This is a genomic window from Paenibacillus wynnii (assembly GCF_000757885.1).
In the GTDB taxonomy this organism is placed as follows: domain Bacteria; phylum Bacillota; class Bacilli; order Paenibacillales; family Paenibacillaceae; genus Paenibacillus_AQ; species Paenibacillus_AQ wynnii.
In genome coordinates this window covers 921,419-1,036,761 of the sequence record NZ_JQCR01000003.1, presented here as the reverse complement: position 1 = coordinate 1,036,761, position 115,343 = coordinate 921,419, and the positions used below count along the sequence as shown (strand labels likewise).

Genomic DNA, 115,343 nt, shown 5'->3' with positions numbered 1-115,343 from the left:
ATCGTACAATCACTGATTATTGCATTTTCACGAATCACACTCTCTACTTCTCCAAGTTCGATCCGAAATCCCCGAATTTTCACCTGCTCATCGATTCGTCCCAAATACTCTAAGTTTCCATCTGGCAACCATCTCGCCAAATCTCCAGTACGATACATCCTTCCCTGTCCATAAGGATTTGGTATGAATTTTTGCGCCGTCAGTTCAGGTCTGTTCAGATATCCTTTGGCAACACCGGCTCCAGTCACACACAATTCTCCTGGTACACCCATTCCACAAAGCTTCATATCGTTCATGATATAGATCCTGGTGTTATGAATCGGTTTTCCAATCAGCACAGTGGAGGAAATCACATCCTTTGGATCATATATATAATCACAACAACCTACAGTGGTTTCTGTTGGTCCATATTCGTTATGTATGGATATTTGATCACCAAATTTATGCAAGATTGCATTTGAGGTGATCACATCCAATTCTTCTCCACCAATCACCAGCGAATTCAGCTGACTGTATTTATTTTCAGCTTCTAATGCAGCTATACGAAGGTGTGATGGTGTCATTTTGGCAAAAGTATACTGCGTTCCTTCAAATATTTTACGAATATTCTTTTCGTCATCTAATCCACAAATATCTAAGGCTGAACCACTAAGCCAAGCGCCAAATATCGATGTTACGGTGAGATCAAATCCATAGTTGGTGAATAATGGTATCACCTTGGAATTTTTCAGATAAGAATGAATTGCATAATTTATATAATTAACTAGATTGTTATGGGTAAGCATAACGCCTTTTGGTTTCCCTGTTGTTCCGGACGTATATATACAATATGCAAGATCTTCTGTATTGCTAGTTCTTACAGGATTGCTGTAATCTCCTCCCAAATCCATTTGCTCCAGTGAAAGGACCGCCACAGAAGTAGGGATCTTCGCTCCATAGGTCAAGATCAGTTTTGTCTGACAATCTTCTATAATGTACTTGATTCTATCTTCCGGATATGTTGGATCAATCGGAATATAAGCTCCACCCGCTTTCAAAACTGCGTAGATTCCAATCATCATTTCTATGCTGCGCTCTGCCAGGATTGCCACAAATTCTCCTGGTCCTACACCCCGTTCCAACAATCTGTGCGCCAGCGCATTGATTCTTTCATTTACTTGCGCGTAAGATAATTGACACTCTCCAAAGATTGCCGCGGTCTGATCCGGAGTGCGCTCTACCTGCTCTTCGAACAAATCAATTACAGACTTTCCGGCCGGATATTCCCGTTCAGTATTATTAAATGAAAAAAGAATCTGATTTTTTTCTTCCTCACTCATGTAGTCAACTTCATTTTTCCCTTCTAATCCATCCCCAATGATGTGGCATATATGCTGATGTAACAGCATGATCTCTTCTTCCCGATACTGACAAACCAAATGATCATAGGCAATTTTGATCGAACCGTCCATTTCATCCATGATATTGATGATTAAACCTTCACTCTGCGCTTGCTGGAAAATCCAGTTTGTCTTCTTATAATAATCTCCTCCTACCTTTGTTGCGATCTGATAGTTCAGCTTAACATCAAATAAATTTACAGCTCTAAAATCATTTGCCATACAGGTATAATTATATTTCTGATGTTTGAATGCATCATAGATTGCCTTCTTTGTCATTTTGATGCTATAGTCAAAATCTTTGCGGTCCACATGTAGCAACAACGGTACGGAGTTCACAAACATTCCCACCGTATCTTTGTTATTAGGACGATCAATAAAAGTTGTCCCAATCATAAAACTTTTTTCTTCAGTAAAACTCTCCATATAACAACCCAATGCTGTGGCAAACAATTCATATACGGAGCAATTTTGCTTTTTGCAATACCTCTGGATTCCACTGACACTTTCCGAATCCATATAGTATTCTATCCGTCTCGCCAGATTAGAAATTGCCGGACGACTGGATAACGACACTAGGGAAGTTCTATTGTGATAAACCGTCTCCCAGAAATTTTTATCCCGCTCAAATTTACGACTGCTGTCATAAGACGCTTCCCGGGCAATGTATTCCAGATAAGAACTGGGCTCAGAAGTTACTGTTTTTCCATAGATGCATGCTTTATAAATTTCACTTAATTCTTTGCATACAATGTACATTCCCCATCCATCACATATGATATGATGCAACTTCAGATACACCCCAAACTTATCCCCCACACGGTATCCAATGATCTGATACAATTCCCCGTGTATATCCAGTCCATGGGCCGAAATCTCTTTTAGCCACTCATCAAATGTATCTTGGGAATCGAAAAGTTCTATTATTATTTCGTACTTTTGCAAAGTAGCCATATGTTGTTTTATATTCCCGTTATCATTTACAATCCGAATCTGTAGCGCATCATTTCTTCGAATCAGTTCATTCACTGCATCCTCAAGCGCTTCTGAATTGAACACTTCCTCTATTTCAAATGCAACAGAAATACTGGTTGTATCATCCCCCGCATAACTAGCCATAACATAAATCTGTCTTTGTGCATTTGTTAAATTATAAAGTTCATTCATTTCCTTATTCTCCTTACTTAATGTATTTATAGACTCATTTCAAAACTTGTATTAGAATTCACTTTGGCCTCTTTTATTATTTTTCTTATAATTCTGCTTTCCACCAAAGTAATGAGAGCTACCCCCACATACAAGTAAATATAATTATTGCCAATCACTTCATACAGCCAGCCCAAAAGCACCTGGCCAAATGGCAAAAACATGGTGCTGAAGGCATTGATTAAAGACATTATTTTGCCAATCTGTGTTTTCGGTGATGCCTTTTGAATAAAGGTAATGGCTACGATGCTGGAGATCGTGCTGAAAGCGGTGAAAAAGAATCCTGTGATTGTCAGCATAAAATATGCCAGATAACTGACTCCATCCTTCTGGATCACAAACGTTAGCGTAGAACAGCCCATTCCGAAAATCACGACCGCAAGGATTACAAACAAATAATGAAATTTCTCAATTGAAAGCGCTTTCCCCCAAATGCCGACAATGAGTGCACCAATAATCACTCCTGCTCCGATACACGCCTCAGAAATCCCATACATCGCATTGGTCACATGAAATACTTCTTTTTCCAAAAAAGGGATTCCGATTAGATAAAGCGGCATAATAAGGAAATTTAACCCGGCAGAAATATATGCAATATAGAGTAGGATCTTTTGTTCCCGGTTTACATAGCGGAAGGTTTCAACCAATTCCTTAGAGAACACCACAAGGGGGTTCCCTGTCCACTCTCTTTTTTGATAGGGGATCACCAGGAACATCTCAATCAGTGCAGCGGCCAGAAAACTGACGCCATCTAATAAGAGCACAAACCGGATTCCATACAATCCGTAGACAAATCCTGCCGCTAGCGGACCGAGAAGAAGGGACACTGTAGAAATCACCTGAGTGATACTGTTTGCTCTAGCTAAATTTTCTGGTTCCACGATTATAGGTACAGTTGCCCTTACGGTCGGATCATAAATATTCTGAATAATTGCCATCACACAGATGAAAATTCCAACTCCGATTACAGATACGTCATAGTGCATCATAAAAAATCCATATGCCAATAACATGCAGCCGGCAATTACATCCAATGCTATCATGATTAGCTTTTTGCTTGCCCGGTCCGCTAATGCTCCACCATAAGGGGCTATAAAAATCTGAGGCACAACCGTAAGTGCCATCAATATTGAATAAATGGTTGCCGACCCTGTAATATCTAAAATATATAGTGATAGCGAATAACGCAGCAGGCTATTTCCAAACAGGGAAATAAACTGTCCCACTACCATGATCCAAAATGTCTTTACATTTACATTCTGCTTCTCCATTTTCTCTTCTCCCACAGTTACAAAATGAATACGCGTGCTATTCTTTTCTAAAACCGTACCTATACAAAGCAAATGCTGAAGATAACGTTCCCGAAATCAAATTTCATCTATTCCTACAGAATTATCAGAAATAACTAGAACGACCCATGACCCCGAATGCGAAACATTAAAATGAATAGGTCTTTGGGTTTTAAATTTAATTCTTTTGCTAATATCAGACGTGATAACAATTCTGCAAATAACATTTAATGAACATTTTCTTTTCGAATAAGCCTATGTATTTTATTTAATTCGTTATCACTAATGTTAGTAATAAATTTCTGTGTAAAAGAATATTAAATTGTTTTGGGTACTAAAGTAGCATCTATTTCGAGTGAAATCCCACCTCCGAACTTAAAAATAGCTAAGATAATAAAAACATTATTAAAATTAGGATAACAAATACATATCATGCAGTTACAATAATAACATATTATCCCTGTATATTAAACATAATTTTACTAATTAATCCCTAATATTATATAAAAAAACTAACTTTTTTCACATGGAAATCAAGCTTTCTCGCATATAACAGTAATTCAAGTATTGGCGATTTGAACTTCTTCAGTTAACACGAGAAAATTTGATATGATTAAACAATCACCAGAAAGTGGTGTGTTGACCAATTGGAACAGCTAAGTAAAAGTGCAGTGAGTTAACGAGATTTTCGGTGTTTACTCTACTCTTCTAAACCAGATAAAAAGCGCCTCAGCGTAAGTTCCATCGGTAAAAATATCATAAGAAAACTAAAAAAAATGCAAGAACATTAAGATTTTGTACACGACCGCTCTCCTGTAAGTACAATCCCTCAAAATATCGCAAAACATGATGCGGAAAAACAGTTTCGCTATTATTTTATAATGAATGCGTAGCCCAACAAATAAAAGTAAGCGGTTTCAATTTTGGGGGGATTATTTATTAGAGAGGAGGATAACGAAATCGCGTTTTCCAATCAGACAAAACGTCCGGAACAATGGATTAGAAAAGGAGAATATATATATGAGGAAAAAAAGTTTATGGCTGTTCCCTTTTGTGTTAGTGCTTTCATTATTACTGACCGGCATCTCAAGTGCCGATGTTACAACTAATTATGTAAACCCGCTTATGGGAGGGGCTGATCCTACAATTGCTAGGGCTGCAGATGGTTATTATTATTCAGCTTCTTCCGGCGATAATAATATCACCTTAAAAAGACATGAAACCATTCTCGGTGTATCCACCGCTAAGAGCAAAGTAGTCTGGGAAAAGCCAGATAACTTTGGATACGTGTGGGGTCCATACGTATATAGGCTGGATGGCAAATGGTATCTTTATTTCTCTTCAGGCCCGGAGGAAAGCTTCGGATATGGACATCCAAGCTCTTACGTTCTGGAGAACGCTTCACCCGATCCTTTTGAAGGAACCTGGGAGCTTAAAGGAGAATCCGCCAATGCAGACAGCAATGGTCAGGTTACAACCAAGAAAGGGCTGCTGAACACCCAGGGCTATGGTTTGGCCTGCGGCGTTGTGACCATTAAAGGGGAACGATACTTCACCTATACCAAATATTATTATTTCCCGGACCCTCAGAATCCGGCGAATATGAAATTCGATGAGAGTCCAACGATTGTCAAAATGACGAATCCGTGGACCTTACAAGGTGTCGAAGGTACAGTGGCAATGCCGCAATACAACTGGGAAAAACATGGCGACAATATCAATGAGGGTGCTGCGGTCGTTGAACGAAATGGCAAGATCTACTTCGCCTACTCGGCAAGCAGCTTTATGAATGATAACTATTCTGTAGGCGTATCCGTGGCGGATGCATCATCTGATGTGATGAATGCCCAGTCATGGGTCAAATATCCGGAGCCTGCCATGAAAAGATCGGATGAGAACAGCTCATATGGGCCGGGATCACCCTTGTTCCTAAAGTCTGAAGACGACACCGAGGATTGGATTATGTATCATGGCATACCGACCCATGGACAAGGCGGCGGAAACAGAGGAATAAGAGCGCAGCGTATCTACTGGGATGATATTGATTTTATAAATCTCGGCATCCCTTCCAACCCAGGTACTGTCCTGAACAGACCTTCAGGAGAGGAAAAAAGCGAAATTTATGAAGCAGAAGATGCAAAACTGTCAGGCGTTTCTAAAGTCATTGGAAACAGTAGTTATGCTTCTGGCGCGGTATATGAAAAATACAGTGATAACAGCACCGATGACTATATAGAGTTTACAGTTAACACTAAGGATCAAGGTACCTACTCCCTGGATTTCAGATATAATAATACGGCGGCGAATGCCGTTAACATGAAATTAGGCGTCAATCAGGAGGCCGCCAGAGATCTTTCCTTTACCTCGAATACAGGATTTAATGCAAACTTCGATATTAAAACAGCTTATAACATTAAGCTAAACGCCGGAAGCAACACGATCCGTCTCTCCGGTAAGAGCACTTTAGCTCTGGATGCCATGATCCTAAAAAAAACCACTTTGTATGAGGCAGAAAATGCCGGACTGTCCGGAAATGCAAATGTAGGTTCAGACCATCCGGGGTTCAGCGGGACCGGGTTTGCCGGAGGGTTGTGGATTTCCAATTCCGCAGTCAGCTTCAAGGTAAATGCCGCTGCTGCAGGCAGCTATTCGGTTAAGCTTGGCTACAGCTTAGGGTTTAATGATGACAGAACCTTGAGTATGTATGTAAACGGGCAAAAAGTTAAGCGGGTAGATTTTTTTAGTTTAAAGAGCTGGGACAGCTGGGCCGACCGCTACGACAATGTTTTCCTTAAAGAAGGGGAAAATACGATCATGTATAGATATGACTCCGGCGATACCGGCAATGTCAATCTTGACTATATAACAGTTACCGAAGCAACTACCTGGCATTATGGAGCCGAAGATGCAACAACTACGGGCTCAAATGATGCGGCAATCGTTTACGCCAAAGACGGCAATATGGGGACCGGTTATGTATCCGGACTGTCCAAAGCGAACTCATCCGTGGAGTTTTCTATAAATGTTGAGAATGCGGCGTCTTATGATGTAAAGCTGAGATATGCAAAAGAAGCTGCAGGCACAACCTTAGGCTTGTACTTGAATGGCACACGTGTTAAAAGTATAACCCTCCCTCCTACTGGCGGACTTAGGGTCTGGAAGGAGCAGCTTGAGACTTTAAACCTCAATGAGGGGAAAAATACGATCACTTACAAAAATGAAACGGACAATTCAGGCATTATTAATATTGACAGTATACATCTTAACAAACGCACTCCCTGGAGGTATCAGGCAGAAGAAGCAACCAGAGCAGGCAAATTGCAGATTGCCAGAGATCATTTGTGGTATGAAGGCAATGGATTTGTAGGCGGATTTGAGCAAACAGGCGATGCGCTTAAGTTCGAAGTTAACATCCCCAATACGGCTGCCTATACATCAACATTGCGGTATTCCGGTACACAGAGTTCAAATATAACTATGAGTATGTATGTCAACGGGCAGAGAATAAAACAAGTGTCCTTACCTCCGACAGCGAACTGGGATACCTGGAGTAACAGAACGGAGTCAGTAAACTTGAATGCCGGAAAAAATGTAATTGAATTCATCCGTGAACAGGGAGACACTGGAAGATTCAATATCGACAGCCTCACCATTGATAAGTCCAGCGGCGGATTTATGAGTTCGATTGCCAAGAAAATCATTCCCGAAAAGATGGTTAAAATCCAGCCAAAGCACAGCGGAAAAGCCTTGGATGTGGATAGAGTTTCAAGTGATCCGCTGGCGGTAATTAACCAATGGTCCAATGGTGACGGAAATAATCAACTGTGGAGATTCTTGGATCTCGGTACGGGATATTACCAGATCCAGTCAGTTCAAAGCGGACATGTCCTCGACATTCTACCCGGTTCAGTCATACAGCAGCTCTGTCAGAATACCAAAGCTTCCGGATCCATACCGGATACTCAGCAATGGAAACTGGAAAAAGACGGTGACTATTATAAAATAGTTAACAAAAGTAATAACAAAGTAATCACTGTAGAAGGAGCATCCAAGAGTGATGGTGCAACGGTGAGGTTAGCGGATGACCAGGCGAAAGATAATCAACGCATGAAAATCGAAATCCGCAACCTCAGCAATAGTGAAATCAGCGCATTGTCCGAGCTAAATGAGCGCTATAATATAACTTTTAACGCCAATGGCGGAAGTCCGGCACAGACGGTTGTTCAGGCGGTATACGGCGAACAGTTGACTGCTCCGGACGTAACGAAGGAAGGTTATGTGCTGGAGGGCTGGTATAGCGATGCAGCGAAATGGGACTTTACAGCCCAGACCGTGCCCGGTGTTCTGATGCTGACTGCGAAATGGAACCATAAGGCTGCGGAGGTTCAGATTGTCAGTGAAGGCTCACTGCGGGCGGGAGCAGACGGAGTGCTCCGAGCCGCCAGTATAGGGGCCGGGGTACTGTCCTATGCCTGGTTTGCGGATGAGGGTAATGGTTACGGCGAACCGGTCGGAGCAGACGAAGTATTAAGACTTACGGAATTGACGGAGGAGATGAGCGGCTACAAGTACAAAGTCGTCGTGACAAATGAAGGCGGCTTGACTGGAGAGCAGGAGTATATTCTGCAGGTGCTTCCGGCTGAGGCGGAATGGATCACACCGGCATTCACGGTGGATTTGCCTCCGCAGCTTGAGACCGTTGAGGGTGCCCCCTTAACACTTCTGGTTGATACAACAGGAGACATTGAGTCTATTGATTGGGAAGTAAAGCTAAAGGGCGACAGTGATTGGCTGCCGATCTCGAGTGTTACCGGTGCCCTATACCGCTTCACTCCGGGAATGGATGATGACGGGACGCATTATCGTGTTGTGCTGACCGGTAAAGGAGACAATACTCCGGAGCGGATCACCGGAACGGAGTTACTGCTTAAGGTATATCCGGTGCATGAAGCCCCGGTGATTAAATCGTTCACGGTTGCCGGCAATCCGGTAACGGAAGGCGATGCTGCAACTTTTACCGTTGTAGCTCATTCGGTATACGGAGAGTTGAGTTACCGCTGGCTGAAGAATGATCTGCTATTGGACGGTGCCGGCAGCAGCAGCCTGACTCTCGGACGGACCCAACTGGCTGATGCAGGGTTATACAAGGTGCAGGTCACCAATACCCGGACCATCGGCGGCCGGTTTTATACGGATACGTTCAGTTCGGCAGCGATCGAACTGAACGTTCACCGTGAGTCGCCAGCGCCGACCAGTCCGCCGGTAAACGTGCCGGATCCTACTCTAACGCCTAAGCCAACAATAACACCACAGCCTTCGACCGCAGTTATCTCGGCTGGACAGCTCAGCGGCGCGTCTGAGAACGGAGCCGTTACTGTGCTGGTGGGCAAGGCTGCTGTCGTTGAGCTTCCGGTGAATGCCGGGGAGCTACTGGGAACCCAGACGCTCCGGCTGCAAGGAGACGGAATGGCTCTTGAACTGAAGCCGGAGCTGCTGAAGAAGCTGTCCACAATTCTTCCTGCTGCTGAACTGAGCGGGGCCAAGATTGTGCTGAAGGCGGAGCTGAAGACGTTAGAAGGTGCTTCTCTGAAGACACAAACAGGCGTAACACTTAAGGGCAAGTTGCTGAATTATGATCTGAGTTTGACCGCAAGAGACGGGACAGTACACCACCTCCAGAAGGCTGTTGCACCGGTAGGCCTAAGCTGGCTGGCTGATGCAGGACTTCAACCGCAACTGCTAGGGCTTTATCTTGTAGGCAGCGACGGCACGCTCACTTACCTGGGCGGAGCAGCAGAAGCCGGGCGATTGAATGCGGTTCTTGACGGCAGCGGCACCTACGCGCTGCTGGAGTACTCCAAGCATTTCAACGATGTTCCTGCTACGCACTGGGCTTTTGAAGCTTTGCGTGAGTTGTCCGCGAAGCACCTGATCAATGGGATATCGGAGACGGCCTATCAGCCGGGTCGGAATATCACACGGGCTGAATTCGTACAGCTGGTTGCAGGCGCACTGCAATTCAGCGGCAGCGGCACGACCGCGTTCGCCGATGTTCCGGATGGTGCCTGGTACGGAAGCGCCCTCTCCGGCATGGTGGAAGCTGGTCTGATTACCGGCCGGACTGCGGAATCCTTCCAGCCTGGGGCAGAGATCAGCCGCGAGGAGATGACGGTCATTCTGATGCGGGCCTATCGGCTGCAGCATGGTGCATCTCCGAAAGCTCCGGATAAACTGTCTATGACGGATACTGCGGATATTTCGGGCTGGGCTGCGGAACACGTTGCCGCAGCAGCTTCGATCGGGCTTGTGAACGGGCGAGCCGATGGCAGCTTCGCACCCCAAGCTTCCGCTACCCGCGCTGAAGCTGCGCAGATGCTGCTGAATTATATGAGATAAGCCAGGTATTGCCGGTTCTATCCGGTATAATTAAGGCGCTCCCCCCTCACAACATTAGGGGGAGCGCCTCTTGTTTTATTATAGTAGTAACCAACCATGATAAGTCTGTTTTAAATCCAGTTTACTACTAGACAGCTGTGATAAATAAAGTTTAGAGGGAAAAACCCCCTATATATTTAAGAAAATTATCTATATTGAGCCAAAACCTGAAATTTATAGGGAAAAATCTCCTCTATATCACTCCATAGGGGAAGAATCCTTAATTTAGCAGGAACATTTCCTTCTAAACATGCTAAAAAAAATTATAAAAGTCCAGAAGGAACGAAAGGTAATATGAAAACCATAGGAGCGATAGCAAGCGCCTTGTATACGAATAAACATTACTACGGTTTTGAGGAGCATCCATGCGAACCCGTTGGAAGTCAATGATCGGCTTTGAATACACCTGTTAATCAATAGTACAGTCTATAACAGACGGGTTCCCCGTTCATAAACCTTACGGGCAGATTGTTTAATCTAACCTCCTCCGTTAAACTAAAATTGTAATCGGTCACGAACATAAAGGAGGCTACTTATGGGACGTGTAATTATGATGATGAACGTGACACTGGACGGGTGCTGTGACCACACGCATATGATTGCGGATGAGGAGGTCCACCGGTATACTGTAGAACTTATCGACCAGTCCGATGGTCTGCTTTTTGGACGTGAAATCTATCAGCTGATGGAGCGATTTTGGCCGGACATCGCCAGCAGCGGTGAAGGACCCCAATTCATGGTCGACTTCGCACACAAGCTCAATCAGAAACCTAAGTACGTTGTCTCGCGGACACTGGATCACGTGTCGTGGCAGAACTCTTTCTTGCTGAAGGGGCCTGTTTCCGAGGAGGTGCCGAAGCTTATAGGAGAAGGGAAGAACCTGCTCGTTAACGGCGGGCCCGGTCTTGGTTCCACCTTGGTACAACTAGATTTGGTGGATGAGTTTCACTTCCTGGTAAACCCTATCGTTGCCGGACGTGGCCCCCAATTATTGGGTGGAGTTCATGAGCGACTGAAGCTAAAGCTGACCGAGGCCAAACCCTTTGGCTCCGACGTCGTGCTGCTCCGCTACACGCCCGTTCGTTAACTACTTGGCTGTTCACCGAGGCTTTTGCGCAGCATGTATGGCTAGCGGGGAACATTGGTACAACAAGACAGCGGCAGCCTATGACATTATTTTCTCGTTCAGGGCTGCCGCCTTTTGAAATATTGGAGTCATTGCGTCAGATCAACAACTAATCCAGTGACTGTATAAGTAACCTTTGAGGAGAACGTTACCGCAACTAATAATAAAATAACCAGTCGCCGGAAATCCGCAGGCGACTGGTTATTTAGTTTCTTTTAAACCTGAATGGAGTCTGTGCTCCTGGAATGAATCACTTCGCTGCACTTCGGATCATCTGCGTAAGGCTTCTAATTTCCTGAATATCACGTGTCGCTCCCAGGATAATCCAACCGGTACTCTGGCCACGGGGTCCAATATAGACAACTTCACCGTCTATCGTTTTTTGCTTCATGGAATTGGGTCTTGTTTTACATGGCTCCAGAGCATACATGAAGTCCGTGACCGCCCGTTTGGCTACCAGGGAACGGGGATAACATTGCAGGGAACGAACCACATAAGCTGCGGCATCTTGCCCAGTGTTCACCAGCATCTCGGCTGTCAACTCCTCTCCCTCCTCTCCCCTCTCTGCGGCAGAGCAATAATCACGGATCTGCGGCAGAGTTGCCAGCCCTTCCACCAGCTCAGGAACGTATTGATAACAACGGATCGGGTCCAGATTCGTCCCGGAATCGTAGACGGCTAACGGGTTATCTTCCGGCGGGGCAGAATCACGGAGCAGCATTTTTGCGGGGGAGACCGGCAGGACATAACTTCCTCCGCCTGACATAAAAGCCCCCGCCAGTTGGATATGGTATCCATCATCTATCGGTTGAGCTGTATCCGTTAAGTTGCGCACTGTATCCTCCCTGAACAGCGCAGCCGCCCCGTAATTGGTTACGATCCGGATTGATTTTTCATATACAGGCTGCATCCCGTATCCTCTTATTGGAACGTTGCCTTCCAAGCAGATCTGCCGTTCATCCCAGATCAGCCGTACCGATTCCGGCAACGTCGGGGAATAGGAACCCGTCCCGTGGACAGTTCTTACCTCATCCGGGGTGCCGAAGATTTCAGGCCCAATGGCCGCAACAGCCGCATAAAAGCCTGAATCCCAGCCCGAATGCTCGTTGTCGGACAAATCAACGTGATCCGGATGAAGCAGATACCGCTCATCTCGCTCCCAGCTAATCTTCTCAGAATCTAGCCAGATTTCCCCAATGTCCATCCCCCGTTCTAAGATCACGGTATAGATAAGTCTGCCGCTGCTTACAGTCAATAAGTGCATTTGCGAGCCTATGCGATCTGTAATAAACGTCAGGGTGGCAAAGCCGCCTCTAGGGAGTGCTTGCGGAATGCCCGGCTGCATTTGCGGCAGCGTCAACACGGTTGTCTGCTTATTGTTCATTCAGGCAGACTCCCCATCCGCTGTCGCCTGTTACGGTGATTTGACTCAGCAGAATGACAGGTTCAAGCTGTTGGAAGCTGTTAATGATAAGATGAGCGCGGGCAAGCTGCTGCCCGTCTCCGATGCCGACAACACGCATGCCCGCCCGGATCGCACCTTCTACTCCTGCTGCCGCACCCTCAAAGACAAAACAGGCGCCCGGTGCTACACCGAGCTGCCTGGCTGCCTGCAGGAATACCTCCGGGTCCGGCTTCGCCTTTACAATGCTATTCCCATCTGCGATCGCGTCAAACAGCGGTCTGATGTTCACTTGATCCATAATGAACGGGGCGTTTTTGCTGGCCGATGCAATCGCTGTTCTAATTCCGCATGAGCGCAAATGAGCAAGAAAGCTGCGTACACCGGGCAAGACATCAGCAGGCGTAAGCGTTGCAAGGTACTCCTTATACCACTCGTTTTTCCGGTTAGCTAGCGCCTCCCTGCGTGTTAGGGGCATCTCTGTAATTCCCCCGACTCGAAGTAGAAGATCAAGTGACTCCATACGGCTGACGCCCTTTAACTGCTCATTCTCCCTTTCGCTGAAATCGAATCCTAACTCTCCGGCAAGCGACTTCCAGGCTTGGTAGTGAAATTTCGCGGTATCGACAATAACGCCGTCCAAATCAAAGATAGCTGCCTCAAATGGTTGTGTTCGCAACATCATTCCCTCCGTTCAGCTTAACAACCTCATAAGTATCTGGATGAACCGTTACCCGGTAACGTTCATGTCTCCAAGCAAGATGGAAGCTTAACTCCTCCCAGCCCTCAGGCAACCGGGGCTGCAGCTGAATGGTCTCGCTCCACATCGCACTTGTCAAACCGGCAAAGCCATAAACGATCAGCTGCCACAGGCCGCCGCAATTGGCGATGTGAATCCCCTCTGCGGCACCTTTTTTCTCCAGGGAGAGATCGATAGCCATCACCCGCTGCAGGAATTTTGCCGCAGTCTCCTTCTGATTCAACCAGGAGGCCACAATGCCGTGAACCGCCACGGACAAGGAGGAATCATGAGTCGTGATCGGCTCATAATAATCATAGGCCGCCTTCAGTTGCTCTTGGGAGAACTCCTTCGGAAACAGCAGCATTAATTCCAGAACATCCGCCTGCTTTAACGCCTTGGAGCGATAATTGCGCTCCTGGGAAATGAAATGGCCGAAGGATCTGGATCTATCGGTCCACAGAGCAGCAAAATCCACATCTGCATAGGAAGCGAAATCGTCAGATTGCGGAATGAGTTCTGTCCGGCTGTCATAAGGCAGCCTCAGCTTCTCCGCCGTATGCCTGAACAACTCACGTTCACCGGGACGAAGCTCCAGTCGCTCGGCCGCCACCGCGTAGCTATCCGGCTTACTGACTTGGAGGCTGTCCAGACAGGTAACCGTCTGCTCCAGACTGAATTTGACCATGCGGTTGGTGAAGGCATTGTTACGGGTAAAGGGTAAATATTCGTCCGGTCCCATAACGCCGAGTAATTCGCAATACCCCTCCCGGTTCCAATCCACCCGGTCACACCAATAGCGGGCGGTCTCCACCAGAATATCAATGCCGTAGATCTCCAGAAATTCATCATCTCCGGTAGCTCTCACGTAATGATATAGCGCATACACTATATCCGCTGTTATATGAATTTCGTGATCAGCGTACTGCCAGTTGGCACATTGCTCTTCCCCGCTTAACGAGGACTCCCAGGCATACCGTGCTCCACGGTATCCATAATTCTGCGCGTTGCGCCTGGCTCCCTCAAGCGTATTGTAGCGGAACAGAAGCAGATTGCGGGCTGCCTGCGGGTTGGTGTGCAGGAAGAAGGGCAGCAAGTTGATCTCCGTATCCCAGAAATACCTACCGAAATACGCCTCGCCGGCGTAACCCTTGGCACAAATCGCCACACGGTCATCCTTCTCCGCATTGGAGCGGATCAGATGGTAGAGCGAAGCGCGGATGCTTAATTGCGCCTGATCATCACCCTTGATGACGATATCGGCATACTGCCACTTGCTCTTCCAGCTGGCAGCATGCCGGTTATACAACGGGTCCCAGCCTAAATCACGTGCGTGGCTGAGATGAGCACTTGCCCTGTCACAGACAGTTCCCTCCTCCCTATCCCGGTTCGTTGTCACCGCAGTCAGCTTGTTGATAGTCAGCCGATCCCCGGTCTGCAAGTTGCATTCCCCGCGGAGTGCCGCCATCATCCGGGTATGTTCTGCCTGCCAAGTCACCGGTTCAGATACTTCCAGCGCAGACAGCATGAAGATTTGATTGCCCTCCTCCGTCACGGTCCGGAGTGACAGGCGGCCCTCTGATTCCGCCGAGGGAGTGATCCGGGCAAAATGATTCATTCCATTGGTCCGCACATCAGCGCGCAGGGTGGCTTTTACCTCCAGTCTGCCTCCGCCCGACAGCACCTCAATCTGCACCCGCTGGATGCAAAGATGAGTATCCGCCATACTGATGTAGCGGTTGAAGGTGCATTGAAGTCGCATGCCCTCTGCTGTCTCCCATATCAATGAACGATGGAGGCTTCCGTCCCGCAGATCCAGCCAGCGCCTATAGCAGCTGATCCGGCTGCGGTCCATGTCCAGCTTTTCTCCGGCTGACCGGAATTCAAGTCCTAAATAATAAGGGAGGTTTACAATCTCTTCCTTCAGCAGCGGATGCGAGCCGACAATGCCAGGGATGAAGGTTCCCTGCTTAGACTTGGGATGCCTCGGCTTCTCAAGTGTTACATTATCGGGAAAGCGCAAATACTCCTCATCCTGGGGCGCATCGCTGCACCCCTCCTCAAAGCTTCCACGAACATGCATATAGCCATTTCCTTGGGTAAAGAGTCCTTCATAATGCTTATGTAGCCCAGCCTGATAGCCGTTTTCTTTCAGGCACCACAGGTTTTCCTCATTCATTTGCAACCCCTCAGTTTCTCCGTCCTCTTTCCCCTTGTTCATCACTCGGTTCATCATCCCTTGACCGCTCCCGCAGCAAGTCCGGATACAACTTGTTTCTGCAGCAGGATATAAACAACGATACTCGGGATGATGACGACCATCGTAGCGGCAAACATGACGCCGTAATCACTGGCAAACTGACTTTTGAAATAATAGAGCGCGAGCGGCAGTGTCCGGCTTTGATTACCCGTTGTCAAAATAATTGCGAATTGAAATTCATTCCAACAGAGCAGAAACTGCATCACACCCGCTGTGCCGAAGCCCGGCTTTGAGATGGGCAATATAATTTTGAAAAACGTCTTGATGAAACTGGCACCATCCAGGTAAGCCGATTCCTCCATTTCTTTCGGAATCGTCAGGAAATAGCTTGACAGAATATAGAGCGAGACCGGCAAACCGAACCCGGCATAAACAATAATAAGTCCGATCAGCTTGTCATACAGCCCCAATGCGTTAACCGTCAAATATAGCGGTTGCAGCATGGCAGCACCTGGAATCAATAGAGACAGAGAGAACGCTCCCACCAGCAGCTTTTTGAAACGGAATTGAAAACGCGCAAGTACGTAAGCTGCCATTCCGAGAAGAAACAAATTCAACACGGTTCCGAAAATCCCCACGATTACACTGTTGATATAGAATCGGGAAATCGGAGCTATTTTGAAAGCCATTACATAATTGGAAAAGCGGAAGCTGTGTGGCCAGCCGAGTGAATTGTTCAGAATTTCGGCATTGGTCTTAAACGAAGCCATTAACACCCATAGAAACGGACCAAGCGATAACAGGACAATCAGCAAGACAAATAAATACTTGAGTACAGACAAACCTTTTTTCAACATTCTCACCCCATTCGCACCATTCAGTTTTGGGAGCTGCCTATTCGAAACAGATTTCGGCAAAGCAGGACAAAGATCAAGCCAAAGCCGATTAGAAAGACGCCCACTGAATTGGAATAACCGAAGTTGTTGTCCATGAGTGCGGTCTTGTAAATATAAATAGGCAAGTTCATCGTTTCATTTCCGGGTCCGCCGCCGGTCGTCATCAAAATAATATCCATCTTCTGCAGCATGCTTGTTCCGGATAGAATCACACAAGTGCCTATAATATTACGCAGCATGGGAATGACGATGTAAAGATTGATTTTCAGGTTACTGGCTCCGTCAATTCGCGCGGATTCATACAGACTTTCTGGAATTGCTGCGATTTCAGCCAGAATGAGAATTGTGACGACAGCCGCGTAAGGCAACCAGGTCATTGTGACAGAGAAGAAAGCCGTAGCATAATCCATGAACCAGTTCTGAGCATAATCCGCATTCCCGAGCAAACGGACTATGCTGTTCACCGCACCGAAATCAGGATTGAGCATGACCAGAAACAGCATACCTACGGCTGCACCAGAGATGATGTTTGGAAACATGTACACTGTCCGCGCAAACTTCCAGTAGAATTCCTTCATACTGAGAATAATTGCAAATAGGGTGCCGATAGCAACGTGAATGGTGGACTGGAGCAAAACCCAGACAAATGTGTTAATTGCACTCTGACGAAAATCGGAATCGTCAGTAAACAACTGGATATAGTTCGCGAGTCCAATGAAAACCGGTTTTCGTCCGGCTGACCATTCCGTAAAGGACGTGCCGAACAGAATGACAAGCGATACCGCATAGACAATAATAAACAGTACTACAGCAGGCAACAGAAAAAGCGTGATGTACCCTCTATTTTTCCTAACCATCCATATGGTCCTCCCCAATCCTAGGCTAACTCTTTATTTATTTTTGGCTGCAATATCAGTCAATTCCTGAGCAATCTCCTCTGCCGTCGAGCGGCCAGATACAAGTTTCGGATACAGAGTCTTCCAGGCATCCGTCACGTTGGGATAGACGATGGAGTCGAGCGTTCGATAATGAATTTGCGTCTTTTGCGCTACCAATATAGATTCAACAAGAATCGGATATTTCTGCTTCAGCGCGTCCGAAGGCTGAACTTCATTCGATACCGGCATTACATTGCCATATTCAAGCGCAATGGTCTGACCTTCAAGCCCCGTCTTGAAACGGATGAATTTCTCAGCGGCGTCGCGGGTTTCCGGCGTTTGGGCTCCGATCATATAACCAACCTCATAGGTGGAGATCAGACTGTTGTTCGGAAAAGCTGCAACTCCCACTTTCTTATCGAAATCTTTACTGCTTTTGGTCGGATCGCTGAAGTCACCGATCATCCAGGGGCCATTGGCAATCATAGCCGCTTTGTTCTGGCTAAAGGCGTTTGCTGCATTGGCATATCCGGCGCCTAACGCATCCTTGGTCGAATACTTCTCCATTAAATCCTTCATCAAGTTAAGTGCCTGAATCATTTCGGGCGTATTAAAGTTGGTGGGGTGTAGTGTGTTCATGAACGATTTGCCGTTATCCCCGTTAGTGCCGATCATGGCAGCAAGAATCAAGTTGCTCGTCCAGGCATTCTCCCCGGTCATCAAGGCGAGCGGAACAAAGCCCGCTGCTTTAAGCTTCTCGTTGTTACTTATAAATTCATCCCATGTCTCCGCCGGCTTGATCCCAGCTTGCTCAAACATCTCCTTATTGTAGAAATATCCGATATTCTGCTTCTGATCGCTGATCGACCAGATCTTTCCGTCCCGGGTATTGGATGTAAGCGCATCTTCTCCGATCGCGGCCTTCCACTCCGGGTTCTTGTCTAAATAATCATTGAAAGGGGTTGCAAGATTTCCTTTGATCAGAACGTCATTAATTCCGTCCTTGCCCATGACGACATCCGGAACATCCCCGGAGGCTGCCAAAATTTTGATTTTGTCAACATATGCGGCATCACTTGGAATTTCTTCAACCACTACTTCCACTTCATCACCATACTTGGCATTAAACTGCTTGATCTGTTCTTCCTCCATCTTGGCTGACGCGTGAGTGCCGACCCGGAAGGTAAGATAAGAAATTTTCACTTTCGCCTTAGCTGCTGGCGCGGAATTTCCCGAGTCGGCTGTTGCGGCCGCCCCGCTATTCTCTGCTGAATTCTCTGATCCGCATGCCGAAATGGACATGGCCAAAATCAGAGTGCTGGCCAGAGCAAAGCCCGGTTTGTACATTGGTTTTTTCAAACTAAATCCCCCTTTAATAGTGATGACCTGATACAAGAGCGTAACCCTGCGGCCAATTGCAGTTTGTTACAGCTCTCATTGTAGAACAAAGAATAATGTGAATGAATTCGTTTTTCGGTATTATCTTTTATAAAATCTTGAGCAAATAGGATAAGTCAGCAGGAAAGCTGAAAGGGCTTTCAGATTTCTTTAACTCTTCATCATTTTCTTTACCATATCGCCCGAAACGGCTGTATTTCCTTCTGTTCGGCTATTCGCCATAATAAAAAAATTATATAATACCTTTACTATAAGACTCATCAACCAAGGAGCAACCTGCATGACGAAAGAGCGTATCCTGCGACGGCTCAGCCTTCGCCCACTTTTCGGATTTTTCTCCCGCATTCCGGTAAGGAATAAAATTGTATACATAATCTTTCTTCTGATTCTTCTGCCGATGACCTTCGCTGGCTGCTACTTCTATTGGAATATCTCCCAGATTCTAACTAGAAATGCCAATGATAATCTGTCCCTTCTGATCCGCCAGACCAACGATAATATTGAGAAATCCTTTCAAATTATTGATAATACCTCCCTGCATTTCCTCTCCAATAAAATGTTAAGAAGCTGGTTAATCGACGATGTGTCTCTGAGCGATGACTTCTACAAGAAATTCGTCAATAAAAGTGAAATGGAAGAGGACCTGAAGTACAGCCTTATGTTCAACAATGCTTGGAATATCAGCCTGCTGTCAACGGCTTATGTATATTTTGATACGGACAACTATGTATCCGTTCTCAAGTCACCGCCCAACATTGAACAAATTAACAAGAACAATCTCGCTGTCTATCAATCGGTTAATGGCAGAATGGTCCGGGGCAAGGAGATCCTCAGGCCAAGCCTCCAGGACCCCACCATCTATTTCACACGGGTGATGTCCAATATCAATCTTCCCCAGCAGCGTCTTGTGCTGATCTTTGGCACGAATGAGGCAGATTTGGCAGAAGAGTATTCCGGCCTGCTCGCCTTCACGGGCGCTATGGCCTACATTATTGATAACCGGGGGATCATCTATTCCAGTGCTGATAAGCAGGAGTTAGGTTCTAATGTTTCTCCTGATATATTAGCGCTGAAAGACCATACCGAAGTTAGTGAAGTCAAGCTAAATCAGGAAACCTACCTGGCCGCTTCCCGCAGCATCGGCACAACCGGGCTTACCTTCATTGCAGGTATCCCCAAGAAGCAAGTACTCTCCAAATTATCTGGGAGTATGCATAATTACATATGGATCATTGCTCTAATTGCTTTCGTATCCCTCGCGGCAGGAGTCCTGTTATCTCTTCGCTTTACCCGGATCGTCCGTGATCTGCTGCGGAGTATCCGAAAAGTAAAGAAAGGAGATTACAACACAAGAATGCCGACCTTCAAAGATGTGGAGCTGAACCAGCTGAGCACCACCTTCAACAATATGACCGACGAAATCAATTATCTCATCAAAGATGTATACGAGAAGCACCTGCTAATCAAGGAGTCGGAGATCAAATTTCTGCAAGCTCAGATGAATCCCCATTTTCTGTTCAATACGTTGATTACCATTGGCTACAAAGCGAAATTGTCTAAAGATGAGACCGTTTACAATATGGTGACATCCCTTACTGAGCTGCTGCAGGCAAGTATTTATTCCAACAGCCTGGCCAAAATCCCGATCCGGCAGGAACTGGATTTCATCAAATTTTATCTTTATCTGCAGAAACAAAGGTTCGAAGATAAGATGGAGTATACGATCCAGATCGAGGATGAAGCCATACTGGATTTGCTGCTGCCCAAGCTGAGTGTCGAAACCTTGGTGGAAAATGCTGTGGTGCACGGTGTGGAAAAAAAGCTGGGCAAGGGGATCATCTCTATCCGCATTTACCGCAGAAACGATTCGATTTATTTTGAGATCACGGACAATGGCATCGGATTTGAGCATGTTCCAAGGAATTGGAATACGTTCGAAAACACCACCATACGCAAACAAGGCCACAATAATATTGGTCTGATCAACACGCATAAACGGGTCAAGCTGATCTACGGCGAGCCTTATGGAATTGATGTCGAGAGCGAACTTGGGGCAGGATCCAAAGTAACCCTTCACATACCAACAGATTTGGGGGAAATATCGCATGTATAACGTCATGATTGTTGATGATGAACCTGTTATCAAAAAAGGGCTGCAGTGTTTTATTGATTGGAGTGTTCTTCATTGCGAGGTTATTTGTGAGGCATCCAATGGGATTGAAGCGATAGAACTGCTGGGCTATTATGAGGTAGATATTATTGTAACCGATATCCGCATGCCGGGGATGGATGGTCTTGCCTTATCGGATTATGTGCACCAACACTTTCCGCAAATCAAAGTCATTATTCTTACTGCCTTTGCGGACTTCTCCTATGCCCAAACAGCGATTCAACATGAAGTGGTCGATTTTGTGGTTAAGACGAATCCCACAGAACAGATCCCCAGGGCCATTGAAAAAGCAATACTCCTGCTGGAAAAGGAACGGGAGCAACAGCAGAAGGTAAAACAGTTGGAGAGCAAAATCAACGATAATCTGTCCGAAATCAGCGAAAAATTTCTAAAGGAAGCCGTCTATGGCTTGATCAGCGATGAAGCGGATTTATTGGGCCGCTCGAGAGAGCTGGGCCTGCAATTAGAAAACTACTTCGGAGTCTATATGGAAGTCAAATACATGCCCGGGCCTCATGGAAATGCAGGAGTCGGAGCGAATGATTATCACCGGTCTTTGGCTTCCATCCGCCAATTCCTTGTATTGGCCTTCGGGGAACGCCCCTCTTATATTATGGCCATGGAGAAAAACACCCTACTAGCGCTTGTCTCCATAGACGACGGCAATGCAGCAGCCTCCACACAAGCTTTGCTCACCATTAGCAATGAAATTCTGGCCATGTCAGACAACTTCAGGCAATATTATATCAATATCGGCATAAGCCTGATGCACCGGGATGTGCTGACGCTGTCCAATGCTTACCTTGAGGCCAGAGAAGCACTGCAAGGCAGCTTTTATAACGATAATTATGTCGCTGTTTATATGCCCCATACGAACCGGCCACTTGCTCCCGGAGCTACTCCCCATCACGCCGCAGAGCAAATTACCGAACAGTTGAAGCACGGACAGAGCGAGCAGGCAATCTACCGGCTGGAGCAGCTGCTTGAGGACTATAGGAGTATCAAAGAACCGATTGAGAATGTAAAAGTAGCTTGCCTTCTTATCAGTTCTAACTGTTTTCGCTTGGTGACCGCCAGCCAGATCTTAGCAACGGAGATGGATGAAAGCCAATCCGTGGTGTATAAGCAAATCCAGGAGAGTAGGAGCATTCAGTTGTTGGCAGACATCCTCAAGCGTTTGATTCAAAGTTGCTCAAAGGCAGTGGCACTTCATGACAAACAACCCAATTATATCGTTATTGAATGCCAGAAATATATAAGAGAGAATTACAACCAGAACCTGAGTTTGCAGATTATTGCCGACCATATCCATATCAACAGTAGCTACCTCAGCCGCCTTTACAAAAAAGTGACGGGTGAGTCCATCATCGACGTAATCAACAAGTATCGGATTGAAATGGCCAAAAAATTACTCAGAAACCCAACAAGTAAAGTATTTGAAGTCGCGGAAGCCGTTGGCATTGAGACGCCTGCTTATTTCACCCATGTGTTCTCCAAATATACAGGAATGAGCCCCAAAGAATACAAGCTGAATTATTCACAGAACGAATTGGGATAAAATTCAACGGATAAGGCTATCTACCGACACATTGGATTATAAGAAATCACTTCATTGTCATGAACTGAAGTCATTTAGTTCTTCTTCTAGAATTGCATATTGATATGCATCGTGCCAAAGCGGCTCACCTTCTTCAGTTTTGTGGAAAAAGGCTTTCTTTTTGTGATAAGCTTCTCTTCGCATATTTAAACGCTCCATTAATCTCCAAGACGCTATATTTTCTGGATTACACAAGGCAATCACTCGATGGATTTTTAGTTCATTAAATCCATATTGCAGAATTCCTCGGCAAGCTTCAGTCGCATAACCGTTCCCATAAAATTTTGGATTAAAGATATATCCAATTTCCCAAGTCATGAATTCATAGGGCTCTATTTGATTAAAATATACATGTCCTATCATTTTTTCTTCATCTCGTAGTATGACTGCCCAAAAATTATTTCCCTTTGAACGCTCTAAAGCGAATCTTCTACACTCTTCAACATCACATGCTCCTACCGGTTCGTATTTAAGTACATCATCAAGTGATAAATATTCATATAAGTCTTTCCAATCAGAGGGAATAAAGTTTCTAATTATTAATCGATCAGTTTCTTTTTTTATCATTAGCATCACCTTTTAATAAATTTATGATTTTGTCATTTGCCTAAATTATAGATACATTTGAAAAAAGCCACTGCGTTTGTGCAGTGGCTCTAAAATTTTTCGATTGCGTCGCGGTCTTAATGATCTACACCATGATTTAGAAGTACGATCCTGGTATCTGCACCTGGTGTTTTGCTATAAGCGCTAACTACTGAAGAATTAATTCCAACTAAAGTGATTACAACTACCATGAGCATAAACATCTTTTTCATTTTGAATTCCTCCTCTAGTCTAGTATTTTTAACATAATAGCTTGGTACTCTGCAAGTTGATCTGAGTTCGTATGTTCTCGGAGCGATTCAAAAAGAACGACGGACTTCCGAAACCCCGTGTCATCTTCTAGTCTAATACATGATGTCAAAGACTGGAGTATTATATTTATAGAATCATAGTATTTCCCATTTATGGAATAATATTTTGCGAGCAAATATATGTAATCTATAAAATATCGGACGTTTCTTTCTGTTTCATAATATTTGCCCATTGCAGTTAATTGATTTTCAAAATCAGTTTGAATAGAATCGATAGAGTATTTATGACTAATCGCAGACTCCAGGATGGTAAGCATCCCAGGCAGCAATTCCTCCTCATTACTCTGCAGGAACTTGAGGTAATCCGTGAGGACGTCCATTTTCCCTTCCAACAAATCGACAACACCTTTTATCATATTCAATCAAAATTGATTAGGCCGGCTACCATAGTTTTTTTGTTATATTAAAGACAATCTCTTAAGTGCATTGTAAATTCCATGTTCATTGCAACTATCTGTGATAAAATCGGCTTTTTCTTTAACTTCAGCTTCAGCATTTCCCATTGCGATCCCAATTCCTGAAACTTCCATTAGTTCAATATCGTTCATTCCATCTCCAAAAAAGACAATATCTTCGCGCTTAAATCCATTTTCTTCAGCGATCTTCAAAATTGTTTTTGCTTTCGATCCTTCTCTCGGGATGACATCTAAACCAAATTTGTGCCAACTCACATATCTGAATTCTTTAATATCGTATTTTTGAAGATCTTCTGACTTACAGAAAAGCATAGCTTGAATAATTGGATTTTCTTCCCAATACATTTCATCAAAGTCAGGGATGGTCCATCCTAGACTTTCGTAAGCCTTAGTTAAAGACTCTCCAGGATTTTCGAAGTGTCTTTTTAATCCATTTGCTGTTTGGAAAACAATCTGATCATTGTTTTCCGTTCCAATTTCAATTAATTTCATGAGAGATTCTTTTGGTAATATTAACTCATGGGCTAATTCATGACGGACATACCCGACTGATCCATTACATAAAACATAGGTATCAATTTCAAGTTCTTCAATGATGGATACCGCTGAGGTGTAGTCTCTTCCTGTCGCAATGCCGATTTCATGTCCACTTTCTCTAATGGAAACCAAAGCCTGTTTTGTACTATCGAGAAACTTCATTTCTGTCGTTAATAATGTTCCATCAATGTCAAAGACAATAAATTTTTTGTACATTTTCTTTCACCACATTCTGCTATATTTTTATTTAATATCATTAATTAGTTCCTGCCCATTGGTTAAGACAAACCCGGCAGTAGAGTTAAGCTCCTATATGTAGGCTAAAGTATGAAATCCTTTTCAGGTCAAGAGCTAAATCGACTAGCGTACAATGAAGTGATACGGAGATCTCTATCTTATCCTTTAATTTCTAGGTGGTAAGATCAAAGGCTTGTTAAAGGCTGATTCTCTTACTTACGACCAGTTGTATCGTTTCAACTACTACTTTTGCCTCGGCAATAATCTGGTGCAAAATACTGTATGAACCTTTCTCCATAAACTTATTTTGCTTCTTTCATAAATGCTCTAACGTTCTCAGCGATTTCTTTGAATTTAGTATGGTGTAAATAATGTGATCCATCCATGGTTATTACTTTTCCATGTACTGAGTCTTTAATCTGTCCTTCATGCAAAGGTATCCATCCTTTTACCACTTCATTATTCGCTTGTACAAAGAGAAGAAGTGGAAGGTCCTTAGGGAATGTTAAGTCGTGAGCCTCAATAAAATTAGAAGAAATATGGTCCATCTCATTCAAGGTAGTGTCATTATTCATGTTTTTATTCGAAATCATTTTCATCTGCTCTACGGTTTTATCAACAAATGATAATGAAGAATAGGGGTCAGCACCTAGTTTTGTCATCATTCTTAAGAGACCTGATTTTTTGAGGAATTCTAACTTTTTTAATGGGAATTTGACATCCATACCCGGTTGTGTTGGAACACTGCTGTCAATTCCGACAAATGCAGTTACCTCGTTTGGATATTTATTTACATAATTAATTCCGTAAATGCCTGCAATGGAGTGGCCCATGAGCATGTATCGGTTAATATTAAGCTGCTGTAGAGCTTCGTGAACTTCACCTACGATATTCTCTGTGGATCGCTCCTTTTCAGTTCCATCACTTAATCCATAACCGAAAGGCTCAACCGCGACAACTTTGTAAAAAAGAGATAATTCATCGATAAGCAGCTTAAAATCAAGCGCTGGAGCAGCTGTTCCAAAACCAGGCAGCAGCACGATTGTTTCCTGGCCTTCGCCTTGAATTAACACATTCATATTTTTCACGTCTACAGATACATGCTGACCATAGGACTCTATTCTTCTTTGCTCCGAATTACTACTGATAATATTTACTGTATAAACAATAGCTAGAAAAAGCACGATTGTTATTACGATTGCTCCAATGGTTTTAAGTAAAATGTTTCGTGCTTTCTTTGATTGGGTTCCATTCCTCGTTTTTATTTTTTCTGTTTGTGTCACTCTCATCTTCTCCTGTCCTGATCTGACAATGATGAATTCCTAATGGCTGAATGCAACAACAATATGATCTATGTTTACTCTACAATAAAGAGACACTCTTTATAACGGTTCTACAAAATAATAACTTGAAACGTATATCCCACCAACTTCGGTGACTAGGCCTTTCCCCACGAACAATGACAGGCCTTTCCAGATTCTTCGATGTAAAATAGTTTTTTCTCTGTCTCAAACGGATATCAGGATTGCTTTTTCAGAGCACTTCTATCATTTTACAGGAGAACACTAGTGTAGTGCATGTGCAAGAATATTAACTGATCGAAGGGAAACGCCATACATCAACCTAAAATTTCCGTTTATGTTTTACTACTCGGGATGTCAACCTCTACTTAAACCAAAAAAACCACATACAAGTTATTATTCTTGTATGCGGCTAATATTCAATTCTTATGATGAAATGATGTCAACGATTATTTCTTCCCGCAATTACTGATGGCCTACAATTCGATGAGAGGTACGTAAGGTTCTTCTAACGATGAGATCTCCTCAGAGGTTAGCGAGATCGAAATTGCAGATACTGCATCTTCAAGATGTGATATTTTTGTAGCTCCAATTATAGGTGCTGTTACCGGTTGTTTTTGTAGCAACCAGGCTAATGCGACCTGTACGCGGGAAATTTCGTGGCGTTCTGCTATAACACCAACCTGATCCACGACCAATTGATCTGCCGCTGCTGTAGAATCATATTTTTGTTTCGCAACATGATCCGTTTCAGATCGATAAGTTAATTCCTTTGGATCTCTTGTTAATCTACCTCCTGCGAGCGGACTATAGGGGATTACGCCGATTTGTTCAGCTTTGCAGAGTGGCAGCATCTCTCTCTCCTCTTCCCGATATATGAGGTTTAGGTGATTTTGCATAGATACAAACCGAGTCCACCCATGCTTCTCTGCTACGAATAATGCCTTTTGAAATTGCCAAGCATACATTGCGGAAGCACCAATATATCTTACTTTTCCAGACTTTACTATGTCATGTAATGCCTCCATAGTTTCCTCAATCGGTGTATGATAATCCCAACGGTGAATTTGATATAAATCTACATAATCAGTTCCTAGTCGCTTAAGGCTCTTATCTATCTCGGACATAATTGCCTTACGTGAAAGCCCTGCGCCATTGGGTCCCTCATGCATACGCCCATGAAGTTTAGTTGCAATTACAATCTCATCCCGATTTGCATACTCCTTGAGTGCCCGTCCCAGAATTTCTTCGCTTCTCCCCAAGGAATACACGTTCGCGGTATCAAAAAAATTGATGCCCAACTCTAGTGCTTTTTTTATCACGGGTCGACTTTGCTCCTCATCGAGTACCCATTTATGAACCCAATGCTCCGCATCACCAAAGCCCATAGAGCCAAGGCAAAGCCGTGATACGTCCAATCCGGTATTTCCAAGTTTCATGTATTCCATTTGATCTCCTCCTTAAAAAAAAATACGAGTTGTGCCTAACCTCTACAATAGGCAGCTTGGTTAATGTACGATATTCAAAGCAACTTCAGGATTGAGTCCTTATTACTTCTTTATTTAGTAATATCATCGTTATAGTGCCTGAGATAAGAATAACAAGCATAGGTTTCTTTGCCCACAAGCTCATATCGATCTTCTGACTTGCAGAAAAGCATAGCTTGAATAATTGGATTTTGTTCCCAATACATTTCATCAAAGTCAGGGAGATGCACCATCCTAGACTTTCGTAAGCCTCAGTGCTAATTCATGACGGACATACCCGACTGATCCATTACATAAAACCTTCAACTTTTATTCTTTCTCCATCGTGCTGATATCAATCACAAAACGGTACCGGACATCCGAAGCTAATACCCGTTCCCAAGCTTCATCGATCTGATTCGCGCTGATAACCTCAATTTCAGGGACTATGCCGTGTTCAGCACAGAAATCAAGCATTTCCTGCGTTTCACGAATTCCACCAATCATGGATCCGGCAAACGACCGACGGTGGCCGATCAGCGTAAAAACATTAACGGACAACGGCTCCGCAGGGGCGCCTACATTGACAAGCGTACCATCCAGTGCCAGTAAAGAGAGATAAGCGCTCATATCAATCTTCGCACTCACCGTATTTATAATTAAATCGAACGACCCAGCCAATTGCTTAAATGTCTCCGGATCACTTGTGGCATAATAATGGTCTGCGCCAAGCTTTAATCCATCTTCTTTTTTCTTCAAAGACTGTGATAGAACTGTAAGCTCAGCCCCCATGGCATGAGCGAGTTTGACTGCCAAGTGTCCAAGTCCGCCAAGGCCAACAACAGCTATCTTTTTGCCAGGGCCAGCCCCCCAATGACGCAGCGGTGAATACGTCGTGATACCTGCGCAGAGCAGCGGTGCTGCGACGTCTAACTCCATACCATTGGGAATTCGAACCACAAAGTCTTCTGTTACAACGATTTGGCTGGAATATCCTCCTTGTGTATATTGACCATATCTGTCAGTGGCTGCATAAGTTCCCGTCATTCCATTCAGACAATACTGCTCTTCTCCCTTATGGCAATTAGCACACTCTCTGCAGGAATCGACCATACAGCCTACTCCTACACGATCGCCAACGGCAAACTTTCTGACCGCAGAACCAACACGAGTAACAATACCGGCAATCTCATGCCCTGGAACAAGCGGATAGTTCACCGGACCCCATTCTCCGCGTGCCGTATGAATATCAGAGTGGCAAATCCCGGAATATTTAATCTCAATAAGGACATCATGCGGCTGAAGCTCTCTTCGTTCTATGGTGGTTAGTTTAAATGGTCCTTCTGGACTAAACGTTGCACGCGCATTAACTGTAATCATAGTAAACCTCCTAGTATTCTATTAATGAATTGTAATTACAGGGCAAATAATTTCCTCCATCAAATGATTAGTTTTTTGTGTTAAACTCAACTCAGGTAGTTCGATATAAATGTACAACTTAAAGTTAACTTTAAGTCAATGCTTTTTTACTCATTTTTTTGGAGGAGATCAAATGTTATATACAGTCGGTGAAGTGGCCAAGCAGCTTAATGTTGCCGCTTCAACATTAAGATATTATGACAAAGAGGGATTACTTCCGTTCCTGGAACGCTCCGGCGGCGGTATGCGTGTGTTCAAAGATGAAGACTTATCATGGCTGAGAATTATTGAATGTCTGAAAAAAACAGGTATGCCTATCAAAGAAATAAAGAATTTTATGGATCATTGTATGGAAGGCGATTCGAAGATAGACGAACGCCTATCCATCATGGAATCGCAGCGTGATGCTGTTATCAAGCAGATGAAAGAAACGCAAGAGATGCTGGATATGCTGAATTACAAATGCTGGTATTATGAAACTGCAAAAGCAGCAGGAACATGCGCTGTACACGCTAATGTACAAACAGAGAATGTTCCCAAGGATTATCATAAATTTCTATAATCTTTATTTCATTTTATTGGCTTCCGCGTACTGTTCATCATTTACAGGCCCCAACCATTCGGTTTCTGGTTTATTTGGTTCTCCTGCATCGAATAAAATAGTGTCTTTCATGTCTTTAACTATCATGTCATTTTCCTCCTTTAGTCCTCAAGTTTCCGGAATTATTCCTCTATCGTTCTTATCACTTTTGCGGGCATTCCACCTACAATTGTATTGGCAGCTACATCTTTAGTTACTACCGCCCCCGCCGTTACTATTGAATTCTCACCGACTGTTATACCGGGCAGGATGGTTGCACCAATGCCTATCCAAGCTCCCTTTTTTATAACAATGGGATGTGAAAGGGTCGATCTCCTTTGGGACGGTGTTATTGGATGATTGGTAGTCACAAGATTTACCTTTGGAGCGATTAGGACATGATCTTCAATGGTTATTCCGCCTCTATCCATAAATGTGCAGCCTTGGTTAATAAAAACCTCTTTAATCACTCGGATATTTTGACCATAATCCGTATAAAACGGTGGCAATAATTCAAACGTTCCGTCCACTTTCTCCCCGGTTAACTGACTGATTGAACACTCCCGCCACCTGTAGAGGTGGCGGGAGTGTTCAATACTATAAAATAATAACTATTAAAGGAGGAGATATATGTGAGTTATCGAAAAGGGTTTCTACAGTTGCTGATTTTTATAATGGTTGCGTTGATTCTTGTACCTGCTGGAGGGGGAAAAGCAGTTGCGGCTGACGTTCGTCCGATAAGCTTATCAGGTGGTTATGCGCATGGACTTTCTGCGTGGAGCGACGGCACAGTTACCGGCTGGGGATACAACAAATACGGCCAAGTAGGCGATGGAACGGCTATTGACCAATATGTCCCGAGAAAAATTGCCGGCCTGACGGATATTGTTCAAGTAGCAGCTGGTTCTAGTAGCTCGTTTGCTTTAAATTCAGCCGGGGAAGTATGGGGCTGGGGTCAAAACTACAGTTTATATATCAATAACGACCCGTTGTTGCCCTACCAGAAAAGAAGCGGGCCGACCAAGCTCGAAGGGCTTCAAAATGTGGCATCGATCATTACAAATGGCTATACCGGCTTGGCGATAAAAAAGGATGGTACAGTGACCATGTGGTATCCTTCCTTTGACCAGACTGACAATGTACTCATGACGGTACGCTATTTGCCGCTGACCGGCATCTCGGGTATCCGGTCTGCCGTTATTGCTGGCAATGATGCGCTTTTCCTTACCGACAGCGGCGGTGTAAAGCAGCTCAGCATATATAATAGTGTATACGGCAGAGTCCGCTGGGCAAGTGACCCGGTCTCAGTAAATTCGCTTGCCGCTTCCGGAATCAAGCAAATTGCCGCCTCCGGTGACAATGCTTTCCTACTGCGTACGGACGGTCAGGTTCTTAGATGGAACCGGACATTGAAAACACCTTCCACAGTTGCCGGGCTCGGTAGTGCCTACAGTCTGCAGACAGGGTACAATAAGCTATTCTTGGTGAGAGGAAACGGCACACTCTGGCAATGGGATTATAACGCCGGAGCTCTGGCTAAGCCATATCAGATCAAAGATGCCCAGAGCATTACCAATGTTTGGGGCAGCACGGGGAGCTTCGGCTTCGCACAGCGCAAGGACGGGACATTGCTGGGCTGGGGTGCAGGATTTTATAGTGGATTAGCATTAGGCAGCGGAACTGTAACCAATGATGCATCCATAACAGCGGTGCCGGTTCAGGCTCCGCTTACTTTTACAGTGAACGGACAGACTGTTGATTTTTATGCATCCTCGGGGGTAATTAACGGAAAGATTTACGTTCCTTCGACCAGTGTGTTCAAAGGACTCGGAGTAAAGGTAAATATGACTTTGTCCAATCCCGATCCGGCGCAATTGTTCATTAACGGCAAAAAGTCGGGGCAGGACATTACGCTAAAATACTTATCCAATACAACTCTGTTTCCACTGCAGGAGCTCTGTACACTGCTTGGTATCCGTTTGGACTGGAATCCTGCTACTGGTGAAGTTCAATTGGAATCATAGGGTAAAATACCTTGCGATTGTAAGTTCGCATCACTATTAGATACGTAACACTTAGAATAGCTGTAAACCATGTGCGCCAGCGTAAACAAGATGAGTAAACTCACATCGGCAACCCATGCAACCCGTACAGTTCGCTAAGCATATTTGAAATATTGTCTTTAATGGACATGAAAATATCCCCTCTAAGTTCACTCGCTACCTAATGTTAACATTAGGCTTTTTACGAGTGTCTACTTAAAGGGGATAATACCAGAAGGCGACTTTTTATATTTGTTTAATTAGGGGGTCAGCCCCTTTTCTGACAGTCGTGTAGCTTTAACCACATACTTCGCCAATCCAGGAAACATTCTCGCCAGTCCTGGATACAGCCGGTTGGTTTTGGCGAAAGCCAGCTGCTGAATTCGTCTGGCTCTCTTCAGCAGCTTAGTGAACTCTTTATTTGCTTCATCGGTATACCCGCTTTGCCACTGATGATAGTTAAGCGTTCCCTTTAGATAGTTATCGGTCCATCCTGAACATAACAATGCGGACCGCAGGGCAATCGACATTCCATCTCCGCACAGAGGTGGGATCATGAGCATCGCATCTCCGACATGAGGGAATTCTGACCATGGATCCGGTACGTCCGACAAGCGAAGTGGTGCAATCGACACTTGGGAACCTGGCACAGGAGTTCCCTCAGCGAGCCTTGCGGCGAGACGGCTGTTAGTCTGAGCAGCAGCCCGTAAAATTTCCAGCACAGACTTTCCGCTCCCTTGCACGGAATCTAGAGTTAGTAACGCTGCTACGTTTGCCTTTCCCTCTTCAATCGGAGAAATTCCGATATATCCTCCATTGCAGAAATACAGCTCTACCTGCTCCGGTACGTTAATCCCGTTGTAATGTGATTTTATACCAATGTATACAGTATCATCTCTAATATCCTCAACAGCAGACGCTTTACCACGGGGTTTCTTCGTTCCATATGCACCTATAACAGCCTTGGCTTGATACCGGACGAGCTTATCTCCTTGCCGGCAGTCCACTTCGTAAACATGACTATCCAACTTATGAATACCGGTTACCGTTGCTTTCGTTACAATTTCTGCTCCCGCTGAATGAGCCTTCTGGTGAAGAATCCTGTCTAGCTCATAACGGCTGATACCAATGGCCTGCCCTGGCAGAGGTACTTCAATCTCTCCTCCGTGGGGTAGGATGATGCGTGCTCTGTCCATGGTACTGTGCGCAATCTTTTGACTCGTAAGATCGACTCCCAGAACCTCCAGCATTTCCTTCGTTTCCGGTGACATGAATTCGCCGCAGGTCTTATGCCGCGGGAACTCCTGACGGTCCATGAGGAGCGTATGGTGACCCAAGCGAGCAAGCTGAAGTGCCGTGCTGCTGCCAGCAATCCCCGCACCGATCACAATCGCGTCCACTTGCTTCATCATCCTCAGTTCACCTGCTTTGGGATTACCACTGAATAGCGGAACAGCGGTTTCCATGTATATGTCATTGCTTCGGATTGAAGCTTAAGCTTCAGTTCCTGCCAATCCTTGCCCTTAAAGCCTTTGGCCACCGACAGTGGTCCGTCATGCCGAATGTACCGGTTGCGTGAGATCATACGTGTAACTACCCAGACCGCCGCATACGATACCGGATGGCGGTGAATATCGTTAATTACAACGCCGTAATTTGAGGCTCTCCGCATATGAGATACCATATCCACCAGCTGCTGACCGTCAAAATGATGAACGAATTGCGACCCCGTCACAATATCAGCAGAGCCATCGGCCAGTTCTTGGAGATTCGCCTGTATAACCTTCACTCTCGGTTCATGGCGAAATAAATGCCTGGCCTCTTGGCAGGCTTCTTCTGTTATGTCGACCAGGGTAATCTCCAGTTGAATTCCCTTTTGCTCACCCCATTGCAGCAGCTTTTGATTCACGTCACCAGAGCCTGCACCTACATCGAGAATACTTAGAGTCCGGGGGCGGCCGATGGCTTGCCATAATTTCTCTACGCCAGCTTTGGTTGGGCCTGTAGCAGCTAATATCCGATTAAGCCGCCTCAGATGCTTCAGTGCTTCAATGAGTTCTTGTCCACCCATGGAAAAATCATCCATTAGCTCATCTTCCTTCGCCCGGACCGACAACGTTCTAAAGAACGGCATGATTCTGCTCCTGAATGGACGAAGAATATGCCGGTACAAAGGTAAAACGCATCAGTTCGGCTGTCAGGCCCGGTCCGAACGCCATTGCTACCCCTTCCTTAGATGCACTTTCCTGAGCTATCATGTCCAGACGCATCGCTTCCAGGACAAACATGATCGTGACGGAAGAAAGATTGCCAGCCGTTCTTAAGACTTCTCTGCTGTAATGAGTCTGTTCATCTCGCAATTTCATGACGTCTTGAACCGAGTCGACAATACCGCGTCCGCCCGGATGAATGGCCCACAGATCAGGAAGCTTCTTGTTTCCAAACAGCACCCCGAGTTCTGTTTCCAGGTGAGTTCCCAGCAGTTTCGGAATTCGCGGAGATAAATACAAGTCATACCCGATGTTGCCCACTTCCCACGTCATCTCCTCTGTGGAATCAGGAAGAAGCACGGAATAACCTGAACCCAGACTCAGATAGTGGTTGTTATGTGATTCTGGAGCTCCGATTACAGAAGCAGCTGCCCCATCGCCGAAAAAGGAAGCTGCAAACAAAGCTTCTCTTTCCTTAGCAGGTTGGAAATGAAGCGTACATAATTCAACACAGACGACCAGTACCTTAGAACCGGGAGCACCCAGAACGACATCCCGGGCCATTTGGATAGCCTTTAAACCAGCCGCACATCCTTGGAAAATTAAGGGAAGGCGATTCACGCGCGGTGACATTCCCAATTTCCTGATAAGCATAACATCCAGTCCCGGCAAGTATTGGCCTGTACAGCTGACGGTAATCAGATGGGTAATATCTCCGGAAGACTGTCCGGCATTACGCAAGGCCTTCTCGGCAGCTTGCAGTCCCAGCGGAAGCGCCTCTTGTTGATATTTCTTCATTCGTTCCTCGGTTGTCGGGATAACCGATTGGTCTCCTGATGGCAAATAGCGGCAGGTCTCTGCTGAACCCAAGTAACTGTCATCACATGTATAACGGGTCTCAACTCCGCAGGATTTGAATATTCTTTTGGCGAAGCGAGCCAGATCCGGACTGTCTTGAAGCGAGGATGCGATCAGCTCAGCTACATCTGACTGTGCAATCGAATGAATTGGCAGTGACGTTCCTATTCCTAGAATTGCCGCTCCGGTGTTCCTGTTGAGTTGTGTCATATTTTAATCCTCCGTTAATGGATTTATAGATTTGGTCAACAATGTTTACCCTTAACGGGACCTTTATAATCTGTATTCACGTTGTAATCTACGAATGGAATAACATTAGGGAAATCGATGTTCACTAACAGTTTACTATAGTAGTGTTTATATAATTCACCATCAGACGGACTTTGATTCAGTGTTCGAACGGACAAATTGAAAGAAACCGTGCAGGATAAAATCTCTTGGCACGGTCAAAATGAAAGTTCACAGATTAGCTACTAATTGCTCATTGTGCAATTTTGCACTTTGGGCAATACTATATATAGTAAAAGGATTCCAGAACTTTTCTGTACTCAAGAAAGGAGGACGCATGAAATTTGAACCTCAAACTGACGTTTCGTGACAAAAAGAAGGAAGCAACCGGCTTCGCCATAGCCGAAGCGGCCTTTGAGCTTGCGCTTCAACATGGAATGGAAGGCTTCATTATCGATGACGTTGTTCAGAAGGCTGGCTTTTCCCGGCGAACCTTTGCTAACTATTTCTCTTGCAAAGAGGAAGCGGTAGCTGAGTATTTTATCGGCAATGCTTCAAAAGAGGATGGGAACATGCTGTTGGAGGATTTGCCTGCGGACGCAACACCGCTGGATGCCTTGTACAACTTGTTAAAGCTGCAGTTCACCTCTGAGTTTTTGCGTAAATTACGGCAGTTCGTATCGCTCGCAAATCAGTATCCGTCGCTGGAGCCTTATCTCCTCAGTGTTTTTCGCCGACTGCAGATTGCTGCGCAGGAAGTGCTCCAACAGTTCTCACATGGACGTTATACAGACGGTTATACTCATCTGCTTGCAGGTGCTGTCTACGGAGCTTTCGTACCCATTTTGGATGGACGGTTAAATGTCCTCCTGCCGGGCGAAGTACAAGAAGACTCCGATGCTGTGCCATTTGATCAATATTTAAATTCTATGTTTGCTTATTTACGCAACGGCTTCTAAACCAGAGAGAAAAAGGAGAAACCATTACATGTCAATATTTCTATATCGCTTGGGTAAATCGGCTTATTCCAAGCCATGGTATTTCATCATGGCCTGGGTTGTTATTCTTGGTGTAGTTGGAACCCTGCTCGGTATCAACGGCATCCAGTCCAGCTCCGAAATGAAAATTAAAGGCACAGAGTCGCAAAAAGTGCTGGATATGCTAGCTGAGGAACTTCCCGCCGCTGCCGGCGGCCAGGCAAGCGTCGCCTTTACCGCCCCTGACGGAGAACGTCTCGACACGCCGGAGCGTACCACATTGCTCCTAAAGGCTATAAATGATGTCTACAGTATGGAGTACATTATTAATCCTGCTGATCTGGCCGCAGCTGCTGCTGCGGCTGCAGGACAGACAGACGCTGCGGCTCAAGCCGCATCAGCAGTCCCTTACGGAGCGCTGATGACTGACGGTGTTCCGGTTCCCGGCGTGATGCTTTCCGCAGACGGGAATATTGCCCTGTTCCAGTTCCAGTTCACCGTTCAGCAGACGTCTTTGCCCGCTTCCGTACCCGATAATGTCATCAACGCAGTAACCGAAGTCGAACAGGCAGGATCAGGCATTACAGCCATACCGAGTGATTCGCTAAAGAGCACCCCTTCTATCGGATCGACTGAAGCCATAGGGGTTGCTATCGCTGCGGTTGTACTCTTTATTACGCTTGGCTCAGTTGTTGCTGCAGGGCTGCCTCTGATTACCGCACTTCTCGGTGTTGCGATCAGTGTTGGGGGTGCTTTTGCCTTCTCTAATATTATTCAGATGAATGATATTACACCGATTCTCGCTGTCATGATCGGTCTGGCTGTCGGAATCGACTATTCGCTCTTTATCGTAAACCGGCAGCGCCGTTTGATTCTCGATGAGAAATTAAGCGCCCGTGAAGCAGCGAGCCGGGCAATCGGCACTGCCGGCAGCGCCGTATTATTCGCAGGACTGACCGTCATTATCGCCCTCTGTGGTATGTTGGTTATCGGTATCGGATTCTTGTCGACCATGGCTATTGTTGCCGCTGTCAGCGTTCTGGTTACCGTCCTGCTGTCGCTGACGCTGCTGCCTGCAATGCTCGGTCTTGTTGGTGAAAAGATCTGCACAGCCAAAGCCCGCTCCAAAAGCACAGTTGCCGGTAACAAAGGGCGTCATGGTTTCTCACATCGCTGGGCTAATGTCACAGTGAAATACCGCTGGATCATCATTGTTCTGGTCGTTCTGGTACTTGGAACGGTAGCTATTCCGGTAACCAAAATGGACCTGGGCATACCGTCCGGTGCCTCGGCGAACCTGAACACTCCGGCACGCCAAAGCTATGACATTATCTCCGAAGGTTTCGGCGAAGGATTCAACGGACCTCTGCTGCTGGTAGCTCAGCCGAATAATACGTCCGATAAAATTTCAATGGAAACAATCGGCAATCTGGTTCAAGAGCTGCAAATGCACGATAACGTTACGTTGGTATCCCCGATGGGTGTCAACGAAACAGGAGATATCGCTATTATCAGTCTAATTCCTAAAACCGGACCGACAGATACAGAGACAAGAGATTTGGTGCAGGATCTGCGCGATCCCGCTTCCAGCCTTGCAACAGGTAGTGATGTAACGATTGGTGTGACCGGCTTCACTGCCATTAACATCGATATGTCATCCAAGCTTTCCGATGCATTCCCTATCTATATTGGCATTATCGTAGTCCTGTCGCTGATCATCCTACTGCTTGTATTCCGGTCGGTCATCGTTCCGATCAAAGCAACTGTTGGTTTTATTCTCAGTATCCTTGCCACCTTCGGTCTGACAACGGCGGTTTACCAGTGGGGATGGATGCATTCCCTGTTCGGATTTGACACAGGAGGCCCACTGCTAAGCTTTATGCCGATTCTGGTCACCGGTATTTTGTACGGATTGGCGATGGATTACCAGGTGTTCCTGGTGAGCTCCATGCGTGAGGCTTACGTTCACGGACGACGCGGTAACGATAGTATCGTTCATGGCTATGATCTCGCCAGCCGCGTCGTACTTGCCGCAGGAGTAATTATGGTTTCCGTCTTCGCCGGTTTTATTTTTGCACCTGACGCAATGATTAAACAGATCGGCTTCGCGTTGGCATTCGGTATTCTTATCGATGCATTCATCATTCGTATGACGCTCGTTCCAGCCGTCATGGCTGTCTTTGGCGACAAAGTCTGGTGGCTTCCGAAATGGCTAGATCGTCTGCTTCCGAACCTCGATGTCGAGGGTGACAAGCTGATCGCCAAACTCTTGTCTGAAAAAGCTGAGAGGCATTAAGAAAAAGTCAACATAAATGCCGTTCGCCCAAAACCGAAAACAAGAGAGCCTAAGGATATAATCTGTCTCCGGGCTCTCTTGTTTAAGTTAATAAACGTGAGAATACTTCAATTGATAACATCTCCGATGGCGCACCATCATTGACTAATGTTCCATCCAGCACGGTTTCTTGATCATTGTATAAAAGGATTTTCAAAGTGAGATTGACAAAGAGAACGGCAAAAATAATGATATAAAAGATGATGTAATCTTGCAGTATGCTGGAACCGCGAAAGAAGTCTATAATTTAATGAAAACAGATCTATAGCAGATTATTTAGAGAAGAGGTCACAACAGACATGCTAGAGCCAAACATAACCAACCAATTGAAAAAAACACTGCAAGAAAGTATCGACAACAAGGAAATCGCCGGTGCGAATTTCATGGTGATCAAGGATGGTAAGGAGGAATTTTACCATCAAGACGGCTTGGCCGACATGGAATCGGGACGCCCTATTGCAAGGGATTCGATTTTCCGTTTATATTCAATGACTAAGCCGATTACCGCCACTTCCGTCATGATGTTGTTGGAGCGTGGAGATATCGATTTGTTCGATCCTGTAAGCGGCTACATTCCAGGTTTCAAAAATCAACTGGTCGAGAAAAACGGTGAGCTGATGCCTGTCAGCCGGGAAGTCAACATTCATGATTTGCTGAACATGACATCGGGATTGGTATACGGCGGGACCGACAAAGCCGGGCAGCATACGGAAGCATTGTTTCAAGAAATGGGCAGCCGATTGTACGGTAAAAATTCTATGAGTACATTGGAATTCGCAAACCGCTTGGGGGAAGGGCCTCTTTCGTTCGAGCCGGGATCGTACTGGCAATATGGAACGTCGGCAGATGTCCTTGGTGCGATTGTGGAAGCGGTTAGCGGCAAGCGATATGGCGAATTTTTGGAGAAGGAAATATTCGCGCCGTTACAAATGAAAGATACCGGTTTCTGGCTGCCTGAAGAAAAAAGAAACCGCCTTGCCAAAATCTATCAGGATGACGGCGTAGGCGGCTTAAAGCTATACGAAGAAAGCCATCTTGGCATCGGCTGTCAGATGGATCGGGAACCAAAATATGAGTCTGGCGGGGCGGGCCTTGCATCGACGATTGATGATGCCGCTAAATTCACGACGATGCTGATGAATCAAGGCAGCTTAAACGGCGTAAGTCTGTTAAAACCTAGAACAGTTCAATATATGACATCGGCTGCTTTAACCAATTGGCAGCAAGAAGGCTTCGATACGTGGCATACATTGCGCGGCCATAGTTACGGCAACCAGATGCGCATCATGACCGACACAGGTAAAGCCGGAATAATCGGCGGACAAGGCGAATACGGCTGGGATGGATGGCTTGGTGCATACTTCAGCAATAGTCCTCAAGATGGCTTGACTATCCTATTTATGATTCAGAAAAAAGATGCCGGCACGATGTCCATTACGCGCAAACTGCGCAATATCGTGTTCAGCACTTTGTAAGGAGTATGCCAATAACCATTCTAATCATGTCTTCTGCATTTTAAACGCAGAAAACAACAAAGAATCCGCACTAGTTGCGGATTCTTTGTTGTAAGTGCGAAAGTCACAGCTACTTATCATTCCGGAAGCGTAATTCGATACAGCTTGTCATCATTCTCCTGAGGTGTACCACGCCCGTCCGAATTATTGCTGATGAAATATAGAATATTATCCTCTATAAGGACATCCCGGACTCTTCCAAGACCCGTAACTACCTCACGGCTTTTGCCAGTTTGAAGATCAAACTCGAGAATAGCCTCTCCCCTTAAAGTCGCAACAAATAATTTGCCGTTGTTGTGATCCATACCGGACGGTGCCCAAGTTGCTCCATCACCAGAAGTAAATATCGGTGTAATCATACCCTCTTGTTTCTCATCACCTTGAATCACCGGCCAGCCATAATTACTGCCAGCCTTGATTTGGTTGACTTCATCGTTGGCATTGTTACCATGCTCGCTTGCGTACATCGTCCCATCAGGCAGCCAAGTCATTCCTTGAGGATTACGATGTCCATAACTGTACACATAAGAATTTGGAAATGGATTATCGCTTGGAATGGATCCATCAAGATTCATACGTAAGATTTTCCCGCCCAGTGTATTTGGGTTTTGCGCGATTTCGGATTCAGAGGCGTCACCGACGGTAGCATATAACTTTCTATCCGGTCCAATCTCAAGTCTTCCCCCATGGTGCACGGAGCCGCTTGGAATCCGATCCAAAAGTAAACGCTCCTCCTTCCAAGCTTGTTCCTCCATTCGGAGCGTTACCATCCGGTTATATTGTCCGGACTCCTCTTCATACGTATAATACGCATAAGCCAAGTGTGTCTCCGAAAAGTCAGGTGCGAGCACAAACCCTAATAATCCAGCCTCTGAAGCACCCGCAAGTTGTTTCTCGAGCTCTAAACTGTGCCGTACAACGGATCCATTTTCGATTGTCACGATGGTTCCCGGCCTTTCCGTTACATAGAATGTATCTCCCAGTTTCTCGATTGACCATGGAACCTCAAGATTTTCTGTAATTACCGCTTGTGTTGTTTTCGGCGCTTGTGTTGCTTTGGATACTGCGGGTTCATCGTGTACTGGTGAAGTTTGCTGTGGTTCTGTTGAATTGGCCCGGTTGTCTTCAGTACACCCCGTGATAACAATTAGTCCAATCATGAGGATGGCACAAACTTGTTTCATTTAGAGTCCCCCTTCACTCCGTACTCTCTTACCTTCTCCTAACAATACCCCTTTCTTCTGGTTACAAACCTCAGGAACACCATCCAGATTAATCGTTATGTTACAGGCTTTTATAGTTTCGGTTAAAAACCACTGACGACTGTAGTACTTGCAAGCGGGATTTTTGAAGTCTTATTAATAAAATCTAATTCGATAGAATCATGAAGTATAATCTGTTGATGTAATTTATTTAGAAGGAATCTTTCCTACTAATTCAAAGATTGAACCACCTATGGCTTATTCAATTCTTTCCTTGCGGACAGATTTAGGAATAACAACGACATTTCTTTGCGTCAGCCAGCGCAACACGACTTGAGCAACAGACTTATTATGCTTTCAGCAATCGCTACTATGATCTCATTCTGGAACATGTTATTTTTACCTTCTGCAAAAGGGGCCCAGGATTGAATCTGAACTTGATTCTCGTTCATCAGGATCTGGCTTTCAATTTGCTGATTAAATGAATGAGTTTCAATCTGGTTTACAGCTACTCAAGATCTCATCGTAAATAGCACAGGGCGCCAATATAGTTGCATAATACGCCATTTCATTATCCTTAATGAGAAAGACGGACCACTGAGCTACAGTGATCCGTCTTTTCATTGATTAAGAGTTATTTATGAGTTACAAATGAGATCCGCCACTTGCATCAATCAATTGACCAGTTATCCAACGACTATCGACAGAGGCAAGAAAGGCGGCTATATCTGCCACATCTTCAGGCTCCCCCCATCTTTTGAAGGTTGATAGACCCGCAGCAAACTTCTGTCCTCTGGGATCTTGCAAGGTTCCAGCATTCATTTCAGTATTAATAATACCAGGCTGGATAGCGTTCACAGTAATATTACGTTGCCCAAGTTGCTGAGCTAAAACGCGGGTAAATGTGTCGATTGCACCTTTGGACACGCTGTAGGTGAAAACACTAGGAGAGGCTACACGTGTAACAAATGATGAAATATTGATAATACGGCCTCCATCATTTAGACGCAGTAAAGCTTGCTGAGTAACAAAAAGAGGTGCTTTGACGTTAATGTTCATGACTTCGTCAAAAGATTCTTCCGTCGTCTCTTCTATAGTTGCGATTTGACCGATTCCAGCGTTATTCACAAGAATATCAAAGCGATTATCTCCTGTACGTTTCCGAAGGACTTCATCCAGTTTTGCAAATAAATCATGAATGCCGTTAAGGGTACATAAGTCAGCACCGATCGTGAAGGCGGAGCCTCCACTCTGCTCAATCTTTTGAACCACTTCCTCTGCTTCATTTTGTCTTCTCCCATAGTGTACTGCGACGACTGCGCCCTCCCGTGCTAGGCGTAACGCAATCCCGCGACCAATCCCGCGGCTTGCACCGGTTACTAACGCAATTTTACCGTTCAACTTATTCATGTCTTCATCTCCTTGTTTGGATTTCATGATTAGTTATATCACAAGGAGATGTTTGAAATGTTGCTCTTTCATTCCCCCTCCAATACCGCCGAAGGTTGCCTTTATGGCATGGTCAACGGAGCTTTTGGATAAAGCTGTAGTATTTGCATATAACTAATACCAATCTCAGGGAAGGAGCATTACAATCATGACCAAACCGATTAAGCCTAACGGCTCACAGCATGCAGCACCACCATCAGATGATCCTAAGAAGCAAGGCAGATCCGCAGCTAAGAAGAAATCGAAGTAACTTGTCAGCAGGATAAAGAATAATATGGGCGCCGATTCTCGGCTTTATTTTAAATCTTGGCATCAAGTTCTTCAGCTTAAAAGAAAGATTCAGCCCTTTGTCGATCAACAAAAAGGATGATATTCACCAGTGTGAAGATCATCCTTTCTTTTCTCATTGCTATGTCAGATCTAGGCCTGGTCTTTTCATGACTTCACTGACTTGGTAATTGTTTTTATGGTTTAAAACTTTTTAATTGTAAAATTATTGTATTAAATAATCCATGATATCTCCTTTCTTTGCATATCGAATTAATCCATTTATTTCTTTATATACACGCCTTGTTCCGTTCTCATAATTCCACCAGTTATCTGGCCTTGTTGTTTTATCTAAGACAGGAGAGAAACTATATTCGATCCATGTTGGCGCATATTGTTGAAACGTTAAATGGCATCTACGGATATGATAAAAAGCTGTACATATCAAAATTCGCTTTATATTCTTTAAACCAATATGTTCATCTAGTACTTTTATAGATTCTATAACATTTTCTTTAGTATTAGTTGAGAATGTTTCTGTTAGAATTGCATCTTCTGGCACGCCTTTCCCCACAGCAAACTCTTTCATCGAAATTGCTTCGATGTATTCCCCATTATCTCCACCTGAAAAAAGAATTTTGTTTGAACGCCCTTGTTTATAAAGTTCTACCGATGCTGGTGTTCTATATTTATTACTTGTTCTAGTACTACCGGGTACAAAAATACAATCACTTGTTTTAAGATCATCTTTTATATCTTCAAACAAAATTTTCTGTATTAATTCTCTTGTAATTAATCCTTCATCAAGGTCTGAAAGATACAAAAATACCTCTCCTTTCTACACATCAGGCAACGAGCCTCTTCTTTGAATTAACTCTCTATAATCTTATTCAAAAATATCAGTGTAAGATTTTGGTTAACTTCTTCCGATTTATGCTGCGTATAACCCAACTTCCAATATAAATTAAGATTCTTCTTGCTTCTATGTCCTGTAAACAACTCAAATCTTTTGGTGTGGCTAAATATGTCTTCAATACTTTTCATAAGTTTTCTGCCTATACCACGATTTTGGAAATCGGGATGAACAATAAGTTTACCTATATTACATGTGAGATTTTCTTTTGATATAGCCCTAACGGAGCCAACTATTCTACCATTAATTTGAGCTTTTAATATTATGGAATTATCAAATTCTTGTCTTAATTCTTCAATGGTCTGTTTCAGCGGCTGAATAGTAAAATCATTATAAAGCACAGCCTCACTTCTATAGGAACTATATTGAAGATCAAGGATTTCTTTTAAATCTGTTTTTTCGGCTCTTGAAATAATCATCTCTTATTTTTCCTTTGGTATGTTTTTTTTAAGGCTTTCCGATATCGTTCCGTGTCACGACGCTCCACTGGCTTAAAGGTCACCAGCCCCGGGTCCAACGGACTTAGCCAGTGCAGGATTATCTGCTGATCCGCTTTTTCGATTGTTTCTACCCTTCCTATTTTCTTTACTCTTGAATAAATATCTTAAACCTTTACCTGCATATAGTTCATCAGAATATCTAGGAATTATATGCAAATGTGAATGAAATATATGTTGTCCCCCTACGTACCCACAGTTCCAACCCACATTATATCCATCAGGTTTATATTTATTATCAATATACTGTTTTACTTCATGTAATAGTTGATAGGTTGCATTCCATTCTTTTTGACTTAAATCATATAATGTTTCTCGATGCTCCCTTGGTACAATGATTCCAGCCCCTTCTATTTCTTGTTGTTTTAATAGAGTATAGATACAATACTCATTACTTAATACAATTTCATGATCGAATTTAGAAACTATATTACAATACACACAATCATTCATGAATACACCTCTATTAAGTTTTAGTTTTTATGAGGCTTTTTAATTTAGGGGACCAAGCATCAGGCTTCGCAGCGTGAATCTGTTATTTATGAAGCTACCTCTTCCTCGATATACCATTAAATTGTCCTTAGGGTCTTTATCCAATATTTGCATGTGCCATCCTTAATTTCTTCTAATTGTCCATAATTGTATTCAATAATTTTACGGGATGGATAATTGCGTTCATCACAAGTTAATAATACTTGATCTATCTTTTTATATATTGCTTCCTTGATGAGTTCTCTTAGTAAGATCTTCCCATAACCTTTATTACGTTCTGAGGGTCTAATAACATAACCAATGTGTCCCCCATGTTCAAGTAATGAATCATTTAAGAAATGCCGCAACTTCCCATACCCAACTGGTCTTTCATTTATATATAGCCAATATAGGGTTTGAGGTACATGACAGGGAAGTAAGTTAAGACCTTGAGAGTACTCATAGTTTCTAATTAATTTTGTATTGAATGCATCTTCATTGTCTACTTTCAAGCTATTAACGAATCCATTCTCACCCGGACCAATTTCTCTAATCATTTCAAATATTTGGGTATCTTCACTTTTTCTTAGTTCTTTCAACATTATCTTCATTGAATTCACCTTCATATAGTTTTAATAGGCGGTTTCCTCTAACGTTCTTGAATTCACGAACTCGAGAACCTTAAGGCTCTGCCAGAGCCGGACACGACGCGGTTAGATTTGCAGGGTATTCGCCTAATTCCGCTTCCCTGTCAAAATCTTCGGCGGATCAAGGGGCGTCAGGCCCGTAGCGTGAATACGTTGTTAGATGATGTCAACACTACTTCTAATCACTTTCAAATTTCATTCATCCAATTTTTTTACCAAATACATTAATAAATCATCATCAACCATTACTGATTTTCCAGGTAACACTTGAATGTTTTTGTATGTAATTCCTTTACCGTCCATGATATATCCACGTTTGTTATACATTATTTGAGCATTTCCATAATCTTTATAAAGCCCTACTCCTAATCCAATCATTTTTGAGTTTTTTGATGCTATTCTTTCTAATTCATCAAAAATTTTACTAGCAATTTTCTTTCTTCTGAATTCCGGAAAAACATTCAAATCATTTATTTCAGGTATGTTTTCGCTTTCAAAAAAAGGATAATTAGAATTGTGCAATAGGTGACAACAACCAGCTAGTACCCCCTCATAAAATGCAATCAAAGTAATTCTCTTATCCTCCAGATTTTCTTTAAGGCAATTTATAAAATAGTCATTTGAGGTATACCATGGATACTTATTAGAAAATTCTTTATCTAGCAAGTAAACTTCTTCATGGCTTGAAAGTTGATTTAAGGTTATTTTGTCTGTCATCATTAAACCTCTTTCTGTCGATTTCACATAACGTTCTTGTGTTCACGACGTCCTAGCGCCTTAAGGTTTCGCCAGGAACCGGCTGCCGCATGCTCCAGTTAGGTGGTGGGATGTGTCTGCCTGATTCACTTCCACGAAATGCTTCGGGCAGACCAAGGATCTGCTTGCCGATCCGCAGCGTTGAATGCGATGTTAGGTGAAGTTAATGCCATCATTGATTTATCATGCATCATATCTTCTTAATATTTCTTCAATTGCTTCTACTTGTAGTTCATAGCTGTTATTAGCCACAATTTCTAGATTTGTATTATCTATCTCTTCAACTACATGAATCTTATACTTCCATTCATTGATATTCATATCCCCTATTATTCTAAATTCTACTAAAAAGTCTTGCAGACATATGTCCTTCAAGTCTTCTCTAATATTTACTACTTTCCATAAATTATTATACTTGTCTGAATATATTGGGTAATGTTCATTGTATTTTAGTAAATCCTGTATATATTGCGAAGGTATATATTCATCAAAACTATATATTATCTGGTCACCAACTTTCGTCATACCATAAATAATGTCATTGAATAACTCCAAATAAGAATTGATTGAAAAGTAATTTTGTATTTTATATCTTTTCATGTTTTCTCCTTAATTCTTTGCATTAATTTCACCTAACGTTAGTGCATTCACGACGCCTCACTGGCTTAAGGCAGCTAGGCCGGGTGGCTCCGCCACTTAGCCAGTGCAGGAGTGTCCGCTTGTTTCCACTTCCCCGAAATTCCACAGGCGGACCAAGGGAGCGTCAGCTCCTGCAGCGCGAATGCGATGTTAGGTGATGCACTTGCCTTCTCTGAAATGACATTTAAAATTTGATCATCCGTTACTTGTATGCGCAGATTCGAGAGTATAGGTGTAAAAACGTTCCACTTATGATATGTCTCGCTCTTTAACGCCGCACCTCTCCAGACAGATACCGAGCTCTTTTTTTTACAAAAACAGCAAAGTGAATTTTCCGTAAATTTCTTCCTTTTAGTATAACAGCCACTCACATATATGGATATTGATATACAAAAAAGCCCTAGATGATTGCTCCATCTTGAAGCCCTATACTTCGGTGGAGAAATACTCTCCCTTATCTCGAATTTCACAACTACCCTTTTCTCACTCAAACAAGTGCCGGTGACTATCAAAGCACCTCACCAGCTCATTAATATGTATAGCTTAGGACATATCTACAACACTCTAAACATACAAATCCCACCCCACAATAAAAGCAGCAAATATGAAAGCCGAGATTCCAGACATGATGTACATAACCTTTTGCTTTTTGCTGTAACTTCTCTTCCACAGTTTGTAAATAAGCAAGCCAAGATACGCCACTGCTAGAACCACATAAAGTAGGTTAAACATTAAATTGATGCGTAACGAAGAATAAGAGGGATAACTTGGAAGTCTCATGAAGATGATTAAAAGATTAAGAAGAAGAACCACACCTACAAAATTAATGGCAAGATGATATTTATCAAAATCTATTGGAGGATTTCCTCGTTTATTTAGTTTGTAAAGAAGCATCTGGATTAAATAGCCGATCAAAGCACTAAAACTGAAAATTATGGATAACGCAACAGGAATAAGAGATATCTTAATCAAGTTTACCTTTAAACTCGATACAGGCAAGAAATCAATGTAAGGAGTGACGGAAATTTTCTCAATAACACCATTATGCTCGACAACATTATATAAATTGCTTAACTCAGCATTTGTATATTTCGTTATATCAAGAGCACTAAATAAATTAGTAAATCTAGAGGTTGCCCGTCTGGTAGATTGAAAATATCCTCCCCGCTCAGAAGTAACTGAATTAATATACATATTACTACCAAAAATTTTACTAATTAGTCCATAATAATATATTTCTTCAGAAGACTGGTTTGTCATTACCACCATCCCAAATTTAGATTCTGGATCAAAGACAATTTTACTTGAAAATCCTTTTAAATTCCCCTCGTGCATCAGTGTAGGTACCCAGTATTCCATCTCAACGAACCCATGCGCAAATCGTGGAATAGAAGTCCCATCATAATATAGACTTGTTGACAACATTTCGTTTAACGTATCTCTATTAGTAAATAATAATAAATTGCTATCATCAACAGGCATCAACGCTGCAAGGAATTTCGCTAAATCTTCTGCTGTCCCAATGGCTGCCCCTGCAGGATAAAAGGTTATGTATACTCTGTTCTGAGGGATTAGTTTTAAACCTTTAGTATACCCTTCAATCTCATTCCTTCTTCGAACTACGTCTGGATGATCTTGCCCCGTTGGATGAATCGAAGTGTCTTTGATATTAAGCGGTTTAAATATATGTTGATTGACATATTCATAAAAAGGTTGACCACTTTGCAATTCCACGATGTAAGCGGCTAGACCAACGCCATAGTTTGAATAAGCCACTATGCTATCCGGTTTATATATCTGTTTCGGCTCATTTTTACGCAAAGTTTCTCCTAATTCTAAAGTTTCTTTCTCGGAGTAATAATACACTTCGGCTACTGTTTGATCTTCCCAACCCGCATTATGATGCATCAGGTTCATTAGGGTAATCGATTCATCGTATTTCAGCTTTTTAAAAAATCCCTCTGGTAGATATTCTTTGATATCCGTCTCCAAATCAAGCTTTCCTTGTTCAACAAGCTGCATCACACTAGTATAGACCAACAGTTTAGAGATTGAAGCCCATTCAAAAACCGTAGATGTATCTGCTTTACGCTGATTCTCAATATCCGCCAAACCATATGCCTTATTCACAATGGTTTCACCATCTTTAATAGCCACAACAGAAACGGCAGCGGTATACTTCTCATACGAGGCAACATAAGAATCAATCGTTTCCTCTAACTTGGATAAAGGAATCCTAGATGGTGTAGACTCTACCTGTTCTTCTTCAGCGTGGGCAGGTATTGTTATTGCCATAATGATAAATATGAATGACAGAAAACAAGCTATTACTTTGTTTACAGTGTGATAACTACGATCTTTCTGACGATTTTTCTGCATCAGCTACTCTCCTTCTATCTATCACGTTTAATGTAATTTTTCCATTTTTTATCTACCTCTGCTTTAGTTAAATGATATAAATATCCATTTAGATCAGATCTACTCTTTACTCGTTTATTCCATTCTTCATGTGTATAGTCCATGAAAACAACTCTCTTTTTTTGACTTACATTGATTTTAACTAACGTTGTTGCATTCCCGACATCCCATCACCTTAAAGGTAGCACAGACCCAAGATCCACTGGCTCTCGACTGGGTGCGACCGCGCTTAGGTGGTGTGGGTGTGTCGCTGAATCAGCTTCCCCGAAAATACTTCCGGAGACCAAAGGCCTTAAGGCCCGCTGCGGGAATGCGTAGTTGGTTTATACGTTGTTGTACACTCCTTGAAAATACAGTCAAAGCTGCTCTTTGAATAATTATTGATAATGTCTTAATTTGATAATTTTCTTGTTATACTAAAAATAGTAAGTGTTTGTTTTCTTTCATCTTCTTAATAAATTTAACGATTCCTCGAATACTAATTATTGATACAATGATAATAATGACTGGACTAATTTCTAAAAGAAAAACAGGAGCTAATGCTGATAATGAAACGAAAGTCTCGTAAAGAAAAAAATAATCAACTATTCCAACAACAACAAAAGACATTACAATCAATTGAAATTTCTGATAATAATAATTTAGCTTATAATAGGCTCTTCTTAAGTAATCAATAGCTTTCATGCTTCACCTCATTGTAATTTATTTACAATAATCTACGATTGTGTTTGGAAATGGTTTCAGGTGTTACGTATTTCAGGTGTTTCGGATAACTCTTATTTACGAACTTCGTAAATAAATCCACCCTTAGAGTATTCGCGAAATTCCAGAACTATCCTCCCTCATAAACTCAACCCAGAAGTATTTGCTCTCCTACAGAAATATTATGTTTTCGAATTCCTTCCAGGATGAGAAGGGATTTTGAATGTATTGACTAGACATTCTTTTAGTAGTCCTCACACAAAAAACACTTACCGAAGTTAGTGTCGGCAAGTGTTCTATAAGTCATTCTGGTCTTGGGATTTCCATTGCTTTCCTTATAACCATTCGTAACCAACAGCCTTCAGCCATTCCCGGGCAATGATCATATGACCAGTTTGCGTTGGATGGACTCGATCTGCAGCTAACTCGAGGGAATAATGATGCTTTAGATGCCTGTCAAAAGCGGATTGAACATCGATGAAACGAGTGCTTTGCCGTTCACTGATCCGCTTTACAGCCGCCCCGTACTGCAATGTCATGCCTCGAAGTGTGTCGTCAGAACTGCTCTCGATGAAGAACGGCGTCATCAGAAACACTTCTTGGACGCCGGACGCCTTAGCTTCCACGACTAACGCCTCGAGTGTCTGCTCGTATTCTTCTAGCGAAACGTGGCATTCTTTGATATGTACACGGTTATAATGCCGCAGAATATCATTAATGCCAATCATGATCGATACCCAGTCGGGCTGCAAGTCTATTACGTCAGTTTGCCAGCGCATCCTAAGCTCTCTTGTGGTGTCGGCGCTTATTCCCATGTTGATCGTTCGTACATCAAGTTCCGGATAAGTCGATTCAAGCAAAGCATTGATGTGGGAGACATACCCGTTCCCCAATGCATCTCCTTTGCCTTCACCAAATGGGCGAACCCGATCACAATCTGTAATCGAGTCACCGATCATGATCAGTTTTGTACCCTTAGGAATCATTGATTGTCGCTCCTTTTATCTATACTTGCGAATGAATGACACCGCTCTGCTTATATCCCTTTCAGGTTGATCTCCAACCTCTCTTTCGACAGTAAGATAACCACTATATCCGATCTCCTGCAAAGCAGCGAAGTATGCATCAAAATCTACGTCACCCTCGCCTAACGGAAGTTCCCGGAAAAATGCTCCTGAACTAACAAGTTCCGCAATATTTTGATGATCCAAAGGTTGGTACCCTATAGCTCCGTAAATAACTCGTGGATCAACTGTCTGAAGCCGGACACCATCCTTGACGTGAGTGTGCACAATATAGTCTTTTAAAATGTGTACACCCTTCACCGGATCATCCCCAGTGACCATGACCATGTTGGCGGGATCAAAATTAACAGCTACACCTTTACCTCCAAGCGTATCCAGAAATGATTTGAGATGAGCAGCTGTTTCAGGCCCCGTCTCAATTGCAAAATGGCCTTTCATCTCCGAAGCGTACTCGGAAAGTTCTGCACAAGCCTCTTGCATAACCCTAAATACCGGATCCGCCGGGTCATCCGGGACTATTCCGATATGGGTCGTAACGACATTACAACCCAAATCCATAGCTAGATCTAGAATGCGTTTGGATTTCTCGATCTTGGCCGGATTCACAACGTGATCCTGGAAACCATGACCTCCTAGATCGCCGCACAATGCGGAAACCTCCAGACCCATGTCAGCGATGGTCCTTCTCAACTCCTTGCGGCTATTGACAGACAGGTTACCCGGATCCATTTCACCGGAAACCGCCCATATCTGAACGCCATCCGCCCCAATTTCCTTCGCCTTCTTCAGACCTTCTCTTATCCCAACCCCGAAGCCGTCAATGATTACGCCGATTTTATTCGTTAGTGATTTTGCCACCGGACATCCTCCTATACACTTGGAAATACTAGTCTAATCTACTGGAATCCATGCTCTCTAAAGAAAGTTATAGTATGTTGCGTCCCAGAATCACATCCATCGAGGCGGAGGTATTATAAATAATCTGCTCCGTATGATGCGTATAATTCGGAATCATCTCGGCAGCCGCAAATCCATCATAGCCGATGTCCTTAAAAGCCGCCATTACCGCAGGGTAATCTACATCGCCGGCAAGCAAATCGACAAACCCGTGCAGTCCACCCGCTTGCCGGCGGTAGTCCTTGAAGTGAACCTTCTTGATGCGACTGCCCAGAATGCGAATCCAATGCTCGGGGTAGCCGGAATGTACAACGTTACCTACGTCAAAGTAAGCACCAACGAACGGGGAATCGATGGAATCTATAAATTGGCGCATCTCAAGTGGCGAGAGTAGGAACTTGTTCCAAACGTTCTCGATGCCGATGGATACGCCGGTCTGCTCTGCATAGGGAGCCAGCCTACTAATGCATTCTTGGGCGCGTTCATAGGCTTTATCGTATTCGACCACATCACAGTCCGGTATAAAATCCACTCCGACAGCACCCGGAATGACTAGGATCGTATCTGCACCCAAAGCCGCTGCTGTCTCTAGCTGTTTCTTGCAAATATCCATAGCTTTCGTTCTGGTCGCTTCGGATTCGCTGGTCATCCAATGAGCCCAATACAAGCCTGTAGCCAAACCGCTGATCTCTAGTCCCATCTCCGTGATTTGATCTCGAAGCGCCAAGGCTTCCTGTTCCGTTGTCTCAAGCCCCAACTCACCGGACTCATTTAGTGACAGTTCAATGCCCTCAAATCCTGCTTTTTTAGCCAACCTCGCGCACTCTAAGATCGGTTTTCCGTCCGGAAATGACCAGATATTAATGCCCTTCTTCATGTTGACCCCTCCAGCAACCTTATTATTAATCCCAATCAATATTACAAAAGGTTCCCATTTCAGCGGACTCATTCGCTTTCAGACATAATAATGCACTAAGCAGCCCATCATCCAACGTGGTTGTAGAATTCTCTTCCCCGCGTAAAACCTTCAAATAATTACTTATTAGCTGTTGATCCCCTCCGCCATGACCGTCATAAGCTTCCAAATCAAGCTTATGCGTCTCCACTCGCGGTTCATGATGCATAAATACGTTCAACTCACCTGTATGCCAATCAAATTCAAGGGTTCCTTTATATCCAAGCAGTCTTGCTCCCCTTTTCGCGGCTCCCCGGCGGGCGAAGAAATTTTGCGAGTAGTTTACATGCATACCCGACTCATACCGTATTAATGCGCTCCCGGAATCCTCGTTGCCTGTGTCCTCAGCGAAGCAGCAGAATTCACCGTAATCATGATTAAGCGCACTGTCCGGACAACTATATTTCTCTTCACAATTCCTGCACATCAGTTGAGCGGGTTTGGTTCCTTTAAAGATCTGCTTTGATTTCATTGCACATATGGAGACAGGCCTAAGACCGACTAAGTAGTTCACATAATCGAAATCATGTGTCGCTTTTTGAAGGAACAATCCTCCTGAAATACTTTCGTCTCTGTACCAATTCTGATAATAGACTGCTCCATAAGGAACGTTATTCACGGCTTGAACATGCTCAACGGTGCCTATTTTCCCTGAGTCAATGATTTCCTTCGCCAACTTAATCAGCGGAGTATTCCTTAGCGGAAACGAGACAACAACTTGGGATTGAGAAGCTTCGTATCCTGCTTTTAATCTAAATAAATCGGTGTAAGTCGTTGCGACCGGCTTTTCAAGAAACAACGTTAAGTTTCGTTCCAACACTTTTAGCGCCATGTCCGTATGCAGATCACAACGAGTACCTACTACAACACCGTCTAATTGAGCGGAATTCAGCATTTCATCGGCATTATTATAAAATTGGATGTGTTCTGCTTCATCTTTCAACTGCGTTCTGATTTTTTCTATCCCGGGATCCGCTATCGCAACAACCCTACTATCAGGGTCCAATTGAGGTACATAACCCATTAGACTACTAGCTCTCACTCCGTATCCGACAACGCCAATTCTCATTGTTTAACCTCCGGAACAGGCAATTCAATCCATTGATAAGGCTTTTCCCTGGCTTTACTTCCATACTCTATCAAAGTAATCACTAGGATCGTTTCTTCAGGTGGAACGGTAGATATACCGGTTTTGAAGAAATGTACCAAATCATCGATAAAAGCTGCAAAAAAATCCGCTTCTGCTGTGACTCTGGCAGATTCACCGTTCTCATATTGCAGGGTCAGAAGAAAAGGACTGTTTTGAATATGAAGAATACTGGCTTGCCGTCCGTTTGGATACTCGATCAACAAGGCAGGTGCCAATTCAGTACCCACGGACATCACACGTTTGGCTCCGACACCCATTAGGGATACGATTGGTTCAATCTGATGAACGGCATAATTGGAATATTTGCCTGGTCCTTGGCTGAATATCGTATCGATTTCCTTATCGCGGGCATCCCCATATTCAGGAGCAAATCGTAAAGCCGAAGAAGAATATAGCGGCGTGTTATGTTGAGCTGCCCGTTCGAACATTTTATTAGCGGTCTCCCGATCGGGAGCGAAAGTTTTATCCACGTAAGTGGGTTTGCCGGACTGTAAGGGAAGCAAGGACAGTTCTTCATGAAATTCCGGGTGATCAGGTGACAGCACGATTAAATAATCGCTGCTGTCAATGACCGCTTGAATTGTAGGCAACAGCTCGATGCCCTTGTCACGGCACCAGTCGGCATTCGTTCTCCCGTTCGGTGCATCGACTTTACCATAAGCACAGGTTACCTTCATCGTTCCGCCGGATGACTGCTCGATCCAATCCGGATATTGGTTGGCATGCCATTCATCGAGAAAATAGTCGATAAATCCAATTCTTTTCATATCTCGCCCTCCATAGTACGTTCGAATACAATCTCTCTATTTAATTCGGATGAATCATAAATACCCTGGATGATTTGCGAAGAGAGAATAACGGTATCGATGTGGGAAGCCAGCTTCTCGCCGCTACGGATACACTCCAGGAAGGAGTCAATCTCGGTTTGGAACATCTCCTCTGATTTATAGGATGGCGTTGTTTCAAGTAATACGCCATCCTTCTCTCCATACACTACAAAACCTTTACCATATTGCAGACGGATTCCAGCCTTACTTCCGAGGATGTCAATGTACATTTCTTCGGCGCCGATATTTTGCGCCCAAGCGCCATTTAATGAAATCGTTGGACCTTCTGTTCGGATCATGGCCGTTACGAAATCGTCCACGTCATAAGTCCCCGAATAGTTCGGAGGACCGGCCCACATGTTGATGTAGGAATAATTCGGCATATCCAATCCCAATTTACTGTATGTCTGTCCGGATACCGTCTTCGGCAGCGGGTCACCTAAGCAATACATGACTATGTCGAGGAAATGAACTCCCCAATCTATCAGTGCACCGCCCCCTGCGATAGATTTGGTCGTGAATGCACCGCCCAGTCCCGGAATCGAACGTTGGGACCTGAAGCTGACATAAACGTGGTAAACCTCGCCAAGCTCTCCATTTGTGATCATCTTCTTGATCAGATTAACGCCCGTATTAAAGCGGTTCACAACACCGATATTCAACACACGTCCGGATTCATGCTGAGCCTTCTGCATCTCTAACGCTTCGGCATAAGTTCTAGCAGCCGGCTTCTCGCAAAGTACGTTCTTACCGGCACGTAAGCAATCGATGGAGATAGTCGCATGTACATCATTCGATGTACATACGGATACCGCTTCAATCTCAGGGTCATTTAGGGCAATGCGGTAATCCTCAATCGCTTCCCCGCAGCTGTAGTCAAGTACAGCTTTTTCCGCCTTTTCTTTGATAATATCGCAGAAATACTTGATTTCGGCGTTGGGGTTGGCCAGATATGCTGGAATATGCGTACCGTTGGCAATGTTGCCGCATCCGATGATGGCGACTTTCATTTTGGACAATGGATGTTCCTCCCTATGATAACTAATTTCACATTTATCACTTCAGTTGAATAGTTATGATCGTGCTGGATGTGACGCCTGCCGCATTCACCAATTCACAGCGGTATTCATATGTGCCAGCAGCTCTGCTTGTAATTGTCGTTACTGCCTTCTGCGCATTTGGCGACACTGCATTTAAGTTCTGCGAATCTATCAGAACCCCGTTCTCAAATAATCGGTACTCGGTTGCATTCGTTCCCCACCACATGTTCATGGTCACATCGTAATTCCCGTCTCCGTCCCAGTTGTTATGGGACAACACCGGTTTGCCCGGAGATGCATCCGTAATAACAACTTTAAGCGGATCGCAAGGGGTCGTTCCAAAGCTATTTGTCAGTTCACATGTGTAGGTATAGGTTCCGTTCGCCTTGCCCGAAACAGCTGTCTTGGCGCTCTGAGCATTCGGCGAAGAATCGGTCAACTTCTGCGTGTCGATCAGGACACCATTCTCGTAAAGTTTGAACCGTGTACCGTTATTCCCCCACCACATGTTCATCGTGATGGAGTAGTTCCCATCCTTCAGTCCTGCGACGTGGCCGCTATTATTGGAAAGCACCGGCTTGCCCGGAGCTCCCTTTGCAAGAGGAAGTGCATTTACCGTTACTTCTGCCTGTGGACGCATCGACGTACCCGCAACCGTCCCTTGCACCGTAAAGTTATTTTCCGCGGCATATTGCGTTGGACTGATGCTGTCCCAGACCACGTTTACCTCTGCCAAGGATTGATTGCTATAAACCGCCGATACTACTGACGGCATGACCGGTGCCTTACCTGCAGTCGTCGAAACCTCAACCGGCTGAAAGCTAATAATGGATGTCGTTTTACCATATAAAGCTAATTCAACTAAGGTGGTCCATACACTGAACGGTCCGTTGTTGCCATTTCCAATAAATTTTACATACCTTGCAGGTACCGAATCGAATCGATATTGTTGCATTTCCGAAGACGTACCGCTACTTGACCCGCTATATACTGTTGTAAAGTTGATGCCGTCTGTCGATACCGCAATATCGAAATAATTTTTCCGAATCGCGGCATTCGCGAATAATAAGTCGATTCTGTCGACATTCTTGATTTCACCTAGGTCATACTTAGCCCAAACGCCAATTCCCTGTGCTGCCCATGAGGTAGTCAAATCCCCATCGATGGTCTTTGTCACTGAACCGCCACTTTCATCACTGGCAGTAACAGCTGAGATATCGAGCATCGGTATCAGTACAATGTCCCTTACAATGTCTCTGTCTGAGAGATTGACAGATTGTGAAAATTTATCTGTCCTATCATAGGCTACGGTAATGAGATAATTCCCAATTGGTAGATTGTTCGCTGTATAGCGCCCTTCCGCATCTGAAATTACAGATTTGACTAGAAAACCTTCGACCGTTCTAACCGCTACGGTCGCATTGACAGCAGGACCTCCGCCATCCTTGGTTACTGTTCCGCTTATATTGTATAAATTCTGCAAGGTAACCGTAACTGAAGGTCCGGTGTCGGACAGAGCTCCGGATGTATGTTGCGCCTCTACCCGGAAGGTATGTTTACCTGATGTCATATTGGTTAAAGTGATGCTGTTATTGCTGCCTGGTACTTCGGTTACAAGCTTACCGCTGTCAAACACTTTATATGCGGTAACCGCATTGCTTGAAGTCACTCCCGTCCAAGACAGGGTTACCTTGTTTGATGTGATGTCGGATGCAGTAAGGTTCCCGTTCGTCCATACGGGACGTTGCATAAGTTGAAACGTCTGATTAGCCGACCACGTTAGCTTATAGGTTCCGGGAGGACCATTGAAGCTTAGAACACCACCCTCTTCGGAGACTAGGAGCTGCGAATCTGCGGTTTGACCGTCTCTTTCTACGGTCCAGTAACCTGCCACTAGGTCTGTTACCACATATTGAAGATGATCTTCATCTCCGCTAATGTTAAGTGTAACTGTGCCATTTAAACGGTCGCCGCTCTTGCTGAATAATGCAACTCTATCTGCAATTTTGGCGCCCACCATATCTCCGGAGTCAACCATTTCTGCAGCAAGCGGTGTAGGCCCTCCGACATTATCCATGACCTGCATGACATTCAAGAATCCATCATCCGTTTGCGCATCGGTCGGGGAGATCTGTACTCTCCATGCACCGGGTTCAAGAGCGCTTTGACTTGACAGCGTATTCGGATAATTCTTACCAAATACGGAATACTCGTTGTTAGGTCCACCTACTTTTTCAATCGTAAGATTATCCTTTAGTGGCAGCAGAGAGGTATTAACAAGCTTCCCGTTATAACCATACACACTTCGTGTAACGGTGGTGACATTGCCATTTACCTGTGGTTCCTCTTCGCTATGCAGCAACCAATATTTTTTGAAATCTGGGTTCTTTGAATGGACTCTGTCGTATACAATCATCGCCGCCGGGTGAGTATCATCTTTCAGATTAAGGAATACAAAGGAGCGCATATATTTCGAAACCTTGCTTTGATATGCTTTTGTCAAATCTCCTTTCAGATAAGTGAAGTCAGGTTTTATCGGATCAGGACCGAATTGATTTCCCGCAATCTCCGCCATCTTGTAACCCTTTGTGGGCATGAGTAGTTCCTCTAAGTTTGGAGGTTCTATCCCTAGATTAGGCCATTGTACTCCGCCATCATTTGATACCGGTTCCCCCCACAGCTGCCATTTTTCGTTCGGATCATAGACCAACATGGAGTTATGCGCTATCGTCCGTTTATAGTAATTTTTATCATGAGCACTGCCATACGTTTGATAGACTCCGGAATCACCCGCAAGCGAACCTTTGTAATAAATTTGGAATGCTCCGGGATCTAGATGGTCATGATTATTGGTGTGGTATTCGCCAACTTTCATCTCGGCCACCACGTCAGGTGAGTCGATCCCTGAATTCCAACCGGTTCTCGCTATCATAGAGCCATTTGGGGAGCCGAAATATCGGGTGAGAGGGAGCTCACTCAGCGGCTTCCTTGGTAAATCTGGGTCGTTGAATAAAAGCACAAGGAGAGGATCTACATTCCATTTTGTCTGGGAATACTCCATATTGAACGCTTCTTTGAAATATGGATTTTTATAATAATCCGCTGTAAATAAAAATGTGTTCGGTTGCCCCGCAAAGCCACCCCTATTAGAAACTACCCACGAATCTCCATCTCGGAGCAAATCGCCGTCCGGAGTGCGGGTGTATATGGTTCTATATGGAACATCACCTAGATTTCTGTTGAATACATCTGGGTATCCCATTCGAGCGTATATCAGGTTGGCTATCGCTTCATGAGCATATCGTCCTTGCCCGTACGAGTCCCCTTGGTAGTGCATACCGGCTTTGAACAAAAATGCACGAGAAGGAACAAACTCCTCCACCAAGATTTTAGTAGCTAAATTATACATTGAGGGTTTTTCATCAAAAATGGCTACACCTGCACTAAGCAGATCTCTGGCAACGTGATTTTCAGCCCGATTCCCGGTAATGAAATTGCCAAAGCTCTGATCCACAGGGTATTTAGTTAATGTGTGATTAGTGGCCAATCTTTCAAATTCCGCGATAAAATGATTCTTTTCATCGGCAGTCAGCAGGTTGTAGCACCAGTCATAGACCAGCGCTCCAGCAAATAGGGTCTCGCCTGCATGTCCGGATGTTTTGGCAACGTCATTTGATTCGTAGGATTGGAAAAAGTTTTTCATCATATTTATGGCTTCTCTGCCTTTAACATCATCCTGGTTAAGAACGGATTGAAATGCTTTGGCTTTGATGGTCGAAAGTACTATTTCACTAAAGTTTCCATCTGCTCCACTAGCCGTGGGGGGCAACACACCACTGTGTACAACTTTGCTCGCATCGTCTACCGTTTTCCAGTAGGTAGCCATCTCTGGCTTCGCAAGCTTCACCTTCAATGAAGGGATATCCTGTGCTCTAATCAATAAACGAGGATGCTCCGCAGGTGGCTTCATTAGCGTTACGGGGCTTCCAATTTCCACGGTTGCCAAGGGTCCGCCTGTAGATTGGTTACTTTCGTTGTCCATCGCTTCTACTTTGTAATTATGAAAACCTTCACTGATATTGGTTAAGGAAATGGTGTTAATATCTCCTGTGGTTGAACCAACCTTAACGTTTCCTTCATAAATTCTGTATTCTTTTATGGTGCCTAGATCGTCGGCTGCACTCGGCCAAGTAAGCTTTACGCTATTTGCACTAAGTTTGGTTGCAGTCAATGTCCCGTCCGCCCATATCGGTGCAGTATTATTCAGAGTCAGGTAATCTACATAATAAATTCCCTTATTATTTTGGGGAAGATACAATACCTTGGTTAAATCCCCTGTTCCTGGTTTGATATTTAATCCTTTTATAGTAAATGTACCTGTTGACTTATCAAGACGAATATCTGTGCTTCCACTTGACTTATAAGCATCACTGATGACCGTCATGTCGTATTTTCCTAAAGCTTTATCAATCACAAACCTTAAAGTCACCCATTGGCCAATTAAATTACCGGAAGGCATATTTATCACTGCGTTGGCGTCTGTAACATCCCTCCATAATCCGCCTGTGTACGTTAGCTTTGCAGCGAGATTTGATTGGTTGTCAGTCACAACAAAATTGAAATGCGGATCCGCATTTTCATATTTTTCAATACGAACCTTGGTCTCCACTGTGAACTTCCCTGTCTGTGGGCTAATCGTTCGAGTTGCCGTGGCGGCCCCCCTGAATTCAAAACCCGCAACATAGTCATTATCAGTAAGCTTCATGATCTTATTGTCTGGTGAAGAATCCTCTACAATCTCTGCGGTTCCAAAAGATGTACCCATAGTCCAACCGCCACCGTTAGTTTTGAGTCCGGTCGGTTCACTGTTAAAGCTGTCCGTGAAAGTACTGGTGTCCGCACTGGCAATGGAAGGCGTTATGATTCCGGAATAGCCAGAAAAAGCAATAAGGAACATCAGAAAATAGTTAACGATTTTTTTACCCTTCATATCTTACGCTCACCTCTTAGATAGATTTTGGATTCGCTCTCATGATTGCGTCAGCTCCGTCTCAAATCCATATCAACCTTTTACAGATCCAATCAACGCACCTTGCTCAAAATGCTTTTGAATGAAAGGATACACCATAATAATAGGCAAGCTGCCTAGTAGAATGAGAGCATATTTCAGAGATTCCAGCACAACCGTCTTTCCTGAAGCCGCGGCAGTTTCAAGAACGTCCCCGCTTTGACCTACAACCACCAGATTGCGGATCATTAACTGCAGTGGAAATAAATTCGGATCCCGTAATAAAAGAAGTGCTGCAGAAAAACTATTCCAAATTTCCACTGCGTAGAAGAGACCCACGGTCATAAGCACAGGTTTGGATAATGGAATAATAATGGAAGGAAGCAGTCCGAAATCTGACAAACCGTCAATTCGTCCCGACTCCTCTATTTCAACGGGGAGACCTTGAAAAAAGGTTCGCATAATGATCAAATTATACGTATTAATAGCACTTGGCAGCACCATGGCCCAGATGGTATCCATTAAACCGTAAGACTTCATGACCAGATAAAAGGGAATCATTCCGCCATTGAACATAATGGTGAAAACGATGATCATCATGACAGCTTTACCGAATATCAGCGACTTTCTGGATAATGCGTAGGCGCCCATAATAGTGAGCGTCATCGATATACAGCTTCCCAATACGAGATATAACAAAGTGTTTCGATAGCCTATCCACAGCCTTTTATCGCCAAGTGCAGCGGATACCGCATCCCATTGAAAACCTCTTGGCCATAATCCGACTACGTTCCGAACTACATATTCAGGTGAACTTAAAGCGACAGACGCCATGTGAATAAAGGGAAATAACGATGCAAACGCAACAAACGCCAGCAAGAGAAAATTGACAATATCAAAGATTCTGATTTGACCACGTCTTACCATAAGCTCGTCTCACCCACTTTACGACTTACTCGATTCGCTGTGTAAATTAATAGTAAAGAAATAACAGCCATAGATAGATCGATTGCTGAAGCATAGCTGTAGCTGCCTCCAATGATACCGGTGCGGTACACATAAGTAGAGATGATATCTGAAGTTTCAAGGGTAGCCACGTTACCAAGAAGAAAGGCCTTATCGAAGCTTAGCTCCAAGATACCTCCTAGCTGTAAGATAAATACAATTACCATAGCGGGTACAATACCGGGTAGCGTAACATGAAGCGTTTGCTTCCACCTTCCCGCTCCGTCCATTCTCGCCGCCTCATACAGTTGGGGGTCGATCGCGGCTAAAGCTGCCAGATAGATGATCGTACTAAAGCCTACTTGCTGCCAAATATCCGAAGCGATGTAGATGGTACGGAACCATTCCGCTTTTTGCAGAAAGTAAATGGGTTCAAATCCCGCCCATTTAATCATTTGATTGATCCATCCTGTACTGGGTGACAATAGCATGATTAAGATACTTGATATGACGACTTGGGACATAAAAAATGGCATATAACTAACGGTTTGCACCAATCTTCTGTACCTTTTCCAACGCATTAAATAGAATAATACTGCTAACATAATCGGTGTTGGATACAAAAAGAGAAATCGATATAATCCCAGTAAAAGTGTATTTCGGATGATATTCCAAGCATCCGGATTACGAAGAAACCATTCATAATACTTCAATCCAACCCACTCACTTGCCCAGACGCCTTTAAACAGATTGTAATCTTTAAAAGAAATCACGATCCCGAACATGGGCACATACTTAAATAGAATATAGTAGAGCAACACAGGGGCTAACAGCAGTAGATATATACGGTCTCGCTTCAATCGCTTGAAGACAGTAGGTTTCAAAGATATTTCTCCCCTCCTGATGTTACAACAGGGCAATCCGTCCCGGATAAGACTGATGCCCTGTTGCTTGTTTAAAATATAAGAATTTATATGTTTCACAATATAATTTATCCTTCTATTTCTCCGAGAACCGGGTGCCGTCCATAAAAGGACGGCGCAGCCGTTTCTTCTTGTTATTTCGCGTTAGTTATTTGCCGATCTAAAGCCGTTTGATACGTAGATTTGATTTTTTCCACTTCGTATTTGTCTAGTCCCTTTACGAAGGAATCCCATTCTGTCATGGGTCTATCACCAAATATAAATTTAGTGGTTTCAGTGGTCCAGTATTTCCAGATCTGATCATTAGCAGGACCGATGGAAATTCCCTCTTCCTCTGTCAGCATGGGAAGATCGCTGGAAACCGGCATCCGGTATTTAGGAGATTCCAGGTAAGCGAGTTGTTCCTCTTCTTTCACCAGTGCCATCCATGCGTCAAAGTCAAACCATCCATAGGTAGCTGCTGTTTGAATCCCGGAGATTACCCGTAAATCCACTGCTTCTTTGTAATTGTCATTAAACTTTCGCTTACCACCTTCAACGGTATAGGTCTCACCTTCTTTACCCCAGCTTTGAATGTCTTTTCCTTTTTCAGAAAAGATATAATCCAGGTAACGTAATGATGCGTCCAAGTTTTTCGTCGTGGAAGCTACAGCTAATCCGTAAACCTCTGATCCGCCTTTAGGCAAATAGCCTTGAGTTCCGTCTCCAGTAGGTGGTGCCATAAATTTTACGTTTCCTTCTGTTAGTTGATTATTCATAATTTCGATCTGACCGATAAATTGAACCGTAATAAAAGATTTGTTCGTTGTCATGAACTGTGTCCAAGCCTTGTAGTCCATCGTCAACCAATCTGGTGGCATTAAGCCTTCTTTGACGAATTTGTTCAGCATTTCGACCATCGTTTTAGCAGCCGGGTCTTGCAATCCGAATTTCACTTTGGTCGGATCTTTAGGATCGCGGTGAAGTTCCGGATATAGACCGAAAGAAGGTCCAATATAGTTTAATGTGTTTAATCCATGACGAACAACGAAGGGATAACTATCCGGATAAAGCTCCTTAAGTTTTTTTGCTGTTGTATATAACTCATCCCACGTTTTTGGTTCCTCGAGATTATTTTTCTTGAATATATCTTCTCTATAGAACCATACCGCTTGATTACCTTCACCCGCACCATCATTAATGATGCTCAGAATTTGGCCCGTAGGGGTAGTCACTCTTTCCTTCACATCCGGCTTACTATCCAAGTAGGCTTTGACATTCGGCATTTTATCCATGTGTTGGGACAGATCCAGGAAAGCACCTTGAGGACCGAACTTCTGTACTTCTGCGGGGAAGACAGATAGAATATCAGGCATACTTCCTGAAGATATCGCAAGTGCCAGTGACTCAGGTCCAGTAGCCAGTACTTGATCAACTGTAATGTTCGTCTCTTCCTTGACCCATTTCCATACGCCCCAATCTTTCTTAGCAGGCCACCCCGTATTATTTTCTGTATATATCTTAATCGTTGCCTCTTCAGGAAGAGTTGGAGCAGCACTTGCAGACGTGGTTGGTTCAATTGAATTAGAAGGACTTGGAGATGTTTCGACGGTGTCTTTTGAACAAGCAGTAGCCATTAGAGCCAATAACGCAAATGCAATCATTGAAGATTTAGTCTTTTTCACACACATCCACCCTTTTCTCATCATTATAGTCATTCAAGTTTTGATAGCCATATCATACGTAATGGGCTGTTGCCAGTACATAAGCTGTTATCAGCAAAACCTATACTTTCTTCGAAATCTTTAATAAATACCATGTATCCGAAAAAAAGATAAGTTTTAAATTAAAAAAAGATGGAAGGATGGAGGGTGAACCCCTAAATCCTGCCATCTTTAGTTCAACCGGTATTCCCTGTGTGTGAATCCCGACTTTTCCGGTAATCATTTGGTGTGAGACCTGTATATTTCTTAAACATTCGATTGAATGAAGTGATATTCCGGTATCCCACAGCCTCCGCCACTTCTTGGATTTTCATTTGGCTTCCCAACAGAAGAACTGTCGCTTCACGGATCCGCACCTCATTAATGTACTCAACCATATTGATTCCCGTTTTTTCTTTGAAATACGTTGATAAATAACCGCTGCTAATATTCAGTTTTTCGGCCAATGTGTCCAAATAAATTTCATCAGCTAAGTTGTTATTTATATAATCCATCACGAAGGAAGTTATACTATCCTTCCGTTCTTTCTTATCCTGGACTACTTCGGAGATCATCTTCAACCATTGTAGAATCAAGATCTCCAGTTCCCGTGTTGTTACACAGTCACGTATCTGTTCTTCTGAGTTTTCCAGGATCTCGTTCAACTTGATTAGACTAATGACGTCAGTTGGTGCAGCTTGACGGATTCGATCCACTACCGAATCAGCAAAACGCACCCAGGCCGTTGCCGAAACTGTTTGACTGCTCCATTTTTCAAAAAAACGTTTCATCAAAATCATTAAGTCTTCGAGGTTCCCCTCTTTCATATTAGCTCGAAATGCTTTCTCCTGTTCCTTCGTAAAACTGCAGACAACCGTACTAACAGAATTTGAATCAAGAATCTCTGTTTCGTCAATCAGCCTGCGGTTCGCAATGCGTTCATGTACTTCTTTGTACGCTTCAGGAACCTGATCGAAATGATTAAATTTCGAGGTCATTGCGATAGTAATAATGCCGCTGTCGAGATCATGATCGAACACTGACTTCATATTGGAAAGTAAATCATGTAAATCCTCCAACTCATCGATAAATACCATACTCAGAATTTGATTATGTTCAATCTGAATCGTCAATGCTTCCTGAAAGGTCCGGTTCAATTTCACTTCAATGAACACTTTAATATAATATAGCCAGCTTTGGAAAGAACCCTGCACCCAAGTTGCATGTTTCTTTTCTGCGACATGAAAGAGTATAAACACGAAGGGTTGATCAGAAAATTTGAGTTTGGCAATATCACTTTCATGATTCCTAATATCTTTCAAATAATTGAAAAAGGCCCATTGCTTTAGAATCTTATCCTTATCGTTAAACTGGCCGCTGATCATTTCGAACTCATGAATTTTTGAACGGTAAGGCTTATCACCGTGGGTACCGCGCATGGAATGAATCAGCTTTTTTAACGGATTGTTGATACGAGCTGCTAAGAAAAAGGAGATTAGGATACTAACCAAAATCACGACCACAATGACCGCGATCATCGTGAAGTTAAGTCGTGTCTGAGAGCTCAACTGTTCCACAGGAAGTCGGTGAATATAAGTCATTCCACTGCCTGATCCCGTTGAGTAGAAATGATATTTATGATCCAAGATGAATTCATTTTCTCCATTCTCCTTCAGATTGTTCAAAGGAGTAAACGTCTCGGATGCAGAACGCTTAAACATCGTTTCTCCCATTGTATTGTAGATGATAAAATCATCTTCCATGGTCTGGTTGAACGCTTTATACATTTTATCGGCATCAAGAAACACGGCCATATAAAAATCCTGATTATTATTTATCTTAAAAATGATTGGCATATACTCACCGAGATCACGTTCTCGATCACGAAAAGAGTTCGTGAAAAAAGATTCAGCTGGAAACATCCGGTTTGTATAAGGGTCGTCAAATTGTTGGTTCCAAAATTCGAATGGATATTTCTTGCTTTTCATAAATACATTGAACATGGTATCGGGCGTTGTACTTGTGCCTTTCTCCAGAACAAAGTTATGTTTTTTGGAATAAAAAACGATGTTATCGATGAATAAATAAGGATTCGTTACCCAGGTTTGAATATCATTGATGACTTCGGAGTAGTTGGAATAATGAGGTTCACGCTGTAAACGTTGGACAGAGTCATTAAAATAGAACAGAACCATTTGCTTTTTGATCATTTCCAAATGGTTCTCATAGTTTTCCATGGTATTGCGCAGCATGAGAGTGTTGTACTTGACGATTTCTTCCCTGATATTATTTATAGACGCTGAAACGGCATAGTAGGTTAAAGAACCAAGAAGTACAATAATACATAGAAATCCTGTTACTAGCTGCAGAAATAATGAGTTTAATTTCAATCGGAGGTAGCGCAGTGGCTCAAGCTTCATCATTATACCCCCACCCTTCCTGCATTTGAATATAGGAAAACGCTTTAATAGGATCTCTTATCATACTAAGTAGTGTCATACAACATGTCAAATTTGAAGCTTATGACATTACATGGAGTCTGGTTAAATCAACTTCTCCGTGCAGTTGTTTTCCTTGTATAAACCGTTCTAAGTCACGTACAACATAATGGCCAACTCTGAACAACCCGTTGTTTGTTGCCCCAGCAATGTGGGGGATTAATGTAACGTTTGGAAGTGAACGGAAAGGATGATTTATATCCGGCGGCTCGGGCTGAGTCACATCTAAGCAAGCCCACAGTCTGCCTTTCTGTAATTCCGTTACAAGAGCTTCCTCATCAATCAAAGATCCCCTGGCCGTATTTATTAAAATGGCATGATCCTTCATCAGCTTTAAAGTTCGTTCATTCAACATGTGGTTGGTCTCTGGTATGGAGGGCGCGTGGATCGAAACGACATCTGATTGCATAAGAAGCTGATCAAGTCCGACCTTCACAGCTCCCATACTAATAATTTTCTCTTCGGAAACAAATGGATCGTAGACTAAAACGGTGACATCGAACGATTTCAGCAAACGGATGAAATGAGCTCCCGACATTCCTGAGCCAATGACCCCAACAGTCACCTCATAGAGCTCACGTACATGTTCGCGCTGTTTTTCCCATTCACCCTCCCTAGTATTACGGGCAAGCTGCCAAATATTTTTAAGGGATACGATGGTCAAACCCAACGTCGTTTCAGCTACTCCTTGTGCTAATGCATCATTCGCACTACAGACCCGGATTCCCAAAGTGATTACTTCTGGACTTAGAATAGGTTTGACGGATCCCGCCGCATGAGCAATCAATTTCAAATCAGGACATCGACTCAGTATATCTGCATCTAACGAGGGACATCCCCAAGAAGTAATGGCGATATCTGCACCTGCAAGTAACTCAGCCGACTCTTCTTTAGTTGGAACGCCCTCTTTAGGATTCATACGCAAGTTGCCGAGTTGTCGCAGTTGTTCCAATTGTTTTTTATTAAAAACCCGCTCCGTATAATCTAGACCTTGAACCATAACTATATCCAGCATCTTCATTTTAGCGTCTCCCCGTCTGTAGTATGATCTCGCGTATTTCCCAACCATTGATCCAAGAAGACATACGCAAACATCCGTATCTCCTCTGGAAAGTCATGCCCACCCACTCCCATAATTGACTGGAAGCAGTCTTCCTTACCTAACCAACTGTAGAGCTTCTTCAGTTCAAGATTGCCTTCCCCAATTGATTTCCAATGAGGAAAGATATGATCATCCTGACCTGCATAGCTAAAAAAAGGTGTAGGTGCGCATAAAGCGATAATTTCGTGAAATTCAAAGGGAATCTGATCCTTTTTTAAATCTGCTGAAATCTTAGGGATATGGGTGTAGGGGTAACTCCGATAGGTCCAATGATCAGGGCTTGGGTCTCCTGTAAAAGGACTAAACCCGCAGCTGGACACAACAGCCTTGATGCGCTCATCTACACCGGCAAGAAAGTACGCATTATAAGCACCAAATGAATGACCAATGGCCCCAATTGCATTTGGATTCACTTCTTCCAGTGAACATAACACATCAATACCCTGTATATGATCTGTAATATTCTTAGCTACAGTGGACCATCCCGGATGCTGCTCATAAAAAGGATCACTGTTAAATGCCACTTTCCCCGGATAAATGCGTTCACCGGCAGTCAATGCATCCGGCGCAAGCACCACATATCCTCTTTCAACCAGCTCGATGGCATACTTTCGGTTCTTTCTACCTGTAGAAAGGGAAATATCATCCTTACCATACTCAATTGTGGGATGCATGGCAATAACTGCTGGATACCCCAGTCTTGGGAGACGGTGGTCTTCTTTTCTATCCGGAATTAATAAGTAAGCCGTAACTCGGTCTCCAAAGACCGTATCGTATTGAATATGAATCCGGTTATAACCCTGATTTTTACTTTGGGAGATCATTTTCAAATGTAACGGTACACTTGCAGGTATTCCGCCAATGTAATCCAACCAGATCTGTCGAATGCCTGCGAGTTTATCTACCCACTGATTATAGCTTTCAATACTCTTTAACAGCGGCGGAATACCCGTTTGGTTAATCTGCGATAATGTGTACACCAAGGCCGATTCCCCTTTCGTTATAGGAGATCAAGAGCAATACCTGCCAGTAATGAAGCTCCCAGAGGGATGCAATCTTCATTTAAGTTAAATTTCGGATGATGTAGCCCGTAAGCCAGATGCGCATCGGTGTGAGGACCCGAACCCAGCCAGAAAAAGAAGCCAGGCACCTGTTCCAGATACAAGGAGAAATCCTCACCTGCCAGGGTTGGGTTCGCCGTCATTCTCCGGGGCCGACCGATCATTCTGTCGATGACGGATTCGACTTGCCGGACGCAACGATCATTATTCACTAATACCGGAACCTGTCGAATGTATTGAACCAGAGCCTTACAGCGGTAAGCTTCCGCAGTTCGTTCCACAATCCGGTGGATAATCTCCGGGATCGAACGCTGTACATCAGGATTAAAAGTTCGGACTGTTCCCGTCAATTCGGCACTATGGGGGATGACATTGTTGGCCTCTCCCGCATGAATGCTTCCTATCGTAATAACGACCGGATCGAAGGGGGAAATCTCTCTGCTTACCGCTGTTTGAAGAGACATAATGACGGCTGAAGCGCATACGATAGGATCGACGCTTTGATCGGGAATGGCTCCATGGCCTCCTTTGCCTACCAGTGTAATCTCAAGTCGGTCTACAGAACCCATCTGCGCGCCGTAACCTGTAGCTGCCTCGCCTGCGGCCAAGGTAGGCAAATTATGCAGCCCGTATATTTCATCCACCCCATCCAAGGCGCCTTCTTGGATCATTGCCTTGGCACCTGCGTTGATTTCTTCCGCCGATTGGAATAAGAGACGGACTGTTCCGGCGAATTTGCGGCCCGTAAGCAGCCTGGCGGCTCCGATAAGGATGGCAGTATGTGCATCATGACCGCAAGCATGCATTACACCCGGACGAACAGATGCATATTCCAATCCGGTTTCCTCCTGAATCGGAAGAGCATCCATATCCGCCCGGAGCGCAATAATCCGACCCGGCATACCGCCGTAAACATCAGCTATGATTCCATGTCCCCCGACTCCCGTTCTGAAAGATAAGCCTAATGCCTTCAAGCTGTTGGCCACCTTGGCCGCCGTCTCGGACTCCTGAAAGCTGAGTTCAGGAGTCCGATGGAGATCCCTTCTAAACGCAATTAACTCCGTTTCGATATGCCTGCCAGCATCCAGTAAGTTCATCTTAAGTCGGGTCCCCTTCCTTATCAGAATTATCGCTCTGACTAACACTCCCGTACAGGCTTTTCATGATCCGTTTTCCCGTTGGTGTCTGTGCCAACCCTCCCTTGGCCGTTTCTCTATGCGCGTCCGGCATAGAGCTTCCGACTTCAAGCATAACCTGAATAACTTCGTCCGATGGAATCACGCTTTTGACGCCGGAAAGGGCCATATCCGCAGCAGCTAAGGCTGTTACCGCACCGAATCCGTTGCGGACAATGCACGGTATTTCCACAAGTCCGCCCACCGGATCGCATATCAAACCGAGTGAATTTTTCAAAGCCAACCCTACGGCATGAACCGCTTGCTCGGGTGTTCCGCCTCGTAGCTCCGTTAATGCTCCCGCTGCCATTCCGATGGCCGAGCCCACTTCCGCCTGGCACCCTCCTTCCGCTCCGGAAACAAAGGAGTTATTGGCAATGATGTAACCGATAGCCCCTGCGCTGAACAATCCCAAGATAAGACGATCATCATCCCAGTCAAATCGCTCTTGCGAACTAACGAACACACCGGGAATGATTCCGCATGATCCTGCAGTGGGCGTTGCAATGATACGTCCCATGGAAGCATTCACCTCGGAAACGGACAACGCATAGGCCATAGCAGTAGAAGCTTCCAAGCCCAAAGACGGCTGGCCGGATTGCTTATTCTCCCATACCCTCTTTGCATCTCCGCCTGTTAAGCCGCTTCTTGAAACGGTATTCTCCGTCAGTCCTTTGTTCACGGCTTCCTTCATAATTCGATAATATCCAGCCATTTGGTCAAATGTCTGCTGTTCACTTTGCCCGGATTCCAACGCCTGCTCCTGCAACATATACTGGCCTATGGATAACTTATCAACGGTGCATATATCAACCAATTGCTTAAGTGACGTGAAGTTCACACGATTCCCCCCTCTGGTTTACAGTACAAATCCGATGTATGTTGGGCAATGCTGATATGGACTGAACCACGAGCTGCGGAAGCTCCCCATCCATTTCAATAACCGTCAAGGCATCACCCTTTCGTGATTTCCGGTCTACGTCCATGTGACTGATATTGACGCCTGAGTTGCACAGAATACGGGTTACATCGGCAATCATGCCTGTACGATCATCATGGAAAATCAATAAGGTTGGGTACATGGTGGTGAATCTCACATCAAATTCATTCACGTTCGTAATTTCAATATTTCCTCCGCCAATGGACGAGCCTGTTATCCGATCCTCTCGGCAGGATCCCTGTAGGATGATCGTTACGGTATTCGGATGTGCAGTCGGTTTAACCGCCGTTCTGAAGTCAATTCGGATACCAGCCCTTTGAGCCGAATTCAGTGAATCACGAATCCGTGGATCATCCGGGCTATAATCAAGAATACCGCCCACTATAGCCATATCCGTTCCATGTCCGCGATAGGTATCTGCGAAAGAGCCATAGAGCATAATCTCGGCAGACTCAGGCAAACACCCGAATATGCTTCGTGCGGTCAGCCCCAGCCTTACAGCGCCGGCGGTATGCGAGCTGGAGGGCCCGATCATGCTCGGCCCGATGATGGAAAACACATCTTTGAAGCGCATTCCAAGGTCCCTCATTTCACTTAAGCTGCTAGGCTACCCTTTATTGATCCAGCCATTCTTCTAGGTGTGTTCTGACAAACTCATCGTCATTCAGATGCGGATATTCTTGATAGACCCGTTCAATTTCTTCAGCTTGCCCGGGAGACAGCTCTTCTTGTGGATTCAGGCACCATGTTCCCTGCAAGAGTCCTTGTCTTCGCAGTACCTCGTGAATGCCGGGAATACAGCCTGCGAAAAGATGTGCGGGATCGAAGAATGCGGCATTGGTATCCGTCACTTGTACACCTCGCGTCAGCCATTCGCTGGAGATGCCTTCGTTCCCCCTCTGACGCTTGATTTCCTCCAACAGCTCTACTGCTTTCCTTGTCCATACCGCCCAGTGGCCGAGTAATCCGCCAACAATCCTTTTTTCTACAGGAGAACCATCTATCATAAAACGATACTTTGTCAGCAAATCCGCCACAATATTATCGTCATTGCCCGTATATAGAGCGATTTCATCCCGACGCCTGGAACTGCATACTGCCCTAACCACGTCTAGGGTCTGGTAACGGTTGAACGGAGCTATCTTGATGGCGACCACATTCGGGATTTCTGCAAACGTTTTCCAGAAATCGTAAGAGAAAATCCTTCCACCTACAGATGGCTGCATATAAAAACCGATTACCGGAACAACCGCTGCCACTTGTTCCGCTCGCTTTAGCAGGTCTGATTCACTCCAATGGACTAGTCCAGCCATACTCAAGAGTCCAGCATCATAGCCGATCGATGCAGCAGTCTCTGCTTCATCCAGCACCTGCTCGGTTGGTCCGCACAATCCCGCCACCTTGAGGAAGGGACGATCCAATTGTGCTCGATTGACTTCTTCTGCCGCCAACCGCAATACCCGCTCATACAGATTTATCTGTTTGTCTCGAATTTCAAACTGGGTGGAGTGTACTCCAATAGCGATACCTCCCGCACCGGAGGCGACATAATAGCGCGTCAAGGCCCGTTGATGACGTTCATCCAACTTGCGCTGTTCGTTCAATGCCAGCGGGTGAGCCGGTATGACAAGACCATCATGAAGAGCTCTGTTCAATTCGGGTGATAGAGGTTTGACACTCATCTAAAAATTCCCCTTTCTTTCCTGAAAATGCGTAGGTTTATTCCAGGTCTTACCCCCATGCAGAATCCAATCTGCCGTCCAATCGATCATTTGCAAAAGGGAAACCCGTGGATATCCGAACAATTGGTGGGACTTAGAAGCATTGCTGAGCAAAGACGTGTCCGATTCTATCCCTTCAAAAACCGGTGTTTTCCCCAAACGCTTCCCTATCTCCTCTGCCGCCCAACGGATGGACATCGTTTCCGGCCCGGTGATATTCACGATATTCGGCGGATGGGTGCAGACGGTTAAACATCGCAGCGCCATCTCGTTGGCGTCTCCCTGCCAGATAACATTGGCGTGCCCCGTCGCCAGCTGAACCGGCTGTCCTTCGTAGACAGACTTGGCAATCTCCAGCAATACCCCATAGCGCATATCAATCGCATAATTCAGCCGGTAGATCACCATCGGAATATTATATTTATGGGAAAAGTGTTCAAAAATACGTTCTCGTCCCAAACACGACTGCGCGTATTCTCCTTTCGGCTCAGGCATTACCGATTCTGTGACGCCCCCTAGTCCGACAGAAGTAAACGGATACACATTACCAGATGAAAAGACAACAATACGTGAGTTTCTAAACTTCTCGGCTACTCTGCCGGGCAAATAAGCATTCATAGCCCAAGTGAAATGCTCATTCCCTGTGGTGCCGAATTTATTGCCGGCCATATAAATGATATTCGCCACTTCAGGCAAACTTTGCAGGTCGTTGTCGTTCAAGAGATCGCAGGAAATGGTTTCAACACCAGCCTCCTCCAGTTCACGTTTGGACTCCTCATTCGAAAACCGGGATACGCCAATTACCCGTTTACGGATTCCCGCCATTTGGATCGCATGAACAGCCAGCCTCGCCAGGCTAGGCCCCATCTTACCCCCAACCCCCAGCAGCATAATATCTCCATCTAATACGGATAGCTCAGCAATAAGCTTTTCTGAGGGCTCTGCTAATTTTGCTTCCAATTCCGCTATTGTGTTCATGTTCTTAGTCTCCTTCTTTGGGTCTAAGTTACGAATGATCAAGTACATTATAGTCGCTGTTTTTATTTAAAGACAGGACATTAAATAGTCTTTAAATAGCAAAATAAAAGGGGATGTCCCATAATCACTAGGACTTCCCCTCTATGTAAATTATCAGATATGAACTTCCCCTGCAAATATAACCAACCTGTAGATCTGTCTAGGCCTTCCCTTCGGCACTTTTTCCATACCTGTAATCTCCACAAGACCGCTTTCCATCCATTGCGAAAGGAGTCTGTGCATGCTTCGCACCGTTATGTCCAATATATTCGCCAATTCATGCACCTTATAATCGGTTTTACCGGTCCTTGCAAACTGGTTCATCAGCTTACTCAAATAAGCAGACGTCATACCGGCTTCCTCAGCTTTACGGATTAAATCCGTATCCGTTACTGCAAGTGATTTCTCTATAGAGTCCGCCATTTCGAGCGGACCGATAATGGAAAGGTCTTCCCGCAAAATAAAGCAGGCATTTCCTCCTGCCTCCTTGGACTTGCGCAAGGCGTTTCTTGCATGTGTCCCCGCTTCGTTAGCCGAACGTCCGAAGCCGATCCCCATGCTTAAGGTCAGCCCCAATCTCTTGTTCGCATTTCGGGCCAGTGGAATGGATTTATAGCCGCCGGTTTCCCGCTCAAAGATACCCCGGGTCGTAAAAAACAAATACTCGTCCCCACCCATATGCGTCAAGTATCCGTCCAGCGATTCTACATAATCGAGAAGTGTGCGGTGAATATCCAATTTGAATTTTTGGATTTCATGCTCGGATGAATGCTGTTGAACCGATTTTCCGAAATTATCGACATTCACCATGCCAACCACAATCTGTGATTCTTTGCTCTTTCTCGTCTCTGTCGACAGAAGGGCTCTTTCCAATGCAACGGTAATATTCTGGTCTGTCGGGACGACCCATTCATTAGGGACACCTAAGCCCGTTAGTGCTAACGAAACGGACTCTTCCGCCGTTAACGCTGCATGACCGTGACCGTTCTCGTAATGCTCCCTATGAAACCGGATCAACTCTTCCCTTGAAGCATACGGTGAGCCATCAAAATAGACTGCAGTCACGGAAGTCTCTTCAATTTCTTTAAACGCATTCTCCACCATGGGTTTGCTTAATGTATCTATGGTCAATTGGACCGGATTATTCAGCCCGTGCCGGTCTTTTAACCGGTACAAGGCCCGGAACAATCCCGTATCTGTGAGAGGGACATAATGGATAGGCACATTCAAGTGCGTCTCTTCCCTTACTCTCCGGTAAGGCATCGGTCCGGATAGGAGCAACACCTCGATTTCATCCGCAATGGCCTCCGCTAATCCGGGCGCTTCATCTTCCATCCCGTATACTTTTGGTATCGGATAAAAGGATGGAAAATTCTGAATCACCTTCAACATTTTTTTGACCAGCGCATCCGGACCAATGATTCCGATGGGAATCCCTTTAGCTGGGTTCTTCTTATAGTTGGGCATAGGTACATCCCTTTCGAGATTTATCATCGTCCAAAAAGTATATCATACCGTGCTAATCGGCTTCTAGCTACCGCTGCAAAAGTATAGAGTAAACTAATAATTGCGGCTTTCGACAATAAAAACAAGCTGACAACCGGTCGTCTACGGTGTCAACTTGTTTTAAGTATATTCTTTTAAATTACGGCGTCGAGTTCATCTTCATCATGGCTGCCGCTGGGATTAATTACCTCTACCAGCACACGGTTAGGAATACATATAATCTGCTGATGAGGTCTTGATTTGAAGCCCATCTGCATCGATATTTTGTTCGGACAATCGGCAAAAACCATCTGAATTCCGTAGTCGAACACCTTCAGTGTATTATGACCGTATTTGGTATGAATTTCGATTACTTGCTCTTCTTTTGCCAGATTAACAGTTTTATACGGTTTGCCATTCACCGTAATTTGAGCTGCCAGTTGACCTACAATATACTCTTCGTTGCGCGTATCCAGCCACTTAATGCCATAAATCAAGCCTACAATCAGCAGCACAGCCCCAATGATCATAAAATCCCCAAGTTTTATTTTTAACAAAGTACTAATCCTCTCTTCTTTCCAACGCACTCCCCGCATATCCCGTAAATTTCGAATTTATGTGAGGTTACTTCAAATGCATCAGGTGGACTGATTCCACTATCGATCGGACAAAAGTCAAGAGGGTAGGTTTTATGGCACTCCGTGCATATGAAGTGATGGTGATGGTGGTCCAGCCCACATCTTACTTTGAAACGAATTCCTTCCTTAAAATCAAATTGCTCTATTAATCCAATTTTGACCAGTAGCCTCAAGTTTCGATAAACTGTATCATAACTAACACCCGGAATGTACTTAGCTATAAAGGAATGAATTTGACGTGGAATTACAAATCCTTTAGTAAATGAGAACACTTCCGCAATTAGCTTGCGTTGTGTAGTAATACGGATGCCATGCGCCTGCATTGCTTCTACCATACCTCCCCATTGACTTTCCACTTCCTCATCTCCTTTATGCATAATATGACCTAGTGTCTAGTGTCGGAAACACAGTTCTATTCGTTAAGTGCTGTCTTTAATGACTCAAGGTTCTGCTTCATCACTACGACGTAATCAAGGTTGTTTGAAATATCTTCTTCAGTCAAACCTTCAACCGGATTCAACACAGCTGACTTGGCACCGATCTCCGCAGCAATAGTATCAGCTACTTTAGAGGATACAAGAGTCTCAAAAAATATAGTTTTTACATTATGATCCTTAGCAAATTTTACAACCTCAGCCATTTGGGCGGCAGACGGTTCTTGTTCAGGAGATAATCCTGCAATGGGCACTTGGGTCAGGCCGTACTCTTTTGCTAAATATCCGAAGGCTGCATGCTGAGTAATGAAGTCCTTTCGCAATGTATCCTTCAGCTCATCCCTAAAATCCTGATCAAGTATCTCCAGTTTTGTTACATAAGCATCTGCATTTGCCTTGAATGCATCTGCATGCTGTGGAGCAGCTTTGGCAAGAGCAACTTCAATATTGCGAACTTCCTGAATAGCCAATCTTGGTGATAACCATACATGTGGATCCAGTTCACCATGATCATGCTCTTCTTCAACTGCATGATCATCCTCTTCTTCATGCTCTTCTTCTGAACCTTCCATCATCTCAATGCCTTTGCTTGCCTCGACAGCTATTAGATGATCGCCTGCGCTATCCAATACTTGTTCAATCCAACCCTCCATGCCCGCACCGTTATAAATAAGCACATCGGCATCGGTAATCCCGGTCATGTCCTGTGGTGTTGGCTCCCAGTCATGTGGTTCAACGCCAGCTGGTACTAGATTCTCAACATCAGCCAAGTCACCGGCTACATTGCGGGTGAACTCATAAATCGGGTAAAAACTTGTTTTGACCTTCAACTTTTCTGCTGAAGGGGTTGACGTAGCTTCTGCAGCATTGGAAGGAGTTACGGATGCATTTCCTCCATTTGTGCTAGCAGTGTTGTTATTTAAACCGCAACCAGCGAGAAGTAGTATGGCTGACAGAGACAGGATACCAAAAAGGTGAGTACAAATTTTCATAGTGTTAATTTACTCCTTTTTTTAAATGGTTTATGAATGCTTCGCCTATTTTTGATTTGAATTAATTTCTGTGTGGCAATTGTGATTAACAAAAAGAACAATAGAATTAAGGCTATGGTACCTCCAGGAGGTGTATTGATATAGTAGGACGCGGTCAAACCGCAAAACACTCCTGTCAGCCCCGTTCCAACAGATACCGCAATGGCCGCAGCAAAACCGGAAGCCACGCGCAGCGATAGCGAGGCTGGTAACACCATCAGAGCAGAAACAAGCAATACACCGACCACCGGCATTGCAGCAGCCACCGTCATTCCCGTCAGTACTGCAAAGGAAAAGGATAACAGAGAGACACGTACACCAGAGATTTTGGCAGTTTCTTCATCAAAGGTTAAGTTATAAAGCGGTCTGCGTAATAGGATGAAATACAATAGTCCGACCACGGCTACACCGGCAATAAGAAGGAGTTGCAAGTTGCTAACTGCAACAATGGATCCAAATAAGTAAGAACTGAAGCTTTTGCTTAAATTTTGATTTAAACTCATCAATACGATTGCAAGCGCCAATCCTGAGGTCATAATAATGGCTACAGGAAGCTCACTATATGTACGATAAGAACTACGGAGCTGCTCAATGACTAGTCCTCCTACCACAGCTACTACAAACCCGGTAATGGCTGGATTCACATGAAGCACTGATCCTAGAGCAACACCTGCCAGCGAAACGTGTGAGAGTGTATCTGCCATCAAAACTTGCCGACGTAGCATAAGATATACTCCTATCAAAGGAGCGATTATTCCGATCAGCCCTCCGGCCCAAAATGCGCGCTGCATGAATTCGTAACTAAACATCGCCAACCTTCGTTCTCCTTTCGTTCCAAACTAATCAGCGTGTCTAGATAAGGTCTGGTTTCTTCAAGTCCATGAGTGACCATAATGACGGTTCTTCCATGATGCTTAACATAATGTTGCAGCAACTCATAAAGACCTAATCTACTGGAAGCATCCATACCTGTCGCAGGCTCATCTAACACAAGTACTTGCGGCTCCTGTGCAAGAGCACGTGCAATGCATACGCGTTGTTTCTGCCCTCCCGAAAGTTCCCCTATTTTTCGATTGCGGTATTCCCACATATCTACCTGCTTCAAGCTTTGCTCTACAATATGTTCTTGTTGGGAAGAAAAGCGCTTGAACAATCCCAATCTCGAATAACATCCCGAACGAACCAGTTCAATCACCTTACTGGGGAATCCTGAATTAAAAGATGCGACTTGCTGCGGAACATAGCCAACTATAGCCTTCGTTCCATCACTCAATACATGATTGAATTGAAGCGAACCACTCCAAGGTTTAATCAAACCTAGCATTAATTTCAATAAGGTAGACTTTGCCGCTCCATTTGGTCCAGCAATACCAATGAATTCACCTGTTTTAATCTCAAGCGACAATTCCTCAATCACTGGCTCACTTCCATATCCGAACACTACATCTTGCATCGAAGATAAAATCATAATATAGTTCTTCCTTTTCGAGTTCTTAATCGTAATGATTACGTATATGCGATGATAATATCGTAATAATTACGATTTGTAAACCCCAAATACATAAAAAGAGGTTTTGTGTGGATCCAGAATTGACACAATAGCGTCAGTTTAAGGACGGACAGTACTCTTCATATGACAGAACGATATGCTCAACTTTTAGTGAACAACTCTCTATAATCGCCTTACGTTTCGCTTTCAGAACAATCTGTTCAATATCTGCAAAACTGCAACCGGCAAGCCGCACGCAGACTTCTTCCGTTAAGCCTGTTTCCCCCTCGAATCCGTTAATCAATAGATCTATATATTGACGTCTGCTTAATTCATCTGGCAGGGAGTAGATCATTTTTGTATCAAATCTTCTCCAAATTGCCCGATCCAGTTCATTCTCCAGATTGGTTGCCGCTACAAAAATGCTGCTGTCCCCAAAATCATCAAGGCATTGAAGTAAGGTATTTACGGCACGTGCCATTTCTTTAACCTCATCATTGCTTTCACGAGTTCTTGCAATCGCATCAAATTCATCAAGAAACAGGACACAAGGTGAAGCTTTGGCATACTCAAAAATTTTTCTAATATTGCTGCCAGTCTCACCTAAGTGGCTGTGAATAATCGCATCCAATCGAACGAGGATAAGTGGAAGCTCCAGCATTTGAGCGATATAAAATGCCGTCAATGTTTTCCCTGTGCCCGGTGGACCATACATAACGACTTTATTGGGAATTGGCACTTGATGTTCTTCAAATGTGTCTCTCATTCCTAAAATGGTAATGAATTCTTCGACAATCTTTCGATTCATATCTGGAAGTATGAGATGTCTAACCTTTTTAGCACATTCTTTGGGTGTATAGTATGTACCCATATCAATTCCTTTTGCTCTTGGGAGACGCTGATTAGTGCTGCTTTTGTTCATTTATATTGAAGCTCCTTTGATATGATTTGTTAGCTGACGGTATCTCGGTCTCCTCACTCTGTTCGCTGCCCCACAATAATCATACGTGGTGACAACCGTTGATCATATTCCCCTTCATCGTAGTCGCCATATACTGCATTAATGGACAAGTTTGCTTCCGTAAGCATTTCCGTCAGTCTATGGATAGAATATAGCTTCACCTGTTCTTCATATTGGCGTGCTTCGGTACCTTCTTCCAATAACCTAATCCTTTTCTCAACAAATCCGTCACGAACCCTTCGGTTCTCCTTAATGATTGTCTCTCCTTCTTTTCGTTCGGAAAAAGGAATTAAATGATCCTTTGTATATTCAGCATTTAAATAATCAATTATAAATTTACCATGCGGTTTCAACGCTCTCTCCATTTGTTGTAAAACTTTAATTTGCTCTTCATCTTTCTCGAAATACCCAAATGATGTGAAAAGATTAACCACCGCATCGAATGTGCCTTCAATATTTTCTCCCTCGGGTAACATTCGCATATCGCTTTGAATCCAGCGAATACGACGCTGCTTATCCAATGCTATAGCCTCGCACAATAACACATGGGATAAGTCTATTCCAGTTACCTTGAACCCTGCATCTGAGAGTGCGAACGCATGTCTTCCCATCCCGCAGCATAAATCGAGTACTTCGCTACCTTCGGTAAGATTAAGCCATTTCACCATTTTTTGAACTTCATCTAACGCCCCTTGTATATTGCGATGCTTGTAGATCAGCATGTAATCCTCACCGAAACTTTTTTCAAACCAAGGATCAACAGACGGTTGTACCATTTCATTACCTCCCCATTCTGATATCCAGCAGTTTTGTTATGTGTTTTTTTCAATTCCTTTTACGGAGATGCCCGTCGGTACAAATTTCTGATTATAATGATATACGACTTGGGATTCCAGAAGCTTACCCTCAAGATGTCTTTGAACAAGGTCTTTGCCGGACTGTGGGTCAATATCCTTGTACCACACACCTTCCGGATAAGCGATAACTACGCAGGCATCACTACATCGACCGTTACACTGTGTTCGGGATGTGTGAATTAGTGCATCTGCATTCTGATTCTTGATTTCTTCACGTATCGATTCTGTAACTTCATCAGCTCCAAGCTTCAGACAAGTACCTCCATTACAGATTAAGAAGTGACATTGAGCATGTTCCAGATTCCAAGTTGTCATTTTCATTTCACTCCCTTGTTTGAATATTTATTCGTAACCATTACGATTAATTGTAGTGCAATTTTTATTTACCCGCAACTCCATTTTTTTAACTCCCCCACTTTTATTTGCCCGAATTGAGTTACATATTCGAAAAACCAAAAAACGGAGACCTAATTACAGGCCTCCGTTTTTTTAAAATATATGATCTCCACATAGCTCTATTTATCCTTCTATCACATCGGCTTGCAAATCAGCTGCAATCTCAATCATTTTGGGAACTATAGCTTCGTTTGAAATGGCTACATATATATCCCCCATGTAATGCCGAAAGGGAATTTCCGCGTCCCCATGCCTCCACATAAAAAAATCCCCTTCGATCGACATAGTGTTTTCTGGACCTATTACGGTGAAAACATGTGAGTACATAAAGTCGGATTTGGATGCAAAGTAATCTTTGCACTCTTCCAAAGAAATGGATTGCTCTGTGTTATTTTCTTGCATGGATCTTGTGATACGAAAACGCTGATTCATTAAGATACCTCCAACATGTATTAGTCTCAACCTTGACTACAAAACACTATATTCGCATTCCCTAAGTGGATTGTCAAAACCACGTATGTTCAAGTAGAATCAACTACTTAATATAATCATCTAACATATTATTTAAATCTCTTGCAATGTTGCTGATGTCAGCATATGAATCAAAATTGCACAACACAATCACTACGTTCTTTGTTTCCCGGTTTTTAAGAATAACTGAGCTATATCCAAATATATTTCCGCCGTGTCCCACGAGGTTTTCGGGACCGGCAAATACAAACCAACCATAAGCGTAACTTGCTACATCTTTTTCAACGACAATCTTTGGTGTAAACATTGTGTCTAAAGAGGCCGCGGTTATTAATTTATTAGTGTACAACGCTTGATCCCATAAGTAGAGATCTTCCACAGTGGAATATAATGCCCCTGCTGAGAAGGCTAATGACATATCAATATTATAGAATGGATCAGAATGTTCTTCCACTGTTCCTTCATATCCTTTTGCATGATTATCCTCATTGTAGATATTATTGTCATACCCTGAATCTAACATATGAAGAGGTCTCAAAATATTGTTATTAATATAGTCTGTATATGATTCTTTTGAGACTTTCTCAATAATATAGCCTAATAAAACATAATTTGAATTACTATAGCTGAATTGTGTTCCTGGAGTGAATTTAAGAGGTTCTTGTTTAAATGTATTAATGAGCTCATAAGGAGAGGTATATTGTTGAAATAAAGGAGAGGACAAGAGATAGGTCGAGAGATATTCTTGAATTCCGGACGTATGGGATAAGAGATGATGTAAGGTGATTTGATCTCCATTGGGATAATCGGGAATATATCTATTAAGCGTATCCTTCACATTAACTAGACCTTGCTCTTGAAGTTTCATAATACTTAATGAAGTGAATTGTTTTGTCACTGAACCTATTCTAAAACGTGTAGTAGGTGTATTTGGTATTCCTTTTTCAAAATTGGCCATTCCGTACCCTTTGCTTATCCAGATGTCACCTTCTTTAGCCATGAGAATAGAACCATTAAACTTTTTGTCTTTTAGATACTTATCTACCCGCACCTCCATGTCGTTATTTGTTTTCCTTGAAATAATTTCTTTAGATTCCGAGGAGCAAGCAGATAGTATACAAAAAACTAGTGCTATAATAGCAATCCTTTTTATGTGAGTTATCATGAGTAATAACTCCTCCATTCCTTTATTTACTAGAAAATATATTTAATGTTACGTCACAATGTGATATGAGGTTTCATAATGAATGTAAAGAAAAAAAGTCCCAATCCTTTTACAAGGGGGACTTTTGAAATGATTTTTTCTAAACGAAGAATATCTGACTAAATGGGTTGGAGACTGCGTTCAATCAAAACTTAAAAGCATCATTTACCGCATCAGCGTTTTTTAATTGATCTCCAAATAATCAGTGTAAGCATCCCATGTCCCATCATCGGATGTACAAACGAGCTGGATCTCTTGATTTCCGGTTCCGTGGCTTACATTATTCAGGGTGTAGACTGCAGGGCTGCTCCCGCCGAAGTAGAAGGTACCCTTAGTCACTCCGCCGATTTTCAAGTCGACTTTGGCCATGTTGGAGTTATTCGAAGCACCGCGGAGTGAAAAACTATGGGTACCGCTCTCGAAATACTGCGTGTATTTCACCAAATCATTGTTGGCGTATAAAGCGACTCCTGAGAACGGAGAGCTTATATTCCCGGTGTATTGACCGCCCTTGGTCATACTCTCGGTTTCCGTTTTCGCACCTGTACTTGGTGTAGGAGTTGGATTCGTACTACCGCCACCGATAGTAAGTGTATGACTAGTCACATTAGCACTACCACTACTCTGATAGCCCTCTACCGTAAGCGCGACCTCATACATCTTACCCATTGGCATTCCCAAGCTCTCCCACTTTTTAAAGTGTTCGCTAACAGATATGGTTCCGCTCGTGCGTTGCGACGTCCGGACACTCCAATACTGCTTAAAAGTTGCATTACCTATTATCGAAGGTTGGTTGGTTCGAGTGGTCTCATATATGTCATATGTGCCTCCGTCTACGCTAATAGTACCCTTTTTCGTACCGGTCGGACGATAGGTGCCCCAGCTATCGACAATGTAATACTCTACGAGCGGGTCCTTCGTCCATCCATAAACACACAAATAGGAATTGCCGCCCGGATTGAAGCTTGCACTGTAATTTATTGATATATTTCCGAGTTGTGAGTGTGTCTTGGTAGAGTCGAATTTCTTGCCTTTACGGAATAACGCATTCCCGATGTTACTCCACTGGGCACTGAACGTTCCACCACTATTGAGAGTCATACTTGTGGTCCCGGAATCCTTCCATAGCTCATAGTCGTATCCGTCTTGGGTGCCAGTTTGATTGGCGGTGATCGTTGTTGCTGCCTGTACAATTACTGCAGGTATTGTAAGCGCAAAACAAACTAAAATTGCTAAAAATAACCTCTTTCTTCTTTGTTTCATTCGTCATTCCTCCTATGGGTTAAATTGCATCAAGTCTTACTAAGATGCTGTTCAGCCTGTAGCTGACCCATTCCCACTTCCTCCCAAAAATATAAGTGTAAGCGATAACAAAAATTATTTTATCATAGCTTCTTTGATATTTTTTATACAAAATTAAAGCTCATACCCTAAAAAGTTTAGTTCTTTTGTGGATGGAAATAGTTAGATGATATAGTTAATGTATATTGCAATCTTTCAACAATGAAAGGGATCTTTCAAACATGACAATTAAAGTGAAACGGCAGTTAAATGATGGTCCTAAAATTCGAAGAGAAAAAGAAATTGTTGCAAAAATGATTGGCATTTATTGCAAGAAAAAACATCATCAAAAAGCGCTCTGCGAGGAATGTCAGGATTTAAATGATTATGCTACGAATAGACTATCCCTCTGCCCATTCGGTGAGGAGAAAACGGCTTGTGCAAAGTGCTCTATCCATTGTTACAAATTGGATTACCGTCAAAGAATTAAGAGTGTTATGCGTTTCTCAGGTCCATGGATGCTTCTATATCATCCAATTGAGTCCATTAGGCATATCCCTATACCAGGTAAGTTAAGAAAATAGCCTGTGAAGAATGTAAATTCGCCATGGTTAGACATAAAAAAAGGGGCTGTCCCATAAGTAGATTTTTACGAGCGGAGAAAGACCCTCTTCATTTTCAAAATCGCAAAAAGTCAACAGAGCAGCGATTCTCCTGTTATTGGAGGATCGCTGCTCTGCGTCTTTGGTCATTTGCAGCTTGCTTCAGTAGATTGTGGGCAAGGGAAAGCCACCCGACTTCAAGCGTCACTTTTTCCATGCCGCGAAGCAGAAACCGCCGGAAGCCCCGGTTATTCTTCAGTTGTCCAAACACACTTTCTGGTTCTGTCATTCGACGTACAGCCAAAGCATAGCCTTCCTCGCTTTGCAAGATTGCCCGAGCTTGCTTCTGGTACCGCAGTCGTTCCAGACTTACAACCACTTCCCGATTTCCTGTTGCCTTTGTACAGCGTTCCTTCAGCGGGCAACCGTCGCAACTTAAGCTGCGGTAATGACGTTTTCCAATTTCATATCCACTCTCCAAGAGCTCCTTACTTTCCTTGCGGAAATGCAGCGTTTGTCCGGTGGGGCATATCCACGTATCTTTGGCTTTGTCATAGGTCCAGTTCTCAATCTTTCCGACATTCTCTTTCCATGCTTTGCTCTTTTCTTTATGGTAGCTGCCGTATTTCACTACCGCCTGAATCTCTTCCTTTTCCAGATAGGCGTAGTTTTCTTCACTGCCGTAGCCTGCATCCGCAACTAACGTCCCAGGAAGTTTTCCTAGGATCTGCCTTGCCTTTTCCAGGTGCGGCTGTAAACAACGGGTATCGGTAGGTCTTGGGTGTAGGCTGTAGGCCAATATAAATTGGTTTTCGGTTCCAATCTGTACATTGTAACCCGGTTTGAGTTGACCATTCCGCATGTGGTCTTCCTTCATCCGCATGAAGGTCGCGTCCGGGTCGGTCTTGCTAAAGCTGTTCCGGTCGCCAAGCAGTATTTGGTACTGCTCATACTTCAGTAGCCTAGGCAGCAAATCCTTGCGAATCTTCCGAACGGCTTTTTTCAGGGGTTTGTCTTTGGGTTTTTCCAATAGCTGGGCTTCAAGCCTCTGCGCTGCTAGTTCGAGTTTCTCGCTGTTCCACTCAGAAGACTCCCCGAGTTCAAGGAGGTCGTTTCCGTGGTGCTCGCGTTCTTCTTGGTCTTCTGCCGCTTCAATGCTCGCGAACAGGGCGTGTACCTTCTCCTGTAATTTCAATTTGTTCTTGTTGACCGCTTTGCCCCACACAAAGGTGTAGCGATTGGCATTCGCCTCGATTTTGGTTCCGTCCACAAAGTAATGCTCCAGCGAAACGTATTTTTCGTCAGACAAAAACTGAAGCACGGCGGTAAATACCGTTTCAAGGACGTCCTTCATTCGCTGGGAACGGAAGCGATTAAGAGTGCGGAAGTCGGGTCGCTGCCGTCCGGCCAGCCACATAAAGGGAATATTCTCCCGTACCGCTTTGGCAATTTGGCGAGACGAATAGATTTGCTGGGTGTACGCGTAGATAATATCTTTGGTGAGCATTTTAGGGTGGTAGCTGTCGCGGCCGCCGCCAGGATAGGCAGCGTCAAAGATGGTGTCGTCCAGCCGATTGACGGCTGCGTTCACGACACGAACGAGGTGATTTTCCGGGATGTCTTCTTCCAGATCCATTGGCAAGCAAAGTTGGTCCATGGTATATTGAATGTACAAAGAAATCGCTCCTTTTGAATGGTTGGGTGGTACCTCCATTTTACCAAAAGGGCGATTTCTTTTTGTGATTTTAAAGAAGATTGTAGAAACTTTTTCTGCTCAAAGCAGCGGAGAGGACGGACTGATTGCGGAAAAGCGGTAGCGGTCGCCTTGGTCTCCGGATTTTTACCGCTAAGGGAAATAAATAAAATCTGGAGAGCACAGCGATTGGAGCAACGGTCCGTTCGCGGAGCGTCCACACCACGTACACAAGTCAATCCGACTCAAAAACAGCGGGGCGGTCCCAAGCAGCCATTTCATGGCTTATGGGACAGCCCCTTTTAGCTTATCAAATGTATTAGGACTCTTCCTATTCTAACTCGGCGGGTTTTACAACTACTGCCACTTTGTTGTGATTGGAATACTTGGCTTCTATTTTTGTATTGTGTGTATCTTTTTCACCGTCTACAACTAGCGAATAACTCAAATTCACTGTTAGCTTTTCCGTCTGCCAAGTTTTCTTATTGGCGTATAGTTTCCACGTTACACTTTTGGGTTGAATCGTCCCAGAGTCCATAACAATGTCTTGGTCATAGAGTTCGATTAACATCTTTGCTGCCTTAGGTTCGGTTATCGTAAATTGGAGAACCGTCTGTGATCCGACATCGGACACTTTCATAGATTTTTTATAATTTTTGACTGAATCAAGCATAGATGCGGGATCAAATTGACCTTTAGTGTATAGGGCATCCCAATCCAGCTTGTCTGCCAGCACCCAATACTGTGCATCGGGATCAATCGGCTCTTCACCACTTTCACCCGTTACATCATCTTCAGAAACGGTAGTCTCGTCTTCGTTTTGCTCAATTAACATGCTTCCGTCTAACAACTGATAAAATTCTTTATCGTTGGCATATAGATCGAAAGATGATTCTGTTCCAAAATACTTGAGTTCATTAGTACCCGTTGCGGAGAATTTTGGCAGACGGTTAATGTCTATGTCGAGCGTGTTAGAAACAGAAAAACTCATCCCACTTGTTTGTATATCCAGTTTTTTATTCGAATTCAGGTGATAGCTCTTTAAAGTCTTAGATGATGCCGTTAGCTTGCCAATCACTTGATCTACGGTGAGTGGTTTGGCGGAAGCTGCAGACGCAACCTCCGATTGGGACATCCAGCCTGTATTTCCGGTCAACAACATTGCCCCCGCAATTATTCCTGTGCAAACCGCTTTCCAATTCCTCTTCAAAATCATTTCCCCTCTCGTATCTCGCGATCACGTAACGCCGTAGAAAGGCTGAAACCATAAAAAAGCTCCGGACAGACTTAAGTCCATCGGAGCTATCTTTAAGCTACCCCTTTGGCGGCCTGGCAATCATAGCCTTCTATTAGTTGGCTTTAGACCCATGGCTTTGTGTCATCATCTTTCGATGATTTTACCTTTAACGCGGATATTCATTTTTTTTAGTATTAAATTGCAGGACGTTTGTCCCTTTTTTACTTTAACATGGTTGCAATTTCCTGTAAACGATCTTCTTCCGATTCTCAAGACCTACTTTACTGTCATAAATTTCTAATAAAACTCTCCATCATCACCTTGTACACGAGCATTTAATATCATGCAATTTGCTTCATCAAATTTATGACTTCACCATCAGCACCACATCTTCACTTATAGGATCATTCTCACTTAGAATCCAGTGCTCTGTTTTCGTGATATGAACACTAATGAAACTAAAATAAAGGCAACAAACAAGAGAACTTTGTTCTTCGAATCACTAGTTTATCTGCCATTAGTTCACCCTTCGATGTTATATGTAGATCTTTCGGAATAACGTCTTTTTTGGGGATTTCGTAAAAAAGCAAAAACTCATATGCCGTAAGCTGGGGAAAAATCCATCTTAGTGTATTCGAGTAAATCATAGGACTCTCCTGCCTACAAAAAAAGCAGAACGCATTATTACACGCCCTGCTTTTTCACAAATGCTCTTAGGATTGGGTAGAACTAGACTTACAAACCGCTGAGCAAATCAACATTCAGATAATTCGAATTCCCCTTGGAACTGTCGTACCCTAATTGGATGGTATTAGAACCTGCATTTAGAGGTATGGTGACTGTTACAGTACCATAATTTCCCCAACTCGAAGTGGAATTGAAGACCAAGTTGTTAGCGATGAACACGCCATTTACTTTTACATAACGTGAAGCATTGCCAGCGGCCGCAGCATACCGGAACGTGACGGTTTTTGAGCCAGCTGAATTCTGATTGACATAGAAATCAATAGAGGTCCCGTTGGTGTTCCATCCTCCAATGTATCCCCTACCACTAAAGCCCGGATTCGTGCTTTCATTGATCAGGCCACTGCCGCTGACCAACGTTTTTTGCGCATTTTCGGCTTCATACGCTCCGTTACCAGCAATATAACCTGTATACCCATCCGCTGGTACGAGTTGAAGAATAGAAGCGCCTGCTGCGGCAGTTAAACTTTGCACATAGGTAGAGCCCGTTGGACGAAGCCAATCACTACCGATGATATTATCCGAGGTACGGCGGTGGTTCCAAGCTTGTGTTGCATTTTGCTGAAGAAAGTTCAAATACTGAGACTGACCACCCTGCACTCGCAAACGGTTCAAGTTCCGTGCAAAAATCATCTTGAAGCCGCCCGCATCATTTACGCCTTCATACATTAGAGTCTGGGCGGACACCATTTTGTTGATGACATACTGCGCGGCATTATTGGCATCCGTGAGATAAGAGGCGTTACCTGTCGATTGGTAGAGTGAGACTGCTGCTCCGAGAAAAGTTCCGTAATTGTAGGTGAAATCCCAATCTTTTATAATCCCCATGCCAGCACCTTCGATATGGTCGTTGATCTTGCTGCTAGTCACCAGAGTTGATTTCGTCCAATTGTAGATTTGCGTTGCTTTGGTCAGGTAAGATGTATCATTATAGGCGTTACGCAGTTTGATGGCTGCCATGACCATAGGGGCATTTGTAGCCATATTCTTTTGAGCGTTGCTTGAGATGTTCGGATTGTGCGAGTCTTTTCTCCACCAAATCCCTCCGCCATAAAAGCTTGTATCCCACTCGGCGTAGATCTGGTTGAATAGATAAGAACCACGGTTTAAATACTCCACAGTTCCGGTCAGCTCGTAGGCCCTCAGGCAAGCTAAGGCCCACCAACCCAGATCATCATTGAAAGTGTTAGCCGTCATATCAGGGTATTTTGCATTAAACCCAGTATAGATATCATGTATCATGGTTAGATAAGTTGCACTGCCGGTACGCTCATAGGCGTCCATTACCGTTTCCCAGAGCTGCGCTTCCCACCAAAAATCGGTATACAAACCTCCGTTAGGACCGTGGGCATGTTCAGAGTGAATCTGATGATCACTATTAACATAAAAGTATTTGGCAGGAGCATCATAGAATACATTTACAAAAGAAGACATAGCGGTATCCGCATTAGATGACGTAAATGCTTCGGTCTTCTGATTCAGGCTGGGGGTTAACAGTGACAAGCTAAGCAGGCAAGTAAAAGCGAACGCTAAAGGCTTTTTCCAAGTAATCATTCTCATTCCCCTTTCAAATATCTCAGTTACTTCCGCTATTCAATGTGACATTAGGAATCGTTACCGTGTTATAAGAATTCCAACTTCCCGTTCCGTTAAAGACGACATTGCTGCGGACAGACAGTGCAAACGCTTACATAATAATTGGAGGTTTTTAGGTGTTTGCAATAATTTGACCGTTTGCATCACTCCTTTATAAATATTTACAAGCGATTACATCTATATCTTAATTGTCATATTGTTTGTATGTCAATATATTATTTAAAATAAATTACATCCTTTTACATGAATATAGTATATTGGTATGTAAAAATGGCTACCTGTTGGATTGAATTTGCTAATAATAGTTAAACGCAAAAACGCCGTTGTCATCAACGGCGTTCATTTCATTACTTACGTTAATTTTTTCCCATGACCGCAAAGTAATTTCCTTCATTATCGGTAAAGTTAAATACTCTACCTGAAGGAATATTTACAAGTTCCCCGACAGTAATGTTTTTGTCCGAAAAGTCTTTATATAAACGGTCGAGGTCATCTGAGAAAAACAATAACGAGGGTGTATTCAGATTTAGTTCAGGTTGCATTTTAGCAATCAGCTCCTTATTGTGGAGCACAATACTTGTTCCCGCTTCGTTAGTTGGAGCAACTTCAATTCATCTCATTTGCTCATTATATGTGGTTTAGGATAAATACGTGATTTTGGACATAATCGATGTTCTCGCCCTGGCCGTTGGAACTTCATCAGGATACCCCATTCCAAATACACCTATAACATCATGATTTTTCGGTACCCCGAGAATATCACGATTATGGGGCAAAGCACCCAATGAAGACCAATATCCCCCAATACCCTCTTCATGAGCCGCTAATAAGAAATTTTGTGCGAAACAAGAGGCAGCCATGACATTCTCATCACGTTCGAACGATGTGGGGGCGGGTTTGGATAGTATTACAAGAACGATAGGAGCACCGCCAAAGTCCGTTTTGTGTTTTAATTTCGCTCTAGTATCCGGTCCGATAATAAGGAGCTCCCACGGTTCATTCATCCGGTGATTAGGAGCATAACTTGCAGTATCCAACCAAGAAATCAACTTTTCTTCAGGAATAGGTGTCGGCTTAAATTGCTTAGTATTTCTACGGCTTATAATGACGTCTATCATTTTCATAATTTGATTGCCCCTCCTCTGTTAATCTCTCAAACTCCAAAACGTATGGATAAACTCTTCAATGATTGTTTATATTTTGCCACCATCCGCATTTTATTTCAAATGTTGATTAATAAAATTGCCCTTATTTATGAATTGACAAAACCCTCCCCGCCTGTCTTACAAAAAAAATTCAATTACTATAATTTGATTAATGTCTTGTTTAATGCTATGAGAGTAAGTAATATTGAATTCGCTACTTCTATAGAAGAGAAATAATTAGAATTTGGGGGATTTCAAATAATGAAGAGAAGTTATATTATTGTTGGGATTTTATTGCTATGCTTTGCGACCGCGGGTTGTAAGACTCAGCAAGGTCAGGCCAATAACAGCACCATTACGTTACCTGAAACGAACGAAACAACTATGGATCTAACTTTTGATGAAGCAAGTGAAGGTTGGGAGTTTGCTTTAGGGAAATGGGAAAGAAGACAATCGCAGGAGCAGCAATGGGTATTGGCCCAGACTGAAACGACAGAGCAATATCCAGTAGCGTTGTATAAAAAGAACCGGTTCTCGGATCTAGACGTAACGGTTCGATTCAAGCCTCTTTCAGGGAGTGAAGATGCAAGTGGAGGACTTATTATTCGTGCGCAGAATTCGAAAAACTATTATCTAGTTCGAGGAAATAGCCTTGAAGGTAACTTTCGTTTGTATGCGGTTGTTCAAGGTAGTCGAAAGGAACTTGTAAGTGTAAACGTGGAACCCCCTAAATTAGGGGAATGGCATACCATCAGGTTAATCATGATTGGTTCGCAAATTGAAGCCTACCTAGACGGAGACTTATTGATCAACTTTACGGATAAATTGTATGCTGATGGATGGATAGGTTTATGGACAAAAGCTGATTCTGTTACCGAATTCAGTGATTTGAAAATCAAAGGCAGCATCGTTCAATAACAGGGATTGAGAGATGTTATATAAAAAAACGGCTCCGTCATTAAGAGGAAGCCGTTTTGGGTGCGGAAATTTAACGATCACGACTAACCATATAATTTAATAAATGCTTCAGAAAGGCAGTTTTACAGGACATCTTATCTAACGTTTCACTGGCAAGGCAATAATGCTCCCACATCTCTTTCCTGGCACCTTCCTGACCAAGTATAGTTACAAAAGTCGAGCTATTGTTCTCGACATCCTTGTGGGTGGGCTTCCCAAGTAAGAGTAGATCTCCTTCCAAATCAAGCAAATCATCCTTAATCTGAAAAGCAATGCCCGCATGGTAGGCGAATTTCTTCAGAGCTTCGATTTCGGGCGCCTTAACCTGAGCTAGAATGGCAGGCATTACCAGTGAAGCCTCAAAGGCAGTTCCGGTTTTGAGAAAGCAGATCATATTCAATTGCTCAATGGTTAATGCTTTTCCTTTGGAATCCAAATCCATCGCCTGTCCCATGCAGGTATCTTCTGCCTTTTGAGCCGAGTATTGCATTAAGGCAAGCACGGTTGAAGCATCAAACGAGTGAAGTGACGTCTGTTCTTCAATCCCCTTTTGAATTAAAAATAGACCGGTTAACTCCGCCGTAGCACTATTGTGCATCTGATGCAGAGTTGGACGTCCTCTTCGTGAAGAAGCATTATCTTGAGATGGCAGATCATCGAAGATTAGCGATGCCGTATGCAAATATTCCAATGATCTCAGAAGGGGTACCATTGTCGATGGCTGTAATCCATATTCATTCACGCCCATAACCCAAGCCAATAATGGCCGTATACGCTTCCCATCCCCTTCGAGGCTGTAATTAGCAGCATCAATAAGCGTTTCTTTCATCGGTGAAATCCCGTTAGCTTTCGTAATCTGCAACTGGTTGTTGATCTGTTGTCGGACATTTTTGATCGTATCTTGAAAATCTTCCTTTTCCTTCTGGTTGTTTTTAAGTATGGTAACCATTTGATCCCGAAGCAGTTTGTCGAAGAAATCCACATCATCCGCTTTTCTAACCATATATTGGACAAGTCGATTGAATTCTGGGTTACCGGCAGCAAAGATCCCCATAATTTCGTTATACATTTCAGTGCCTAAACGTGCTCTACAGCGTTTGAGACCGTTGATTGCACGATCTAGAATCACCTCACGCGTCTTGGCATTAGAGTGATACACGTTATGGATTAGGTGGGAGATTACTGTCCAGTATAGTTCAAATGGGTTAATAAGATCTGAACGCAGATCACGATATTTCAAATAATAAGTATAGGGTGTTACAGCTCCGTCATTCATATCGTCAAACATATCGGCAAAGTCGTCTGCCAGCTGATTGTATATCCCATACAAAAAGGTACGATGATCAAAACCCTCATCTATAGGTGCACTTATAACGGAACGGACAATCAATCGGGAAGAAGAAGATTTCAAAATGATGGGTACATAAAGCTCCTCATTGGTATAGTTCTTGTTAGATAAATCTTTCACACGGTCAATATCTTGGGAATGAAAAAAAACATAGGACTGCTCGAAGAACGTTTCCTGTGTTTCCAGCCGCTGATGTTCTTTAATGTATTCAAAAGCATCCCGGAGTTCTGAATGTACGTATTGTATTATTTCCATGTTATTGCTTCCGGCCCAGCCACTGAGCTCGGGTACAACTCCAGTGAGAAGCGCGGTACGTATCATACTGGAATATAGTTCTTTCTCCCCGTCAGTTAAGACCCCTGAATCCAGAAGATCGTCAATGAACGGATAGGTTAGACCGTACGAATAACCAAGTCTGATGGCTTCATCAAGTCTTTGGGCACGTTCCTCAGACGATATTCCAACATCCATCTCTTCAACCACATGCATGATAACTCCAATGATGATTTTGATCAGCTTGCGCTGAGCATGCTCGGCATTCATTTCTTTTGGAATGTTGGCAGAGACGTCCTTAAGTTTATCGATCAGCCATATTACGGCGGATTCTATGCTTTCCTTCTGAGCCCATCGATACAACCCGGCTAGACTCAATTGTTCGGGTTGGCCACCACCTGTTGTTGCGGCGGAACGAGTCAAGTGATTTTTGATGTCAGCAACTACACGCTGAATCCGGGTCTGAGTGTCAGGAGAATCCAGAGCTTTGCCTAGATCCCTCATGTAAATATAGCTGATGCTTCGATCTAAGTAATCATCTAGTTTACCTGTGTGATCCAGCCACCTCATGTATCTTCGATAATCCTGAGAATCAGGTTTTCTTGTTCCCCTTGAAAACAATGATAGCCATGGACGTTGGTTAATATGGTTTCTTTTCCACAGTTCAAAATCTTCTGTCAGTGTAGATACATAAGTCTTCTCCATAACCTGCATATAAAGTGATGCAAAATAATGAGCTGCCTTCTGCTCAGCCTGTTGATACCATGTATCGGCTTGATCTGTACATACATTCTTCATAAGATGGATTACCTCAACTTCTGTTTTTGTTAAACATATATGATCCTATTCACAACATAATACGGGAAAATATCACTTGGGTTACGAAAAGGAGTGAACATCTTCTTCTACTAAAGATAACAGAGAAAATACAAAAAAGCGCCAGTTATCCGGCGTTTTTTCTAAGAAAATATTAAAGTTCGATGGTCTTTGTTGCAACATTTTCGCAAAATTCCTTGTCATGTTCCACAAATAGAATGGTTGGTGAGTACTCCAGCAGTAGCTCTTCAATTTGCATACGGGAAATGATATCAATGAAATTTAGCGGCTCATCCCAAATATGCAAATGGACCCTCTCACTGAGACTTTTTGCGATAAGTACTTTCTTCTTTTGACCTCCGCTAAACGTTGAAATATCCTTTTCAAATTGAACTCTGGAAAAATCAAGTTTTCTAAGAATCGATTTGAAGAGACTCTCATCAATACCGTTGTCGGCAGCAAAATCAGTTAAGTTGCCTTGAAGGTGGGAGGTGTCCTGAGATACGTAGGATATTTCCAACTGACTATCCTTACTTAGGGTGCCTGTGAAGTATAGTTCCTCACCGCAAATGAGTTTAATGATGCTTGATTTTCCGGAGCCGTTTTGACCTGAAAGCGCTATTCGGTCACCTTGCTCAATCGAAAAACTAAGATCTTCACATACCCTCTTCTCACCGTAGAAAATCGAAACCTCATCAAGCTCAGCAAGTTGGTGTTTATGATAAACAAGTTGCGAAATCTTCAAACTGTCGGAGCTCTCGATATTTTTAAGGAGTTTAGACTTCTCCTCAATTGCAGATTGCTGCCTTTGTTCAATGGCTTTGGAACGTTTCATCATTTTTGCAGCCTTGTGGCCAATGTATCCTTTATCCACCTTAGAGCCGGAGTTTCTTGTTCCGTTTTTTGTTTTTTCCACTTCGTGTGACCAATTGCCCGTCCGTTTAGCAGAACTCGATAACCGACTTATATCTCTTCTAAGTTTTTCGTCCTCAGCTAGTTCAAAGTTATCTTGTCTCGTCTTATTCTCCCACCAACTGGAAAAACCACCTTTTTGAATTTCAATGTTGGTCTTATTTATTGAAAGAATATGGTCTACACAGTTATCAAGAAATGATCTGTCGTGAGACACCAGAATAAACCCACTTTTGGAATCGAGATATTGACTGACTAGTTTTCTTGCCTCCATGTCAAGATGATTGGTTGGTTCATCAATTAACAGGAAACTATTTTCCTTAAGAAATAAAGCAGCCAGTAATACTTTCGTTTGCTCACCGTTCGACAGCGAATCAAAAGACCGATATAAAACATCTTCAGAAACCTTCAGCAATGAAAGCTCACGCACTAATTGCCAGTGAATATAGTCAGAATATATTCGGTTAATTACATCAAGGGTATTATATTCTTTGTTTTCAATATGGAAAGGGAAATACTCAAAGCTCACATTAGCAGAGATATTTCCGCTGTATTCATATTTTCCAAGCAACAAGTTGAGGAATGTGGTCTTCCCCCGACCGTTTCTTCCCGTAAATCCTAATTTCCAATCGGTATCCATTTGAAAACTTACGTTCTCAAATATGTTATCGTAACTGCCATCATAGGCGTACGTCAGGTTTGTAACATTTATTAATGACATATAGGTATCCTCCTGTATTTATACATAATAAAAAGCCACAAGAAAGTTACTTTCTTGTAGCTCAAATAAATACAGCAAATCGAACCCACGATGATGGAGTTAGATAAGGATATATCTTTGAGTTAAAAAGAATAGTAGCTTTCTTGCATAAAAATAATAAAACAGCGGTCTACATCCGCTTCGGCATGTTTTTATTATTTTTAAAAATCCGCAAGAAATCCTACATTATCCTTTTCAACCCCAATCCTTAAAGTAAAGTCAGCTTATCATACCCATATGTTATTTTCAACAACGGGCACTTATTGCCAAATGTTAATTCAATTCCCTACACATTCTTTTACCTTATCGGTTCTGAAACCTCTGGATCAAAATCCGCAACGATCAGCATATCCATATGACGGGCATGCCTTAGCAGATAATGGACGAAGCTCTCTTTGAAAAAAGTACGCCAAAGTGGTTTCCGTGATTGTCCGATTATAAGCTGTGTCGTCTGCACCTCGTTCATCCTGTTTAACAAATGATGATGTAGGTTTTTGCTGCTGCCTGCTTCAGTCACTTCCATTTTCCCACCAAGCCGTTCCGATAAATGCCGCAGTACGTCTAGCCGTTTCTGCTCCTCATGCGTTCGTACCACGCCGCAATGCACATAATGCACGTACCATTCTGCTTTCAAGCGGTGCGCAATGCGGAATCCGCGGCGGATCAGACGTTCCGCACGTGGTCCCATGTCCACACAGACGAAAATAACCTCACGCCTGCTCCACGCCCCTCGCAAGGAAGTATCTCGGTCCCATGCCTCCAGCCGTTCGTCTACATCATCAGCAATTTCGCGGAGAGCCAACTCGCGCAGCGCAATTAGATTGCCAATCTTAAAAAATGATTCCAGCGCCTGGTTCACTTTCTCGGACGCGTAAATCTTCCCTTCCCTCATCCGTTCCTGCAGCATTTGCGGTGTTACGTCGATTAGTTCTACCTCGCTTGCCATTCTCAAAATGGCATCTGGCACGGTTTCGCGAACCCGAACACCGGTTAATTGAGCTACCGCGTCGTTTAAGCTTTCCAGATGCTGAACATTCACGGTTGTAATGACGGAAATGCCATTTTCCAATAGATGGACAACATCTTCATATCGCTTTCTGGACTGATTGCCGGGCACGTTGGTATGCGCCAATTCATCAACCAACACAACCTCTGGGTGCCGAGAAATAATTGCATCTGTATCCATTTCTTCCAGTTGCGTTGACTGATATTGAATCCTGGCACGAGGGATAATCGTTAAATCTCCTATTTGCTCCCTTGTTTCCTTCCTACCGTGGGTTTCCAGCAGACCGATGACGACATCGATGCCTCTGTTCAATAGAAGGTTACCCTCCTGCAGCATTTTGTAAGTTTTCCCCACTCCGGGAGCTGCACCGATATAAACTTTAAAGGTTCCGTGGCGGATCCTTTCAACTTTCTTTTCCATCTCTTGGCTGGTCAACCGATGAAAAGGCTCTTCTGACTCTTTCACATTCGGTTTTATGGGTAAAATCCGCTCGCCTTCCTGCTCTGCGCGGTCCGCCATTAGAAATACATCAATATTTCGTGTTTTTCGCAGTACGCGGTTTGCGATGGAGCCCTGCCACTTCTCTTGCCAACTGCTCTTATTAGAGTGCCCCATTACGATTCGGGTCACATTGTTTTGAGTCGCATAACGCACCAATAGGGAAGGAAGCTGACGTAGATGGGTTAGATGAAGCTCGTCAAACTTGGCATCCACTCGATCTACTAGCTTCACTATAGAGCGCTTGAAGGTCTGCTGTTCCTTAGTCAATGGTCGTTTTGGCATGACAAACGTAACTACAATCAGATCACCACCCAGACGCTTAGCGATTTGCTGGCCTCTTCTCACATAGAGTGAACCGTTCCAGTGGTATTGTGTGGATACCAGTATCCGCTCAGTGGCGCCGGAAGGACCGATGAGTCCCTGATCTTCCCGATGTTTTTCAAGTGAATCGTTGACGCCTTCGGCCACTAAACGCAGGGACAGTTCACGAAGTACCCCGAGATTTCCTCGTCGGGACAATGCAGGATGCGTCTCACCACCCAAAACGCCTTCCTCTATTCGCTTCAATATGGTTTCCGGGGATACATCGATTAGGCGCACTTCATCCGCAAACTCTAGCGTATTCAAAGGTACCGTTTCTTCTGCCCGAATTCCCGTCATTTGAAAAATGATCTCTCCCACTCCTGCCAGCTCATAAACATTGATGGTCGTAATCACACTGATGCCGTTATCCATCAAATAACGGATATCTTCCAGCCGCGTTGGAAAACGGGCACCTATGCGATTGCGATGAGCCAGACCATCTACCATCAGGACTTCTGGATTCCGTCCCAGTAGCGCTTCCAAAGGGAGGTCTTTCTGCTCCTTGCCGTCTTTCCACCAATGAATGCTAGGAACACGCTCCAGATCTATGAGCTGCTGAACGGTTTCCACTCGTTGCATGGTCGAAACGGCACTGATTACTACATCTATCCCTTGCTGCTTTAAATGCTTGCCTTCTTCCAGCATATTGTATGTTTTTCCCGACCCACTGACGGACCCGATAATGATCTTTAGCCTTCCCCGATGCAGTTGATATATGGAATACAAGATTTCTTCCGGGGTTTTTCGTTTATACGGCGCCATTCTTTAACCTCCTTTCACCATTTACTTGAATCCAATCGAAAACTACCCTGTCCGCAATCAACGCAGACAGGGCACAAGCTTGCTATTTCGCTGGGATTTCCGATAAAGCCATATTCAGCTTCAACACATTGACACGTTTCTCACCAAACAAACCAAGATCGCGGCCTTCGGTATATTTTTCCACCAATGCTTCGAGTACATTGGCCGGAATACCGGTCAGGTTGCTAATTCTGGGAACCTGCACCATTGCCGCAACGGGAGAGATATGTGGGTCCAGTCCAGAACCTGAATTGGTAATCAGATCAACCGGTAGTTTATTCAAAGGCACCTCCGGATTATCCAACTGCCACTGGGTAATGAAATTTTTCGTCCGCTGCAGCATATCCGGGTTAGATGGTCCGTAGTTGTTGGAGCCTGAAGCCTCAGCTTTATAATCAATACTCGATACCCGGCTATGGAAAAGCGCCGGATCTGTAAAGTTCTGGCCGATCAATTCTGAGCCTATAACCACTCCGGCATCATTTTTGAGCAAACTGCCATTTGCCTGTGACGGCATAACTACCTGGGCAATCGCTGTGGAAGCCAAGGGATAAATAATCCCGCAGAGTACAATAAAGACCAGACTGAGCCGCACCACCATTAAGAAATAGGAACCAGTGGACATGGATTGCTGCTCTTCTTCCGTTTCGATAGAGTTCACCATAATACTGTCATCCTTTCCTGCCTATAGTCAACATAGCGTTATATCCATATACTTACGATCATATCGATGAGCTTAATACCTACGAACGGGACAACTACTCCACCTAAACCGTAGATAAAAAGATTACGTGCGAGCAGCTTAGTGGAGCTCATCGGCTTATAAGACACGCCTCGCATGGCCAGCGGAATAAGCAGAGGAATAATGATCGCATTGAAGATCAGTGCCGATATAATAGCTGAGCTCGGGGAGCCGAGCCCCATTACATTAAGAACCTCCATCTCCGGTATCGCCAGGGTGAACATTGCCGGAATAATCGCAAAATATTTAGCGATGTCATTCGCGATACTGAAGGTGGTCAAGGCGCCACGCGTCATCAGCAACTGCTTCCCGATCGCAACCACCTCTATAATCTTTGAGGGATCGGAATCCAGATCAACCATATTCGCCGCTTCTTTGGCAGCGGTCGTCCCGCTGTTCATTGCCAGCCCAACATCGGCCTGCGCCAGCGCAGGGGCATCATTGGTACCGTCTCCGGTCATGGCGACCAGCTTACCTTCGTTTTGCTCGCGGCGGATAACTTCAATTTTATCCTCAGGTGTACTCTCGGCAATGTAATCATCTACTCCGGCCTCACGGGCAATGGTTGCGGCGGTCAACGGATTATCCCCTGTGCACATAATGGTCTTGATTCCCATCTGACGCAGCTCGTCAAAGCGTTCCTTCATGCCGGGCTTAACGATGTCCTTCAAATAGATGAGTCCATAGATCATATTGTCTACTGCTACCGCAAGTGGGGTTCCCCCCAGTCGGGCAATGGCATCGGAGCTGCTGTCGAGATCAATTGGAATCTGCCCGCCATTCGACAACACCCATTTCTTCACGGAATCCACCGCTCCCTTGCGCACTCTGCGCCCATCCCGTAGATCGATTCCGCTCATTCGTGTCTGCGCCTTGAATTCCACGAACTCACCGCCATCACCAAGGCTGCGGTCGTAGCTGCGATCGAGCCTCTTGGCCAGCTCAAGAACGGATCGACCTTCAGGTGTCTCATCCTTCAGTGAACTGATCGCCGACCATGCCGTTAGCTCGACTTCAGGCATGTTTCCAACGGATACGAACTCACTTGCCATTCGGTTCCCAAAGGTAATTGTACCCGTCTTATCCAAGATCATCGTGTTGATGTCCCCGGCAGCCTCGACTGCCTTACCGGACATGGCTAATACATTGAACTGCGTGACACGGTCCATACCTGCAATACCAATGGCAGAGAGTAACCCGCCAATCGTTGTAGGAATCAGGCAGACGAGCAGAGCAATCATTACAGGAATACTAAGCTCGATGCCCAGGAAGCCGGCAATCGGCCGTAATGTAACCACTACAATCAGGAAAATAATTGTCAAGCTGATCAGAAGTGTACTCAGCGCGATCTCATTTGGTGTCTTCTGGCGTTTTGCCCCTTCCACCAGGGAGATCATCCGATCCAGAAATGATTCACCTGGATCACTTGTAATCCGTACTTTGATCTGGTCACTGACCACACGCGTGCCGCCCGTAACCGAGCCGAAGTCGCCTCCGGCCTCCTTAATGACCGGTGCAGACTCTCCGGTAATCGCCGACTCATCCACGGAAGCCAATCCTTCAATCACTTCGCCATCGCCTGGGATCAATTCCCCTTGGCTGACGATCACTACATCGCCCTTACGCAGTTCTGAGGAAGAAACGATTTTAACCGTTGTTCCTACTAACTTATTGGCGCTAATGTCTTGTTTCGTCTTCTTTAGCGAATCGGCCTGAGCTTTGCCGCGTCCTTCGGCCAGGGCTTCAGCGAAGTTAGCGAACAGCACGGTAAACAGCAGGATGAAGAACACCGTTATATTGAAGCCAACCGATTGCTCCGCATTAAAGTAACCGGGAGCCAGCACCATTAGCAAGACAATAATCGTCCCTATCTCAACTACGAACATTACCGGATTCTTCATAAGCGTGACCGGGTTAAGCTTCCTAAAACTATCCTTTACGGCGCCTAGGAGTATCGGTCCCGTCAGTAGCTTTTTTCTTGTTACAGTACTCATCTTGTTCTCCCTCTTCCTACCGTAAGGTCAAATATTCTGCAATTGGACCGAGCACAATGACCGGCAGAAAGGTCAGCGCACCAATAATCAGCACCGTGCCAATCAAAATGCCAGTGAACAGACTGTTGTCTGTGCGGAATGTGCCAATGGTTTCAGGAACCGGCTTTTTCTGAATCAGGGAACCTGCTACGGCCAACATCGCGATAATAGAGACGTAACGTCCCAGAAGCATGACAATCCCGGTTGTCATATTCCAGAAGGTGGTATTATCCGCCAGTCCTTCAAAGCCCGAGCCGTTATTGGCAGCAGAAGAGACATATTCATATAACACTTGTGTCATCCCGTGGAATCCGGGATTGCTGATAGATCCTTTTCCCAGTTCCGTCAAGAATGCTCCCGCAGTGGGGACAAGAATAATCAAAGGGTGGATTAGGATCGCTATAGCAATCATCTTCATCTCCTTGGCCTCTATCTTACGCCCGAGAAACTCCGGTGTCCTACCGACCATCAGACCGCACAGGAATACACCCATAATGGCGTACATCAGCATGTTGACCAGTCCGACACCCTTGCCTCCGAATACATTGTTCAGCATCATCAATGTCAGTGGGGTGATACTTCCCAGAGGCGTCAGCGTGTCATGCATATTATTGACCGTACCTGTCGTTGCTGCAGTAGTAACGGTAGTGAAGAGCGAAGACTGCGGAATGCCGAAGCGAACCTCTTTTCCTTCCATACTGCCTTGCGAAGCGTCAATACCCATAGCATTGATTGCCGGATTACCTTTGCTTTCAGCATAATAATTTAGACTTAGAAACAGTACGAACAAGGTCATCATTGCCGTAAAGATCATCCAGCCTTGGCGTTTGTTTTTGGCAAACAGTCCATACATATAGGGGAGAGCCGCAGGTAGCATCCACATCGAGAGAATTTCCAGCACGTTCGTAAGCGGACTCGGATTCTCAAATGGATGGGCCGAATTCGCCCCGAAGAACCCTCCGCCGTTTGTCCCAAGATGCTTGATGGATTCCAGCGAAGCAACCGGTCCTATAGCAATATGCTGGGTCTGCCCTTCAAGGGTGGTTACCTCAAGCGTAGGCTTCAAGGTCTGCGGCACCTGCAGAGCTACCATGACCAGCGTAAGCAACAGCGCCAGCGGAATGAAGATCCGAGTGTGAGCTTTGACGAAATCCTCGAAAAAGTTACCCACCGAGACGCGGCCAGTGATCCCTCTAACAAAAGCAACAGCCACGGAGAACCCGCTCGCCGCCGAGGTGAACATCAGCATAGTCATTACAGCCATCTGGGAGAAATAAGACACCCCGGTTTCCCCGCTGTAATGCTGTAGATTTGTATTGGTCATAAAGCTGATGACCGTATTGAATGTCAGTGTCTGCTCCATATTTCCGATTCCGTTCGGGTTCAGCGGGAGTCCTTCCTGCAGCCTCAGAAAGATATAACTGAAGGCTACCAGCACGATATTGGTCAAGATAAAGCTAAGCGCATATTTCTTCCAGGACATTCCCCTCCTAGCTTTAAGCCCAATCAGTCGATAAATCCCTCTTTCCGTACCACCAAACCAACGGTCTGTGAAGTTGGATTCATTCGAGAATACATGATATAGATAAGTTCCTACCGGTTTTACCAGCAGCAGAACAACTATAACAACAACGATTTGCAAAATACCCATCAATGAGCCTCCTTAATCATTTCTTTCATTTCATTTCTCTCTTTTTTCAATTCATGACATTAAAATTTCTCCGGGTGAATTAATGCAAATACCAGATATACAAACAACAGCAGGGTAACAGCCATTATCAGAATCACAGCTCATTCCTCCCCATATCCTCAACTACTCCAGCCCACATATACACATCCATCATTACCTTTGCCACTCCCTCTACTATCTGTACTGCGCTCTATATCTATTTTTCACTTCCGATTCAGCGTATCACTTCAGCCATTAGGTCAGGGTTAGAGTTTTCATGAGAGAATTAAGATTACATTAAGATTCAGCTATATACATCTTCACCCAGCACCTTATTTACAGCCTTAATAAAGGCATGATATCCTCCATCTTTTTGAGTTCTGTGAGGAAGCGCTAGAGATAGAATTTTCTCCATACCTTTATCATCAATATCAAAACAGTTTGAAAGAATGCCTCTGACATCATTGGAGGGTACTCCCTGAGCAAATTCTTCGGCGGCTTTATAAACGTTATCGTCCTCATATAAACCTGCTCTTTGTAAATAGATGTTGTCATATATTTTTTTAATGGCATACAGCAGCACCAGCATGATTGAGATAAGTCCGTCATTTCTTAATAATTCATCCATATAAAAGACCTCTTTCCCCTGTACTTTACTTCTGCTTTAGCGTATCACTCCCGCCATTAGCTCAGGATTAGAGTTTTCTTGATAGAGTAAAGATTATATTAAGATGATTTTTCTCACCGTTAGTTTTTAAAATTAAAATAAACCATGCTCTTTAATGAGCATGGTTTATTTTACAATACTTGTATTTAATTACTGCATGAATAATGTATTAATTAACTTTGATTTCATCACCAACCTGCAGCATCCGATAGCCTACTCCGATATGGGTTTGAATATACTTTGGCTTTGAGGGCATTTTTTCTATTTTTTTCCTTAAGGTTGCCATAAAGACACGCAAGGCAGGAATGTCATACGTATAATGACCCCATATTTCATGCAGGATGTAGTTATGAGTTAATACTTTTCCTACATTCTTTGCCAGCAAGCCTAAAAGCTTATATTCGATGGGAGTCAGGTGAATTTCTTCTTCATCCAGCCATACGCAACCCGCTGCATAATCAATTTTTAAATTTCCGTTGGTGAAAAGGGATGCATCCTTCAGCAGCTTATCACTATCATATCGGATTCGCCGCAAAGTAACCCGGAGTCTTGCCAGCAATTCTTCCACGCTGAAGGGTTTGGTCAGATAATCGTCTGCGCCTGCATCAAGCGCCTGAATTTTGTCTCGATCTTCACTGCGTGCGCTGACCACGATAATAGGAACATTGGACCAAGTCCGTACTTTTTTGATGATGTCCACACCGTCCATATCCGGAAGCCCCAAATCCAGAATGATAATATCCGGCTGTTTGGAAACTGCCTCTAAAATCGAGGACTCTCCTGTTTCAGCCGTATGATATTTATAACCCTGTGTCTCCAGTGTTGTGGTTATCAATTTACGGATGGGTTTGTCATCTTCTACAACAAGAATCAAAGGCTTATTCATGAACAGTCACCTCCTCAGCCTGCAAGGTAAAGCTAAATACCGTACCCTGCGGAACATTATCTTTTACATCAATGGTCCCACCATGAGCATTTACAATAGATTTACACAAAGAAAGACCCAAACCTAATCCACGGCGGCCATCCCCACGAATATTGTCGGCAGTATAGAACATGTCGAATAGTTTGGCCTGTGCTTCTTTTGAAATACCTGGACCGTCATCGGAAACCTCTACAAGCACCCTATGATTTTCGCGTCTCGCTGAGATCGTGATCAGTGATCCACATGGCGTATAGTTTATTGCGTTGTTCACAAGATTGATCAAGACCTGAATAATAAGTTGGGTATCCATTTTAGCCATTAGAAGCTCGTCATCCAATACGGTATGAATCGTATGCTCCTCACTGTTCCGATTAATATGAAGAAGAGCTTCTGCTATGACTTCCTCCAGAAGCTCTGCCTGCAAATTCAGATTTAATGCGCCCTTGTCAATCCGTGTAATGGAGAGCAAGTTCTCCACCAAATTGATAAGCCATAATGAATCGTCATAAATGTCAGTGTACAGCCCCTTTTTCTGTTCCTCATTCAGCACCTCAGAGTTTCCTATGAGAATTCCCGCATTTCCGGAAATAGTGGTAAGGGGGGTACGTAAATCATGAGAGATTGCTCGAAGCAGGTTAGCACGGAGCTGCTCCTGCTGAATTTGCATGGAGATTTCTTTTTGTTTTTCGTTCAGTCTTTCTTTTTCAAGCGCCAGCGCGCATTCTCCCAACATAGCAATCATCAGACTCTTCTCAAAAATCTCTAACGAGTCTTCCTCAGCCATGACAATGGCTGCTACTGCAAATACCGTATCGCCTCCCCGAACCGCATGGTATAGGCAACTGGCGGTAGAAAAGGTGTCCGTGGTAGTTCCAGCACGCTTGTTATTTTTATGCACCCACTCTGCAACCGCACGTTCTTCTCTTCCTGTGTAAGTCAGTGGATCAACAGCCGATTCTTCTTTTAATAAAATCAACGGCTCTGACAAGGTATCTTGCTGCACCGAATAAAAAATGATGGTTTTGTCTAGCAATTTCACCATTTGATGTGCCGTTGCATAAATAATGGCCGAGGTGTCTTTTGCTTGCTGCAATTTTCGGCTCGTCTCTAAAAGCACTTCTGTACGGTAGGCTTTTTGCGAGGACTGTCGGGCTTGTTCCTTTACCCGCATAGTCAATGTACTGGTTATGAAGGAAGCAGATAGCATAACAAGGAAAGTCACCGGATAACCTGAATCATAGGCCTGCAAAGAGAAATAAGGCTCGGTAAAGAAAAAATTGAACACAAGCACACTTAATACTGATGTTACCGCACTATAGAGCCTACCGCGCGTAACCATTGCATTGAACAGAACACCCAAAATATAAACAGTAATGATGTTCGATTCTTTAAAACCCAGAAATTGAAACCACAGTCCAATAAAGGTGCAAAAACCCATAATCCCTACGGTTGTGACGGTATCAACCAGTGACAGCTCAGGGGTTTTTGTGTATTTAGGATTTTTGTAGAAAGATTGCCCAGTGTCGGGGATGATATAAATATCAATATTCGGCGCGAGAGCGGTCAGTTTGTCTACAAAATTTGATTTTGCAAACCATCTCTTTTTATTATTGGAACGTCCAATGACGATCTTTGATACCTTGCTTGTTTTGGCATATTCTGCAATTTGCCCGGGGATATCCTCTCCATATACAGATGCAATCTGTGCACCGAGTTGCTCTGCCAGCCTTAGGTTTCCCCTCAGTTCCGCCTTGTCTTTGGGTGTTATTGCCTTGGTTTCCGGTGTTTCCACGAACAGTGCTGTGAAGTTCCCATGGTAAGCATCGGCCATTCTCGCTGCTGTACGAATAACCTTCTGACTCGAGGCAGCCGAGGACAGGCAGACTAAGATGTGGTCTTTTGTATAATACTCATTATTATTCTCCTGTGTACTGATTTTTACCGCGATCCGGTTCAACTGATCTGCTGTATAGCGCAGAGCGATCTCACGCAGGGCGATAAGTTTCTCTTTGGTGAATAAATGAGCATGTGTCGTCTGAGCCTGTTCATCACGATAAATCTTCCCCTTTTTCAAGCGGTCGATTAAATCATCGGGTTCAATATCGACTAATTCAACCTGATTGGCGTTGTCAAATATGCTGTCCGGAATAAGTTCATACACGGAGAATCCAGCAATAGAGGAGACGACATCATTCAGGCTTTCAATTTGCTGAACATTAATCGTGGTATATACGTGAATTCCTGCTCGAAGAAGCTCTTCTACATCCTGATATCTTTTTTTATGGCGGCAACCCGCCGCATTGTTATGGGCCAGCTCATCCAATAAAATAAGGTCTGGTTTTCTCCGCATCGCACGGTCCAGATCAAATTCCTTAGTAACCACACCTTTATGGGAGATATCTAAAGGCGGCAAAAGCTCCAGTCCTTCTATAAGCGCAATTGTCTCTGGCCTTGCATGGGGCTCAATATATCCGGCAACAACATCAATCCCATCTCTTTGCTCTTCATGGGCAGCACTCAGCATAGCACAGGTCTTGCCGACACCTTCAGCATATCCTACAAATATTTTCAGCCTTCCTCGTCTTTTATTAGCCGGTATATTAGAAAGACGCTCAAGCAGGGAACCTGAGTCGGTATGATTTATTGCCATTCTTTATGCCCCCTATCTGCTCATCTTTAGTGTTATCTACTAATATATCCTGTTCACACAGCGTTAGTATATCATGAGCAAAATCAGCATAGCGTTACAACTTTGGCTGTGGCATTAAGATAATATTAAGATGATTATCTCTGCTATAGGTATCCTCCTGTATTTATAAATATAAAAAGCCACAAGAAAGTTATTTTCTTGTAGCTCAAATAAATACAGCAAATTGAACCCATAAGTTATTTTCAACCACGCTTCATTCCCACATTTTATATTCAATTATAGAGGCATGGGGGATATCTCCTACATCTACTTGGGTGCGAAATGCCATTCCATGCCCGGCAATAATTACATATTCATAGTTTAAATATCTATTAATTACCCCGTCCATCCGTGCCTTCATCATAGATTTTGACTCCCAAAACCGCTTCTGACCTGCAGGATATATCCCATTATGTAAATCATAATCTGATCCTAGTTCCATCAATTGTTCTACTGTGTCATAGGAAAAAGTTAAATCTGGCTGCCATTCTCTTAAATCAAATTCAATCGTTATTTCTAAGCGCAATTCTTTTGATAAAATAGCGGCTGTCTGCAAGGCACGAGTATAAGGAGATGATAAAATTAACTGTGCATGCTTTAGTCTTTTATCCTTTGAAGTAACATGCACTTGCTGAGTTCCAAGATGTGTTAAAGGTACGAGATCTCTTCCATGCCCTTTGAGTTTATATTGTTCATTGATATCCCAATCCGGTTCACCGTGTCGAATTAGATAAAATGTGGTCATTGGGTAGCTCTCCATAATTTCTTCGTTTCCATAAGTTCCTCATCATTGAATTCCAATCTGTAGATATCGGGTTTCGATGTCTGTAACAAAAAATCCAAGTCGTATTTACTGTCAAAATACCTCATCATCAAGGTCATTACTAGCCCATGAGTTCCTATAGCAACTTTCTGACCTCTATACTTCGTAAGAATTTCTTTTAAAATCAAGATAGTACGCTTCTGACAAATCCCGCTGGATTCCCCATCAGGTAACGTGAAATCCGGATCAGATAAGATCCTATCTAGGTATGGATACAGCTCTATATCCGGCATGATTCGATCGTCACTTAAAAAAACCATTTCTTTGAGATCTTCAATAACGATGATCTCTTTATCAAGAGACTGGGCTAATTCCTCAATGGTTAAAATGGCTCTCTTATATGGGCTAGAGACGAAAACGTCTATTCCTTCATTTCTTAATATTTCGGTTATTCTGTTGGCATCTGACCATCCCTTATCCGTAAGCCCGCGTTCCCTCTCGTTTCCTTCAGTTTTGGGTGATTCACCGTGCCTCACCAAATAAATTGTAGTTTTCATCATAACCCTCCAGTGATTTGATGATATGTTTTTAGGCTAAGAGGAATATGTCCAAGGGCTAGTATTAAGCTGCAAAGAAACATGAATAAAGAATGTAAAACGATTGAGGCACTTAGAAAATATAGGATCGGACTAACCGCTAAGGGTACCGGAATCCCCGCCATCGGTGAGAATAATAACAGATAATCCCTTCCTTTTCTAAGATATCGAAGCCATCCTACATAATACAGTAGTAGAAAAATAAACATTCCAACTATTGACAGTATTTCATAGGGTTGGTCATTATGTATGGAGTAAAAAAGGGGTAGCACAAATACTCCCACCCTCCCAAGCCCTTCAGCTGTTTTGAGAATTAAACGATCTTTGTCATCTACTTTAGCCGGCAGATTTCTTGGAGGCATTCCAATGAACAATAGATTAGGCAATAATATAGCCGTCGGGATGATCAGACTTAACATATGAACCAATTCAACCGCTCCTTTATTTCAGATTACATACTGTTTGTAGTTCTCTGACAAATAACAAAAAACCTCCTAAAATAGGAAGGTTTTTGTGTGAATAGTTCATTTAGGGTTGTCTCATCCATCGATCTTCCCGAATAACAAATCAAGAATCTTATCATCAGCCTTGCGATTTGTCCCTTGATAAGGATAACAGTGAATATGAATCGCCGGATTAAAATTAATTTCTATGATGCTGTAATTCTCATTCGTTGCTTCTTGCTCAATATCATTAATCATCATATCCACTCCGCAAAAGGTGGCTCCGGCTGCCTTGGCAGATTGAATAGCAAGCTGTTTATAGCTTATTGGGATTTCATCAGTAAAATCAATACTATCCCCACCAGTACTAATGTTGGAGTTTTCCCGCAAATAGATGACCTCGCCTAACCTTGGTATGTCGGATGGATCCTTGGAATGGATTTTCAAAAACAACCTTTCAGCTTCACCTAATTGAATCTTTTCAAGCGGCGTTCGATACCCTTGCCCTCTTAATGGATCTTTATTCTTCTCGTGGATTAGCTGTTCAATAGTACGAACTCCGTCCCCAACGATGTTGGCGGGTACACGATGCAGTATCCCAACGACCTCGTCACCCATGACAAGAAAGCGATATTCTTTTCCAGTAACAAATTCCTCGAGTAAGACTGTCCGGTCATGTTCAAAGGCCATTTCAAAAGCTCGCTGATAATCTTCTATTGAAAAGTTGTTCGTGAAAATAGTGATACCCAGTCCAAAATTCGTTGATTTCGGTTTAATCACGATTTTCTTTTCACGATGAACTTCATAATCTAACATAGCATCTTGCAGATTTCGATACGCATTTCCGCCTGGAACTCGAATACCCTGTTGCTTCAGTACTTCTTTGGTGACGATCTTATTTTCCATAATTAAAACCGTGCTGTAGGAATCCAAGGCCGTTTTTGTGGCTTGCTTCACATATTCCTTATGATCGCCCTTAGTCAGAACCACAAAATTGTCATCTCTATCGATGAGTTCAAAGTGTATCCCGCGCTTCACGGCTGCTTTTAATAATAATTGAGTGGATAATTCCAAGTCTTCATATCCTGCCAACTTGTATCCGGCTTCGAGACTATGGTTCGCATATTGTTTAGCTTTAATTAAATGGTAATGCAAGAATGATGAGTGTTGTATTTCTGCTTTGACGATTGACGCGTAGCTGAGAGCAGGGTTTAGAATGATATTCTTTTTATGCTCAAGCAGCGTATTCATGGGTTGATCATCTGGATTTATATACCTTAGCATTTCTTGCATGGAATCGATAAGTGCTACTGCCGTTACCTTCATACTCCCTTGAAGACCTTCCATCATAAGAGTATCCAGATCCAGATTTGCCTGTTGTTGTTCATCCTCGTTAAAGGGTTCATCCTGCTTGAGAAGCATATATACGAGAAATAAATGGATAAACTTCAGTATTTCCAGACTGATTCCGTTCTTGAACAGTGGATTTAAATCAAACATACGCAACTCTAAATAGGCAATACCGTTATCGAGAAGTTCTTGAAGTGGATTCTCTCCTGTTGCGGGTTTCAAACGAATGGGACTGTAGAACTCTTTTGCACTAAGTAATTCCTTAGATTGAACTAAGTTTTGCAGGTCTTGAACATATTCATTGACGGAGTTAAAAGATACATTAAAAGGTTTGTCGTTACGGTATCCGCATACACTGTTTCGCAGAGAATTCATATTCGGAAAGTAGCGGCTATCTTCATCCAAATGATCGCTTAAAGCCACACATTGTTCTATATAAGATTTATTAAAAACGGGGCTAGCTCCTGTCAAATAGATAAGCAACCAGCGATATTTTAATACATTTCTTGCTACTTTTAAATACAACCCATCCTTGAAGAGCTTGTATTCGTCTTTACTTAATGAAGCCTCATATAGCTTTTTAAGAAAATTCTCGTTAAACGAAAAGTTATAATGTATTCCGCTAAGTAACTGTTTTTTTCGTCCATACTTATGTCCTAGTTGAGTCCGATACATTTCCTCCAAAGGATCCTCCATATGCGCTATCGGAATATCCTCATCACGCGGCAATACAGGAGGATTACTACTGGTCCATAAATATTCACCTGTCTCCATCAGTTCCTGCGTCACGATATCTTGCAGCGCTTCTAGGAAATGATAAGTTTCCTCTATGGAGTTAAACGTGGGGGTAATCATTTCAATTTGGCTTTCTGAGAAATCGGTTTGGATATAGGGGTTATCTGTTTTGTTTCCAAACGCTTTCGGGTGAGGGGTTAGTGCAAGATGTCCGTCTTTGTCGACTCTAGTGTTCTCTTTTTCAAGACCGAATCGGCCCCGCAAGAGTTCTTTATCTAACTTCTTATCGATAATGAAATTTATTAAATCAAGGTTTAATGAATCCATCCTAAAAACCTTCTTCCGGTAAAATTATTTGTAATTTGCAAATATAATTTAAAGAAAGTTACCCACAAGGGTATAGAGCATAGCTGCTCCTCTCTTTCAGTAAGATATAGCATGTATTTCCCATGGAAATTGATCTCTATAAAATCATACTTTATTCATTTGCAATTTGCAATTAATATTTAATCGAATTTAACTATGTGATAGAAAAACCCCGCGCTCAGCGCGGGGTTTTCAGGTTCTAACTTTAAATGCTCTTCTTCTCCATTAATTGCATGGTTGAGATGCAGGTGTCGTTACTTTCGAATGTGGAAATATCAGACTCCGCTGTTTTACCGTCGTGCTCAACCGTTATATGGTATGTTTTGTCACGCGGCAGCCATAGATCAATAAATCCATTGGATTGGGATTTCAATGTTTCGTTCATGACCTCGTTGCCTTCCGTGTCTACGATGGTTACGTTGAACTCCTTCTCAACCATTTCTCCCTGGCAGCCAGTTAAGCTGTGGGTTGCGCAAGGATGCGTTTTGTCGACATACGGCGCGATAGAAACAAAAAACTCGTTCTCTGGTAAGTCGTAGATTAACGATTTTGCGTTACCGTCGGTCACAATGAGTTCCTTAGATGTAATTGACGCAGACTCGGCCGTCTTGGTTCTTGAAGTGTATTCTTGCACTAATTCCTTAATGTTTACAGTATTATTAGCTTTAGGTTCATTTCTATCTGAGCCCCCCGCATATAAATACCCACCGATCATCCCAACGGCAACCAATCCAGTTGCTGCAACCCATATTTTCTTATTCACCTTGCAGACATCCCCTTTTCTCTTTCACGTCTGATTTAATTCCTTCAAAGGCTGTAGTTACCAAACACTGCACATAGGCATCATCCAATTTCTCACCGGTTAATAACAATCTATAAAAAATCGGCCCATATATGAGATCAATACTTAATTCAATATCCAGATTTTCCCGCAATTCCCCACGCTGAGCCCCCTGTTCCAAAAGATCCCGGGCCTCGAGTCGACGTGGGTTAAAGTATCTAGTCCGGTATGCCTCAGCAAGTCCTAAATCAAATTGCCCTTCGCCTATTAACTCCGTAATAATTTTACCCTCTCGACTTGTCAAGAATCGGACTAAATTCGTCGCATGAATAAGTACATCATTGAAAACTGAGCCCGTATCGGGTACCGGTAATCTTGCCGAAGCAGCAGACAGGAAACCATCCATGACAACGGCAGACTTGTTAGGCCACCATTTATAAATGGTAGCTTTACTAACTCCTGCACGCTCTGCAATTTTCTCTACAGTGATCGCTCCAAAGCCTTTCTCCAACAATAAGTCATAGGAAGAAGAAAGGATAGAGTTTTGAGTTTCAATATTACGCGGTCGTCCTCTTTTAGCAGTCACACAAGTCCTCCTTTAGTGCGATGTATAGGTAATACCAGTAACCTGTAAATACTATACGTACATTATACTAAATATTCAATAAAATAAAACCTATTTACAAAACTGTACGTTCAGTATATTATAAAACCATAAATAATAAACGATACGTTCAGTATTTAATTATGAATGAGGGAGGATTTCAATGAAAACGAAACAAGTCATGGAAGGTAAACGCATTTCAAGTTGGATTACGTTTCTATTAGCATCCGCATGCGGTCTTATCGTAGCCAACCTTTATTATGCTCAAACCCTATTGGGACCTATCAGTGCTGATACAGGCCTCTCTTCGGCAGCAGCAGGGTTAATTGTTACTCTAACTCAAATCGGCTATGTTATAGGGTTGCTGTTTATCGTACCGCTAAGTGACATTATAGAGAATCGGAGTCTCGCGGTAGGATCGCTATTGGTTGTGATTTGTGCATTGATTGCAGCAGCATTGGCGCCAAGTACGCCCATATTCCTGACTGCATCCCTATTCATTGGGTTAGGATCTGTGGTTGCCCAAATCCTGGTACCCTATGCTACTTATTTAGCCCCTGAAGAAGCGCGCGGCCGCGTGGTGGGAAACGTAATGAGCGGCCTCTTACTCGGAATTATGTTTGCTCGGCCGGTGGCAAGCTTTATCACCAGCTTTTGGGGGTGGCAATCCGTATTTGCATTATCGGCAATTATTATCTCTCTATTGACGCTTCTTCTGTGGCGAATTTTGCCTAAACGTAAACCAGCGCCTACGATGAATTACAGTCAATTAATAGTCTCATTAGGGACTTTTTTAAAACAAACACCAATATTACGCCGTCGGGCCATCTATCAAGCCAGTCTATTCGCAGCCTTTAGCCTTTTTTGGACAGCTGTCCCTTTAAGATTGGCAAATGATTTCGATATGTCTCAGCAAGGCATCGCCTTATTTGCACTAGCAGGTGTTGGCGGTGCAATAGCTGCACCGATAGCGGGAAGGCTGGCGGATAAAGGTTGGACCCGACTATTGACGGGACTTGCAATGGTGATTGCCTTCTTGTCTTTTTTATTGTCCTATCTCTTTCAAAGCCATTCAACACTAGCTCTCGCCCTACTCGTTCTTGCCGCTATTATGCTGGATATGGCCGTATCAGGAAATCTTGTACTTGGACAGCGTGCGATTTATTCATTGGGGAGTGAAGCAAGAGGACGTTTGAACGGGCTCTTCATGTCCATTTTCTTCATCGGGGGAGCCGTTGGTTCATCTTTAGGCGGCTGGTCTTATGCCCATGGAGGCTGGAATTCCACTTCTCTGATTGGAATGGTCTTACCGCTTATAGCTTTAATTTACTATTTTACAGAGAAAAGAACCGCTACCCATAAGTCTCCTCTGGATAACGGTTCTGCCCAAGCACTATGATACTGATACGGGAACTTATACGGGATCTTACTCCGGCAAACTTTCTTCCCAAGCCAGACGGGCCAGCGGAAACGGGGACATGGCTCTCTCCAAAATACCCTGGACATGGGCGATAGCTACACCATAATTGACGATGGGAACTCCAGCCTGAACAGCTTGCTCCACCCGCCAAAGCATCTGTCTGCGATTCATCATACAGCCGCCGCAATGCACAATAAGCGAGTAATCCTTCACGTTATCTGGAAATGCCATTCCATTCGCAAAGTCGAATTCAATATGTTTACCTGTGGCCTGACGGATCCAGCGCGGAATTTTAACTCTACCGATATCATCGGGCTGCTGGTGATGTGTACAGGATTCGGCGATTAACACTTTGTCTCCGTCCTGAAGTCGGTCGATAGCACGGGCTCCCCTAACCATCTCCTCTAGATCCCCCTTGTTCCGGGCGAATAGGATTGAGAAGGAGGTCAGCGGAATGTCTTTTGGCGTATCGGCCGCAACCTTCAGGAACACCTGTGAATCTGTAATCACTAGTCTTGGCTTCTTCCCAAGGCTCTCCAAAGTTTCTTTCAACTCATATTCTTTAGTAACAACAGCAATCGCGTCACTCTCCAGAATGTCACGAATGGTCTGCTGCTGCGGAAGAATCAATCTCCCTTTCGGTGCCGCTTTATCAATAGGTACCACGAGTACGACCATATCACCTGGTGAGATCAGATCTCCGACGATGAGAAATTTATCATCCTCGTTGGGTACAGCGGCGATCAGGGCTTTCTTAAGTGGAGTAATTCCGAGCTGTCCAACTGCAGATACAGGAACCACCTTTACCCCCAGTTCCTCTTCGGTGCTTTTTACAAGAGCATCAAGGTCACCAGCCTGTGGTTCTAACAAATCTATCTTA

90 protein-coding genes, 3 pseudogenes and 1 riboswitch (2 of these 94 running past the window's edge) are annotated in these 115,343 nt (G+C 43.8%); of the genes and pseudogenes, 12 read left to right on the top strand and 81 right to left on the bottom strand.

Annotated elements, in window-relative coordinates; genetic code table 11:
* Window positions 1–2,546, bottom strand: partial view of a non-ribosomal peptide synthetase gene (locus PWYN_RS20140; protein WP_052088210.1) — the 5' end (the start) only. The gene continues 6,559 nt to the left of window position 1, outside the view; only the first 2,546 of its 9,105 coding nucleotides appear in the window; its start codon is at window positions 2,544–2,546; its stop codon lies off the left edge, out of view.
* Between the two features lie 26 nt (window positions 2,547–2,572).
* Window positions 2,573–3,856, bottom strand: coding sequence for an MFS transporter (locus PWYN_RS20135; protein WP_036655560.1), 1,284 nt, complete (start codon window positions 3,854–3,856; stop codon window positions 2,573–2,575).
* A gap of 1,038 nt (window positions 3,857–4,894) precedes the next feature.
* Here PWYN_RS20135 and PWYN_RS20130 point away from each other — a divergent pair.
* Complete coding sequence (locus PWYN_RS20130; protein WP_036655558.1) at window positions 4,895–10,270, top strand: CBM35 domain-containing protein; 5,376 nt, start codon at window positions 4,895–4,897, stop codon at window positions 10,268–10,270.
* Window positions 10,271–10,844: 574 nt separating this feature from the next.
* The gene (locus tag PWYN_RS20125) at window positions 10,845–11,396 is read left to right on the top strand and encodes a dihydrofolate reductase family protein (protein ID WP_036655557.1); all 552 of its coding nucleotides are present in this window, start codon (window positions 10,845–10,847) and stop codon (window positions 11,394–11,396) included.
* Between the two features lie 289 nt (window positions 11,397–11,685).
* On the opposite strand, the gene PWYN_RS20120 is transcribed toward PWYN_RS20125, so the two are convergent.
* From PWYN_RS20120 to PWYN_RS20095, 6 genes are read right to left on the bottom strand one after another with little or no spacing between them, the layout of a single operon-like run.
* The gene (locus PWYN_RS20120) at window positions 11,686–12,819 is read right to left on the bottom strand and encodes a DUF4432 family protein (RefSeq protein ID WP_052088208.1); all 1,134 of its coding nucleotides are present in this window, start codon (window positions 12,817–12,819) and stop codon (window positions 11,686–11,688) included.
* Window positions 12,809–13,516 carry a beta-phosphoglucomutase gene (pgmB, locus tag PWYN_RS20115; RefSeq protein ID WP_240479798.1) on the bottom strand — a complete coding sequence of 236 codons (708 nt, stop codon included), beginning with the start codon at window positions 13,514–13,516 and terminating at the stop codon, window positions 12,809–12,811. The genes PWYN_RS20120 and pgmB overlap by 11 nt, the downstream gene beginning before the upstream one ends.
* On the bottom strand, window positions 13,497–15,812 hold the full coding sequence (locus PWYN_RS20110) for a glycoside hydrolase family 65 protein (protein ID WP_205622777.1): 2,316 nt from the start codon (window positions 15,810–15,812) through the stop codon (window positions 13,497–13,499). Before PWYN_RS20110 ends, pgmB begins: the two co-directional genes overlap by 20 nt.
* A complete protein-coding gene (locus tag PWYN_RS20105) occupies window positions 15,809–16,633 on the bottom strand; it encodes a carbohydrate ABC transporter permease (RefSeq protein ID WP_084146822.1) in 825 nt (274 codons plus the stop codon). Before PWYN_RS20105 ends, PWYN_RS20110 begins: the two co-directional genes overlap by 4 nt.
* A gap of 20 nt (window positions 16,634–16,653) precedes the next feature.
* The gene (locus PWYN_RS20100) at window positions 16,654–17,529 is read right to left on the bottom strand and encodes a carbohydrate ABC transporter permease (RefSeq protein WP_036655556.1); all 876 of its coding nucleotides are present in this window, start codon (window positions 17,527–17,529) and stop codon (window positions 16,654–16,656) included.
* A gap of 33 nt (window positions 17,530–17,562) precedes the next feature.
* Entirely contained in the window at window positions 17,563–18,909 is a 1,347-nt protein-coding gene (locus tag PWYN_RS20095; RefSeq protein WP_205622776.1) for an ABC transporter substrate-binding protein, read from the bottom strand.
* Between the two features lie 319 nt (window positions 18,910–19,228).
* Here PWYN_RS20095 and PWYN_RS20090 point away from each other — a divergent pair, with 319 nt between their 5' ends.
* Together PWYN_RS20090 and PWYN_RS20085 are read left to right on the top strand one after the other, a co-directional pair.
* Complete coding sequence (locus PWYN_RS20090; protein ID WP_036655554.1) at window positions 19,229–21,061, top strand: sensor histidine kinase; 1,833 nt, start codon at window positions 19,229–19,231, stop codon at window positions 21,059–21,061.
* A complete protein-coding gene (locus PWYN_RS20085) occupies window positions 21,054–22,676 on the top strand; it encodes a response regulator (RefSeq protein ID WP_036655551.1) in 1,623 nt (540 codons plus the stop codon). The genes PWYN_RS20090 and PWYN_RS20085 overlap by 8 nt, the downstream gene beginning before the upstream one ends.
* A gap of 57 nt (window positions 22,677–22,733) precedes the next feature.
* Here the strand turns inward: PWYN_RS20085 and PWYN_RS20080 are convergent, their stop codons facing one another.
* The 6 genes and pseudogenes from PWYN_RS20080 to PWYN_RS20055 form a co-directional block, all read right to left on the bottom strand.
* A complete protein-coding gene (locus PWYN_RS20080) occupies window positions 22,734–23,282 on the bottom strand; it encodes a GNAT family N-acetyltransferase (RefSeq protein WP_036655549.1) in 549 nt (182 codons plus the stop codon).
* A gap of 116 nt (window positions 23,283–23,398) precedes the next feature.
* The gene (locus tag PWYN_RS30345) at window positions 23,399–23,533 is read right to left on the bottom strand and encodes a hypothetical protein (protein ID WP_276203432.1); all 135 of its coding nucleotides are present in this window, start codon (window positions 23,531–23,533) and stop codon (window positions 23,399–23,401) included.
* A 497-nt stretch (window positions 23,534–24,030) separates the two neighbouring features.
* Window positions 24,031–24,801, bottom strand: a complete 771-nt coding sequence (locus PWYN_RS20070) for a Cof-type HAD-IIB family hydrolase (RefSeq protein WP_036655544.1) — start codon at window positions 24,799–24,801, stop codon at window positions 24,031–24,033.
* A 323-nt stretch (window positions 24,802–25,124) separates the two neighbouring features.
* Entirely contained in the window at window positions 25,125–26,105 is a 981-nt protein-coding gene (locus PWYN_RS20065) for an alpha/beta fold hydrolase (protein ID WP_036655541.1), read from the bottom strand.
* A 483-nt stretch (window positions 26,106–26,588) separates the two neighbouring features.
* Window positions 26,589–27,571 (bottom strand): annotated as a pseudogene (locus PWYN_RS20060) (aldo/keto reductase).
* Between the two features lie 348 nt (window positions 27,572–27,919).
* The gene (locus PWYN_RS20055) at window positions 27,920–28,969 is read right to left on the bottom strand and encodes an NAD(P)-dependent alcohol dehydrogenase (RefSeq protein WP_036655540.1); all 1,050 of its coding nucleotides are present in this window, start codon (window positions 28,967–28,969) and stop codon (window positions 27,920–27,922) included.
* 172 nt (window positions 28,970–29,141) lie between these two features.
* Between PWYN_RS20055 and PWYN_RS20050 the strand changes: the two genes are divergently transcribed.
* Complete coding sequence (locus PWYN_RS20050) at window positions 29,142–29,570, top strand: MerR family transcriptional regulator (RefSeq protein ID WP_036655538.1); 429 nt, start codon at window positions 29,142–29,144, stop codon at window positions 29,568–29,570.
* A gap of 3 nt (window positions 29,571–29,573) precedes the next feature.
* Here the strand turns inward: PWYN_RS20050 and PWYN_RS30340 are convergent, their stop codons facing one another.
* Together PWYN_RS30340 and PWYN_RS20045 are read right to left on the bottom strand one after the other, a co-directional pair.
* On the bottom strand, window positions 29,574–29,696 hold the full coding sequence (locus tag PWYN_RS30340) for a hypothetical protein (protein ID WP_276203431.1): 123 nt from the start codon (window positions 29,694–29,696) through the stop codon (window positions 29,574–29,576).
* A gap of 35 nt (window positions 29,697–29,731) precedes the next feature.
* Complete coding sequence (locus tag PWYN_RS20045) at window positions 29,732–30,118, bottom strand: LbetaH domain-containing protein (RefSeq protein WP_052088204.1); 387 nt, start codon at window positions 30,116–30,118, stop codon at window positions 29,732–29,734.
* Between the two features lie 102 nt (window positions 30,119–30,220).
* Here PWYN_RS20045 and PWYN_RS20040 point away from each other — a divergent pair, with 102 nt between their 5' ends.
* Window positions 30,221–31,612, top strand: a complete 1,392-nt coding sequence (locus PWYN_RS20040; RefSeq protein ID WP_084146818.1) for a hypothetical protein — start codon at window positions 30,221–30,223, stop codon at window positions 31,610–31,612.
* Window positions 31,613–31,890: 278 nt separating this feature from the next.
* Here the strand turns inward: PWYN_RS20040 and PWYN_RS20035 are convergent, their stop codons facing one another.
* The 3 genes from PWYN_RS20035 to PWYN_RS20025 are packed head-to-tail and all read right to left on the bottom strand — an operon-like array spanning window position 31,891 to window position 34,908.
* Window positions 31,891–33,042, bottom strand: coding sequence for an NAD(P)/FAD-dependent oxidoreductase (locus tag PWYN_RS20035; RefSeq protein ID WP_036655535.1), 1,152 nt, complete (start codon window positions 33,040–33,042; stop codon window positions 31,891–31,893).
* A 2-nt stretch (window positions 33,043–33,044) separates the two neighbouring features.
* The gene (locus tag PWYN_RS20030) at window positions 33,045–33,764 is read right to left on the bottom strand and encodes an SAM-dependent methyltransferase (RefSeq protein ID WP_036655533.1); all 720 of its coding nucleotides are present in this window, start codon (window positions 33,762–33,764) and stop codon (window positions 33,045–33,047) included.
* Complete coding sequence (locus tag PWYN_RS20025; RefSeq protein WP_036655531.1) at window positions 33,751–34,908, bottom strand: type III polyketide synthase; 1,158 nt, start codon at window positions 34,906–34,908, stop codon at window positions 33,751–33,753. The genes PWYN_RS20030 and PWYN_RS20025 overlap by 14 nt, the downstream gene beginning before the upstream one ends.
* Window positions 34,909–35,270: 362 nt before the next feature.
* Between PWYN_RS20025 and PWYN_RS20020 the strand changes: the two genes are divergently transcribed.
* From PWYN_RS20020 to PWYN_RS20010, 3 genes are all read left to right on the top strand, one after another.
* Window positions 35,271–35,885, top strand: a complete 615-nt coding sequence (locus PWYN_RS20020) for a TetR/AcrR family transcriptional regulator (protein ID WP_036655530.1) — start codon at window positions 35,271–35,273, stop codon at window positions 35,883–35,885.
* Window positions 35,886–35,913: 28 nt separating this feature from the next.
* Window positions 35,914–38,199: an MMPL family transporter gene (locus tag PWYN_RS20015; protein WP_036655528.1), complete on the top strand. Its 2,286-nt coding sequence runs from the start codon at window positions 35,914–35,916 to the stop codon at window positions 38,197–38,199.
* Window positions 38,200–38,537: 338 nt separating this feature from the next.
* Window positions 38,538–39,713, top strand: coding sequence for a serine hydrolase domain-containing protein (locus PWYN_RS20010; protein ID WP_036655526.1), 1,176 nt, complete (start codon window positions 38,538–38,540; stop codon window positions 39,711–39,713).
* Between the two features lie 116 nt (window positions 39,714–39,829).
* Here PWYN_RS20010 and PWYN_RS20005 read toward each other — a convergent pair whose 3' ends face one another.
* From PWYN_RS20005 to PWYN_RS19805, 41 genes and pseudogenes are all read right to left on the bottom strand, one after another.
* The gene (locus PWYN_RS20005) at window positions 39,830–40,936 is read right to left on the bottom strand and encodes a PQQ-dependent sugar dehydrogenase (protein ID WP_036655523.1); all 1,107 of its coding nucleotides are present in this window, start codon (window positions 40,934–40,936) and stop codon (window positions 39,830–39,832) included.
* A gap of 282 nt (window positions 40,937–41,218) precedes the next feature.
* Window positions 41,219–41,463, bottom strand: a pseudogene (locus PWYN_RS30085) (aldo/keto reductase); the annotation flags it as partial.
* A 136-nt stretch (window positions 41,464–41,599) separates the two neighbouring features.
* The gene (locus PWYN_RS20000) at window positions 41,600–42,364 is read right to left on the bottom strand and encodes an SDR family oxidoreductase (RefSeq protein ID WP_036655522.1); all 765 of its coding nucleotides are present in this window, start codon (window positions 42,362–42,364) and stop codon (window positions 41,600–41,602) included.
* Between the two features lie 532 nt (window positions 42,365–42,896).
* Complete coding sequence (locus PWYN_RS19995; protein ID WP_052088202.1) at window positions 42,897–43,493, bottom strand: YdcF family protein; 597 nt, start codon at window positions 43,491–43,493, stop codon at window positions 42,897–42,899.
* Window positions 43,494–43,540: 47 nt separating this feature from the next.
* Window positions 43,541–44,002, bottom strand: a complete 462-nt coding sequence (locus PWYN_RS19990; RefSeq protein ID WP_036655519.1) for a GNAT family N-acetyltransferase — start codon at window positions 44,000–44,002, stop codon at window positions 43,541–43,543.
* A 72-nt stretch (window positions 44,003–44,074) separates the two neighbouring features.
* Complete coding sequence (locus tag PWYN_RS19985) at window positions 44,075–44,533, bottom strand: HIT family protein (protein ID WP_052088200.1); 459 nt, start codon at window positions 44,531–44,533, stop codon at window positions 44,075–44,077.
* 116 nt (window positions 44,534–44,649) lie between these two features.
* Window positions 44,650–45,162: a GNAT family N-acetyltransferase gene (locus tag PWYN_RS19980; protein WP_036655518.1), complete on the bottom strand. Its 513-nt coding sequence runs from the start codon at window positions 45,160–45,162 to the stop codon at window positions 44,650–44,652.
* A gap of 231 nt (window positions 45,163–45,393) precedes the next feature.
* Window positions 45,394–45,918 carry a GNAT family N-acetyltransferase gene (locus tag PWYN_RS19975; RefSeq protein ID WP_240479797.1) on the bottom strand — a complete coding sequence of 175 codons (525 nt, stop codon included), beginning with the start codon at window positions 45,916–45,918 and terminating at the stop codon, window positions 45,394–45,396.
* Window positions 45,919–46,137: 219 nt separating this feature from the next.
* Complete coding sequence (locus PWYN_RS19970) at window positions 46,138–46,554, bottom strand: hypothetical protein (RefSeq protein ID WP_036655515.1); 417 nt, start codon at window positions 46,552–46,554, stop codon at window positions 46,138–46,140.
* A 603-nt stretch (window positions 46,555–47,157) separates the two neighbouring features.
* On the bottom strand, window positions 47,158–48,972 hold the full coding sequence (locus PWYN_RS19960) for a serine hydrolase domain-containing protein (protein WP_052088198.1): 1,815 nt from the start codon (window positions 48,970–48,972) through the stop codon (window positions 47,158–47,160).
* 450 nt (window positions 48,973–49,422) lie between these two features.
* Entirely contained in the window at window positions 49,423–49,695 is a 273-nt protein-coding gene (locus tag PWYN_RS19955; RefSeq protein ID WP_036655513.1) for a hypothetical protein, read from the bottom strand.
* A gap of 353 nt (window positions 49,696–50,048) precedes the next feature.
* Window positions 50,049–50,672 carry an SGNH/GDSL hydrolase family protein gene (locus PWYN_RS19950; RefSeq protein ID WP_338049241.1) on the bottom strand — a complete coding sequence of 208 codons (624 nt, stop codon included), beginning with the start codon at window positions 50,670–50,672 and terminating at the stop codon, window positions 50,049–50,051.
* Window positions 50,673–50,714: 42 nt separating this feature from the next.
* A complete protein-coding gene (locus PWYN_RS19945) occupies window positions 50,715–51,596 on the bottom strand; it encodes a sugar phosphate isomerase/epimerase family protein (RefSeq protein WP_036655509.1) in 882 nt (293 codons plus the stop codon).
* Window positions 51,597–51,663: 67 nt separating this feature from the next.
* Window positions 51,664–52,512, bottom strand: a complete 849-nt coding sequence (locus PWYN_RS19940) for a sugar phosphate isomerase/epimerase family protein (RefSeq protein WP_036655508.1) — start codon at window positions 52,510–52,512, stop codon at window positions 51,664–51,666.
* A gap of 25 nt (window positions 52,513–52,537) precedes the next feature.
* Window positions 52,538–53,659 (bottom strand): Gfo/Idh/MocA family protein, encoded by a 1,122-nt coding sequence (locus PWYN_RS19935; protein ID WP_036655507.1) that lies wholly within the window; start codon window positions 53,657–53,659, stop codon window positions 52,538–52,540.
* Window positions 53,656–54,507: a Gfo/Idh/MocA family oxidoreductase gene (locus PWYN_RS19930; protein WP_036655506.1), complete on the bottom strand. Its 852-nt coding sequence runs from the start codon at window positions 54,505–54,507 to the stop codon at window positions 53,656–53,658. The genes PWYN_RS19935 and PWYN_RS19930 overlap by 4 nt, the downstream gene beginning before the upstream one ends.
* Window positions 54,504–55,586, bottom strand: a complete 1,083-nt coding sequence (locus tag PWYN_RS19925) for a Gfo/Idh/MocA family protein (RefSeq protein WP_036655505.1) — start codon at window positions 55,584–55,586, stop codon at window positions 54,504–54,506. The genes PWYN_RS19930 and PWYN_RS19925 overlap by 4 nt, the downstream gene beginning before the upstream one ends.
* Window positions 55,587–55,623: 37 nt before the next feature.
* A complete protein-coding gene (gene hepB / locus PWYN_RS19920) occupies window positions 55,624–60,597 on the bottom strand; it encodes a heparin/heparin-sulfate lyase HepB (protein WP_036655504.1) in 4,974 nt (1,657 codons plus the stop codon).
* Window positions 60,598–60,669: 72 nt separating this feature from the next.
* Complete coding sequence (locus tag PWYN_RS19915; protein WP_036655502.1) at window positions 60,670–61,542, bottom strand: carbohydrate ABC transporter permease; 873 nt, start codon at window positions 61,540–61,542, stop codon at window positions 60,670–60,672.
* On the bottom strand, window positions 61,536–62,444 hold the full coding sequence (locus PWYN_RS19910; RefSeq protein ID WP_036655501.1) for an ABC transporter permease: 909 nt from the start codon (window positions 62,442–62,444) through the stop codon (window positions 61,536–61,538). Before PWYN_RS19910 ends, PWYN_RS19915 begins: the two co-directional genes overlap by 7 nt.
* 173 nt (window positions 62,445–62,617) lie before the next feature.
* Window positions 62,618–64,147: an extracellular solute-binding protein gene (locus PWYN_RS19905; protein WP_036655499.1), complete on the bottom strand. Its 1,530-nt coding sequence runs from the start codon at window positions 64,145–64,147 to the stop codon at window positions 62,618–62,620.
* Window positions 64,148–64,362: 215 nt separating this feature from the next.
* Complete coding sequence (locus PWYN_RS19900) at window positions 64,363–66,588, bottom strand: helix-turn-helix domain-containing protein (RefSeq protein ID WP_084146814.1); 2,226 nt, start codon at window positions 66,586–66,588, stop codon at window positions 64,363–64,365.
* Between the two features lie 97 nt (window positions 66,589–66,685).
* On the bottom strand, window positions 66,686–67,684 hold the full coding sequence (locus PWYN_RS19895; protein ID WP_036655496.1) for a hydroxyacid dehydrogenase: 999 nt from the start codon (window positions 67,682–67,684) through the stop codon (window positions 66,686–66,688).
* Complete coding sequence (locus PWYN_RS29355; protein ID WP_157261226.1) at window positions 67,681–68,745, bottom strand: dienelactone hydrolase family protein; 1,065 nt, start codon at window positions 68,743–68,745, stop codon at window positions 67,681–67,683. The genes PWYN_RS19895 and PWYN_RS29355 overlap by 4 nt, the downstream gene beginning before the upstream one ends.
* Window positions 68,746–68,765: 20 nt before the next feature.
* Window positions 68,766–69,923: a M20 metallopeptidase family protein gene (locus tag PWYN_RS19885; RefSeq protein WP_036655495.1), complete on the bottom strand. Its 1,158-nt coding sequence runs from the start codon at window positions 69,921–69,923 to the stop codon at window positions 68,766–68,768.
* A gap of 1 nt (window position 69,924) precedes the next feature.
* Window positions 69,925–70,842 (bottom strand): L-serine ammonia-lyase, iron-sulfur-dependent, subunit alpha, encoded by a 918-nt coding sequence (gene sdaAA, locus PWYN_RS19880; RefSeq protein ID WP_036655494.1) that lies wholly within the window; start codon window positions 70,840–70,842, stop codon window positions 69,925–69,927.
* The gene (gene sdaAB / locus PWYN_RS19875) at window positions 70,823–71,515 is read right to left on the bottom strand and encodes an L-serine ammonia-lyase, iron-sulfur-dependent subunit beta (RefSeq protein WP_036655493.1); all 693 of its coding nucleotides are present in this window, start codon (window positions 71,513–71,515) and stop codon (window positions 70,823–70,825) included. The genes sdaAA and sdaAB overlap by 20 nt, the downstream gene beginning before the upstream one ends.
* 40 nt (window positions 71,516–71,555) lie before the next feature.
* The gene (locus PWYN_RS19870; RefSeq protein WP_036655492.1) at window positions 71,556–72,623 is read right to left on the bottom strand and encodes a dihydrodipicolinate synthase family protein; all 1,068 of its coding nucleotides are present in this window, start codon (window positions 72,621–72,623) and stop codon (window positions 71,556–71,558) included.
* The gene (locus PWYN_RS19865) at window positions 72,624–73,640 is read right to left on the bottom strand and encodes an NAD-dependent epimerase/dehydratase family protein (RefSeq protein ID WP_036655491.1); all 1,017 of its coding nucleotides are present in this window, start codon (window positions 73,638–73,640) and stop codon (window positions 72,624–72,626) included.
* A 153-nt stretch (window positions 73,641–73,793) separates the two neighbouring features.
* Window positions 73,794–75,146, bottom strand: coding sequence for a GGDEF domain-containing protein (locus tag PWYN_RS19860; protein WP_036655490.1), 1,353 nt, complete (start codon window positions 75,144–75,146; stop codon window positions 73,794–73,796).
* A 173-nt stretch (window positions 75,147–75,319) separates the two neighbouring features.
* Window positions 75,320–75,721: a NusG domain II-containing protein gene (locus PWYN_RS19855; protein WP_052088194.1), complete on the bottom strand. Its 402-nt coding sequence runs from the start codon at window positions 75,719–75,721 to the stop codon at window positions 75,320–75,322.
* A complete protein-coding gene (locus tag PWYN_RS19850; protein WP_052088192.1) occupies window positions 75,715–76,158 on the bottom strand; it encodes a Fur family transcriptional regulator in 444 nt (147 codons plus the stop codon). The genes PWYN_RS19855 and PWYN_RS19850 overlap by 7 nt, the downstream gene beginning before the upstream one ends.
* A 56-nt stretch (window positions 76,159–76,214) precedes the next feature.
* Window positions 76,215–77,228: a metal ABC transporter substrate-binding protein gene (locus PWYN_RS19845; protein ID WP_036655488.1), complete on the bottom strand. Its 1,014-nt coding sequence runs from the start codon at window positions 77,226–77,228 to the stop codon at window positions 76,215–76,217.
* A complete protein-coding gene (locus PWYN_RS19840) occupies window positions 77,225–78,082 on the bottom strand; it encodes a metal ABC transporter permease (RefSeq protein ID WP_036655487.1) in 858 nt (285 codons plus the stop codon). Before PWYN_RS19840 ends, PWYN_RS19845 begins: the two co-directional genes overlap by 4 nt.
* Window positions 78,028–78,735 carry a metal ABC transporter ATP-binding protein gene (locus PWYN_RS19835; protein ID WP_036655486.1) on the bottom strand — a complete coding sequence of 236 codons (708 nt, stop codon included), beginning with the start codon at window positions 78,733–78,735 and terminating at the stop codon, window positions 78,028–78,030. Before PWYN_RS19835 ends, PWYN_RS19840 begins: the two co-directional genes overlap by 55 nt.
* Before the next feature lie 136 nt (window positions 78,736–78,871).
* Window positions 78,872–79,678 (bottom strand): AAA family ATPase, encoded by an 807-nt coding sequence (locus tag PWYN_RS19830; protein WP_036655485.1) that lies wholly within the window; start codon window positions 79,676–79,678, stop codon window positions 78,872–78,874.
* Window positions 79,679–79,731: 53 nt separating this feature from the next.
* Window positions 79,732–80,493 (bottom strand): class I SAM-dependent methyltransferase, encoded by a 762-nt coding sequence (locus PWYN_RS19825; RefSeq protein ID WP_036655484.1) that lies wholly within the window; start codon window positions 80,491–80,493, stop codon window positions 79,732–79,734.
* A 36-nt stretch (window positions 80,494–80,529) separates the two neighbouring features.
* Window positions 80,530–80,889 (bottom strand): (2Fe-2S) ferredoxin domain-containing protein, encoded by a 360-nt coding sequence (locus PWYN_RS19820; protein WP_036655483.1) that lies wholly within the window; start codon window positions 80,887–80,889, stop codon window positions 80,530–80,532.
* A gap of 204 nt (window positions 80,890–81,093) precedes the next feature.
* On the bottom strand, window positions 81,094–81,402 hold the full coding sequence (locus tag PWYN_RS19815; protein WP_036655482.1) for a hypothetical protein: 309 nt from the start codon (window positions 81,400–81,402) through the stop codon (window positions 81,094–81,096).
* Between the two features lie 103 nt (window positions 81,403–81,505).
* Complete coding sequence (locus PWYN_RS19810; RefSeq protein ID WP_036655481.1) at window positions 81,506–82,606, bottom strand: serine hydrolase domain-containing protein; 1,101 nt, start codon at window positions 82,604–82,606, stop codon at window positions 81,506–81,508.
* A gap of 222 nt (window positions 82,607–82,828) precedes the next feature.
* Window positions 82,829–83,908 carry a glycoside hydrolase family 11 protein gene (locus tag PWYN_RS19805; RefSeq protein ID WP_036655480.1) on the bottom strand — a complete coding sequence of 360 codons (1,080 nt, stop codon included), beginning with the start codon at window positions 83,906–83,908 and terminating at the stop codon, window positions 82,829–82,831.
* Between the two features lie 260 nt (window positions 83,909–84,168).
* Here PWYN_RS19805 and PWYN_RS19800 point away from each other — a divergent pair, with 260 nt between their 5' ends.
* Window positions 84,169–84,510: a nitrous oxide-stimulated promoter family protein gene (locus PWYN_RS19800; RefSeq protein WP_052088190.1), complete on the top strand. Its 342-nt coding sequence runs from the start codon at window positions 84,169–84,171 to the stop codon at window positions 84,508–84,510.
* Window positions 84,511–84,643: 133 nt separating this feature from the next.
* Here the strand turns inward: PWYN_RS19800 and PWYN_RS19795 are convergent, their stop codons facing one another.
* From PWYN_RS19795 to PWYN_RS19770, 5 genes and pseudogenes are all read right to left on the bottom strand, one after another.
* On the bottom strand, window positions 84,644–86,203 hold the full coding sequence (locus PWYN_RS19795; RefSeq protein WP_036655479.1) for an IS1182 family transposase: 1,560 nt from the start codon (window positions 86,201–86,203) through the stop codon (window positions 84,644–84,646).
* A 349-nt stretch (window positions 86,204–86,552) separates the two neighbouring features.
* On the bottom strand, window positions 86,553–87,431 hold the full coding sequence (locus PWYN_RS19790; protein WP_036655478.1) for a DUF6612 family protein: 879 nt from the start codon (window positions 87,429–87,431) through the stop codon (window positions 86,553–86,555).
* 110 nt (window positions 87,432–87,541) lie between these two features.
* A riboswitch (cyclic di-GMP riboswitch) is annotated at window positions 87,542–87,633 on the bottom strand.
* A 560-nt stretch (window positions 87,634–88,193) separates the two neighbouring features.
* Window positions 88,194–89,756, bottom strand: a complete 1,563-nt coding sequence (locus tag PWYN_RS28285; RefSeq protein WP_052088188.1) for a glycoside hydrolase family 76 protein — start codon at window positions 89,754–89,756, stop codon at window positions 88,194–88,196.
* Between the two features lie 398 nt (window positions 89,757–90,154).
* Window positions 90,155–90,409: pseudogene (locus PWYN_RS19775) on the bottom strand (VOC family protein); the annotation flags it as partial.
* Between the two features lie 27 nt (window positions 90,410–90,436).
* Window positions 90,437–90,922 carry a nitroreductase family protein gene (locus PWYN_RS19770; RefSeq protein WP_036655475.1) on the bottom strand — a complete coding sequence of 162 codons (486 nt, stop codon included), beginning with the start codon at window positions 90,920–90,922 and terminating at the stop codon, window positions 90,437–90,439.
* Window positions 90,923–91,204: 282 nt separating this feature from the next.
* On the opposite strand from PWYN_RS19770, the gene PWYN_RS28280 reads away from it, so the two are divergent.
* Window positions 91,205–91,861: a 3-keto-alpha-glucoside-1,2-lyase-like domain-containing protein gene (locus tag PWYN_RS28280; RefSeq protein ID WP_052088186.1), complete on the top strand. Its 657-nt coding sequence runs from the start codon at window positions 91,205–91,207 to the stop codon at window positions 91,859–91,861.
* Between the two features lie 70 nt (window positions 91,862–91,931).
* Here the strand turns inward: PWYN_RS28280 and PWYN_RS19755 are convergent, their stop codons facing one another.
* From PWYN_RS19755 to PWYN_RS19685, 15 genes are all read right to left on the bottom strand, one after another.
* A complete protein-coding gene (locus tag PWYN_RS19755) occupies window positions 91,932–94,319 on the bottom strand; it encodes a polyprenyl synthetase family protein (protein WP_036655472.1) in 2,388 nt (795 codons plus the stop codon).
* Window positions 94,320–94,491: 172 nt separating this feature from the next.
* A complete protein-coding gene (locus tag PWYN_RS19750) occupies window positions 94,492–95,970 on the bottom strand; it encodes an Lsa family ABC-F type ribosomal protection protein (protein ID WP_036655470.1) in 1,479 nt (492 codons plus the stop codon).
* A gap of 337 nt (window positions 95,971–96,307) precedes the next feature.
* Complete coding sequence (locus PWYN_RS19745; protein WP_036655468.1) at window positions 96,308–98,641, bottom strand: histidine kinase; 2,334 nt, start codon at window positions 98,639–98,641, stop codon at window positions 96,308–96,310.
* Window positions 98,642–98,723: 82 nt separating this feature from the next.
* The gene (kdpC, locus tag PWYN_RS19740; RefSeq protein ID WP_036655467.1) at window positions 98,724–99,344 is read right to left on the bottom strand and encodes a potassium-transporting ATPase subunit KdpC; all 621 of its coding nucleotides are present in this window, start codon (window positions 99,342–99,344) and stop codon (window positions 98,724–98,726) included.
* 38 nt (window positions 99,345–99,382) lie between these two features.
* On the bottom strand, window positions 99,383–101,416 hold the full coding sequence (gene kdpB, locus PWYN_RS19735; protein ID WP_036655465.1) for a potassium-transporting ATPase subunit KdpB: 2,034 nt from the start codon (window positions 101,414–101,416) through the stop codon (window positions 99,383–99,385).
* Between the two features lie 16 nt (window positions 101,417–101,432).
* Window positions 101,433–103,106, bottom strand: coding sequence for a potassium-transporting ATPase subunit KdpA (kdpA, locus tag PWYN_RS19730; RefSeq protein ID WP_036655464.1), 1,674 nt, complete (start codon window positions 103,104–103,106; stop codon window positions 101,433–101,435).
* A 59-nt stretch (window positions 103,107–103,165) separates the two neighbouring features.
* On the bottom strand, window positions 103,166–103,231 hold the full coding sequence (gene kdpF, locus PWYN_RS30715; RefSeq protein WP_084146997.1) for a K(+)-transporting ATPase subunit F: 66 nt from the start codon (window positions 103,229–103,231) through the stop codon (window positions 103,166–103,168).
* A 197-nt stretch (window positions 103,232–103,428) separates the two neighbouring features.
* Complete coding sequence (locus tag PWYN_RS19725) at window positions 103,429–103,752, bottom strand: hypothetical protein (protein WP_036655463.1); 324 nt, start codon at window positions 103,750–103,752, stop codon at window positions 103,429–103,431.
* Between the two features lie 208 nt (window positions 103,753–103,960).
* Complete coding sequence (locus PWYN_RS19720; RefSeq protein WP_036655462.1) at window positions 103,961–104,677, bottom strand: response regulator; 717 nt, start codon at window positions 104,675–104,677, stop codon at window positions 103,961–103,963.
* A complete protein-coding gene (locus tag PWYN_RS19715) occupies window positions 104,670–107,366 on the bottom strand; it encodes a sensor histidine kinase (protein ID WP_036655460.1) in 2,697 nt (898 codons plus the stop codon). Before PWYN_RS19715 ends, PWYN_RS19720 begins: the two co-directional genes overlap by 8 nt.
* A gap of 253 nt (window positions 107,367–107,619) precedes the next feature.
* Entirely contained in the window at window positions 107,620–108,150 is a 531-nt protein-coding gene (locus PWYN_RS19710; RefSeq protein ID WP_036655458.1) for a histidine phosphatase family protein, read from the bottom strand.
* A complete protein-coding gene (locus PWYN_RS19705; protein ID WP_036655457.1) occupies window positions 108,147–108,725 on the bottom strand; it encodes a histidine phosphatase family protein in 579 nt (192 codons plus the stop codon). The genes PWYN_RS19710 and PWYN_RS19705 overlap by 4 nt, the downstream gene beginning before the upstream one ends.
* Before the next feature lie 578 nt (window positions 108,726–109,303).
* The gene (gshAB, locus tag PWYN_RS19695) at window positions 109,304–111,619 is read right to left on the bottom strand and encodes a bifunctional glutamate--cysteine ligase GshA/glutathione synthetase GshB (RefSeq protein ID WP_036655455.1); all 2,316 of its coding nucleotides are present in this window, start codon (window positions 111,617–111,619) and stop codon (window positions 109,304–109,306) included.
* A gap of 244 nt (window positions 111,620–111,863) precedes the next feature.
* Window positions 111,864–112,421 carry a CueP family metal-binding protein gene (locus PWYN_RS19690; RefSeq protein WP_036655454.1) on the bottom strand — a complete coding sequence of 186 codons (558 nt, stop codon included), beginning with the start codon at window positions 112,419–112,421 and terminating at the stop codon, window positions 111,864–111,866.
* On the bottom strand, window positions 112,414–113,025 hold the full coding sequence (locus PWYN_RS19685; RefSeq protein ID WP_052088185.1) for a TetR/AcrR family transcriptional regulator: 612 nt from the start codon (window positions 113,023–113,025) through the stop codon (window positions 112,414–112,416). The genes PWYN_RS19690 and PWYN_RS19685 overlap by 8 nt, the downstream gene beginning before the upstream one ends.
* A 181-nt stretch (window positions 113,026–113,206) precedes the next feature.
* On the opposite strand from PWYN_RS19685, the gene PWYN_RS19680 reads away from it, so the two are divergent.
* Window positions 113,207–114,442 (top strand): MFS transporter, encoded by a 1,236-nt coding sequence (locus PWYN_RS19680; protein ID WP_052088183.1) that lies wholly within the window; start codon window positions 113,207–113,209, stop codon window positions 114,440–114,442.
* A 27-nt stretch (window positions 114,443–114,469) separates the two neighbouring features.
* Here the strand turns inward: PWYN_RS19680 and hydF are convergent, their stop codons facing one another.
* Window positions 114,470–115,343 carry the 3' portion of a [FeFe] hydrogenase H-cluster maturation GTPase HydF gene (gene hydF / locus PWYN_RS19675; protein ID WP_036655452.1) on the bottom strand. 380 nt of this gene lie beyond the right edge of the window, so the window shows 874 of its 1,254 coding nt (coding positions 381–1,254); its start codon lies off the right edge, out of view; its stop codon occupies window positions 114,470–114,472.

Bases quoted from the DNA above. Each gene is read 5' to 3' on its own strand.
- PWYN_RS20135 (WP_036655560.1), bottom strand. From the start codon at position 3,856: ATGGAGAAGCAGAATGTAAATGTAAAGACATTTTGGATCATGGTAGTG.
- PWYN_RS20130 (WP_036655558.1), top strand. From the start codon at position 4,895: ATGAGGAAAAAAAGTTTATGGCTGTTCCCTTTTGTGTTAGTGCTTTCA.
- PWYN_RS20125 (WP_036655557.1), top strand. From the start codon at position 10,845: ATGGGACGTGTAATTATGATGATGAACGTGACACTGGACGGGTGCTGT.
- PWYN_RS20120 (WP_052088208.1), bottom strand. From the start codon at position 12,819: ATGAACAATAAGCAGACAACCGTGTTGACGCTGCCGCAAATGCAGCCG.
- PWYN_RS20110 (WP_205622777.1), bottom strand. From the start codon at position 15,812: ATGATGAACCGAGTGATGAACAAGGGGAAAGAGGACGGAGAAACTGAG.
- PWYN_RS20105 (WP_084146822.1), bottom strand. From the start codon at position 16,633: ATGTTGAAAAAAGGTTTGTCTGTACTCAAGTATTTATTTGTCTTGCTG.
- PWYN_RS20100 (WP_036655556.1), bottom strand. From the start codon at position 17,529: ATGGTTAGGAAAAATAGAGGGTACATCACGCTTTTTCTGTTGCCTGCT.
- PWYN_RS20090 (WP_036655554.1), top strand. From the start codon at position 19,229: ATGACGAAAGAGCGTATCCTGCGACGGCTCAGCCTTCGCCCACTTTTC.
- PWYN_RS20085 (WP_036655551.1), top strand. From the start codon at position 21,054: ATGTATAACGTCATGATTGTTGATGATGAACCTGTTATCAAAAAAGGG.
- PWYN_RS20080 (WP_036655549.1), bottom strand. From the start codon at position 23,282: ATGATAAAAAAAGAAACTGATCGATTAATAATTAGAAACTTTATTCCC.
- PWYN_RS30345 (WP_276203432.1), bottom strand. From the start codon at position 23,533: ATGAAAAAGATGTTTATGCTCATGGTAGTTGTAATCACTTTAGTTGGA.
- PWYN_RS20070 (WP_036655544.1), bottom strand. From the start codon at position 24,801: ATGTACAAAAAATTTATTGTCTTTGACATTGATGGAACATTATTAACG.
- PWYN_RS20055 (WP_036655540.1), bottom strand. From the start codon at position 28,969: ATGATTACAGTTAATGCGCGTGCAACGTTTAGTCCAGAAGGACCATTT.
- PWYN_RS20050 (WP_036655538.1), top strand. From the start codon at position 29,142: ATGTTATATACAGTCGGTGAAGTGGCCAAGCAGCTTAATGTTGCCGCT.
- PWYN_RS30340 (WP_276203431.1), bottom strand. From the start codon at position 29,696: ATGATAGTTAAAGACATGAAAGACACTATTTTATTCGATGCAGGAGAA.
- PWYN_RS20035 (WP_036655535.1), bottom strand. From the start codon at position 33,042: ATGATGAAGCAAGTGGACGCGATTGTGATCGGTGCGGGGATTGCTGGC.
- PWYN_RS20030 (WP_036655533.1), bottom strand. From the start codon at position 33,764: ATGCCGTTCTTTAGAACGTTGTCGGTCCGGGCGAAGGAAGATGAGCTA.
- PWYN_RS20025 (WP_036655531.1), bottom strand. From the start codon at position 34,908: ATGACACAACTCAACAGGAACACCGGAGCGGCAATTCTAGGAATAGGA.
- PWYN_RS20015 (WP_036655528.1), top strand. From the start codon at position 35,914: ATGTCAATATTTCTATATCGCTTGGGTAAATCGGCTTATTCCAAGCCA.
- PWYN_RS20010 (WP_036655526.1), top strand. From the start codon at position 38,538: ATGCTAGAGCCAAACATAACCAACCAATTGAAAAAAACACTGCAAGAA.
- PWYN_RS20005 (WP_036655523.1), bottom strand. From the start codon at position 40,936: ATGAAACAAGTTTGTGCCATCCTCATGATTGGACTAATTGTTATCACG.
- PWYN_RS20000 (WP_036655522.1), bottom strand. From the start codon at position 42,364: ATGAATAAGTTGAACGGTAAAATTGCGTTAGTAACCGGTGCAAGCCGC.
- PWYN_RS19990 (WP_036655519.1), bottom strand. From the start codon at position 44,002: ATGATTATTTCAAGAGCCGAAAAAACAGATTTAAAAGAAATCCTTGAT.
- PWYN_RS19985 (WP_052088200.1), bottom strand. From the start codon at position 44,533: ATGAATGATTGTGTGTATTGTAATATAGTTTCTAAATTCGATCATGAA.
- PWYN_RS19980 (WP_036655518.1), bottom strand. From the start codon at position 45,162: ATGAAGATAATGTTGAAAGAACTAAGAAAAAGTGAAGATACCCAAATA.
- PWYN_RS19975 (WP_240479797.1), bottom strand. From the start codon at position 45,918: ATGATGACAGACAAAATAACCTTAAATCAACTTTCAAGCCATGAAGAA.
- PWYN_RS19970 (WP_036655515.1), bottom strand. From the start codon at position 46,554: ATGAAAAGATATAAAATACAAAATTACTTTTCAATCAATTCTTATTTG.
- PWYN_RS19960 (WP_052088198.1), bottom strand. From the start codon at position 48,972: ATGCAGAAAAATCGTCAGAAAGATCGTAGTTATCACACTGTAAACAAA.
- PWYN_RS19955 (WP_036655513.1), bottom strand. From the start codon at position 49,695: ATGAAAGCTATTGATTACTTAAGAAGAGCCTATTATAAGCTAAATTAT.
- PWYN_RS19950 (WP_338049241.1), bottom strand. From the start codon at position 50,672: ATGATCGGTGACTCGATTACAGATTGTGATCGGGTTCGCCCATTTGGT.
- PWYN_RS19940 (WP_036655508.1), bottom strand. From the start codon at position 52,512: ATGAAGAAGGGCATTAATATCTGGTCATTTCCGGACGGAAAACCGATC.
- PWYN_RS19935 (WP_036655507.1), bottom strand. From the start codon at position 53,659: ATGAGAATTGGCGTTGTCGGATACGGAGTGAGAGCTAGTAGTCTAATG.
- PWYN_RS19930 (WP_036655506.1), bottom strand. From the start codon at position 54,507: ATGAAAAGAATTGGATTTATCGACTATTTTCTCGATGAATGGCATGCC.
- hepB (WP_036655504.1), bottom strand. From the start codon at position 60,597: ATGAAGGGTAAAAAAATCGTTAACTATTTTCTGATGTTCCTTATTGCT.
- PWYN_RS19915 (WP_036655502.1), bottom strand. From the start codon at position 61,542: ATGGTAAGACGTGGTCAAATCAGAATCTTTGATATTGTCAATTTTCTC.
- PWYN_RS19900 (WP_084146814.1), bottom strand. From the start codon at position 66,588: ATGATGAAGCTTGAGCCACTGCGCTACCTCCGATTGAAATTAAACTCA.
- PWYN_RS19895 (WP_036655496.1), bottom strand. From the start codon at position 67,684: ATGAAGATGCTGGATATAGTTATGGTTCAAGGTCTAGATTATACGGAG.
- PWYN_RS19885 (WP_036655495.1), bottom strand. From the start codon at position 69,923: ATGAACTTACTGGATGCTGGCAGGCATATCGAAACGGAGTTAATTGCG.
- sdaAB (WP_036655493.1), bottom strand. From the start codon at position 71,515: ATGCGCTTCAAAGATGTGTTTTCCATCATCGGGCCGAGCATGATCGGG.
- PWYN_RS19870 (WP_036655492.1), bottom strand. From the start codon at position 72,623: ATGAGTGTCAAACCTCTATCACCCGAATTGAACAGAGCTCTTCATGAT.
- PWYN_RS19865 (WP_036655491.1), bottom strand. From the start codon at position 73,640: ATGAACACAATAGCGGAATTGGAAGCAAAATTAGCAGAGCCCTCAGAA.
- PWYN_RS19860 (WP_036655490.1), bottom strand. From the start codon at position 75,146: ATGCCCAACTATAAGAAGAACCCAGCTAAAGGGATTCCCATCGGAATC.
- PWYN_RS19845 (WP_036655488.1), bottom strand. From the start codon at position 77,228: ATGAAAATTTGTACTCACCTTTTTGGTATCCTGTCTCTGTCAGCCATA.
- PWYN_RS19835 (WP_036655486.1), bottom strand. From the start codon at position 78,735: ATGATTTTATCTTCGATGCAAGATGTAGTGTTCGGATATGGAAGTGAG.
- PWYN_RS19830 (WP_036655485.1), bottom strand. From the start codon at position 79,678: ATGAACAAAAGCAGCACTAATCAGCGTCTCCCAAGAGCAAAAGGAATT.
- PWYN_RS19825 (WP_036655484.1), bottom strand. From the start codon at position 80,493: ATGGTACAACCGTCTGTTGATCCTTGGTTTGAAAAAAGTTTCGGTGAG.
- PWYN_RS19820 (WP_036655483.1), bottom strand. From the start codon at position 80,889: ATGACAACTTGGAATCTGGAACATGCTCAATGTCACTTCTTAATCTGT.
- PWYN_RS19815 (WP_036655482.1), bottom strand. From the start codon at position 81,402: ATGAATCAGCGTTTTCGTATCACAAGATCCATGCAAGAAAATAACACA.
- PWYN_RS19810 (WP_036655481.1), bottom strand. From the start codon at position 82,606: ATGATAACTCACATAAAAAGGATTGCTATTATAGCACTAGTTTTTTGT.
- PWYN_RS19805 (WP_036655480.1), bottom strand. From the start codon at position 83,908: ATGAAACAAAGAAGAAAGAGGTTATTTTTAGCAATTTTAGTTTGTTTT.
- PWYN_RS19800 (WP_052088190.1), top strand. From the start codon at position 84,169: ATGACAATTAAAGTGAAACGGCAGTTAAATGATGGTCCTAAAATTCGA.
- PWYN_RS28285 (WP_052088188.1), bottom strand. From the start codon at position 89,756: ATGATTACTTGGAAAAAGCCTTTAGCGTTCGCTTTTACTTGCCTGCTT.
- PWYN_RS19770 (WP_036655475.1), bottom strand. From the start codon at position 90,922: ATGAAAATGATAGACGTCATTATAAGCCGTAGAAATACTAAGCAATTT.
- PWYN_RS28280 (WP_052088186.1), top strand. From the start codon at position 91,205: ATGAAGAGAAGTTATATTATTGTTGGGATTTTATTGCTATGCTTTGCG.
- PWYN_RS19755 (WP_036655472.1), bottom strand. From the start codon at position 94,319: ATGAAGAATGTATGTACAGATCAAGCCGATACATGGTATCAACAGGCT.
- PWYN_RS19750 (WP_036655470.1), bottom strand. From the start codon at position 95,970: ATGTCATTAATAAATGTTACAAACCTGACGTACGCCTATGATGGCAGT.
- PWYN_RS19745 (WP_036655468.1), bottom strand. From the start codon at position 98,641: ATGGCGCCGTATAAACGAAAAACCCCGGAAGAAATCTTGTATTCCATA.
- kdpC (WP_036655467.1), bottom strand. From the start codon at position 99,344: ATGGTGAACTCTATCGAAACGGAAGAAGAGCAGCAATCCATGTCCACT.
- kdpB (WP_036655465.1), bottom strand. From the start codon at position 101,416: ATGAGTACTGTAACAAGAAAAAAGCTACTGACGGGACCGATACTCCTA.
- kdpA (WP_036655464.1), bottom strand. From the start codon at position 103,106: ATGGGTATTTTGCAAATCGTTGTTGTTATAGTTGTTCTGCTGCTGGTA.
- PWYN_RS19725 (WP_036655463.1), bottom strand. From the start codon at position 103,752: ATGGATGAATTATTAAGAAATGACGGACTTATCTCAATCATGCTGGTG.
- PWYN_RS19720 (WP_036655462.1), bottom strand. From the start codon at position 104,677: ATGAATAAGCCTTTGATTCTTGTTGTAGAAGATGACAAACCCATCCGT.
- PWYN_RS19715 (WP_036655460.1), bottom strand. From the start codon at position 107,366: ATGGCAATAAATCATACCGACTCAGGTTCCCTGCTTGAGCGTCTTTCT.
- PWYN_RS19710 (WP_036655458.1), bottom strand. From the start codon at position 108,150: ATGACCACATTTTATCTAATTCGACACGGTGAACCGGATTGGGATATC.
- PWYN_RS19705 (WP_036655457.1), bottom strand. From the start codon at position 108,725: ATGAAAACTACAATTTATTTGGTGAGGCACGGTGAATCACCCAAAACT.
- gshAB (WP_036655455.1), bottom strand. From the start codon at position 111,619: ATGGATTCATTAAACCTTGATTTAATAAATTTCATTATCGATAAGAAG.
- PWYN_RS19680 (WP_052088183.1), top strand. From the start codon at position 113,207: ATGAAAACGAAACAAGTCATGGAAGGTAAACGCATTTCAAGTTGGATT.